We start from the raw sequence: 115,343 nt of genomic DNA, 5'->3' as shown, positions 1-115,343 counted from the left end.
TGGTCGGTGGGTGATTTGACTTCGACAAACTCGTACTGACCAGCTTCGTTCCAGATCAGCAGGTCGGGGAAGCCCCGCGTGTGTTCGCGTACGTTGCGGGCCATTTCGAGCAAAATAAGCCGCAACTGCTCGACATCAAGTACGGTAATGATCTGATTGACCAGGTGAAGCAACTCATCGCTCCAGTCGACCAGCACGTTGGTAATGCCGTATTTGGCGTTGAACATCCGGCCCACGTGCCGGCGCCAGTGGTCGGGGGTTTCGAGTTCGGTCAGGCGCTTGCGGAGTAGCTCGGCCCGACGAAGGTAAAAATCGGGCAGGTAAAAATCTGACGGTGCGCGTTGCAGCGGATGGTGAATCGCCGACACGTTGGCGTCGTAGATAATATCCCAGAACACCAGCCCAAACAGGCCCCGCCAGGGGTAGTTCTCGGTGAAGGCCGCGTCGAAATCCATTTCCAGATAGTAGTTCATTACCCCGGTTTCGACATGGTGCCGGTACGCAGCCGGTACCAGCACGCTCTCGGCATCCGACAGAAAACGGGTGGTTGTTTTGCGGCTCCGCTTTTTTTCGCCCAAGCCCAGAATTTTATCACGAAAGTCGTTGGCAAAGTACCGCTCTTCGGCATTCTGGGGCGTCACGGCGATCTCGTCGCAGAGGGCGAGGGCCTCGTCAATCAGCCCATTCCGAAACAGAAGCCGTACCCGGCGTTCGCGGGCAGGCACCCGGTCGGAGAGTTCGTAAACGGCCAACGCCTGATCGGGTAGCTTTTGCCGTTCCAGAAACCCGCCTACTTTGCATACCAGCCGCTGGTAGCCCGGAATGGCGATTTCGGAAAGCTCGGGCCGGGTTTCGTTCCAGTTCAAAAACCAGTTGTAAATATCTTCGGCGGGTGTTTCAGCTTGTTTAAGGTCGTAAAAGGCCTCACCCGTAAGCGAAATGAGCAGCTTGTCTTCCACCTCTTTCCGCGACCGAAACCGGGCGGTGAGTTTGCTCTCATCGTACCGTTCAAAGTTGACCATGCCCAGATCGCGAATCACAAACTCGGTCATGTCTGAGCTGCGATTTCCAAAAAACAGGTACTTAAACATGGTTACCTCGGCCTCAAACCGCATTTTAACCACCGTCTCAAACGTAGTGAGGCTGGTCACTACCTCGCCAAAGTTCAGTTCGTGTAGGGCATAGGCCGTTACCTCTTCTTTTTTCTGCGCCCGGAGGGGTTTCAGCTCTTCAGGTTCGAGTGGCAGTAGCGAGAGCAGTTCGGGCTTTGTGAAAACGCTCAGGGCATCCTGCCCCATAACCTCGTGGTGAGCCGACAGACGCTCCACAAAGCCGGTTTGCAGTAGCTCGGTCAGGGCAGCCGGTAGGTCAGTTATCTCGGCATATTGTAGTTTGTTTACCCGAAAAAACAGTCCTTTGCGGTTGCTGAACCGCACAAACAAACATTGCGCATCCTCACTCAAGGCGTCGAACCGATAGACAAAATCCGTTTCGGCTTCGTTGAGTAACGAGCCGTAAAGCCGCTTGACAAAGTCGAGGACGTAGCGGAAATTGTGCAGATAATACCGGGGTGTAAGGGGCGTTTTCTGGCGACCGAGCATACTTGTATAACACCAAATCAGGCGAATATGTCCCCTAAAGAGATCCTGGACCAACTGCATGAACGGGGGATTTTACCAACCGATCAACACGCGCTGATCGACCGTGTAGAGCGCGAACGGCCGTTTTCGCTGCATTGGGAGTTGCGCTCGGTGCTGTACGTCGGAATTCTGTTCATGAGCTCAGGACTGGGCCTGCTGATCTACGAAAACTACGACGCACTTGGTCACCTGACCATTCTGGCCGGTATCGGCCTGTTGTGCTTGGCGGCCTTTGCCTACGCCTGGTATGTGCGGCCGCCCTGGACACCCGCCCTCACGCAGTCGCAGTCACCATTTGGCGATTATGCGCTGGTGCTGGGGTGTTTGCTGTTTCTGTCGCTTGAAGGGTACGCGCAGTACGAGTACACCGTGTTTGGCGAGCGGTACGGGCTTGTGACGTTTTTGCCGGCGATTCTGTTTCTGGCTCTGGCCTACCGGTTCGATCACCGGGGCGTGTTGGGCATGGGCCTCACGGCTCTTATGGCCTGGGTGGGGGTCACGGTACGCCCGCTGGATCTATACCTGAAAACCAACTTTTTCGACGAGCGGGTGATTTACTCGGCCCTGATGCTGAGCGGGGTAGTCATTGGGGCCGCACTGTTGCTTCAACGGCGGGGCATCAAGCCCCATTTCACGTTCTCGTACCTGCTTGTGATTGGCAACCTGTTGCTGGTAGCCCTGCTGGCGGGTATGTTCAACGTACCGCCGTTACGGTTGCTGTTTGCGGCCGGCCTGGCCCTGGCCTGTGTACTGTTTGACCGCTACGCCCGTCGGGAGCAGTCGTTTCTGTTTGGGTTGATGGCGGCCGTGTATGGCTATATTGGCCTGAGTTATTTGCTGTTTCACTACCTGCACCCCGACGAATACGTGTCAACATTTTACCTGTTGCTGTCGGGGGGGGGATTGGTGGCTTATTTGCTGACGTACAAAAAACAAACCATCAGCCCGGAGGCTACACGGACCAAAACAACCCCACCCAATTGACGCCCTGTGTGGGGAGATAGCCGTTTAGGGCTGAGCCTTGACATTTCCGCTATTGAAAGCATACAATCCCGAACACGTTCGCAACCGGTTGGTACGCCAACAGGCCGAACGTTGGCAACGCGAAGGGCTCCTGAAGCCCGAACAACTGGCCGCTGTTAGGCAGGCCTATCCGGTATCGTTTCGGGAAAACAACATTTTCTCGGAGATCGGGGCCTTTATTTTTACGGGTATTGCCGTGGGGGGGGCTTACGCACTACTGATGCTTTTTCTGAGCGGTCTGGTCGATCAGGCCAATGCGTTTGGGGTGTTTAATACTGTGGTAGGGGTAGGCATGTTGTTGCTTGCCCATGGGCTTATCGGCCGGTATCATTTTTATCGAAGTGGCCCCGACAACGCCCTGGTTGTCATGGGAGCCGCGTTTTTGCTGGCCGCATTCAACGTGGTGCTGCCGGGCGAGATTCCGTTCTGGTTACGGTGTTTGCTGGCCGTGCCGCTCCTGCTGGGCTTTGTCTGGTATTACGGCGATGTGATTCTGATGTTTATCGCCATACTGGCATTTTATGGGGCTATTTTCTCCGGTTTGCTTGAGTTTCCGTGGGGCCGTCTGGCCTTGCCGTTTGTGCTGATGGCGGTTTCGGCGCTGGTTTGGTTCGGGCTAAGCCGGCTCAAACGCGTTGTTCCAAACCCCGATTACTACGCCGATGCGTTTGGAATTGCCGATTGGGTGTCGTTGGGCGTGCTGGCGGCCTCTGGCAACTATTTTGTGGTGCGTGAACTGAATGGTTTACTCGCCGACCCGGTGCCGGGTGTTTACGGTAATGCCGAAGCACCTCCTATTCGGTTCGGGCTGTTGTTCTGGTTTTTGACGTTCTTTTTTCCCGGCCTTTACGGTTGGCTGGGTATCCGGCAGAAAAACCGGCTCCTGATTATTCTGGGAATCCTGGGAATAGCAGCTGCCGTCAGTACGGTGCGGTATTACTACCCGGTGGGGCCGTTGTCGGTTTACCTGACAATAGTCGGGTTTGGGATGATAGCCGTAGCGGTATGGTTGATTCGGTACCTGCGGCAGCCGCGCCGGGGTTTTACCGATGTGCCCGACGAAGAATCGCCCCGGCAATTTTTCCTGAATGCCGAGACGTTGAGCCTTATTTCAACAACCGGCGCTACGCTCGACCGGCAGCCCGACCTGCGCTATGGTGGGGGCGATTTTGGTGGGGGAGGAGCCGGGAAAAATTACTAGAAATAGGATATAAAAAAGATAAGGCCACCTGATCGTGCAGATGGCCTTATACTGACTATTCCTAAACCCTTAACCTTTTCTACATGAAAAACTAACTTTTACCCTTTTCTGTTCCAGAAACCTGACAAAATTGGTAGATAATTTAATCTACTCAGCGTCAGGAGTTTTGCTGGCTTCGGCCTCTACATTCCACAACAGATTAATCATCCGCGCAGTTTGATTGGCCTGGTTAGCCCAACGGGTCACCTCCAGGTTTCCGTTGCTCTTAGCTAATTCGTTACTCAGTTGAACGTTTGCTTCGTTGAACTTTTTACGGCTTGCCTCGTCGAGAGACAGGACAGCAACCGGGTTTTGATTATACAACGAGACTACGCTCATAAAGTTTTGCCAGCTCGACTTTTTCGTGAAATTGTTCAGCTTTTGCTCCACAAAAAGAGCGAATAGCTTTTCAGAACCATTTACGAGTAGTGCGTTTGCCGGCTTAGCTGAAGCCGGGCTATCATCAAATATGGTGGTAGCCGCGCTTGACTCACTAATCATCAACCCTAATCCAAGAATCAATGATGCAAAGATAACACGCGATTTCATTGTTTTGTTCTATTTTGATTTCGTATTGAGAACGCACAAATGTCCCTCGAAGTTTTCATTTTACAAAAACTTTATGGGCTCAATACGAAACAATATTCTGCACAATATGCTGTAAATCGGTATTTATCTTAATTGACTTACTGTTAGAAACTTAAAAGCAGAATTTTATTTTACTTCAGGCTTAGTTCATGAGAAGAAAATAATATTTTGCAAAAAATGAAAATTCTTTATAAAGTTATATCATTGGTTAAAATTATTCATGGCTTGTTGTATGCCCATAGTACAAAAACTGAGCACAGCATCGGCTGCTCTGTCAAGCACGGTCGGCAATTGGTCTAATTCGTCGTCAGGGAACTGCCCCAGCACATAGTCGACCTGTCGGCCTTTCGAATAATTATTTCCGATTCCAAACCGCAACCGGGCGTATTCCTGCGTGGCCAGCACCTCGTCGATATGTCGCAGACCGTTGTGCCCCCCGGCCGACCCTTTGGGTTTCATGCGCAGCTTACCAAAGGGCAGGTCTTTATCGTCGGTAATCACGAGCAGGTTCTCGACCGGGATGTTTTCGCTCTTCAAATAATACTGCACGGCCTTGCCGCTCAGGTTCATATACGTGGTTGGCTTGATAAAAAATAGTTGCTTTCCTTTGTACGACCATTTGGCTGTGTACGCCAGGCGAGTCATCGAAAAACTAAACCCGTGCTGGGCGGCCATACGGTCGAGGACCATAAAACCGGCGTTATGACGGGTAAGCGCGTATTCGGGGCCAATATTGCCCAAGCCAACAATCAGAAATTTCATAGGTACGTAGTCGGGATTTGGTGCATGGTTTTTGGTTTATTGTTTTTTGTTAGGTCGTGAGGTTTCAGCTGACACCCAAAAACTGTAAACTGAACGCAGTAAACAATAAACTAAAAACAACAAACCTTAAACAAAATCTGGCCGCAAAGTTCGTGTTTTCTGTCCGATCAAAAAGGGACTGATGAGAAATGACCAGCGACTATGCCTAACTTTACCCAATGAAACGCCTAATCCTGAGTAGCCCATTACTCGAAATCGTTATTAGCCGCCTGTGTCAGGAGCTGATTGAGCGCCATCAGGACTTTACCGATACCGTACTGCTGGGTATGCAGCCCCGTGGTATCTACTTCGCCGAACGGGTAGCCCGCGAACTGAACCGCGCGCTCGGCCGTACCTCGGCCCAAACGGGCGTACCGCTCGGGTACCTGGATGCAACCTTCTACCGCGACGATTTCCGCCGACGCGATACACCCCTGCGGCCCAACACCACACACGTGCCGTTTTTGATTGAGGGTAAAAAAGTGATTCTGATCGACGATGTGCTGGCTACCGGCCGCATGGTTCGGGCCGCACTCGACGCCATGACTGCGTTCGGGCGCCCACGCAAGGTTGAGCTGCTGGTGCTCATCGACCGGCGATATAACCGCGACTTGCCCGTGCGCGCCGATTATACCGGGATGCGGGTAAACACTCTGGAATCACAGCGTGTTTTGGTTGAATGGACCGAGCAGGGCTCCGAAGCCGACCGAATCTGGCTGATGGACTGAGCCGCCCGCACTGTTCTGCTTTACCATTGGACGTTACTGCCTTATGCCATCCGTAGCTCCCGTTACTATTCAGCGCATCCGGGCGGCCGTGCCCAGCGAGCAGCCCGACTTGCTGGCGGTGGAGGAACCCCTCGAAATCCGGTTGGGCTATGGCCCGGTTGCCGACCGGCAGCAGCGTACCCTTGCCGTAACCATGCGCACGCCCGGTCACGATCCCGAATTGGCCTTGGGGTATTTGCTCGCCGAAGGCCTCATTCGGCACCGGTCCGATGTGTTGTCGTGCCGCCACTGCGTGCAGGATGCCCACAAAGACGGCAACATACTCCGCATTGAGCTGGCCCCGACCGTTGCGCCCGACTGGGCCACCCTCGACCGGTTCAGCTACGTATCGGCAAGCTGCGGCCTCTGTGGCAAATCGACCATCGACGGCATTCGCCAGCGGGGTGTGGAGCCGCTTGGGGCCGGTTTTGCAATGGTGGCCTCTGTCATACCAACCCTTTCCGAAAAAATACGTCCGTTTCAAACCGCGTTTCGGCATACGGGCGGCATTCATGCCTCGGCACTTTTTACGCCCGATGGCACGGTGGTGCGCGTACGCGAAGACATTGGTCGCCACAATGCGCTCGACAAGGTGATTGGCGCGACCTGGCTCGAAGAAGGGGGCGATTTGTCGGCCTACGGTCTGTTTCTGAGTGGTCGTATCAGTTTTGAGTTGGTGCAGAAAGCCTGGATGGCCGGTATTCCCCTCATCGTAGCCGTAGGGGCCCCGTCGAGCCTGGCGGTGGAGCTGGCCCGCGAAGCAAACCTGACCCTGGTGGGCTTTGCCCGAAACGACGGTTTTAACATTTACACGAGTCCCGAGCGGGTACATACCGATACGTTCTGATACACACGTTACCCTCGGATTATTCAAATCGACTTTTCAACGTTCTGCCCATGTCTGTCCCTCCCGAAGAGCTAAGCGGCCAACTCGAAGTTCGCCAACCCCAAACCGAAGCGGCCGGTATTACGGCGGTTGTTAAATCGGTAGAACATGTGTTTAGCCGCACCGATCTGGGACGCGGCTGGACGGCCCTCTACAAAGTAAACCAAACCGATGGGTACGACTGCCCCTCGTGCGCCTGGCCCGACCCCGATCACGGCCGTTCGGTTATTGCGGAGTACTGCGAGAACGGAGCCAAAGCCATTGCCGATGAGGTAATGACCCGGCATACGGCCTCGCCGGTGCTATTTCAGCGGTATTCGGTTGGCGATTTGTTGCAAAAAACGGATCACTGGCTGGGACAACAGGGCCGACTGACGCACCCGATGGTGTTGCGGACGGCGGGTAAATCGGCTTCTCCCCACGAGTTGCACTATGAGCCTATCAGCTGGGACGAGGCTTTCGACCTGATAGCTACCGAGCTGAACGCCCTGCCCTCGCCCGACGAAGCTATTTTTTACACCTCTGGCCGTACAGCCAACGAAACGGCCTTTTTGTATCAGCTGCTGGTGCGGATGTACGGCACCAATAACCTGCCCGACTGCTCGAACATGTGCCACGAGTCGACGGGGGTGGCCCTGGGCGAAACCATTGGTTTGGGTAAGGCATCCATTGTGTACGACGATTTTGCCAAGGCCGAGGTGATTATCATTATGGGGCAAAACCCCGGCACCAATGCCCCTCGGATGCTGACGGCCCTCGAAGAAGCTAAGCGCAACGGCGCGCAGATTGTCGCCGTGAATCCGCTCGTCGAAACGGGGCTGCTGGCGTTCAAACACCCGCAAAAAGTGCGCGACGTGGTGCTGGGTGGTCAAACGCTCACGGATCTGTACCTCCAAATTCGGATCAATACTGATTTGGCCCTGCTGAAAGCCGTGTGCAAACTGTTGTTGCTCGAAGAAGCCAAACAGCCCGGCCGGGTACTTGACCGGGCATTTATTGACGCGCATACGGCGGGCTACGATGCGTTTGTACAAGCACTGGACAACGATGATCTCGACGACCTGATCCGGCAAACCGGCTTAGCTCGTGAGCAGGTGACGGCTCTGGTGGAGGCTATTCGATTCAAAAAGCGGATCATTATCTGCTGGGCAATGGGCCTGACGCAGCACAAAAATGCGGTCGAGACAATCCGCGAGGTTATCAATCTGTTGTTGCTCAAGGGGAGTATCGGGATTGAAGGCGGTGGCGCAGCGCCTATTCGCGGCCATAGCAACGTGCAGGGCGACCGCACCATGGGCATTTACGAAAAGCCTAAACCGCAATTTCTGGATGCTCTGGAGCGGGTGTTTGGGTTTACGGCTCCGCGCAAACCGGGTTACGATGTGGTGGCGGCCGTGAAGGCCATGCACGAAGGCCGGGCGAAGGTATTTTTTGGAATGGGAGGCAATTTTGCCTTAGCTACGTCGGACACAAACTACTGCGCCGAAGCCCTCCGGAAATGCCGACTGACGGTGCATGTCTCCACAAAACTAAACCGGAGCCACCTGACACACGGCCAAACGGCCCTGATTCTGCCCTGTTTGGGGCACTCCGACATCGACCGGCAGGCATCGGGCGAGCAGTTTGTGACAATGGAAAATACGACCGGTGTGGTGCAGATGTCGAAAGGGGTGGTGGAGCCGATTTCGAATCTGATGCTCAGTGAGCCCGCCATTGTGGCTGGCATTGGTAAGCGGCTGCGGCCCGACTTCGATTGGGAGGCCTGCGTATCCAACTACGATACCATCCGCGACCTGATTGCCCAAACCATTGAGGGCTGTGCCGACTACAATGCCAAAGTGCGACACAGGGGCGGTTTTTATCTGCCCAACGGACCCCGCAAACGCCAGTTTACGACCCCCGACGGCAAGGCTCATTTTACGGTCAATACACCCATTGCGCATACGCTCCGGGCGGGCGAGCTGTTGCTGATGACGGTCCGTAGCCACGATCAGTTCAACACCACGGTGTATGGTAACGACGACCGCTACCGGGGAATCTTCAACGAACGACGGGTGCTGTTCATGCACCCCAACGACATAGCCGAGCAGGGATTGCGTGACCGGCAGGTCGTTGATCTGCACAGCCATTATGCGGGTGCCGATGGGGTGGTTCAGCAACGAACGGCTCACCGGTTCATCGTGGTGTCGTATGATATTCCACGCGGTAATGTGGCGGCTTACTTCCCCGAAACCAACGTGCTTGTTCCTATCGACAGCATCGCCGATAAAAGCCACACACCCACCTCCAAGTCTATTGTGATTACGGTAACACCTTCTTTATGAGATGGCTATGAAAACCTGTAAGGTCTTGGAGACCTTACAGGTTTGGGTTGCTTACTTGGCCGGCGGTGTAATCATGATGTGAGCGCGGTAGGTGCCGGGGTCCATAATCCAGGGCATACCCGGTACTTCGGCCTTGGTAGGCAGGCCCGTGCTTTGGGCCGTGGCATTGGCAATATAGACCACATAACGCAGGTTGCCATCGGTCACGGTGCCAGTGGTGGCATCGTACCGCTCCGAGGGGGCCGAAAACACAAACAGCGTAGCCGGTTGTTTGGGCATCTTAAACTTACCCGCTTTGGAGTCTTTGTCGCGCTGCTCATTCATCTCAGGCCCTTTTTTGCCTTCCATCCGAAGCTTACGGCCCCAGGCCATAAATGGTTCGAGCGATTCGTGGTAGCAGGCCGCGCTGAAGCCTTTCTGGTTCGGGTCGTCGGTGAGGCAAACCAGGTCGTTGGTGCCTTTGCGCAGGGTGATATACTTACCGTCGGTGTCGTAGCCGATCACGGTAGCCCCGTCTTTTTTGTCGGCTGGAGCCGCCAGCACAGCCGTTTTAATCTGAATATCAGGTGCTGGTATAACGGTTTGGGCGAAGGCCGGAGCCGCCAGCAAACTAAGCGAAGCCAGAAGTAAGGAGGGTTTCATACTGAACAGGAATAGAATTGACTGATTGGAAACTCGATTGGGCCAAAGATAACCGGATTTTTCATCTCGGTTGCTTTGGTGTATGGGTACGCGGATAGAACCAATTGGCCTACAAACACGGGGACTTTACACACCCTCTACGAGCCGCCGGTGGTAGTTGATTTGCCCAAGATGATAGCTTAGGTGGGTGGCCAGATGCACGAGAAAGTACTCGGTCGATGTCTTTTCGCCCAGAACCAGCAAAGGGTATTCGTCTGCTAAACGAGCCGGATCAACGTTGGCGAGCGTTCGCTCAATCACTTCGATTGTCTGGTCGAGTTGTTGGATGAGTTCGGTTCGGGGCACATCCCGGCGCGAAAACTCCAGGTCGCGGTGCCGTATGTAGCCAGTTTGGCCCAGTTCGGCCCCGATGTACGTATTTAGGTTCCCAACCAGGTGCAGGCTGAGGTTACCGGCAGAGTTGTTGATACCCGGCGGAACGGCCCAGATGTTGGCTTCGTGCCGGTACAGATTCAACTCGGAGCGAACCCGGTTTAAATCGCGGATAAAAAGGTCGGTGAGCGTTGTGAGAATCATGGGCTTGTGTGAGCGTACGTTTCGGTTTGAAAAGGTCTTCCGGCAACGGGTTACTTGCCGTAGCAGAGGGGCGGTACGGTGGCTCAAAAAGGGCCAATATCGCCCGGTAAAGGTACGTTGAAAGGTAAACGGAATCGCCGTTGGTGACACAAATCTGCGGTAAACGGGTCGGTGTCCAGTCACTTCCGTACGTGCCAGGAAAGAAAATGACCCGGAAAAAATAATGCGCTCCTTAACTCGCACGCCATCAACCGAATGCCCTCCTTTAGCTAACTTTTTTCCCGATTGCCCTGCGCCTTTCCCCCAAACTTTCCGTACTTTTACATCCCGTAACGACACAAACGTACTATACAGACATGGCGGCTACGGGGCAAAAATCCGCAAAATACATCTTCGTGACGGGCGGGGTCACTTCATCACTTGGCAAGGGCATTATTGCCTCTTCACTGGCCAAATTATTGCAGTCGCGGGGGCTGACGGTGACGATTCAAAAGTTCGATCCGTACATCAACATCGACCCCGGTACACTCAATCCTTACGAACATGGCGAGTGCTACGTTACCGACGATGGGGCCGAAACGGACCTCGATCTGGGGCACTATGAGCGGTTTCTGAACCGGCCAACTTCGCAGGCCAACAACATCACAACCGGCCGGATTTACAACAACGTGATCACCCGCGAACGCCGGGGCGATTTTCTGGGTAAAACCGTGCAGGTGGTGCCGCACATTACCGACGAAATTAAGCGTAACATCCGGCTGCTGGGTGATACAGGCGAGTACGACATTGTGATCACCGAAATCGGGGGGTGCGTGGGCGACATCGAGTCTCTGCCGTTTGTTGAGGCCGTGCGCCAGCTCAAATTCGAGCTGGGCGAGAAAGATACGCTCGTGATTCACCTGACGCTCATTCCGTACCTACAGTCGGCGGGTGAGCTAAAAACCAAACCGACGCAGCACTCGGTGCGTCAGTTGCTCGAAACCGGGGTACAACCCGACATTATCGTGTGCCGGACCGAACATCCGTTGCCCCCGGAGATTCGGCGGAAAATCGCCCTGTTCTGCAACGTACAGGTTAACTCGGTGATCGAAGCCATCGATGCCGAAACGATTTACGACGTACCGCTGCTGATGCGGAAAGAAAAACTCGATCAGCGGGCGTTGTACATGCTTGATCTGTACAATGACCAGGATGCCGACCTCGATGCCTGGAAGGGTTTTCTGGGGCGGCTCAAAAACCCAACCGATACCGTCACGATCGGTCTGGTGGGTAAATACGTGGAACTGCACGATGCGTACAAGTCCATTGCCGAGTCGTTTATTCATGCCGGTGCGGCCAATGAGTGCAAAGTCAAAATCGAGTGGATTCAGTCCGAAACGCTGGTTGATGTCGATTACTGCGCCCACACGCTGAGCCAGCTCGACGGGATTCTGGTAGCGCCCGGCTTTGGTGAGCGAGGCATTGAGGGTAAAATCAATGCCGTTCGGTACGCCCGCGAAAACGGGGTGCCTTTCTTCGGAATCTGCCTGGGGATGCAGATGGCCGTGATTGAGTACGCCCGCCATGTACTACATATCGAAGACGCCCATTCATCGGAGATGGAGCCCGAGACCAAGAACCCCGTAATTGGGCTCATGGAAGATCAGAAAGACGTGACCAACAAGGGTGGTACCATGCGGCTCGGCGCGTACGACTGTAAGATCAAGAAAGACTCTCTGGCTTACCGCGTGTACGGCAAAACGCTCATCAGCGAGCGGCACCGCCACCGGTACGAATTCAACAATGCTTACCTCGATGCGCTTGAAAAAGGCGGTATGCGGGCGTCGGGGATCAACCCCGATACGGGGCTGGTTGAAATTATCGAACTGCCGTCGCACCCCTGGTTCATGGGTGTGCAGTTTCACCCCGAACTGAAAAGTACGGTTATGAGCCCGCAGCCGATTTTCGTGCATTTTGTACGGGCGGCTCTGGCCCACGCCCAGAATCGTCGGTCAGGTTCGATGACGCTGGCCGAAGAAACCGAAACACTGTCGAATTAAGAAGCTGGCCGTGCGCTGTTGCTGATGCTCTTTTACCCAAAGCCCCAACTGCTGGGGCTTTGGGCGTTTTAAGCCCTATAATGTCTGGGTCGGGTAGCGGGCTCTGCTGATCGTTTCGATGCGAAACCTTCCGAAGTTAGGATGACCAAAATGCCCCAACCCAACCCCCCAGGTGGCAAACCGACACCGGCGCAGGTTTTTACAAGGGCTGGTGGGCCGCTTTGATGGACAGACGGTTTGGACACCCCGCCCGAAAGGCGTAATTTTGCGCAAAAAATTTGGTTTATGGTCCATGGTTTATGGTTCATAGAAAATCGCGGCTTCAAAAACCGTGAACGCTAAACCAGAAACTAAAAACTATAGACTACAAACTCTCCAAATGGATCGTAATCAACTTATTGGTATTCTGCTGATTCTGGCAATGTTGGTCGGGTATCAGTTTCTGGTGCCAAAACCAGAGCAGACCGAACAGCCCGCTCAAACAACGAAAGTAACCAAGCCTTCTGCTTCATCGGCAACGTCGGACCGTCCCCAAACCCTCGACTCGGCCGCTGCCCGCGCCCTCTACGGCGATTTTGCAGGTGTCAGCACCGGTCAGGAACGCGATATTGTTCTCGAAAACAAAGATGTTAAAGTTACCTTCAGTACCCTTGGGGGCCGAGTAAAAGAGGTTCTCCTGAAAAATTACAAGACGTTCGATGGTAAGCCGCTCCTCCTGATCGACAGCCGCCGGAACCAGACCGTACTCGAACTACCCACCAGTCGGGGCAAAGTCGATCTGCACAAACTGTACTACCAGACCGGGGCTCAGAGTGGTTCCGTAACGGGTGGGGCAACGCAGGTGGCGTTCCGGGCCGAGGTAGCACCGGGGCAAGCCGTGGAGCAGGTGTATAGCCTGCCCGCCGAAGGTTTCACTATTGATTACGACCTGCGCCTGAACGGCCTCACCAATGTAGGCAACGGCGATGTACGCTTCTTCTGGCAGGACCGGATGGAGCAGTTTGAAAACGATCTCAAAAACAACCGCCTGGCCGCTACGGTCAATTACCTGACGGCGGGCGAAGAGTTTGATCACCTGGCCGAGACCGAAAGCAGCGACGAGGTGACGGTAGAGGAGCCCGTGAAGTGGTTCTCGATCAAGCACAAGTATTTCCTGGCGAGTTTCATCACGAAAAATGCTCCGCTCAATAAAGCTAACTTCCGCACGCTCGTAGACCCGGCCGATAGCCTGACCGTGAAAACGGCCGTAGCTGATGTATCGCTGCCGATGGCGGATCTGAAAAGTGGCAAAGGACAGTACCGGTTCTATTATGGCCCCAACGATTTTCAGGTAATTAAAGAAGGAATCGCGCCCGAGTTTGACCGTAACGTGTACCTCGGCTACTCTATTCTGAAGCCTATCAACAAGTACTTCTTTGTGCCGGTATTCAACCTGCTCGAGAAGTTCATCAGCAACTACGGTATTCTGATTGTGTTGCTGGTGGTGTTTGTAAAATTGCTGCTTACCCCCCTGACCTACAAGTCGTACGTGAGCATGGCCAAAATGCGCGTGCTGGCCCCCGAATTGGCTGAGATCCGGGAGAAAGTAGGCGACGATATGGCCAAGCAGCAGCAGGAGCAAATGAAGCTGTACCAGCAGGTAGGGGTAAGCCCGCTTAGCGGCTGTGTACCGGTGCTGGCTACCATGCCTATTCTGCTGGCCTTGTTTCAGTTGTTCCCGAACCTGATTGAGCTACGGGGTAAGTCGTTCCTGTGGGCCCCCGACCTCTCGACCTACGATGCGTTCTTGCAGTTCCCGTTGGCGATTCCGTTCCTTGGCAACCACCTGAGCTTGTTTACGGTGTTGATGACCATCTCGTCGATTGCCTACGCGTACTACAACAACCAGACGACCCCGCAGCAGCCCGGCCCTGTAAACATGAAGGCGCTGAGCTACATTTTCCCGGTGATGTTTATGTTCGTGCTGAACTCCTTCCCGGCGGGTCTGACCTGGTACTATTTTGTATCGAACGTAGTGACCATTGCCCAGCAGCAGCTGATTCGGCGGTTTGTTGATGAAGACAAAATCCGGCTGGTGCTCGACGAGAACAAGAAGAAATTTGCGTCGGGCGAAGGCAAGAAGTCGAAATTCCAGTCGTACATCCAGAAGCAGCTGGCGGCTGCTGAAGAAGCCCGCAAGCAGGCCGAAGAAGCCCAGCGGAATCTGGAGAAACGCGGTAAGAAAAAATAAGCTGGCGCGTTGGCAGGTCCAAAAAACCTACGTCGAGTCCCCGTACTCTAAAATAAAAGCAACGCCATTGGCTGGCGTTGCTTTTATTTGTTCAGGAGATAAGTTCTTTGTTGAAACAAAACCCATAAGTAACGTACTGGTTATAAAAACAATGAAGGATGTTAGAAGGAGAAAAAGCCGGGTATTACCCCTGATACTGGCTTTGTTGTTAATCCAGGCCGACCTGTGGGCGCAGCTGAACCCGGAGGCTGAACGCCGGTACCGGGCGGCCGTGAAAATGGTGCAGCTGGGCGAGTATGAAAAAGCCAAAACCGAGCTGCAGCCCATTATGCAGCGTGGCACGGCCCTGTCGCCATTTGCGTACTATCACCACGCTATTGCCTCGTTTCGGCAGCGGAATTTTGGCGCTACGGTTCTCACGATCCGGCAATTGCTCGATAAATTTCCCGACTGGCGTAAGAAAGAAGATGCCAACTATCTGCTGGCAGCTGCCCTGTTTGAAACCGGTAAACTCGACGAAGCCATTCAGACGGTTCGGCGAGCCAACACGCCCGAGTTACGTACCGACGTCGACCAGCTGGAACGGTATTTCTACAGCCAGATTACCGACCTGAACCGGCTCAAAGTGCTTCAACGACAGTACCCCGACAACCGGAATCTGGGCCTGGCACTGGTTGAACTAATCCAGCAAAAATCGACCGACAAAAACGACCTTGAATTGTCGGACCGGCTCTCGAATCGGTTTGGCGTTCCCGCGCCCACACCGGGGCAATCGGCCGGGCCGGCTGCGCCCGTCAGAACCACGCCTACCCGCACGGGAAAAGCAAAAGGCTACTACAACGTGGCCGTTCTGTTTCCGTTTCGGGTGGATGGATTTGATGCCGAAAAACGGTTGCGGGCCAATCAGTACGTGTACGATCTGTACGACGGGATGAAAATGGCAAAAGCCAAGCTACAGTCGGAAGGGGTAACGGTGAATCTGTTTGCTTACGATATTGACAATAGCGAGGATAAAACCCTTGAGTTGCTCAATAACCCCACCTTTGCCCAGACCGATCTGGTGTTTGGTCCCCTCTACGCCGAACCCAATCGGCTGGTTCGCGATTTCACGAATCAGAACGGGCTTGTGCTGGTCAACCCGATTGCAACCAGCAGCGATCTGGTGACTAATCAGCCATCGGCTTTTCTGGCACAGGCATCGCTGAATCAGCAGGCTGAGCAGGCGCTGGCATTTGTCAAGTCGCTGGGGGTACCTAAAAAAGTGGCCATCTATTACGGGGCCTCCCGACGTGACTCAACTTTAGCCGCTACCTATCAGGCCGATGCCAAAAAAGCGGGGTATCAGGTGATGGAGTTTCGAAAACTAACGGGCAACGGAGTCGCCATGGCGGCTGGTATGACTGTTTCGGACGTGAACAAGCCGGGGCATGTGTTTTTTGTGAGCAGCAACGACGAAGACGGGCCCAATTTGTCGGACGCTTTGAGTCGGCGGAAAGTAAGCAGCCCCCTGTTGGCTACAGCCTCGGCCTTTGACTTTTACAAAAGCTCCAGCTCGGTGTTTTCCCGGCGGGAGACGTACCTGATTTATCCCGAGTTTATTGATCCCGATCGCCCGGCGGCTGAGGAGTTTCAGAAAAAATACCTTGCCGAGCGCAACATCATCCCATCGGTTTACGCCTGTCAGGGGTACGATCAGCTGCTTTTCTTCGGACGGCAGATTGCCCGGCGGGGGCTTCCGCTCAAAAACTGGGCTACTCTGCGCACCGAGTCCGGCGAAGATTATGTGATGTCGGGTTTCGACTACACCAGGAACAACGAAAACCAGATTGTCCCCATCGTCAAATACGTTGGGGGCCGATTTACGAAAATTAATTAGCGAGAGAGCGAAAGAGTGAAAGAGCGAATGAATTGTTGGATTCAATCTCACGCTTTCACTCATTCGCTCTTTCACTCATTCACTCTTTATGACAACGAGCGAACAACTTTTTGAACAGGCTAAAACCGTAATTCCGGGTGGGGTCAACTCGCCGGTGCGGGCATTTCGGGCCGTAGGTGGCCACCCGCTATTTATCAAATCGGCAAAGGGTCCGTACATCTACGACGAAGATGACCGTCGGTACATAGAACTTATCAACTCCTGGGGCCCTATGGTACTGGGGCACGCGTTTGAGCCGGTCGAGAAAGCCGTCCGCGACGCCATCGGGCATTCTTTTTCGTTTGGGGCGCCCACCCGTAAAGAGGTCGAAATGGCCGAATTGATTGTGTCGATGGTGCCGTCGGTCGAAAAGGTACGGATGGTGAATTCGGGCACCGAAGCTACCATGGCTGCTATTCGGGTGGCGCGTGGATTTACGGGCCGCGACAAAATCATCAAGTTTGAAGGGTGCTACCACGGCCACGGTGATTCGTTTCTGATTGCGGCCGGCAGTGGGGCTATGACCATGGGTACCCCCGACAGCCCCGGCGTGACCAAAGCCACGGCACTCGACACCCTCACGGCTCCCTACAATGATCTGGCGGCTGTTGAGGCCCTGATCGAGAACAACGCTAACCAGATTGCCGCGCTGATTCTGGAGCCGGTGGTGGGCAATATGGGTTGTGTGCTGCCCGAGCCGGGTTTCCTCGAAGGGCTACGTGAGCTGTGTACCAAACACGAGATTGTGCTTATTTTCGATGAGGTAATGACCGGCTTCCGGTTGGCACCGGGCGGGGCTCAGCAGCGGTTTGGCATTACGCCCGACCTGACAACGATGGGTAAAATCATTGGGGGCGGCATGCCCGTGGGGGCTTACGGTGGACGCGCCGACATCATGAACATGGTATCACCGGCCGGGCCGGTGTATCAGGCCGGTACGCTTTCGGGCAACCCCATTGCCATGTCGGCGGGTTTGGCCATGTTGCATTACCTCAACGAGCACCCGGACGTGTACACGCGTCTCGACGAAATTGGTAGCAAGCTGGCAACGGGCTTCCAGGCCAGCCTGACGAAGCTTGGCTTGCCCTATACGATCAATCAGATTGGGTCGATGTTTACCCAGTTTATGACTGATAAAACCGTGACGGACTTTGAAACGGCTAAAACCTGCGATGTTCCCCGGTTTGGGCGTTACTTCCACGCTATGCTGAAGCGGGGCGTTTATCTGGCTCCTTCACAATTCGAGAGCCTGTTTGTATCGGTGGCCCTCACCGACGAGCTAATTGAGCAGGTTATTCAGGCCAACGAAGAAAGCTTGATCGAAGCAAGTATGTAAAAGGCAGGAGGTAGGAGAGAGAGCGGAATAACCCGGTGGAGAGGTGGATTGCTTACTCGTCGGCTCCTTCCTCCTTTGTTCCTTCCTCCCTTTTCCTCTTTCCATGTTATTTTCTGTTATCGTTCCTATTTATAACCGCCCCGACGAGCTGCGTGAACTGCTGGACAGTCTGGTCCAACAGACGCGCCTACCCGATGAGGTATTGGTGGTTGAAGATGGGTCAACGAACCGGTCGGATGGGGTGGTAGCCCAGTTTGAAGGCCGCTTGCCGGTCCGGTATTTCTACAAACCGAACTCGGGGCAGGGTTTCGCCCGGAACTACGGTTTCGAACGCGCTACGGGCGATTATTTCGTTATCTTCGACTCTGATGCCGTCATACCCCCGCATTATTTTGAAACCGTAGAAGCGTATCTGCAAAATGACCCGCTCGATGCCTACGGTGGCCCCGATGCCGCCCATCCTGACTTTACGGATGTACAGAAAGCCATTAGCTACTCCATGACGTCGCCTTTTACAACGGGCGGAATTCGGGGAAGTAAAAAAAACCTGGGCGGTACGTTTCACCCACGTAGTTTTAATATGGGGCTGTCGCGCCGGGTTTGGGAAAAAATCGGCGGGTACAAAATCAGCCGGATGGGCGAGGACATCGAGTTTGCGATCCGAATTATCCACAATGGTTTTCGGACGGGCCTTATTCCTGACGCGTTCATCTATCACAAACGACGGACAAGTTTCCGTCAGTTTTTTCGGCAACTTCAGTTCTTTGGGCGGTCGCGGATCAATATTTCCCGGTTTTACCCCGACGAACTGAAATTGGTGCATACGTTTCCGGCCCTGTTCACGCTGTTTCTGGCGTCGGTACCCGTGTGGGCGTTGGTGAGTCCGGTGCTTTTTGTTTGCGCTATCGCCTTTTTAGTCGTATATTCCGTATTGATAGGGATTGATGGAGCCCGTCAGGCGGGTAGCCTAAACGTTGGCCTGCTGAGCGTGGTAGCGGCCTTTGTACAACTCACGGGCTATGGCATCGGGTTTATACAGGAAGGCTGGAAGCGTTGGCGGGAACCCAAAGACTTTCGCGAGACAGGGGTGGACGTAGAGTACCCATCCTGATTTGGGAAATTGTTTATAGTTTTGAGTTTGTAAGTAATGGAGCAGAATTAAATGTATAATGAATAGTGTAAAATGTACAACGAAAGGGCTGACTGTTAGCAGGTAACCTAATTACTCATTATGCATTTTACATTGTACATTTAATTAAGTACTGAGTCAAAATGAAATGAATAGTGTACCGATTGATAATTAATAGTACGAGCCATTATCCATTGTGCACTGTTCATTATACATTCCTTTAACATAAACATGCAATGACAATCAGTGGCCCCGTAAAACCGCCCGGCAAGCGAGTAATTAAGCGAATGAGTACGCGCACCAAATGGCTGTTGCTATCGGTGGTGAGCTTACTCGTGATCGGGGCTGGCTTGTGTATTTTTAGCGAAGCAGCCCATCTAAAACACTCGGGTCAGCCAACCGGGCAATGGGTATTGCTGGGTACGTACAGCCTGATTCTGATCAACGGTGGCTTGTGTTTGCTGGGTCAGGCTATCCGGTTTCGGGTCATGATGGATACCCGCCGGATCGTACGCCGGGAAATAAAGAAAAAAGCTCGTGAGCTACGCCCCAAGCGGAAGAGTCCTTCTGGCGCGTAGACGCCTGTTTGAGATAGCATCATTTGTAGCCCAGGCACAAAAAAGACGACCCTATCGAGGTCGTCTTTTTTGTGCCTGTACTGATTAAGAAGGGCTTACGCAGCTTTCTTCTCAGCAAATGAAGCTTTAATAGCCTCTACGTCCACGTTGCGGATTTCGGGCCGACGCAGCAATTCTTTGATCTTTGCCACCTTGTTGTTAGCGCGGGCCTTGTTCTTGCGGTCCTTACGCTTTAATTCTGTTACTGCCATGATCGCGTATAAATTATATTTTGTCAGTTTCTGAAAATAGAGCGCAAAAGTAAGCATTTTTTAGATAGCATGACAGCCTCCGGGGGATTTTGTTTGGTTATGAGGAAGGTAGGCCCTTTGGGAATGCAAACGAAGTTAACGCCTGTTGGCGTTTGAGTCCCCTTCTGACCAAGGTAGGTAAGAATCCTGTCGTACCTTTGCGGCATGAAACCATCACTTGTCAAAGGAACACGCGACTTTGGGCCGGAGCAGATGAGCAAACGGCTGTTTATATTCGATACCATCCGGGCTACGTTCAAGCGATTCGGTTTTTTGCCGCTCGAAACCCCCTCCATGGAAAACCTGTCGACGCTGACGGGGAAGTACGGCGATGAGGGTGATCAACTCTTGTTTAAAATCCTGAATTCGGGCGATTTTGCGGCCTCGGTCACGCCCGAAATACTCGCAACAGGCTCTAAAGCTGTGCTGCCCAAAATAGCTGAAAAAGGACTTCGGTATGACCTTACGGTGCCCTTCGCCCGTTACGTGGTCATGAACCGGCACGCGTTGGCACTGCCTTTTAAACGGTATCAGATGCAGCCCGTTTGGCGCGCCGACCGGCCACAGAAAGGTCGCTATCGGGAATTTTATCAATGCGATGCCGATGTGGTGGGCACTGACTCGCTGCTGTGCGAAGCTGAAATCGTGCTGATGGTCCACGAGGTGATGCGAAATCTCGGTATTCAGAACTTCACTCTGAAAGTAAACAACCGCAAGATCCTGACCGGTATTGCCGAGGCCATTGGCGCACCGGGTATGGAGGGGGCCCTGGCTGTAGCCATCGACAAGCTCGATAAGATTGGACAGGAAAAAGTACTCGATGAACTCCGCGACCGGGGCTTCGCCGATAGTGCAATTACGGCCCTGCTGCCCATGTTTACGATGCAGGGCACAACCGAAGAGGTACTTGCTAAGCTCAAAAGCTGGCTGACTCAATCCGAAACGGCACAAAAAGGGATTGCCGAACTCGAAGAAACCCTTCGGCTGGTAGCTCAGTACGGTCTGGAAAACCCACAATTCGAACTCGACGTGACCCTGGCGCGTGGGTTATCGTACTATACCGGAGCCATTTTTGAAGTAAAGGCTCTGAGCCGCGACGGCGGACCGGTAAGCATTGGCAGCATCAGCGGGGGAGGGCGTTACGACAACCTCACGAGTGCGTTCGGTACTTCGGAGCGGCTATCGGGCGTGGGTATTTCGTTCGGTGTCGACCGGATCTACGACGTGATGGAGGAGCTGGGTCTTTTCCCGACCGACGCCGGACAGGGTACGGCTGTCTTGTTGGTGCCTTTCGATGCAGAGGGCCGCTCGGTAGCGCTGCCGCTGCTCAACGCGCTTCGTCAGGCGGGGGTATCCGCCGAAATGTACCCGGATCTGGCCAAAGTGAAGAAGATGCTCGATTACGCGAACGCCAAACGGATTCCGTACGTGGTCTTGATTGGGTCAGAAGAAGTGCAGACCGGCCAACTGGCCGTCAAAAATATGCTGACGGGTGAGCAGCAAAAGATGACGGCTGAGTCTGTGGTCTCGTTCGTGCAGGGATAACGTTTCCCGGCTCACACCATATCAGCCCCTGAGGAATTATTTCCCTCAGGGGTTTTTGTTTAGGGAGCATGGTTTCAGTACTGAGAAGTATAGTCGGTGTAGGTGCTCCCGGTCTGGGTGTTGTAGATTAGCAGGCCCTCAGCAGTAGAATCCAGTTGGGCCAACTTAGTACCTTGCGCATCCCACACGCCCGATTGCCCGGCGGCTACGAAATTATCGCAGGGGCCTATGTTGTTGGCCATCAGCACAGGCATGGCGTAGGCGTTGGAAATGGCCGATAGGGCCATCGTGGCCTTCTCAACCCCTTCGGCCGATTTGGCCACACTGGCTACATACAAATGGGCCCCGTCCTGATAGGCACGTTGTGGGTGGCCCGGAATGGATATCTCATAGCAGATAGCTAAGGCCACGTTGGTGCCCTGCACACTAATCAAACCCGGCTCGGTACCGGCAACAAAGTAAGGGTACTCGTCGGGGTGAAGGTATTGCTTGGCGTACACCTGCCTCGGTTGGCCCGGTTGTAACAAAACCATGCCGATCTGAACGCCCTCACCGCGCCGTAGTGGCATACCGACCCCGAGCGTAATTTGGCCCCAATCGCTGAGGGCTTGTAACAGGTCAAACAGGGTATCGTTGGGTGAGGTGGCCAATGAGTGAGCCAGTTCGGGTTCGTAACCTGTGAGCGACAGTTCGGGGAAAAAAAGGGCCGAAACCCCAGCGGCTACGGCCTGCTCAGTCATGGTTTGATGAACCTGTACGTTATGGGCTATATCGCCCCGACGGGGGCTAAGTTGAGCAATACCAATCTTCATGAATGGGTAATCGTTCTGGTTTACGCGAATCTTTACGTACTTTTGACGTAAAGGGTTTGCCCGGTGCCTTTCACCAATTTACTGGGACTTCAGTGCTGGACCTTCGGACTTCAGACACTGGACGTTAGACTTACTACCTTTATATATGGAGGTCTAACGTCTAATGTCCAACATCTAATGTCCAGTACTGAGTACTGGGACAACTCGATTTCTATAACTCCTTATTTTCCAGTTGCATGAAATTACTTCTTTGCTCTCTCATGGCCGCTTCGCTGCTGTCGGTCGACGGCGGGGCACCGAGGCCTGCCAAGCCTGCCCGGCAAGTTAGTGTTCAGGAACGCTTCACCAAAGCGAGCGACGTGGTATGGGCCTCGCCCAAAGGCTTTGACCTGACCATGGACATCTATACTCCGAACACGGGAAAGAAAAGCTACCCGGTCATTGTGATGATTCATGGCGGGGGCTGGCTCATCAACAATAAAAGTATCATGAACGAAGCGGCTGCTTATCTGGCGAGCCATTCGGAATACGTGGTGTGTAATGTGAATTACCGGTTGCTACCCGATGGGAGCAACACTGTAAAGATGAACGAGATTGTGGAGGATGTGTTCGGGGCCGTTTTGTGGGTGAAAGACAACATCGGACAGTATAAAGGCAATCCGGGTCAACTGATCGTAACGGGAGATAGCGCCGGGGGGCATCTGGCAACGATGGTTGTGATGCAGGGCCATAACCTCGAATCCGACGGGTTTGCGGGGCCAACGCTCGGTTTCCGCCCGACATACCTTCCCAAAGGGAAAACGGCTGAGCAGGTAGCAAAAGACAACGGATTGGCCGTACAGGCCGCCCTGATCAGCTACGGTGCATTCGATCTGTACGGTAGCGCGTTGGGTGGCTTTGAGAAAGAAGGAAATATGTTTTGGACAATGGCCAAAGCTAAGGCCCGCGGTATGTTTGGCGAAGGGGTCGACGCCAATACGCAGCCTGCGCTGTACAAGCAGGTGTCGCCCTTGTACCTGATTCCGAAAGCGAGTGAGCGCAAATTGCCGCCCATGTTGTTTACGGTTGGCTCCAGGGATAATCTGACTACACCAGCCTCGATTGAAACGTTTATGGGCAAGCTAAAAGAAGCGGGCCATACTAATCTGGAGTATTGGGTACACGAAGGACGGCCGCACGCGTTTCTGGACTCGGGATCGAATCAGTTTCTGGGTATCAGTTTCACCAAAGATGCCCCGCCCGCGCTCGACAAAATGATCAGCTATCTGAACCAGATTTTCTATTGACCCATCGCGGTACGGCATAAAAAAGCCCTGTAGCAGCATGCTACAGGGCTTTTTCTTATGAAAAGTGAGCTCAGACTCTAAACGAATTCTGCTCCATTATTTAAACGCAGCTTTACGACGCAGCCTGATCGCCCGACACACTTAGCGTCTCGATTCGGTTTTGCCAGTCGGCGAGCGGCAGTCCCGCTACCTCGCCCAGTACAATAACAGCCGGGTTGCCCACACCGGCCGCTTCGACTCGCTCGCAAATCGTCGAAACCCGCCCCAGTACAACCCGTTCGTCGGCGGTTGTACCGTTCTGAATAATGGCCACGGGCAAATCGCTCTTGCCAACGCTGGCAAACAGGTCGGTGATTTTAGAAAGTTGGTGCATACCCATCAGCACCACTACCGTAGCCGACGACTGAGCTGCCAGATGCAGATCGCGCGAAAGCTGACCGTCTTTCGTCGTGCCCGTCACAACCCAAAAGCTTTCGGATACACCCCGGCTTGTGAGCGGTACACCCGCCGACGAAGGCACCGCGTAGCTACTCGAAATGCCCGGCACCAAAGCTACCTCCAGCCCGTGTTGCCGGGCAAACTGTGCTTCTTCGTAGCCGCGCCCAAACACAAATGGGTCGCCCCCTTTGAGCCGAACCACATGGCCGTACTGCCGGGCATAGTGCACAATAAGCGGGTTGATGTCTTCCTGCATACACGAGTAGGCACCCTTGCGCTTACCCACGTACACCTGAAGGGCATCGGGGCGGCAATAGTCGAGCAGTTCGGGAGCTACGAGCGCATCGTACATCACGACATCCGCTTCCTGCAAAGCCCGCACGGCTTTTAAGGTAATCAGTTCAGGGTCGCCGGGTCCAGCGCCTACGAGTGTCAATTTCATCATGAGCAAATTAACTATCCTGCGCTTGTACCAGCTCCTGCAAGTGCGGCATGCCTTCGAGGGCAATCTGACGCTCCCGATACGCCAGCACAGCCTCCCGGAATTGTTCGGCTTTCGCAATAAAATCGGCGGCAAATGCTTCGGATGGTTCCTGCTTGTTAATGCTGAAAACCAATGCCTTAAACTCACCTTCGAGGGCGTGGAACCCTTCTTCGCCCACAAACGTCCGGTCAAAATCGGCCACGATACCGTGTTGGGTATTCGTGTTAACGTCGCGGCTCATCAGGGCGGCTTTGGCCCCTGTGATAAACACGTTGTACGCGTGGTAGATGGCGTCGGCGGGGCGGTTTTCGGCTTGTGCCTCACGGGCCCACGTCAGTTTCTCGGCGGCTTCTTCCAGCGTAGTGGCTACCAGGTCGATCATCACACCGGCACACTCGCCCACACCTACTTCGGTGGTGAATTGTTCGGTATGATCCCAGTCGATAAAATCGTTGGCGGTAACCAATTTCAGGTCGGCCAGGGGTTTGAGCAAGGCGTAGAAATAGTTTTTGCCCTGCCGCCCGTAGTAATCGTTGAAGTACTCGCCCTCAAAGCTGTTTGCCTCGTAATCCTGGAGCAGAAGCCGCAGAGCGTCGGGGCCGCGTTTGGTCGGAATCTTCACGACTTTATCCCCAATCTGGCCCTCGCCCGCACCGTTAAATCCACCGCCGAGCAACACCTGCAGGGCGGGCATGACGGCCGCACCGTTTTTCACCGATGAGCCGTGAAAACCAATATTGGCCACCGAGTGCTGCCCGCAGCCGTTCATGCACCCGCTGATTTTGATCTTGATGTCGTTGTTGTAAATAATGTCGGGAAACTCGGCGTGCATCATCGTTTCGAGAGCCCGCGTGATGCCGTAGCTGCTCGAAATTGCCAGATTGCAGGTATCCGTGCCGGGGCAGGTGGTAATGTCGGCTGTGGTATCAAAGCCCGGCGTTGCCAGCCCGAGGGCATCGAGGCCGGCGTACAAGGCCGTGAGGTCTTCGGGGCGCACAAACCGGAGCAGATAGCCCTGATTGACCGTCACCCGAATATCGTCGGCCGCGTAGGTTTTTACCAGCTCCGCCAGGGCCCGTGCCGTATCCGACGACATATCGCCCACCTGTACGCGCAATTGCACGCCGTACCAGCCCGCCTGTTTCTGCTCAAACACGTTGGTACGGAACCAGTGCTTCAGTTTGGTATCTTCGGTTTCGAGCTGATACCCCGAAACCTCAGGGCGGGGTGCGTACCCGTCGCTGCTCGACGGGGCCGTGGTGTCAACTGCCAGCGTTTTGTTTTTGAGGGCGGGCCACTCTTCGGCAATCCGGTTCCGAAACTCGTCGAGACCAATATCGTTGAGCAGGTATTTCATCCGGGCCTTGTGCCGTTTGGTGCGTTCGCCGTACCGATCGAATACCCGGATGACCGCTTCGATGAACGGGATGGCCCGGTCTTCTTCGATAAACTCGGTCACTGCCTGGGCGGCAAATGGCTGCGCTCCAAGGCCACCGCCGAGTAATACTTTAAAGCCCCGCTTGCCGTCTTGTACGCGCGGAATCAGGCCGATGTCGTGCATGTAGCCGTAGGCCGAATCTTTCTCCGACGACGAAACCGAAATCTTAAATTTACGGCCCATCTCCTGGCAAATCGGGTTGCGGAGGAAGTACTCAAAAATAGCCTGTGCGTAGGGCGAAATATCGAATGGCTCCTCTGGGTCGACACCGGCGCGGGCTGAACCCGTCACGTTCCGTACGGTATTGCCGCAGGCTTCTTTCAGGGTGATGCCCGCGTCTTCGAGTTCGGCCCAAAGCAGGGGAGAGTCGGCTAATTTGACAAAGTGGAGCTGAATATCCTGCCGGGTAGTGGCGTGGAGGTTACCCGTAGCGTACCGGTCCGAAACATGGGCAATACGTACCAACTGATCGGCCGTGATGCGCCCGTAGGGTAGCTTGATACGGATCATTTGCACACCGGGCTGCCGCTGTCCATACACCCCGCGAGCCAGTCGGAACTTGCGGAACTGCTCGTCGGTCATCTGACCGCTGTAAAAGGTACTGATCTTCTTCTGGAGGTCGAGAATGTCGCGTTGGGCGGCTGCACTGACGTTATCCGAAAAGGCAATTGACATAATAGTAATTCTCTATAGAGTAAATATACTATCTAATAAAAACAAAGGCCGGAGGGCGGTCCGGCTTTTTGAAGAAGAAGTGTAGATGCAAAAGTAAGGATTTATAGCGTGGAATAGTTCGCCCGAGGGGGTGAAATTATGGGTTTGCGGGGTTGGGGCGTTTTGCGCGTCAAAAGTAAAGTGTCCGGCTAAACCGACCCACCTCACTAGGTGGCGGACTACCGCCTAAAGGTGAGTTCCATAAAGCGGCTGTACCGAGCCAGGTTTGCGAACGTAACTCGTCCCTGCCTGCCCAACAGGACAGCAAATAGTTCGATCAGAAAGGTGCGCTGATGTTTGCTCACGTTAGAAAGTTTAGCTGATATTGGCTTGAGAATTGCTTCGAGACTTATGGGTCGTGGGTGAAAAAATGGGGATTTCAACACTACGACCCTTTTATCGTTTCACCAAATTATGACCTAAAACTGCTCATAGTATTAGTAAATGTAAGTAAGGTTAATAAATGATGATGTTTGCTGTAGTCGCAAAACCCGCACTTGGCTACTAAACATCTACTTTTTTCTGTTTATGAAAAAACTCTACCCTTTCACTTTATTAGCTTGTTGACTAATAACCACTGCCTCATTGGCACAGGACCCCGATGTACCTGCTAATCGCAAATCGACCGAACCTTTTTGGGGTATCGGGGTTCAAATCCCACTCATTAAACTGTTTGGCAAGAAGAAGGCAAAAGCTCTAACAGAGTCATTTAAAGAGAATAAGCACTTGATTCAGCCTATACCGAATGATGTACCCGCTGATATAGACAAAACTTTTCAGACCAAGCAGAGATTGCCGACGACAATAAGGAGGCCATAAACCCTCAAGCGGAAGAGTATATAGCTGACACCACGGTACTAGTTGTAAGCGATCTAGTCATGAATGTTGATGAAATTAGTAAATAATATTATGTAACTGTACTCATACAAAGGCATAGTGATGGCTCAGAAACTTGGATTCCGTTAGCGAGATGGTGTATGGGTAATGAAGCCTCTGATAGTTCTGCTAATGATTATGGAGATGGAGGATCAGGCGCAGATCCTATGGTAATTGTCGAAGAGATGGGAACCAATGCCTGTGAAGATAGTTATCTCGCGTTACATCCTTGGATCGTCCCCTTGATGTATCTTAACCGAGAGCAAAATAACAACTGGTGTAGAGATAGGTATCCAGAGGCTATCGAACAAGGAGAATCCTCCCAAAACGCAATGCGGCACGCTCTATATCAAGCCCAAAACTTTTGTACTATTGGAGAATCAGCCACATATGAGATGGCAAGTCGGCATGAAATATGCGACGGAGAGCTACGAGGCAGTCCAGAAGCTACTGCAATGGACTTAGCTAATAATGATGTGGGTATCCAGGTTGGGCGAGAATTACAAAGCTTGGGCCTGTGTGATAGTTTTCAGGCAATAATCACTTTTGTTGAAGAAGCCTACTATACAGGCAGGTTATGGCATGTAACTGGTTCGACTCTTTCTCCAACTCCTTAGTTAACCCATTATATGAAGCTTCTATTTTGTGTTTTGCTACTGACCTTTTCATTGCCCGCTAAAGCACAATCGTTGACCTACAAGGGTGTTCAGATTCTTTTTCCAGCAACAGTTAAAGATGCCTATTCGCGTAACCAAATGGGATTCAAACCACCAGGATGGTATTACAAAACCTTGGCAGATAGCGTAACGTTTTCTCTGCAGTATGACTATGAATTTTCTGATTTATACAATGAACGGCAACCTGCCTCTGCCTTGTTTGAACATAAACTAACAGGTTATCGGTTTAAATTTTTAGATAAACCCGGATTTTTTGGCAGAGAGAAGAAGTTGCTTGAGGGGCTGCTGGGTCATAGTATGCGCGTAACACTGGAAGAAGGTAACAGTAGTGTGAACTACCCCGCTGAACGACGAGCCACGATGCCCAATTTGGGTAATTTCAAAATGGCTGAAGGTAAAACGAAGGATGGTATCTCTGTGTATCTTAGAGAGGTGCCTCGGTTATCACCAAAACAAAAGCCATTATTGCAAGTATTTTTTATCAAGGGCATGGAGGATATAAACATAAAAACTCGCGTCCATGCAATGGATTGAACTGAACCACCTCCCCCCTAAAAACTTGACCGTTGTAAAGTAGAGAGTTTGGGCGATTTTTGATAACTTAACTAATCAAATAATCGCGGATGAAGAAGACAAAATTCACCAGAGCGCAAATCGTTTTTGCGCTCCGCCAGGCTGACACCGGCAAAGTTGTCGCCAAGGTGTGTCGCAAGATGGGAATTAGTGAGGCCACCTTCTACAATTGGAACCGTGACGGCGGACCGTAAGAAGTACGGCGGTTTAGGGGTGCCCGAGCTTCGACGGCTCCGTCAACTCGAATCGTACGGCCGAAGCCGAAGAAAACCAGCAGTTAAAGCAACTGGTGACTGATCTGAGCTTAGACAAACAGATGCTTCAGGATGTGATCAAAAAAAAGCTCTAACGGGGTCGCCCGAGCGGGCCAGTTCAAAAGAAAGAGCTGGCCCAGAGTTTGATTAATGACTACAAAGTGTCGAATCGTCGGGCATGCCAATTGATGTTACCAAATACGCACACTCTGCATTGCCCCAATAGGGAACAACACAAAATGCGCGTATTCGGGTACTGATTTGGCCTGAGTTTTACGCTTCGCCTTCGAGCATAACGGCCCCGACGGTTACGTTACTGGTCTCGTCGATCAGAATGGCCCCGCCGTTGGTCCGGTTCAGGGCATAGGTGTCGAATGCAACCGGTTGGGCGGTTCGCAAATGGACTTTGGCGAGGTCGTTCAGCTTGAGACTTTCTACGTCTTCGACATGCTCGTACGTCTCGATGTTGAGCCGGTACGGAATGGCACGGATCGAGCAGCGGGTGCGGGCCGTGCCTACCTGCAACACGTACTTGCTGCCCACTTTCAGCTCTTTCGTGTCCATCCAGCAAAGCATTCCTTCTACGTTCTGAGCCACAATCGGCTGGGTGTCGCTGCGAACGATAAGGTCGCCCCGGCTAATGTCGATGTCGTCGGACAGGTGCAGAATAACCGACTGTCCGGCTTCGGCTTCGGTCAGGTCCTGCTCGTTGAATTCGATGCGGCTGATAGTCGAGGTTTGGGCTGAGGGCAGTACCGTTATGGCATCGCCCACGCGGAACGTACCGCTGTTGATTTTGCCCGCATACCCCCGGTAGTCGTGCAGTTCGGCTGTTTGCGGCCGAATGACGTACTGCACCGGAAAACGGGGTAAAGTCAGGTTGGTATCGTTGCTCAGTTCAACCGTTTCGAGGTGTTCGAGTAGGGTAGGTCCCTCGTACCACGGCATATTTACCGACCGGTCGACCACGTTATCACCGTTGAGTGCACTCATCGGGATAAAGCTTACCTCACTGACATTCAGTTTTTTAGCCAGGTCGGCGTATTGGATGCAGATATCCGAAAATGCATCCTGCGAGTAATCGACAAGATCCATTTTGTTGATGGCAACCACGATGTGCGGAATCCCCAACATACTGGCTATGAGCGAGTGCCGCCGGGTTTGCTCCACTACACCGTTTCGGGCGTCGATGAGTACAATGGCCAATTGGCAGTTCGACGCGCCCGTGACCATGTTGCGGGTGTACTGAATGTGCCCTGGTGCATCGACAATGATAAACTTGCGAACCGGTGTCTGAAAATACCGGTAGGCTACGTCGATGGTAATGCCCTGCTCGCGTTCAGAGCGCAGGCCATCGGTCAGCAGGGCGAGGTCGATACCCCCGCCATCGCCCTGATTTTTGGTTTTGCTGGCCCGCTCGATGGCTTCGAGCTGATCGACCAGAATGGATTTGGAATCGTACAGCAGCCGTCCGATGAGGGTACTCTTCCCATCATCCACACTACCGCAGGTTATAAAACGTAGTAAGTCCATGCTCTAAAAGTGAAAGAGCGAATGAGCGAAAGAGTGAAAGAGCGAACTGCTGCTGCTCGCTTTTTCACTCTTTCGCTCATTCGCTCATTAAAAATATCCTCCCTTTTTGCGGTCTTCCATGGCGGCCTCCGACATTTGGTCGTCCATGCGGGTTTCGCCCCGCTCGGAAATACGGGTCGCCTGAATTTCGGCAATAACTGCGTCGAGCGTGTCGGCCTGCGATTCAGAGGCCGCTGTGCAGGAAATATCGCCCACGGTGCGGAACCGGACTGTCCGGGTCACAATCTGATCGTCGGGTTCGGGTTTGATAACTCCCCCGGCCGTAGCCATGAGCTTGCCGTCGCGTACGAGGAGTTCGCGCTCGTGGGCAAAGTAGAGGCTGGGCAGGGCAATTTTTTCGCGCTGAATGTAGTTCCAGACGTCGAGTTCGGTCCAGTTCGAAATGGGGAATACCCGCACGTTTTCGCCTTTGTGAATCCGGCCGTTGTAGAGGTTCCAGAGTTCGGGGCGCTGCCGTTTGGGGTCCCACGAGCCGAATTCGTCGCGCACCGAAAACACCCGTTCTTTGGCGCGGGCTTTTTCTTCGTCGCGTCGGGCACCGCCAATGCAGGCGTCAAACTCAAACTCTTCGATGGTATCGAGCAGGGTGAACGTTTGCAGCGCGTTGCGGCTGGCGTTGCGTCCGGTGGGCTCCTTCAGGTTTTTCTCGCGGATGGTATCTTCTACGTACCGCACAATCAGGCGTTCGCCGAGGCTGTTGGCGAGCCAATCGCGGAAATCGAGGGCCTCCTGAAAGTTATGACCGGTATCGATGTGCACAAGCGGGAACGGAAACTTACCGGGCCGAAACGCTTTGCGCGCCAGATGCACCAGCGTGATTGAGTCTTTCCCGCCCGAAAACAGGAGCGCGGGCCGTTCGAACTGCCCGGCTACTTCGCGCATGATGTGAATCGCTTCCGATTCAAGTTGATCGAGGTAATCCATTTTTAATGAGTGAATTGGCGAATGAGTGAATGAGTGAATCGTTGGCTGTCGCGCTTGCGGCATTCGCTAATTCACTCAATCACTCATTCACTCATTTACTATGTAGTCCACATTCCTTTTTCGAGTTGTCTTCCCACCACCAGCGGCCGGCGCGGAAATCTTCGCCGGGTTGAATGGCGCGGGTGCAGGGCTGACAGCCAATGCTCACAAAGCCCCGGTCGTGCAGCGGGTTGTAGGGTACGTTGTTGACCCGTACATACTCTTTCACCTGCTCAAAAGTCCAGTCCATAAGTGGGTGGAACTTAAAGAGCCCGTGGGCTTCATCCCACTCCAGTTGAGGCATGCTGGTGCGGTTGGCCGATTGCTCGGCCCGGATGCCCGTAATCCATATTTTCTGACCGGCCAGGGCGCGGTTGAGGGGCTCCACCTTCCGAATAAAGCAGCACTCTTTCCGGTTTTCGACCGACTCATACATGCTAAACGGCCCTTTGCCCGTCATCAAAGCCTCCACGGCTTCCTGCTTTGGGTACATGGTTTCGATCTGAATACCGTATCGGCTGAGGGTTTTATTCCAGACCGAGTAGGTCTCGCCGAACATCCGGCCCGTGTCGAGGGTGAAAATTCGAATGGGCAGATTGTTCTGGGCAATCAGGTCGGTAATGACCTGATCTTCATAACCCAGGCTGGTGGAGAAAACCACCTGACCGGGAAAAAGCTCGGCCAGTTTGCGCAGGGCGTCGATCTCGGAGAGACCGGCGAGTTGCGCCGACAGGCTTTCGAGCGTGTATGTGGGTTCTGCTATCATAGCGCATCAAACCTGTAAGGTCTTCAAGACGGCACCGGCCGCCCGGCTTGCAGGTTTTGTTAATGTAAAACAACGATTTTCCCTGTTTTCGCCGAGGTCCGGGCGGCTTCCAGAATCTCCATCACAACCAGGTTATTAGGCAGTGATGTGAGGTTGTCGATCTCTTTTTCGTCACCGCGTACTACTCGGGCCAGATACGCAAACGGATCGGGGGCGGGGGCATCGGCCGAGGTGGCTTCCAGCATCCGTTCCGGTTCGCGTTCGTTTAGCCGGACTCGCATTCGTTTGGCGTCGAGAGCCATAATCGAGCCCGTTTGTCCGTACACTTCCATGTCTTTGCGGGCGTAGGGCCAATTCCACGAAGCCTGAATTACGGCCTGTGCCTTGGGGTACGTCACAATAATGGTAGCCTCGTCGTCGACCTTGGGGTAAATATGGGGCTTGATTTGCCCGGTCACGGCCATCACACTCGTCGGGCGTTGGCCTTGCATGAGCCACGTTGCCAGATTGGCCCCGTAACAACCAAAATCGAACAAAGCCCCCGCCCCGTTCTCGACTGGGTCGGTGAGCCACGTCAGAAACTCGGGTGTACAACCAATTTCCTGAGGGCCCTGATGCCCGTCGTGAATGACCAGCTTCCGAACGTCGCCAATGGCTTTCTCGCCGATGGTCATGGCGTAAGCCCGGTGGTTGCTGCCGTACCAGGTGGTTTCGTAGTTGGTGAGCAGCTGAATCTTGTGTTTTTGGGCTAGGGCGGCCATCTGCCGGGCATGGTCGAGGCTCACGGCTAAGGGCTTCTCAACCATGACGTGAATACCCCGTGGAGCGGCAAGCCGAACGGTTTTGAGATGGTCGATGATCTTGCCAAAGTCGGTTACGGCTTCGGGTTTGGTCGCGTCGAGCATAGCGTCGATGGTCGGATACACCAGACTCATCGGGAAGCCGTACTGTTTGGCATAGCGCTCGGCCAATTGGCGGTCGGGCTCGGCAATGCCCACTATCTGGATATCCGTTTGGCCTTTCTCGCGGTAGGCTTTATGAAAAACCCCGTGTACGTGGGTATGTACCAACCCGACTACCCCTATCCGAACCGGTGGGCGGGCGGGGGTTTGGGCGTTGGCAACATAAGCCAGCATAACGAAGAAAATGACCAGTCGCAACGTCATAATTCAGGTTGTTTGAATTGCCCCGAAAATTACCATAGGAACTACAGAATCCCGGACAAAGGCACGAGTGAGATTTAGATCAATAGAGACGGACTAAACTATAGTTTACAGAATAAACCCACTCAACACCAATGAGTTCCTAGACGTTTTCGCGCAGGACCCCGGCGCTGACTGTAGCCGCCTGCTCGAAGTCGGCCACGAGGTCGTCGATGTCTTCGAGCCCCACCGAAATCCGAACCAACCCCGGCGTAATGCCCAGCAGTGCCTTTTCGTCGGGCTTCAGCTTGGCGTGGGTGGTGGTGTTGGGATTCGTAACAATGGTACGTGTGTCGCCCAGGTTCGACGAGAGCGTTGGAATCTGGAGAGCGTCGTAAAAAGCCTGTACGCGCTCAAAACCGCCTTCCAGCTCAATCGTGACAATAGCACCACCGGCCGACATCTGCGCCTTCGCCAATTCGTACTGCGGGTGCGAGGGCAAAAACGGATACTTCACCGTGGCTACATCGGGGTGTTTTTCGAGGGCTTCGGCCAACCTGAGGGCGTTGCGGCAGTGCCGCTCCATCCGCAGGTCGAGGGTTTCCAGACTCTTCGACAGAACCCAGGCATTAAACGGCGACATTGACGGGCCGGTGTGCCGGGCGAAAAACCGAATCTGTTGCATCAGATCGGCCCGGCCGACGACAATCCCGCCCAGTACGCGCCCCTGACCATCCATAAACTTGGTGGCCGAGTGGACCGACAAATCAGCCCCAAAGTCGATGGGTGTTTGCAGGAGTGGAGTAGCAAAGCAGTTGTCGACGTTCAGAATGAAGCCGTATTTTTCTTTCAGCCGTCCCAGCATCGCCAGATCGACCAGCTCAAGGCCGGGGTTGGAGGGTGTTTCCAGATACACCATTTTGGCGGCTGGCTTATCAGCACTCGGCTGGATAGCGGCCTCCCACTCGGCTTCGGTGGCTGTAGCGTCGACATACGTGTGGGTAATGCCCCACTTGCTCAGAATCTGGGTGATAATCTGGTGAGCCGACCCAAACAAAGCCCGGCACGCCACAATATGGTCGCCTGATTTGAGCAGTGCGGCCATACTGGCAAACACGGCCGCCATGCCCGTACCCGTAGCGATGCCTTCTTCGGCCCCTTCGAGCATGCAGACTTTGTCGACAAACTCGGTGACGTTGGGGTTCGAAAACCGGCTATAAATGTTGCCTTCTTCGGTTTCCTCAAACAAGGCTTTGCCTTGCTCGGCACTGTCAAACGTAAAACTCGACGTCAGAAACAAAGGCGTTGAGTGTTCCCGGTATTGCGTTTTCCGCGTTTGGGTGCGAATCGCTTTGGTCTGTTTTTTCATAGTGTTTTGGACAGGATTCACGGGATAGACAGGATTTTCTTTTTCATCAATCAAGCTATCCTGTTCATCCTGTAAATCCTGTCAAGAAGAAAAGAGCCTGTCAGAAAAACATGATAATTTTCCGCAAACTTACGATAATGACCACGATGCCAACCATCACCATCATGGTTTTCACGGGTAACCGGCGCGAGAGGTGAGCCGCAATGGGGGCGGCTATGCTCCCACCCAGAATAAGACCGATAATTACCAGACCATACTGGGCTAAACCTACGTACAAGGCGAAGACCACCGACGAGGCAAACGAGATAAAAAACTCGGCCAGGTTAACCGAACCAATGGTGTACCGGGGGTGCCGACCGCTGGCAATCAGGGTCGAGTTGACAATGGGCCCCCAGCCTCCTCCGCCAATGGCATCGAGAAACCCACCCGACCAGGCCAGAATCCCGATGTTGCGCACCGGCTTTTTCTTCACCCGCTTGGTCAGGGCTTTTTTAATGATCAGAAAGCCCAGAATAGCCGTGTACACCGAAATAATGGGTTGCAACACCTTGGCGTATTCTTCCAGCGAGGTCAGCTCCGAAATAACCCAGGCCCCCAATGCGGCCCCGATTACGCCCGGAATCAGCACTGCCCTGAACAACTTGCTGTTGATGTTGCCAAATTTGAGGTGCATGTACCCCGATACCCCCGATGTGAAGATTTCGGAGCTGTGTACGCTCGCCGTTGCGTGCAGCGGGCTAATTCCCACGCTCATCAGGAATGTAGTAGCCGTAACCCCGTAGGCCATACCGAGGGCTCCGTCGATCATCTGGGCCACAAAGCCCGCCATCAGAAAGTAAAATATCTCGGGGCCAATCTCAACCGAACTGGCCAGCACGGTCACCTTTTCCCAGGTGAAATAGCTGAACAGCATGTGGCCCACCACCATCAAAGCCAGCGCAGCAGTCGCATAGATGATGATCTCTTTCCGATTGCGCCGACGAAGGAGCGGTTCGGGAAGGTCGGTAGCGATGTGGGCCGACGGGAAGGCCGTGCGGAGTGCCTCGGCCTGCGTATGGGCGTTTTGGCCCTGTACCGTGATTGTCAGACCGTTAAGATCAAATGGGAGCGAGGCTGACGAGGGGTCAACCGATTCCGTGTCGCTGGAGGCCGCGTGTTCCGCCTGCATAAATAGTCTAACTATATCGACTTAATAGATTAATTCTTGAATGAAAAACGCCACACTGAAGTGGCGCTCATTTGCTGGGAAGTGTAGCACAAAGGTCGTAGGTAAAGTGCAGAAAACCAAATCCAGAGCTTCTTCGGCTACCTCACGGATAGGCTCGTTTGCCCTCGGCGGCCTGGCTAACGGTTTGCGCGATACGTGCAGCCCGGGTTTCGGGGCGTTTGGCACTGCCTATCCAGGCGAGAATGATTTTGCGGGCCCCTGGCGGAAACCCGTAAAAGTTGGCTCGTGCTACCGGGTTAGCCAGCAGAGCCGTTTCCAGTTCGTCGGGTACCAGCAGGTTATCGCTGTCGGTGAGGGCATCCCAGGAGCCATCCTGTTTGGCCTGTTCGATTTTGGCGAGCCCGGCGGTCGTCATCTGCCCATTGGCGATAAGGCGCTCAATACGCTCTTTGTTTGGCTGCGACCAAACGCTCCGGGGCTTGCGGGGCGAAAACTTGAGCGCGTGCCGCTCGTTGTCCATCTTGCGGGGTAGGCTGTCAATCCAGCCAAAACAGAGGGCTTCTTCTACGGCTTCGGCGTAGGTGAGCGTAGGCTGGCCGGTTTTCTTCTTGTAAAACACGAACCAGATGCCCGGTGCCGTCTTGTAGTTGTCGGTCAGCCATTGCCGCCACTGTTGGCGGTCGGCGGAGAAGAAAAAGTCGAGTTCTGCGGGCATTGTGTAAGCCTGGGGCGAGTTGAGTATGGGATACAGTTTAGCGGAGCCACTCGGCTACAAAAATACCGAGGTACGTACCGATAGCGTTGCCCAGTGAACCAACCAGTACCGCCGGGAGTTGCAAGTCGGGTCGGTTAAGGCTGCGCGCCAGAGCGAGGGCCGAAGTAGCTCCACCAATGTTGGCTTGAGAAGCAATTCCCAGCACATCCCAATCCTGCCGAAAGAGGGCACCAACCCCAAAAACGATCAGGGCGTGAATGAGTACGAGCGTGCAAATCATCCCGAACAAAACCACAGCCAATTGCCCGTCGCGGAGGAGCGCGCCCACGTCGCAGTAAGCGCCAATGACAGCCAGAAACAGGTAAATGGCACTCAACCCCAGCACTCGGGCGCCGGGTAGCCGGTTAATTGCCCGGAACTGAGCCAGAACAAGAGCCAGGGTAGTCAGGATCAGAACGAACGGTAATGAAGGAACGAACGTGCCCAGCCACTTTGCGAACGACATGGCTCCCAGCCCAAGGGTAATCAGTAGCGCCAGATCGCGGGGGCTCAGGGTTTCTTCGTCGTTGGTCAGATCGGTAGCCGAAAGTGATTCACCCGGAGAAGCCGGTTGTAGCCGATTTACGGGCCGCAGCCGTTGCATGAGCTGCGGAATAGCCAGGGTGGCCACCATCCAGACGGCCGTCAGGATATTGTCGGCGGCTGTGGCAGCCACAAACAGATTGCCTGACTTGGCAACCCCGTAGTGCAGCGCTACCGCATGAAAATTGAGAGCACCGCCTATGTACGTGCCGGTAAACATACCCGCCAGCGCGTAGAATTGAGCCCCAACACTTTGCGGACCATTGAACAACCACATGCTGAGAACGACCCCTATGATGGTTCCGGCCGAACCGATCAGAAACAGGGTTAGCATGGGCAGGCCCGCCCGGCACAGATCCTGCAAATTGACGTTGAGCAGAAGCACAAACAGGGCAAACGGCGTGACATAAGCGAATATGGCGTCGTAAAGAGGGGTATCGGTGGTGGGAACGAGCCCGACGTTGGCTTGGATAGCGGTGAGGATAATAACCAGCAGGGCTGTACCCAGATGACGGAACCCGGGTTTGGTACTTAGCCATTCGCAGACAACGATGTTCAGGAAAAGCAGGCACAGAATAGGTAGTGATTCGGTCATGGGCGGTAGGTTTAAGATCGGAAGATACACAAATAACAAAAGCGGCCATCCGGTAACGAGTCTGTGCAGACTGTTCGGATGGCCGCCTGACAGGCATACGCCTGTTTATTTACGGTACGACTCCTTGAGGGTAACAAACTCTCCCCCCTTATACGAGCCATCATTGATTTTCTTCACGAGCGCGTCGAGCTGGGGCGTAGCCCAATCGGGAATATATTTATCGGGGGTTTCGATAAACACGCGAGGGTATGTGTACAGGTTACGGCCCACCCCAAATTGCACGGCGCAGCGTTTCATGGCGTCCGAAATCCCGCCTTTGATCGGCTCAATATCGGTGCGGTTAGCGCCGTCGGTTTTGGTCAGGCGGGTCCCATCGGGCAGCGTCACCGTAATTCGGCACAGAAAACCGTCCTGAATTTCGGTAATATCGTTTTGCCAGCCATGCCACCCAAACTGCCGGTCGAACCGTTCCATCACGCAGCGGTTGGTGATATACGGGACCACAATCAACTTGCCGGTTTTGGTCTGTTGTTGTACACGCCATTCAATCTCATCGGGCTGAATGGGGCTGCTCAAAATGTCCAATGGGTACTTCGTGTCTTCCATGTTTTAATAACGAAAAATAACCCCTTTTTCGTTCGTTTATGTCTACTTAATTTGGTCTCCTAACGTGTTGATATACTGATTGATATAGTTATCTGTGGCCTTTGATTTGTATTGCAAAATATACCGGGGATGATCCAGTGTAAGCACCCGCTCGAAAAAGCCATTTTCGGCGTTGAGTCGCTTTAAAAACTGCTCGTTTTTCCGGCCCAGACAAATAGCAACATCGCGCCGGGCACCAAACTGAAGCTGCTGCCGTACCGAGTCGTTAATGGCTGGCCAAAGGGCTTCGGTTGTAGCGCGGTCGTCGTAAAAGTTATAGTTGACCGGTCCGGCGTTCCGGCCGTCTTTAACCAGGGCCAGTGGGTACAGTGCCGACAGAAAGAAGTGGCTGTAAAACGAAGCCGCTCCGCCAAAAGCCTCAACAACCTGATAAATAAACCGGCTCGATAGCTCGGGCGAAGGCGGGAGGTTGTTGTCGATGCCACAGTAGCGTTTGAGATTCTGTGGGGTGGTAAACGAAATGCCCGTAACGCCCGCTCCAAACCGACCCGGATTAATGCCCAACACATACACGCGGGGTTGGTCGTCGTTGAAGAACGTTCCGTAAAATTCCCGGCCGATGCGCTGCACCTCGGGGGTGCGGTAAGGGTTCAGGGCCGACACACCCGGTGGCAGATTAGTTGGCTCCCGGAGGTTTTCGTAAAAGGAAATAGCGCGTTGAGCAAAGGACATAACAAAGTGAGTGATTTGCGGAAAAGAGTGAAATACTGAAAGAGTGAAAGAGTGGCGGGTGGGGGTATGTACCCAAATAAACGCAAAAAAGAGTTTTGAACCGATGTAACCCCTTCATCGATCCAAAACCCTATTGTACGATAGCTGTCTGCCCGAACGCGGGCTCTTATTTCTTCGTCAGCTTGTAGGCATAGTAGCCCGGCATCCGAAGGTCAAGTTCAATGGTGTAGGTACCGGCTGAGGGCACTTTGATGTTCTGCCCGTCGTATTCCAGAAATCCATCCGCGCCGTTATCGCCGAAATTAAGCGTCCAGGCATCGTTAGCGCGGAATTTTAGTTCGTCCTGCTTCAGGCTCAGTTCGGCTTTCCAGGTGCCCGACTTGGCGTCGTACGTCATGGGCGTGCTGGCGTCCCAGCCCTTAGGCGTAGCCGCCCCGATAACACCCCATGTGGTTGGGGTAGCGCTCCAGGTAAGTGTGCCCGTATTGACCCGGAACAGATAATACCCACCCGCAGCGAGTTTGAGGTTATCGCCCGTCGACGAGATTTTGTCGGGGGCGGCTCCGATGCCGTAGTTGGTGCTGTTCCAGTTGGGAGCCGAGGTAATCTTAAACTCCGATGCGGCCGGGAAATAGATGTAACCTTCGTAGCTGCCATCGCTTTTCACCGACGAAATCTTGGGCGCAACATCGGGGGCCCAGCCCTGGTATCCACCCGGTACAAACAACGACGGATAGTTCACAATGACGAGGTACGGCGTGCCGGTGAGGGTCACGGGGGCCGAATAGGTCAGCTGACCCGGCTGGTCGTTGGGGCGGTTGATCGCCGACCGAACCCGCATTTCGATTTGCCCGCTCGTACCGGGCGATACGCCGAGCCGGAGCAGGGTTTGGTTCAGGTCGGGGTTCGACAAGGCCAACGTAGTCGATTGCCCGGCCGTTACTTCGATAGGGGCTTTGAACCCGTTGCCTTTCTTGTCGAACTGAACGGCGTAGTTGACCGGTACGGCCACCCCGTAATTAACGGGTGTCCAGTTGAGGGTGAGCGCGTTGGATGCTGAACCTGAGCTGGTGAGCGTTACGGTAGAGGCACTGGGCGTGAGTGTAACCGCCCCCGGCTCCTGCATAACCAGCCGATCGCCCTCGTTTTCACAACCCCACAGCAGGCAGAGAGCCAGCAGGGAGAACACACTGTATAGAGTGATACGTTGCATAATTGGTTGAATGATAAGTGAATGAACAATGTAAAATGTATAATGAACAATTGAATTACCTGCTGATAATCAGCCATCTCATTATACATCTTACACTATTCATTTTACATTTAATTCTGTCTGAGTACTTAAGTGGTTTTGAGGTTTGTGTGCCGGTCGGTAGCCGCTGGGCGGCACGCAAACCTCAAAACCATAAACTCTTTAATAGCCTGTGTTTTGCTTCAGATTCGGGTTGGCCACCAGGTCCGTTGCCGGAATCGGGTAGAGTGCGCGGAAGGCTTCTACGGCCCGGCCGGCGGCAGTACCGCCTTTCCAGGGCCACAGATACGTACCCTCGGTGAAGCGGTTGTACCGGATGAGGTCGGTTCGGCGGGTGCCTTCCCAATACAACTCGCGGGCGCGCTCGGCCAGAATAAAGTCGGCGGTGAGCTGAGCCGCTGTAATGTTACCCGTAGTGCCACCGTAGGCCCGCTGCCGCAACAGGTTTACGTAGTTGAGTGCGTTAGCGGCACTGCCACCCGTTCCGCCCCGAACCACGGCTTCGGCGTACATCAGGTACACATCGGCCAGCCGGAAGAGCGGGAAGTCGGTGTCGACAAAATCGCCCGCGGGGTCTTTGCCTGCCTGACCCGCCCGGGTTACGTTTTTGTACTTCGTCACGGCGTAGCCGTCGGTAAACCGGGTAATGTCGGCAATTTCGAGGGTTTGCCCCTGACTGTAGAACATAGCTCGCTTGTCGGTTCGGCCCGACGGATCGGTGAACTGACCTACCAGGGCGCTGGTGGTGCGCAAACCGGCCCAGCCACTGTTTACCCCAAACTCGCGCACGGGCATGGAGCCACCAATGGAGGCATGAATCAGGAATGTCATACCGCCGTAGGTCTTGGTATTCAGACCATCAAACGTAACCGGCAGAATGGTTTCGCGTGAGGAGTTATTGTCGGCCAGGAACAGGTTACCGTAGGTCGACTCCAGCGTGTAGGCATTGGCGCCGATCACCTTGCTGGTGTACGTAATCACGTCGTTCCAGCGGGCGGTACCGGTATAAACCTGCGCGTTGAGGTACAGTTTGGCGAGCAATGTCCAGACGGCTGCCTGATCGGCCCGGCCGTACTCTGCCTGCCGGGGGGCGCTCAGCTCGGTTTCGAGGGCTTTCAGTTCCGACTCTACGTAGTTGAACAGTTCCTGCCGGGTGGCCTGCCGGGGTAAAAACGAGCCCGGTGCGTCGGCTTCGGTCACAAACGGTACGTTGCCAAACATATCAATGGCGTGGTAGTACGCCAGAGCGCGCAGAAAACGCGCTTCGGCCCGGTAGGTGCGGGCATTGGTGGCGGCATCGCCCGTGATGTTGCGCGTGGCCAGCCGGTCGTCGCCCGTTTCGCGGATAAACTCGTTGCTGGCGGCTACCAGATAAAAAATCCGGTTGTACATAGCTGCCACAAAGCCGTCCGAAGAAGTCCAGCGCATAGCGTGGAAGTCCTGAATGGTCTGGTCATTCCAGCCAATTACGGCTTCGTCGGTGGGCAGCTCCTGGAGTTTCCACAGCAAACGCATGTAGTTGGAGGTACCTTCGTCGATACCCGAAATATCGGGTTTGCCCGATGGCCCTTGCTGCCCACTCACCGACATAACGGCGTAGAGCTTGGCCAGCACGGCTTTATAGTTGGCCGGGTCGGCGTAGACCGACGCCGAAGTAACGTCGAATTTGGGCTCCCGGTCCAGATCATTCACGCACGACGACACCGTCAGGGCCGTAGTGAGCGCGAAGAGGGTGGCTATTTTATGCATTGGTTTCATGAGTTTGAGCGGCCTCGCTCCCGGCTCTTTTCCTTTATTAGGAGAGGGGCAGGGATGAGGGTTTTTAAAAGTCGAGGTTCAGACCCGCCGAAACAATCCGGGGGCGTGGATAGAAGTTGTTGTCGCGGCCGTTATCGATTTCGGGGTCAAGGCCAGAGTACTTCGTGATGACGAACAGGTTCTGCGCCGTCAGGGTCCCGCGCAGGTTAGCCTTGCGGTCGCCTTTACCCCAGATACTGCCAAAATTGTAACCCAGATTCAGGTTGTCGAGACGCACAAACGAGGCATTCTCCACGTAGTAATCCGAGAAGTACTGGCTACGGGTGAAATTGGTCGTGAGTACATTGTCGAGACCGTTCGACAGGAACCCGAGGGCGTTTACAAAGTTGTTGTAGGCGCTACCGTTGGAGCGGGTGTTGTTGTACACGTAGTTGCCCACCGTGCCGCGCAGCACGAGACCGGCGTTGAACCGCCCGTAGGTAAACTGCGTGGTAAAGCCCATGAGCCAGTTGGGGTTCGAGGCCTGATACCGCACCCGATCATCCACCGTAATCTGTCCGTCGCCGTTGCGGTCTTCGTACACTCCTTCAACTGGCAAACCGCTTTGGTTGTACACCTGCCGCAACACGTAGAAGGTGTTGATGGGGTAGCCCACCGTCTGAATCTGGATGAAGTTGCCCGTACCACCCGAGATACCACCTACCTGCACGCCCGGATCGTTGGGAACCGGCACGCGGGTCAGATTCGTGATTTTGTTCTCGTTGTAGGTCACGTTGAAATTCACGTCGAGGTTCATGCCATCGCGCCGGATCGGGTTGGTGTTAACCGTCAGTTCGATACCCCGATTGCGGAGGCTGCCCACGTTGGTCAGTACCTGATTGGTGAGGTTGGTGCCAGCCGGTACCGGAATCACGGCCAGCAGGTCGCGGGTGTTTTTCTGGTACACATCCAGGCTACCGCCCAAACGCCCGTCGAAGAAAGCCACGTCGACGGCTGCATTGATAGCCTCGGTTTCTTCCCATTTCAGGTTAGCGTCGTAGCCTTCAGCCCGCAGCGTGCGGATAAACGTGTTGCCAAACTGATACTGTGCCGTGGGGTCGCTGATGGTGTAGCGGGGCAGGTAGGCATAGTCGGAGGCCAGACCCGTGAGGTCTTGCTGACCCGTAACCCCGTAACCCAGCCGTAGTTTCAACGCCGACAGGGCATTGGCTGATTTCAGGAACGGCTCGTCTTTGATGCTCCACGAGAAGCCCAGCGAGGGGAAGGTACCCCAGCGGCTGTCGGGGCCGAAGCGCGAGGTGGCATCCCGACGCACGGTGGCCGTAAGCACGTAGCGGTCTTTGAGCGAGTAGTTGATCCGGCCAAAAAACGCCAGCAGCGTGTACTGTGTGCGGAACGGAATACCGGCGGCCGCAATCGTATCGCGACCGTTGGCCCGCAGATTGGGGTAGCTCGGTACATCGCGGATGAAGTCCTGGTACGAGTAACCCGCCGTAGCGTCGATGCGGTTGCTCGGGTTCAACTGTTTTACGTAGTTGAGGTAAAACTCCAGCGTTTTGTTGTTACGTGAGCCGGTCGACTTTTGCGATTGGCCCCCGTTGCCACCCTGTACAAATTGTGCACCGGCATAGGCAGGGGTAAAATTCAGACCTTCTGACTTTGAAATATCGTAGCCGAGGTTCAGGTTGGCGCGCAGCCCCTGCACAAACGGCAACTGATAATCGAACTGCACGTTACCGATGCTCCGGGCGATTTCGGTGCGGTCGTCGCGGTTGTAAAGCAGTCCGAGCGGGTTGCGGGTAGCTTGTGGGTTTGGAATCCCCGTGGGCGTAAGCCATTCGTAGAAACCGCCAAAGTTTTCGTTGCCGCTATACACGGGCTTGGTGGGGTCGAATGCCACGGCCGCGCCAATAGCGCCCACGTCGGCAAAGCGGTTGTTAATGATCGAGCCCTTCAGGTTGATGTCAACCCGGAGTGTGTTGTTGAAGAAGCGCGGGCTCAGACCCAGCGAGCCGGAAACCCGCTGAAAATTTGATGTTTTGAGGGTACCGTTTTGCGAAATGTACCCTACCGAAGCACGGTACGGCATCGACCTGGTGGAGCCGGTGATGCTCAGGTTATTGTCGGTGCTGAAAGCGGGCCGGAAAATCTGATCCTGCCAGTTGGTGCTCGTTTCGGGGGTGGTACCCACGTTGAGCAAGGCTTTCTGATCTTCGTTGCCGATGCGGTTAATTAATTCCCGGAACTGGGTCGCGTTGAGCGTTGATAGTTGCTTGCCGTTGACCGATACCGAACCGAGCGTGCTAAAGCTGATACGGGTCTGGTCGCCGGTGCGGCCTTTTTTTGTCGTGATCAGGATAACGCCATTGGCGGCCCGTGAGCCGTAGATTGCTGCGGCCGACGCGTCTTTCAACACCGTAAACGTTTCGATATCGTTCGGGTTGATGAGGCTCAAGGCGTTTGAGGCACCCGTGATTTCGCGGTTGTCGAGTGGAACGCCGTCGATAACCACGAGTGGGTCGTTGCTGGCGTTGAGCGACGAGCCCCCCCGGATTCGGATGGTGCTACCTCCGCCCGGCTGACCTGAGGGGGGCGTAATTTGCACCCCGGCGAGTTTACCGGCTACCAGCTGCTCAGGGTTCACGATGTTTCCTTTCTGAAACTCTTCTGCCGAAATCGACGCGATTGAACCCGTCAGGTCTTTCCGGCGCTGAGTGCCGTAACCCACCACCACGACCTCCTGCAACGACTTGGAGTCGTCGGCCAGCGTCACGTCGATAACCGACTGGTTGCCGACAACGGCCTCCTGCGGGGTTTTGCCAATAAAGCTGAACACGAGCGTAGCGCCGGGCTGCACGTTGGTGAGCTGATACCGCCCGTCGATGTCGGTATTGGTGCCGCGCGTAGTGCCTTTCACCTGCACCGTAACACCGGGAAGGGGGGTGCCGTCGGCTTCTTTAACCGTACCGCTGATGGTTGCTCCCTGTCCGAAGGCCGTTTGTACCGTGAACAGCAGTGCCAGTACGAAGCCAAACACGCCGAGCCTCGTTCGGAGAACCGATAGGCGTGCCTGCCCACCCACGGCTGGCGGGCCAAACGTCTTGTAAAACGCTTTCATAAATTAGTTGGAGTAAATAGACTGGTAATTAGGTGCTTATGTCGAATCCTGTGGATTGATACATTTTCTCACAAAAGTGATAAACTCTTGTACCCCTGTCGTTCCACTTTGCCTTGTATAGGTGCTATTTTATGTTTTTTATAGGTAGTGGATAACTATTTGATTATCAATGTATAGGACTTGTTTGTTGTGGTCCACTTTATAAAATGGTACGTATTGGCCAGTTGGGCGTCTTGGCTTAGTTCTATTTTATTCCTCCAGGCGCGGCTCCTGAAAGTAGTCGCGCGGGGTTTGGTTGGTAATTTTTTTAAAGGCTCGGTTGAACGCCGTTTTGGAATTGAAGCCCACGTCGAACGCCAGCCCAAGCAGGGTATAGTGTCGGTTCTGGGCGTCGTCGTATCGGCGTTTGAACTCCTCAATGCGGTGGGAGTTCACAAAGTCGAAGAAGTTTTTACCGTAGCTTTCGTTGATCACCCGTGAGAGCAGGTGCGGAGAAATGTGCAGCATGGCGGCCAGCTCGTTGAGGGTCAGCCCGGCGTTGATGTACGGCTTTTTCTCGGCCATCAGAGCATCGAGTTGTTCGCGGTAGGGCAGGAGGTTTTCCGCCGGAGCCGCCAACGCTATTTTGACCACTTCGGGCTGTACCTGCCGGATAATAGGCGGGGTCAACGGCCGTTGCACCACCGGATCGGGGAGGAGGCCCCCCGTCGGTTCTGGCTCAGGTTGGGCTTCAAACAGCGGAATAGACCCGGCTGCGGGCATCTTAAAAATTTCGGGTTGCTGGATGGCGAAGTACCCCAGAAAGTACGGAATCGTGGAGAACGCCAGCCAGATCAGGTCGATGCTCTGCCGCCAGATCAGGCTCAGTTCGAGCGGAAACCAGCTACCCGCTGCAATGAACAGCCCCACCACAAACCAGAGCAGCAGGCAAACCGCCTGAATAGCCATTACCGTGTTGAGGTACCGTAAATTCTGATCGTGCGAGGCCTCGGTAGTAAACCGGCGCTCGTAACTGCGTAAGGCCCGCCAGCACACAATCCAGTACACCAGATTGATGGCCCAGGCCACGGCCCCCACGCCCTGAAATACCCATTGCAGAGCCGGGTCGTGGTTGACGATCCGTAACTGCAATGGTTTCAATTCCATGAAGAAAAACGGCAGGTACACAATGAGTTGAATGCCGGCCGGTACAAAGTGCAGCCACCACCGGCGTGGCAGGCGGGGTGGCCGAAACAGCAACCGACGGATGTAGAAATAGAACATCGGTGCGTAGAGCAGCATCACAAAATCAGGCACCAGCAGCAGATGCGTGTAGGTCTGGGCGACGTTGGGGTAGGCGCTCACGACCCGAATGAGCAACAGCAGGGCCCCCGAAGCCAGGGCCAGAATAAGCCAGCGGTTGGCCTCCCGGTTGTAGTTCTGCAACGAAACAAGGGCAATAATCAGCAGCACGCTCTGGAAGGCCGAAAACAGGAGCAGCAGGTCGTAGATGGAGAAGAAGTTGAACGAGCCCGACAAGTCTTCCCAACTGGCAATCTGCAACCGAATAGGCTCCGAGGTATTCTGACTACTGCGAAACAGCACCCGGTTGGGCCGGGCCCGCCCGCTGCCGGTGCCTTCCACACTGGGCCAGGTACCCCGCGTAAACTTGTACTCGATCCGGTCGAGGTCGGTGGCAACTGTCACCCGGTATGACCCATCAATGTGCCGCCGGAGCCGAAATAGCTCGTCGCCGGAGTTCCAGTTGTTAAAGTTGCCCGAAATGTACAGGGCCGCATCGTGCGGGGTGTTGGGCGGAATATCGGTGATGATAAACTGGTAGGTCGGGGTGGCTTCCCACCCGGCAATCTGCGCCACAATCCGGCCGGGTAATTCGGCTGTGGCTACGTTGTAGGTACGGTTGGGACGGTTGCCACCGGTAGCCGTTCCTTCGGCCAGGGCCCAGTAACCCCGCGTAAATTTGTATTCAAACCGGGGGGGCGTTTGGGGCAGGTTGAGCACGTAATGGCCGTTCGGTTGTCGCCGAAGCTCAAACCGGGGGTCGCCGGGTGTCCAGTTGTTGAAATCGCAGGCCATAAACAGCCGCTGCACCGAGTCGGGTATGGGCGGATACGCCACTACCTCGACCCGTACCTGCGCCAGGGTCCATGATCCTGAGCCGGTTAGCCACAAGATCAGGCCCAGTCGTAGCAGGGCACCAAGGCCCGAAACGGAAGTAAAAGATGTAATTGCCCCCAACGTGTTGAATGTGGATTCTGATGGTATAACGATCAGGAAGGGTATCTGTCTTGCCCGGAGTACCTATTTAGCTTGTTCAGCGGTCAATCCGGTATGTAATCAGGGTAAGCGGCTGTCCCATGCCGCCGGTACCGTCGTATTGATTCACAATGCAGGCCCCGAGTGATTCGGGGATTTTACGGCTGGCCATATTGCGCGAATCGACCGGGTACGTCAGGTACTCATAATCGAGGAAACGGTCGGCCCATCGTTTGAGCGCCCGCACGGCTTCGCGGCCGTACCCGTGCATATGTGCCGACTCTTTCACCCAGATACCAAACACCGGTCGTGGTTCGGTGAGGTTGTGCAGGCCAATACAGCCCAGAAACTCGCCCGTTTGGCGGTCCAGAATCACCAGCGTCAGGTCGTGGCCCTGCGCGTTGTGTTGCACGGCCTGGGCCACAAAGTGTTCGGTATCGGTGCGCTCCTGAGCCGGGGCGGGGTACATATACGTGGCAATGGTGGGGGTAAACTCCCCAAAAATAGCGTCGGTGTAGGCGTCAGAAATAGATTCGAGCCTCAGTCGGTCGGTGTCGAGGGTGAGGCAGGTTAAATCGGGAAGCATAAGGCCAACAGGTGTTGGGGCGAATATAACCATTTGAACGCAGGAAGCGCAGCAAGGGCAACCATTCGGTGCTCCTGCTGCGCTTCCTGACAAGGGTGGGTGCTTAGCCTTGCTTTTTCCGGCGGCCCTCTTTGTGGGGGCGGGGGGGGTGTTTTAGTTTTTCGCGCTCTTCGGGCGTCATTTTTGCCATTCGTTCCTCCCGCATTTTTTTGCGTTCGGCCATAAACGCCTTCCGTTCTTCGGGCGTCATGGCGGCCATTCGGGCTTTTTGTTGCTCCCTAAAGGCCTTCCGCTCTTCGGGGGTCATGGCCTTGAGCCGGGCCTGTTGCTTCTCCCGGAAAGCCTGACGTTCCTCGGGCGTCATGGCGTCGAGGTGGGCTTTATGGCCGGCCCCCAGTTCGGGCGCGGCTTTGGGCGACCGGTCGGGGCGGTTCAGGTGCACCTCAGGGGTTTGCTGGGTCTGGGCGAAGGCACTCGCCGAAAGCAGGAGGGTGGCTGCCAGCAGGATGGGTTTCATAGGCATGTGTTTACAGATCCGGTTTAGTGGCGAATCTGGCTCTTGGATGTAAACGCCCGCGTAGGGTTTAACCGGGGCCGTATAGCTTATTTCATTTTTCCTGCGTAAAGCGATACGTTCAGACCAATAAACGAGCGTTTAGTATTAACATTTCCAAAGGCTGTAAGTCCAATTCCTACATGCTTAAGAGCTGCTATATACCGTACTTCCATAGGTATGCCAATAGTCTGGTAATTAATCTTTTCATAGACTTTACCAGTCCCCAAATAAGGATTAGGATCTGTGTATAAATAGTTGCCACGAGCGGCACCAGACAAATAAGATACCCCTGCTGAAACGAGTATATTATTTAATCGTCGTCCGTATAGAAGGCCCCATTCTGCTGTTCTGATTCCCGGAGTATCGTGCATTATCCATTCTCCGTTTACAGAGAAACGCCCTGACAGGATGGTTTTTGTATTAGCCGGTTCGATTGCCATTGCTATCATCATGCTCGGATAAGTCGCTTTTCCAATCCCAGGACTAACCCAAAAGCGAGTTGATGAAGGGGATTGTGCCTGAGCGTACGAGACGATAAAAGTTAGGCTGTAGATTAGCCCCAGGAGGTAGGTTTTCATAGTCTATTTATGGTAGCTAAATGAATACAAAAGAGAGGGCACTTTAATAAGTTCCTCTCTTTTGCGACTACTGAATTCTTACAGCGTTTGGATAACTCACATAGTTAGCGTCAGCTAAAGCGTTTACATCGCCATAGGTCAAAGCAAGAATGGCACTCGCTGATGTCAGGTATCTAATCTGGTTAACATCATCATTACAATGGTTGGCCATGTCGTTTTTAATGCTACTCTCACTTGGCATACTTCTCAGTCCAAATACCCCCCAACTGATATTGTTTTTCATGTAGCTTCTTCCCTGCGCGTTATTGTGCAAGTCCATCGCTGTATCAATATTATTGGGGTCAAGATTTCCATTGTTAACGTTTGGGTCTCTTTCATGTGCTGTTGTAAACTGCTTTGTCAAATCATATGCTGTCCACTGACTATAACCCTGCCAAATCATTTTCTTTACACCCTGTGCATTCCAAACCATATGTTTGAAAGCGTTCCCCCGCCACTTATCCGGTATATGGGTAGCAAATTTTTCATCAGTCCAACTTTCTGCGTCCCATCGAGCATCGCGCATAGAAAGGCCTGCTGCCGGATGTTGATTAACAAGAGCTTGTTCGTATATATTTGTCCCAGGTGCATTATAGTCTACTATTCTTGCACCTTTTTGAACTTCCTGAAGTTTAGCTAATTCAACACTTAAGTCAAATTGCATTAACCGTTCATAGTAGGCAAGAATGATATCTGAGTTTTTTAATATGTCCTCATCAGTAATTATCGCGGGAAAATCTTTATGGATTCGCTGTTTATCTGAGGAAACGTAGGGTCTGTTACTGAGGTCAGGATAACTTCGCACTACCTTTTCTACTACTCTGTAGAATAATTCAGGGTCGTAAACTTCAGAAGCAACTGCTTCACGCCCATTTGGCGAATTTTTGGGGATGGTTCCCAGAAACTGTGCAACTTCTTTGTTAGTCTTAAAAGTCAAAACTTCAAGAGGAACATTGGCTGGTTTTACTACGTTGAAGCCTTGAAAAACAAGATAAGGCTCAGGTTTGGTAGAGTCCTGCGATGGGGTTAGGGAGTCCTGCTGGCATGATAAGACAAGACTGCTTAACAAACAGAAAGCAAATAGATGCTTGTGTATGGTGAAAGGATGTTAATTTTTTTGATTAGACAAAGATAGTTACATAATATGTAACGAAAAATTTATTTTTACGCAACCCACTTAACAGGGGTATTTATGCCTTGTCAGACGAGACCCGTCTTACTAAAAAGTCTCTCCTATAAAGTGTTTGGCTTGTTGGGCACAAACCTGACTATTTAACTGACCGTAGCCGATCCAAAGCGGTGTAGTCGTTTATGAGTATTGGTGTGATAGGCGGGCGAGATTACCCTGGAGTCGGGGTACCCGTATGAAACCATCCGCGAACTGATGCGTAAAGGCCACAAAATCGGTTACGGGTTGGGTAGCTACGGCGGGTATCAGGCCATTATGCTCGATGTGAAGAACAAGGTCTACCACGGGGCCACCGAGTCGCGCAAAGACGGGCAAGCGGCTGGTTATTGAAAATGTGGAGGGGTTGGCTTTCGGCTACCCCTCCACACTGCCTCTGGCCGATTAGTCATAATACCCCCAGATTTCCCGAGGTTTTTCAACCGACTTTTTGATCGTGACCGGGACCACCAACTCTTCCAGCACGGTCCGGTTTCCCAAACGACTTTCGTCCAGTTTGTTGATAGGTGTGTAGGCTGTCTGCCTGTCTTTGAGGTTGGTGAGCGTAAACGCCACCGGCAGAACATAGCTGCCAGCATAGGTAGTTTTGAGCTTGAGGTATTTTCCAAGCCCCTGCGTAACGGCCAAATCAAAGCCATAGCCAACATTTGTTGGGCTCAGCAGCGTGATGTTTTCCAGACGCCCGGCCGAACTTACGTCGAAGCCCACGTACACGCGGGCGTACAACTGGTTCAGCCAGCCCTGACTTGGGTAAACGATATTATCGTGCAGAAATTGGGTAAAAACCGGCTCGGCGCTCAGGGCCGGTTTTGTTTTATTCGCTTCGGCATTCAGTTCGTCGTAATACGTGAGCACGCGAGCTACTTCATCAACGGTGAGGGTTTCTGTTCTGATAAATTTCGCAAGGGCATCGGCCTGTTCGAAAAGGACCTTTAGCAAGGCGCTTTTGGTTAAGGCAATCAGTTCAGGGCGGGCGTCTCCTTTCTGAACGAAATAGTTTTTTTTGAGAGCAAACGTACCGGCAAACTCATTCGCTTTAGTGTAACCATTGGTAGGCACGCTTTCAACGAGCAGCACTTTTTGCATACTCAATAGCAACTGGGTGGCGCCTGTATGTAATAGGTTTGTGTAGATATGAGCGGCTTTTTGCCCTGCCAGTATGGTGTTCTGCCGGAAGTACCGCATGCCATCTACCTCAAACATATAGGGGGCAATGTGATTAGCGGTTAGCTCACCGTTAAGTTTGCAAAGCAAATCGCTCGAAACCATATCGAAAGCCAGCTCGCAGGGAATTTCGGGGCTTCCCGGATCGATTTGGATCTTTCCCTTGCCCCAGGTTGGATACGTGAGGTATCGAGTGCCCAGATACTTTCGCTGGGCATGACTGGGGAAGGGCACGGCTCCTGAGACCTGCGATTGATTGTAAATCGTGCAGGTGGATATGATTCGACCGGTTTCATCCTGAGTTACTTCACAGAGCTCCTGGGCAAAAGCTTGCCTGCCGAGGAGGATAATCAGGACCAGTAAAATGCGGTTCATGGCGTTGGGATTTCGTGAAAGGGTGAGTTTAAGAAATTGCCCATAAGGTACTTGTTTTTTGGTTCGTTTTGATGAGGTTGTTTCGTCAAAGGGAATGGCTACCCCCTTCCTGGGCTTTATTTCAATTCGCTAATCCAGGTGGCGCTGTGTGGTCAAATCCAGTACGCATTCTATTACGCTTTACCTACACCCCAACGGCTCCGGTTTCTGGCTCGCGTTGCCCCACCCGGAGCGTGCGCCCCTGTTGGCGCAACATCTTGACCGTGAGCCAGATCGAAAACCCGATGGTGGCTACCCGGCAACCATTGGCTACCCAGCCACCCAGCGCCGTGTTGTCGACGGCAAAGAGCCCCCACCAGGCGTTCATCAGGATATGGGTTGCCATCGGAACCCACAGGTTGCGCCAGCTGGTCCATAGCCACGCGAACCAGATGCCACCTAACGCCGTAATGCCGAAGATACCCAGGGCCTGCACTGGCTCATTGGCCTGATACAGATGCCCTAGTCCGAAAAAGAGCCCCTGTGCAATAGCGGCCAGCCAGAATGGCCAGCGGCCGTGGCGGTACAGTTGCCCGAACAGAAAGGCCCGGTAAAAGGTCTCTTCGGCCAGCCCCGCCCAGAACGAACCAGTGTAAAATTTGAGTAGCAAATCGGTAGCAGGCCGGTCGACGGGGGTAAAGGCCAGCCCGAAACCCACAAGCATGGGTAACGTAAACAAAGCGCCAATGGCCAGGCCTTTGGGTAGATTAGCCTGCCAGCCCAGTTCGGCCAGTACCTGGCGGGGGCCATGCAGAGCGGCCAGTACCAGAGCTGGCAGTAGCAGATCCCACACGACCCGGTAAACGGTATATTCGAGCAGTGTGTAGGTACGGGCGGTATCGTAGCCGAGGGCGGTCATGATCGGCTGGCGTCCGAAATGAATCAGGGATACAGCACCAATAATGACCAGGGTGAAGGTTAAGGGCTTTCTCATGGCAGACAGGGCTTTTGTGGATTGATTGTTGGTGTGTGGGTTATTGTCGGGCTACCGTGCTCGATTCAGGTGTGGTGTCAGCCACATTGATTGGGGCAAATTCGAGGGTCATGGCGGTGCTCATGCCCCGGAACGTTTTCCAGCGGTTTTGGCTGCCATACCGGTAGTGGTGCGTGGCCATGGCAGGCATCAGAATAGGCAGGGCCAGATAGGTACCTTTCCCTTCGCTACCTACCCACTGCACGCTCGCTATCACGTCGCCCTTAGCCACAATCCGATACGGCTCCAGGTCTACATCAATCCAGTCGTTGTGTTTCGCCGGGAGGGTTACGTACACGTTACGGGTGAGCAAGGGCCGCATAGAACGAGCTTCGTAGATATTGATACGCAGCGTAACCGAGTTGAAGTTGCTCTGAACGTAAGCCCGATACTGGGTTATCAGGTGGGTTTTGTTGGGCAGGTTAAAGCGTCGGCCTACTTCCGAACCCAGGTTCTGGCTCGGTTGGCCCTCAATCATCAGATTGGTATTCATATTTGTCCGGATCCGGCGGTTACCAATGGTTTTGTTGGTAGTGGCCATCACACGTACTTCGGCGAGTTGCTCGGCCTTTTCGGTTAAAACAACGGCTCGGTTGGTGTTTCCCTGCCCACGAAGCGTTGCCAGCGTGAGGCTCAGCGTGTGGTAGCCCAACAGGCTAAAACGGACCGAATCGGTCGGGTTGGTGTCAGGCTTTAGAGTGAGTGTAAACAGGCCCTGTTCGTTTGAAACCGTGCCGATGGGCGTGCCTGGAATCCCGATGCTAACGTATGCCAGTGGTTGCCCGTCGGAAGTTTGAACGCGCCCGGATACCGGCTCAGGGGCGGGGCCGGTTTGGGCGAGAGCGAAAAAAAGGCTGAGGCAGTAAGCAACCAGGGTAAGCAGGGTGAATTTGAAGAGGCTCATGGCTGTAGTAGTAAGCTTGGTTTGTGCTGTTTCGGCGTGGATTGTCTTTCACCGCCGACGATGCAAACCTAAGCGCCCGGCCGCCGGGAGGGCAAGTGCCTCGGAGCCAGATACGGCCTTTAGGGCCCGAAACAAGGCTTTCGCACGCCTGAATCGGCGCGAAATGCCGTCAAAGTTGCCCGAAATACGGGTGTATTTTTACCTTTGGAAATGACCGAGCCGAACCGCATTCCGATAACATTCCGAACCAGGCGTCAGTGGAAGCTTTTTCTGGTGATTACGCTGATCGGCATCCTGCTTTATCAGCTCATGACGCTTCAGCGCAGCGAAGGAAGCGACTTTGCGCCCCTTCGCCGGGGCAACGTAGGGCATTACCTAAAAATGCTGCTGGGCTACTATTACCTGTTCGAGCTGGTATCGGTCTTCATCTTTGTGCGGCTCACGCTCTGGTACGTGCGGGTGCTCAGGATTCGGAGCATCGAACCCACGCTCGGTGGGGTACTCCGGTACGAGCTGACGCTGCTACCCGTCTTTCTGGGCGGTATTCTGGTGTTCGGGCCTATCACCAACACATTACGGTACTTAGCCGTGTTCTTTCCGGTGTATAGCTGGGAGCAGTATTTCCCGGAGTATTTTTTCACGGGGCGGATGTACGCTAACTACCTGTTGCCGTTTCTGCTGGTAGGGTACGGATTTGTGAATCTGAACCTGTTTCTGGACTACAACGACTACCAGAAAGGGCAGTTTGAAAGCCTGCGCCAACAGGCGGCCCCCGATCCGGCCGAATCATCGGCATCGGTTGCCCAGCCCCCGGCTTACCCTTCTGTTGTGGAAGCTACCGACGACGAAGGCGAAACCCTCGTGCCGGTGGGCGGAATCTGGTACATTGAGGTCGAAAACAAGAACTACCTGGCCTACACGGCCGGACGCACGTACCAGCTTCGGAAAACCCTCAGCGAACTGGAAGCCGAACTCGACCCGCAACAGTTTTACCGGATCAACCGCTCAGTGTTGCTCAATCTGGCGTTTCTCAAAAATTATTCGTTTTGGGAGAACGATAAGTACATTGTCCGGCTAACCGACGGTAAAACCGAGTTTGTCATGCAGCGGGCTCGTCTGCGCGAACTGAAAGAACGGCTGAGTCGCCTGCCCGCCCCCCATCCCTGACCTATACCGGGGCCTATTTACGTTGTGCTGCGAAACAGATACTTGCGCGCATTACCAGCCCGAAAACGGCGCGGTCGGGGGCCTTGCCCGGAGCCGTAAACAAAAAAAATGAGACCGAAAAAGCCCTGCCTGTTGCGCTAGGGCCTTTTTAGTAAACGGTCATTATTGCCGAAAAAGATTCCGCTGTAGCTTTGTCGTCTTACCAGTCAACTCTACTTGTTTTGATAGACGTATCGGTCATCATTGTTAATTATAAAACCCCGCGCCTGATTTGTGATTGCCTGCAGACGCTCTACCAATACACCAAAGCGGTCACCTTTGAAGTGCTCGTGGTCGATAACGACTCGGGCGATGATAGTGAGAGCCAGGTTTTAAAGGAATTTCCGGAAGTACGCTGGTTTCAGATGGGGTATAATTCGGGGTTCAGCCGGGCCAGTAACCGGGGAATCGAGAATGCACGGGGTCGGTACGTTTTTTTGCTTAATTCGGATACCCTGCTGATCAACGATGTGCTGGCTCAGCTGGTGGAGGTGCTGGATACCCGACCGGAGGTAGCGGCCGTTTGCCCGATGCAGATAAACCGCGACCGGCAGGTACACCATGCCATCTTTACGTCGTTTTCGCAGTTGCGTCGGCATTTCTTTATTTTTCCCCACACCCCCTTTATGCTCAAACTGGTGCATCGGCTCATTCCCGATCCCGTGTACAGCGAGCCCGATCAGGTACAGTGGCTGTCGGGTGCCTGCCTCATGACACGGCCCTCGGTGATTGCCAAAGTGGGGGCGTTGGAAGAGAGCTTTTTTATGTATGGCGAAGATAGTGAGTGGAGTAACCGGCTCGGGAAGGCGGGTAAACTGCTAACACTGCACGATGCCTTCATCATTCACCTCGAATACGGTAGTCAGGACGATTATCGGCAGCCCGATCTGTCGCATATCAACCGGTTTCGGACGCAGATGCACGTTTCCAATCTGCTCTGGTACCGCAAGCAATACGGCTTAGGGGCTTACTTGCTGGTTATGTTTCACTACATTTCGCTCGTGCCGATCATCTTTGGCTGGAAAATGGTTGTGAACCTGCGACAGGGGCGGTCGCCTTTTTACCAGCTTGACAACCAGACTAAGTTCGCCAAACAGTTGGGCGTATTTCTACGTTTTTTCTGGCCTACGGTATTCGACCGGAAAGGCTTTTATAAAGTGTAAATGGACAAACCGCGCATATCTGTTATAACCATCGCGATGAACGCCCGGGATGACCTCATTCGCTCGATTATGAGCGTGCGGGAGCAGACGGGCGTTGCCTATGAGCACATCGTAATCGATGGCGGTAGCACCGACGGCTCGGTCGAATGGCTCCGGCAGGATAATCACCCCTGCGTTCGCTGGATTAGCGAGCCCGACAAAGGAATCTACGACGCCATGAATAAAGGTATTGACCGCGTACGGGGCGAGTGGATTTACTTTTTGAGCGGGGGCGACCGGGTATTACCGGGTGTTTTTGAGCGCGTGGCGCCGATGCTCACGGCCAACCTCGACGTGTTGGTGGGCAATATCCGCCAAACCGATGGCGGCCGTTTTTTGGGGACGTTTTCGGAAGCTATGCTCGTCAGCAACCTGATTCACCATCAGGCAGCCTTCTACAACCGGCGGCTTTTTGACGCTTTCCGGTACGATACCTCACTGCGGGCCATCTCCGACTACGAGCTGAACCTGATGCTGTATCTGGAGAAGAAAAACGTGAAGGTAGTCGACATGGATATGGGCCTCTGCGACATGAATGGCATCAGTTCGGGGCTGTGGCGTTCGCTGACCGAATCGCACCAGATCCGCGCCAAACATATGGGGCAGGTAAAAGCTGGTTATTACAGCATGGTTTTAGGCTGGAAATACCTGATGTTGCACCTCCGACGGCTCAAACAGGGTCTTAACTAAATGAATGGATAATGTAAAATGCACAATGAATCATTAGTTTATCTCCTGACAAACAGCTATTTCATTGTTCATTCTACGTTATTCACCGTACATTTCTTCTGCCTAAGTACCTGAATAGGGACGCAACGGCTTGCCGTTGCGCCCCTATCACGTTAAAAATCATCCATTACCGCTTCCGTCGGACGGCACTCACCCGCTCTTTTTTGTTGAGCAACACGTTTTCGAGCGCATTGAGTCGGTTATCGGCTCGGGTGGCATCGGCTTTCAGGCGGGCAATTTCGGCTTTCAACTGCTCATTTTCTTTGACCAATGCCTGTACAGCGGTAAAGGTCACGGCCGTAAAGTCGTGGTTTTCGAGCAGAGTATCGCATCCAATGGTGCCGAGGCCGTCGCGCCCAAAGGCCGCGAAGAAATCCTGCGCCATCGGCCCGTAGTGCCGGATACCCGCCTGTCCTTTGTAATTCCATGTACCAACCCGCATGGCCCCTATTTTCTGGAGCAAACTGGCCCCATCGACCGGGCGGAAGTTTTCTTTCTTAGTCGAGTCCGAAATAGTAGCCCACGACGATGCATTGGGAGCCAATACCGCTCCGTTGGCACTCGTGCCGCTGGTAGTAAGTAGCCGGTAGCCGCCCGCAAAACGGGCCGTAAACTGATTGGCAGCTGTGCTGGTGGTCAGGCCGCTGTTGTTGGGGTCGGCATCGCCAATAATAAACGAGCCTGTTTGGCTATTGGTCGATACAAGCCTGCCCATAGCCGACGAGTAATCGCCACTGGCTACGTTCTGCGTGCCCATGGTAGAGGCCAGAAACCCATTGGCCGAGTTGCCACTACCCATCACGGTGGTGCCGTATCCGCTGGCCACGTTGTTGCTACCCAATACCGATGCGTTGGCTCCGCTGGCTACGTTGAAATAGCCGAGGGCCAGGGAGTTGAACCCACTGCTCACATTGGCAAAACCGGCCTTAAACGAGCTACGGAACACATCGAACTGCATGGCTGCCCCGAACGTAATGGGTGCCGGGCTGGTAGAGGGTTCATCGAGCAGGGCCCGCCAACGCAGGCGAAATCCACGCCCAACGGTAGCATTGCCGTTGGTGACGAAACGGATTGTAGCCTCCGACGACAAAACAATGTAGCGGGTTGGGGTATTGCCCGAAAATAGCTGCTCGAATCCGTTGGCGTCCCGAATAGAGATGTAATCGGCCAGCGGTTCGGTGTCCAGGTCGTCGAAAATCAGCTCGATACCAACCGTAGGCACGCCATTGATCGTGGTTGGTACGCTTATCTTCTGGGCACAGTTGATACCTGCCGAATAGTTGCCATCGCCTGCCGGGTCTTTCAGGGTACCAGCAGCCGTAGTCAGATCGGGTGTGGGGCTGGCACAGCTCAAATTATTGATGCTGGCGTTGGGGTCGGCATTGGCGTACTGGTACCGGCGTTGAACGGCAAATCCGTTGCGGCTGTATATCTCCAGATCCTGCGTTGGCCGAACACCTGAGGGCGAGTTAAAGCCCATTTGTGCTACCGCTGGCAGTGAAAGGCTCGCCGATAGGCCCAATAAGTAACTGATACGGAGAAGTTTAGTCATAGTGGATAGGATGTTTATAAAGGGAGATGTGAATTTATAAAAAATTCGGAACGTGCGTGGTATTGGCTTTGTCGGTGGACGGGATGGTTAAGCATAACTACTTACAATTTTGACAGTTTAGGCCGTATATACGTAGAAAAAGGCCTCCTGTATTTGTGCAGGAGGCCTTTTTTGCAATTTAACTACCCATTTTCCCGCTGAGAGCTGCTCCCGATGGTGAAACGCAGCGATTAGCGTGCATCCGCCCAAGTCGCGCTATCTGCGTTCAATTGGCTAATGGGCACGCGGATGACACGGATTAGGCTAATTCTCACGAATTGATGAGTGAAAATGGGCCTGCATTTGTGGTGATACAAGTTGACGGATTGTCCTTTAGAAAACGGCAATCAGATTGAGCAACCGGTCGGGGTTAATGAACAGAATGACCACCAAAGCTGCCAGCGATACGGCCAGCCAGACGGCTGTTTGCGGCAGGGGTTTAATGACCGACGAGTCCTGAGATGGCCGGAAAAAGAGCAGAAACGGAATTTTTAAATAATACGCCAGCGAAATCACGGCATTGAGCAGCCCGACGGCAAACAGGGCCAGTAACCAGCCATTGCCGGTGGTTTCGTAGGCGTTGTAGAGAGCCGAGAACGCCAGCAGCTTTGCCGTAAACCCGACGGTTGGTGGTAAACCGACCAGTGCGAGCATCACTACCGTAAGGGCTATGGACAATACCGGCAACCGGGCGCCGAGTCCTGCCAACTGCCCAATCTGAAGGTTACCACCATGATGCCGGGCCAGGAGGTCGATCAGGAAAAAGGCGGCCAGATTGATGGGAAGATAGGTGGCCATGTAGAAGAAAGCGGCTTCGAAACCGGCTTCGCTCAGCGCCACTACGCCCACCAGCAGAAACCCCGCGTGTGCAATGGTCGAGTAAGCCAGCAGCCGTTTGGCGTCGGTTTGCCACAGGGCCGACAGGTTACCGAGCGTAATACTGGCCAGCGCCACCACCGCCAGCGGAGTCTGTATGTCAACAAACTGACCCACCGGCAGGGCCGTAAGCAGGCGCATGAGAGCAAGCAGGGCACCGGCTTTGGGGGCAATAGAAAAAAAGGCGGCTACGGGTAGGGGAGCGGCATCGTACGCGTCGGGGGTCCAGACGTGAAATGGCACCAGCGAGAGCTTGAATAAAAAGCCCGAAAGGGTGAGCAGACTCGCGACGGCAATAACAAAACCGCTGTTTTTGGCCAGTTCTACGGTGAAAACCGTGCTGGTGATTTCGAGGGTGCCTGTCAGACCGTACAGAAACGACATGCCATACAGCATCACGGCCGAGCTGATAGCCCCGAACAACATGTATTTAATGCCTCCTTCCGACGCCCGGCGCGTGCGGCTCAGGGCGGTCAGCAGATACGAGCTGATGGATACCAGTTCGAGGCTAAGATAAATAGCCAGCAGATTGACCGACGTACTCAGCAGAAACAGCCCGATTATCAGCCCCATCAGCAGGTGGTGCAGGGGTGAGTAAGGGGCCTCGGGCGTTGGCGTACGGGTAAACGCATCGTAAGCAATGACCAGAGCGCCCGTGAGTGCCACAACAACCTGAATAAAAACTGCTTGATTGTCGAGAAACAACAGGTGTAGAAACAGGTATCCCCGCACGGGTGTCAGCAACGTCCAGCCGGCCGCTACCAACAGGCTCAGAGCCGTGAAACCTGCTACCCAACGCCGGGTCTGTACGGCGCCCACCCGGTACGACATGACCAAATCGAGCACCAGCCCCGCCGAAAAAGCAAGACAGAGCCAGAGTACCGGCCCAAACCCGCCAAGGCTGTTGAGAATATCCTGAAGTTGATCAATTAACGACAAAGTAGTGGCAGTTGGCAGTGAGGCAGTCGGGGCAGTGGCAGTAGGCAGTGGCAGTAGGCAGTATTCTTGCCGGTCCGCCGGTGCGGTCAGCTACTGCTTACTGCCACTGCCTACTGCTACTCATTACTGCCTACTAGTATTAAATCATTCCTTCTTTGTGTGCTTCTTCGCCGTAGCCGTGCAACTGAACCGGTGGGGCTTTCTTCCGAAGCTGCATATTCAGGAACTCAACCAGTAGCGAGAACGCAATGGCAAAATACAGATACCCTTTAGGTACGGTGCCAATGTGGGCGTCAAAAATCACAAACTCCGACAGGTGAGCGCCTTCGGCCACCAGCATGAAACCGATCATGATCAGGAAGGCCAGACCGAGCATCTGAATACTGGGGTGCTCGTTGACAAACTTGCCGACTGGTCCCGAAAAGAACATCATAATCAAAATCGACAGCACAACGGCCGTAATCATGACGGGTACGTTTTGGGTGAGACCCACCGCCGTCAGAATCGAGTCGATAGAAAAGACAATGTTGATGATGGCGATTTGGGTAACCACACTCGAAACGGTCGCTTTAGCCGCACCAGCTACTGACTGTGATTCGTTTTCCGACATGCCTTCCAGCTTGTGGTGAATTTCAGTGGTGGCTTTGTAGAGCAGAAACAAGCCCCCTACAATCAGGATAACGGCCTGACCCGTGAAGGCGGCTTTGAACCAACCCAGATCGATGTGGGTAAACGGCTCCGAGAGGGCGATCAGCAACGAAATACCAAACAACAGCAACACCCGGAAGATCATGGCCAACACCAGACCGATGTTGCGGGCTTTGGCCTGATCCTGCTTGGCCAGCTTGTTGGCGGCAATCGAGATAAAGATAATGTTGTCGATGCCCAGAACGATTTCCAGAAAGGTCAGCGTGAGCAGACTGATAAGGTTTTGGGCGGTAAAAAGTCCATCCATTGTTGCGTAGAAACAAACGTTTTAGGGTCGCAAACTTCCGAAGAAAACCCTTGGAGTGCAAGAAAAAGGGTTGAGTGGGTCCAAATCGGGATAAAATGAAGGCAGGGCGGTACAACGTGCCGCCCTGCTGATTTGATGGGTTAGCCCCAACTTGTTGTCTATTTGAGAATAGGCTCCAGCGCGGCCCGGTTTTCGTCGAGCCAGGCATGAATGTCGGTCACAATTTCACGAATCCCTTTTTCGGGTTTCCAGCCGGTCAGCTGGGTCACCTTTGTGTTGTCGGTGATGTAGAGCCGGATATCGGCGGCCCGGTTTTCGGTTACGGCCTTGATCGGGATGGTTTTGCCCGTTACTTCCTGGCAAATTTGGGTCAGCTCCTGCAACGAGGCACTGCTTTCGGTACCACCGCCGGCGTTCAGAATTTCGCCATTTACGGCGTCGAGGTTGTGCAGTTGCCAGTCGATCAGACGGTACAGATCGTCGATATGCAGCATGTCGCGGGTTTGCTTGCCCGTGCCACCGTAACCGATATACGCCAGTTGCTGCTCAAAATAGTGCTTGGCGATCCAGAGCACCATCACGCCCTGATCTACCTTCCCCATCTGCCAGGGACCGGTAAGTACCCCGCAACGGTTAATCACCGTTTTGAGACCGTAAAACTCGTTGTATTCCTGAATCAGCAGCTCCGACGCCAGTTTGGTGGTTCCGTAGAGCGACCGGGCACCGTCGAGCGGAAAGTTCTCGGCAATCCCCTTGCTCGAAACGCCAGCTACCGGCTGATCGTCGGTCAGGACAAACCGGGTATCGGCTTCTTCAAAATTGAGGGTTTCGATCGTTTTGATCGGGTACACCCGGCTCGTCGACAGGAAGATAAAGCTCGCCTTATGCTTGAGAGCGTAGTTGAGGCAGTTGACCGTACCAAACAAGTTGGTGTTGATCAGGTAGTCGGGGGTGCCATCGAGGCCGGCCAAGACCGAGGGTTCAGCCGAGGCTTCGATGACGGTATCTACGGCGGGAATGTTGTCGAAGTCTTCCTTGCTCCGGATGTCGCCATGGACAAACTCAATACCGGCTGCTTTTAGCCGGGCCAGGCTCAGCTCCGAGCCGCGCCGTTTGAGGTTGTCGAGCGCAAAAATGGTGTACTCGGGGTAGTTCTTCTTCAACGCAATAGCCAGCGAGGAGCCGACAAATCCGGCCCCGCCGGTAATGAGGATTTTCATGCTGTAGTCGTTATGATTGCAAAACTACACAAAAGCACTAAAAACCGCCTGCCGCCAGATAGCTTACCAATCGTTCAAGAGTTTACGGGCCAGTTCGCGCATGTGGGCTTCGGGGCTATTGCGGTAGGTTTCGATCTCCTGCCGGGCTTTTTCGCCTTTGAGCATACCCAAAGCCATCACATACGCCTGTGCATTGCCGTCGCTGCCGACCCGCTCGCGCCGACTCACGGCAATGATGGCCTCAATGGCACCTGTATCGCCTAGCCGCCCTAGCCCCAGGGCCGCCGAGCGGGTATCCCAATTGTCGGCGGTGGGGGTAGTCAGTACCTGCCAGAACAGCGATTGGTGGGCCGGGCGCGTATAGGTACCGAGGTACTGTAACGCCTGACTGCGTTCGTAGGCGCTGTGAGGGTTAAGATAAATCTGCTCGTAGATGGATTGCAAGCTATCCAACTCATGCTCTAGCACCAGATGGTGCAGCGACTCGGTTCGTCCGGTTGAGTCGGCCAGCAGACCCGGTAGTTTGGCTTGTAACAGCGCTGATTTGTTGCCTCGTAGCGAAGTGGCGGCTTCATACCGCACCGACCGGTCGGGGTGGGTGAGCTGGCTAATCAGGTAGGTTGTAACCTGTTCGTTCGAGTGCCCGTGTAAGGCCCACAGCAGTTGCGACAGCGTTTGGGTATTTGAAAGGTTTTGTAACGTGAATAGCAAGTCGTCCAGTAGGGCCTCATCTTGTAAAAGGGGTAGATCTCCCCGAAAAATGTAGTAGTTGGTGGGCAGAGGCCGGGTGCGCAGTAGCTGCAACCAGTGACGGACGCTTTCGGGCTTGTTTGATTTAGATAAGGCTCTCAGTACCTCCGTAGAAACGGTATCCTGACGATTAGCCAGGTCAAACAGATACGCCCGGTCAGATGTGCTCGGGCTGTTGGCGAGGGCGCTCAACGCAATTTGCCGGGTTGCGGTACTATCGACCAACGGCTTCAGCACAGGTAGTAAATCGCCCAAACCCAAACGGCCCATAGAGGCAATCGCGTACCCTTAAGTCGATAACGGGAGGGTACGCACGCTTTGTTTGAGTAGCTGCTCTGTCTTTGGGTTGGCCTGTGTATAGCCCAGTACCTGTGCTGCAACAATCTGTTCCAGTAAAACGGTGCTCTGAATACGCTGGTGGGCCGTTTGGCGCAGGGAGTCTGGATCTAACTGGACCAGCATCGGGAACAGAAAGACATTGTTCCAGTTCTCAAAGGCGATCACAAAGTCAAACAATGGGGTGGTGTGCCTGCTTCGGAGGTGCAGCAACGCCATGCCGCACCAAACGCGCTCTATCTGGCTCGAATCGGTTTTCATTCGGTCGAGTAGTGTGTTTTCGAAGGTATTGTCGTGGGTAGCAGCCAGCAGCATATAGGCCAATAGGCGGTGTTTCTGGTTCGACGAGGCTACGAGTTGCTGAATGGTGTTGGCATACGCCGGATCGCTTGGCCATGCCCGAAGCGGGAACGGCTGTACGGTCTGCCCCTGTAAGTGAGGTAGAAACTGCACGGCTTTGACGTGTGGTTGTAACAACAGCGGATACTGTTTCATAAGCCGGTTCAGATCGGCTGCAGAAAATGTGGAGCTGGTGGCCGATTGGACCTCAGCCCTGAGTTGGTGTATACTGACCGAATCGGCCCCATAAACCACCTCGGTGGGGTTACGGCGTGTGATGGTGACTGACTGAGCGCAGGCCGGGAAGCAAATCAGGCCGATAAGCAGTGTGCGTAAATAACGGTGCATGTGTGTGGCAGCATCTGATAACCTCGTAAAGATGAGGACACAGCACGACCCAAAACTTGATCTATATCAAGAAAGCCTCAGTACTGGACATTAGATGTTGGACATTAGATGTTGGACATTAGACGTTGGACATTAGACGTTAGACCTCCATATCTAAAGGTAGTAAGTCTAATGTCCAGTGTCTGAAGTCCGAATGTCCAGTGCTGAAAAGAAAGCAAACACGGGGCAGGATACCCGCTGTTGGTAGCGTTTATCGTTTTTTAGCCCGAATTCGACTAACGGTCTCGGGGGTGAGACCCAAAAATGAAGCAATGTGTCGATTGCTCACCCGGTTGAGTATGGGGGCATACTCGCTTGTGAAGGCCTCATAAAGCTCGTCGGCGCTGAGGGTTCGGAGTTGGTGGGCACGCCATTCGCTCCGGGTGTAGTATTGCTCGGTGATTAATCGGCCAACAACGTTGAACTCGATAAAGCGAGTGTATAGTTGCTCTAATTGCCCTTTACTGAGTACCCACAACCGGCTGTCTTCCAGTAATTCAAGGTACTCGTAGGAGGGCGTCTGGGTAAAAAAACTGAGTGGAGAGATGATGAAAGAGCCCTCGGCCATAAATCCGGTCGAAAACTCTTTCCCATCGTTCAGATAATAGCCCCGTACCAGCCCGGCTTCCAGAAAGTAAAGTTCAGACGAAACCTCGCCGGGCGACAGTAACAGACTACGCTTTGGTCGTTCGATTCGTTTGAGTTGAGCCGTTAAAGCCTGTAAAAACTCATCACTGACCGGGTGCAAACGACCGATCAAATGGATCAATTCTTGCATGCTAAGTACTCGGACAGAATTAAATGTAAAATGAATAGTGTAAGATGTACAATGAGATGGCTGATTATCAGCAGGTAATTCAATAGTTCATTATACATTTTACATTGTTCATTCACTTAAACGGCTCCCGGCCGCCTTTAAGACGGTATGCGTTTCAACTTCACGTTCTCGACCGGCCGGATCACGAGCGGGACTTTCTCGATTTTTACCGAGCTACTGTCGAGGCCAAACCAGCGGTCTTCGGTGGTCGTTAAGGTCTTGATAAAGAAGTAGATGTTCATGATCACCCGCTCACGGAACGGCAGGTCGTTTTCAAACGATAGGAACTTCTCCAGCACCACAAACCGGAAATCGCCGATCACGTTCTGCCGGTTCAACGACTCGTACCGGCTCGTAATATCCACCTCTTTGTTGCGCACCAGGTCTTCGATCACCTTCCGGAAAAACAGGTTGATTCGTTGTTCCACCCGGAAGCCGAGCTTAAACGTCACCTTATAGGCATCATCGGGGGCAATGGTGTTTACTTTATACTCCATCGTGTACGGGTCGTCGGTCGTATCCACGTGCACAAACCAGTAGATGTCGGCCCGTTTGGGGCGTTTCTGGAAAATGGAGTAAATAATCTTCGACTCAATCTCCGACTGCCGGGCCGCATTGCTCATAAAAACCAGGTGCGTAGCGTATTTGGGGATGCTAATGTCGCGGCTGAGTTCTTTGATAGCCTGTAGGTACGTATCGATTCGGACATACTCGGTCAGGCGGAGCTTGATCTTAAACGCCTGTAGCCAGATGATCATGATGCAGGCCATGAGCCCCGCAATAAGTACCGACACCCAGCCACCGTGGGTAAACTTAATCAGGTTGGCCACCAGGAAGCAGCTTTCCAGACTCAGGTAGAACACCAGGAAGAAAATAACGAGCCAGGCGTTGTACTTTTTCGAGTACATGTAATAGCTGAACAGAATAGTGCTCATCATCATGGTCAGCGTAATGGCCAGACCATAAGCTGCTTCCATCCGTTTCGATTCCTGGAAGTACAGAACTACCGCAATACAACCCGCATAAAGCAACCAGTTGATGCTCGGTACGTACAACTGCCCTTTCTGTACACTCGGATACCGGAGCCGTACTTTGGGCCAAAGGTTGAGCCGGATAGCCTCGCTGATGAGCGTAAAGGCCCCGCTCAGCATAGCCTGACTCGCAATAACCGTAGCCGCGGTGGCAATGCTGATACCGATAATGAGAAACCACTCGGGCATGAGCTCGTAAAACGGATTGCGCTCGCCCAGGGCCTGACCCGCCAGCGATTCGACGTAAGCACCCTGCCCAAAGTAGTTGAACAACAGGCACATTTTTACGTACACCCAGCTCACCCGAATGTTGCCCCGGCCGCAGTGCCCCATATCGGAGTACAGGGCCTCGGCACCTGTTGTCGACAGAAATACGGCACCCAACAACCAGAAAGCACCGGGGTAGCCCATCAGAAAGTCGTACGCGTACACCGGGCTGATCGAGCTCAGAATGCTCAAATCGCTCGAGACATTCACCAGGCCCAGCACGCCCAGCATCGTGAACCAGACAAACATGATGGGCCCGAATGCGGTACCCACTACCCCCGTTCCGAACGACTGAATCAGAAACAGCAAGGACAGAATCCCGATCACAATTGGGATGGTGTCGATTTCGGGGTAGATAATCCGCAACCCTTCTACGGCCGATGAAACCGAGATAGGCGGGGTAATGATACTATCGGCCAGCAACGAGCTTCCGCCGATAATAGCCGGTATCGTAAGCCAGGGGGCATGCCGGCGAACCAGTGCGTACAAGGCAAAAATACCGCCTTCGCCCCGGTTATCGGCCCGCAGAATCAGGATGACATACTTGGCTGTAGTCTGGAGCGTGATGGTCCAGAAAATACAGGACAAGGCCCCGCGAACTACTTCTGGATGAATGGGAGTGGTTTCGCCAAGAATGGCTTTGAGTACGTACAAAGGCGAGGTGCCAATGTCGCCGTAGATGATACCGAGGGCTACCAGCAAGCCAGCGGCCGATACGGTATCTAAGTGCTTTTTATCTTCCATGAGAAAGAGAAGGCCCCCGCGCAATGGAAAAGCGAAGGGGCTGCTGCAAAACGGGGCAAAGATAGATGTTGTTTGAATTTATTTTTTCGACAGACCCACAAAGTTCTGTATCAGTAGCTATGAGCCTGATTTTGGGGAATATAGACTGGATTAAAAGTCGGTGAACTCAGTATTGAACAGTAGACGCTGGCCACTAGACATCAGACGTACTACTATTCTGTAGAGAAGTCTAACGTCTAGTGTCTGAAGTCCAAATGTCCAGTACAAAAGTCCGTGAATGGATTTTTCGCGTAAGTTTTCTGCAAATCGGTGGACAAATGCGAACCAGACTTGTTGTTCCATGCAGAAGTAGCTTTCTGATGTCTGCCTCTCACTAATCTATACAGCTTCGCAATGCGAAAATTTACAATCAGTTGGCTGTTATTCAGCCTTTTATCGTTTACTGCCTTTGCGCAGACTACGGACCTTACCGTAAGTGTGCGCGAACTCACCCGCCAGCAACCCCTGTCGGGGCAGGTGGTGTATCTGGCCAATCCGTCTATTGGCCTCAGCTTGTCAGCAACGTCGGGTCCCAACGGACAAGTGCAGTTTCGGGCGTTGCCCCTCAACGGTGTGTACCGTGTTTTTGCGAACGAAAACGACACGTACCTCGAAAGTGCGGCCGAAGGTATTGTGCTCCGGGCCAACGCCCGGCAGTCGGTGACGCTGTTGCTGCCCTCCCGGCGCGAGGTAAACCTGACCGAGGTGCAGGTACGGGGGCGGAGTACGTCGCGTATCAACACCATCAACGCTGAAGTGGCGTCGCAGATCGACGTTCGGAAGGTAGAAGAACTGCCCGTTGAAGGTCGCGACATTACGCGGGTGCTGTACCGCCTGCCCAATGTGAGCCAGGCAACGGGTTTCTTCCCCGAGGCTCCCAACGTGAGCATCAACGGGGCCAATGCCTTGTTCAACAACTACCTCATTGATGGTATGGACAACAACGAGCGGTTTCTAGGTGGGCAAAAGTTTGCCATGCCGATTGGATTCGTGCGCAACGTAAACGTCCTGACCAACAATTACTCGGTTGAGTTTGGTAACACGGGCAACGGCATTATCAACCTCACCACCCGCTCGGGGAGCAATCAGGCTACGGGCGAAGCCTTTTTCCTGACCCGCCCCGGTGCCGTAATCGACGCCCAGACGGAGTACCCCCTCCGCGATTTGTCGGGTAATCAGGTGCGCGACGGTTTTCAGCGCTATCAGGGTGGTTTTGGCGTGGGTGGAGCCCTCGTCAAAAACAAAACCTTCTACTACCTCAACGCCGAACACACCACTGATATCAAGGATAACCTGCTGACGGCCCCCCTGTTGGGTGTGAATGAAACTGTTCGGGGTACCAACCGTTTCACCTACGTGTCGGGCAAGCTCGATCAGTTCTGGACCGACCGCTTCAAATCGTCGTTGCGTTTCAACGTGGGGCAGGTAGCTATTGGCCGTCAGGCAGGTGGGCTCACCGGTGGCTTGGCGTTCCCGTCGGCGGCCAACGCGCAGGATCGAAACTCGGTGCTGATTGCGTCGCGCAATACGTATAATACCGAGCGATTTGCGTCGGAAACCAACGTGCAGTACGCCCGCTTCCGCTGGAACTACGCCCGCCCTGTTGACCCCAGCAGCCCTAACGTAACTGTGCTCGACCCGACCGGCCAAACCGTTGCAGTACTCGGTCACCCCGGTTATCTCTTCGATTCGCACGAGAGCACCGTGCAATTCCAGCAGAAGTTCTCGTTCTACCGGGGTAACCATACGTTCCGGTCTGGCGCTGAGCTGATCAGCAGCCGCCACCGGTTGTTTGGTGGGGGTAACCCCAACGGTAGCTATACCGTGCAGTTGACAGCGGGGCAATTATCGGCGCTACGGGCCCGGAATCTGGGCAGCAACTTCGGGGTGAACGACGTACCCGCCGATGCCCGTGTTACGGGATACTCGGTCGAGTTGCGCCCTAACTCGTTCGGTACAACCCAGAATATTGTGAGCCTGTACGCTGAAGATCAGATTGCGGCTACTTCGCGCCTGAACCTGACCATCGGCCTGCGCTGGGATTACGATAACCTGAGCAAAGGGGGCGACACACGGGGCGACTTCAATAACATTGCCCCCCGCGCGAGCTTCAACTACAAACTAACGGGCCGCTCGGCCCTGCGCGGTGGTATCGGGTTGTTCTATGACAAGATTTTGTACGCGATTTATTCCGATGCTCTCCAGCAAAACAGCGCGAGTGCCGACTTCAAACGGCAGTTGCAGTATTTCAAGGAGCGGGGCATTCTGCCTGCCAATACCGACATCGACCGGGTTACATTTGATGGAAACCTCGGCGTAGGTACGAGCAACAATGCGGGTTTACCATTCCGCTACTTGCAGGGCCCGGCCGCCAGCACCTTTGCCGATCAGCGTAACCTGCCCACGGGCGAGCGCCGGATTCTGAACCCCAACGGCTACCACAATCCCTACACACTGCAAACCACACTTGGCTACCAATACCAGGCGAGCGACAAGCTGTTGTTGTATGCCGATGTGGTGTATAATGAGTCGTATAACCTTTTCCGTACGCGTAACCTCAACGCCCCGGCGGCCTGGGATTACAACCTGAGCGCGCAGCAGGGCATTGCCCGCGCCACGGCCGTTGCCGACCTGACCCGTCCGTTGCCCATTCTGGCGTCGGGTGCCGGGGTAAGTGGTGCCACGAATATTCCTGGTGCCGCCCGGAGTGTGGTTGTGACCGAGACTGAAGGCCGCTCGCGCTATGTAGCCCTGAGCCTGAATATGCAGAAGGAGCGGATGGATGACTCGTACAGCTACCGCTTGATCTACACCCTGTCGTCGTTGAAAAATGACACTGAGGATATCAACTTCCGGGCGATGGATGCGAATAATTTCGCGGCCGAATGGGGACCGAGTATCAACGACCGGACTCACATCATCAACGGTATATTCAACTACTACATCGGTCGCAATTTTGTGGCTACAGCGGCTGCACTGGTGCAGAGCGGGCAGCCCATCAACCGGATTCCGAACGGCGCCATGTACCGGATTGTGGGTGCCAACGGACAGCCTTTGCTGGGTGCCAATGGCCAACCCCTGACCACAAACGACCTGAACGGCGACGGCGGGGCTTTTGGCGATGCGTACGTGGGTAACTCCGACCGTCAGCCGGGCGAAACCCGCAACTCCGACCGCTTACCCTGGTCGAAGGTGGTGGACCTGAGCTTACAGTATCAGATTCCGCTGGGTCGGATGTTGGGCAACAGCGAAGGTACTACCCGCCGGGTTGAGATTCGGGCTGATGTGTTCAATGTACTCAATACCAACAATTTGAGTGGCTATTCGAACAACGCAACCCAAAGTAACCAGATTCAGGTAGGCCCACGGGGTAGCGGTATTGTGCAGCGGAATGCCGCTCCGCCCCGCCAGTTCCAGTTTGGTGTTCGGTACTTGTTTTAAGTTTATGGTTTTTAGTTTATGGTTTGTTGTCTTTGGTGTTTAGCGGTCGGCATTAACTAAAAACCAAAAACGATAAACCACAAACGCAAGACAGCGGGCCGCCCAGAGAAGGTAAACTTCTTCGGGCGGCCCGCTCTTTTGGGGTTGAATTCGTTATTGCTTCACCACTTTTACGCTTTGGCTGCGTGTGGGCGTACTAACCTGCACCACAAATACGCCGGGTGTTTTGCCCAGCCATACCTGCTGCCGAATCGTGTCGCCTGAGGGCTCAACGTGCCGGATGCTGAGTACCTGCCCCTGTACGTTCAAGACCTGTAGCGAAAGGGGTTCGTTGCCAACCGACTGAATTTCGAGCCGGGCCCATTCGTCGGGTGTGGGGTTCCCCAAGACCAGTACGGTTAGGTCACCGGGGCTTTCGTAAGCCATGCGGGAGGTAGCTCCAGCACCGGTGCAATACTGCTTGAAGTTGAACGTAAACGTGTTGCTGGTCACGTTGCCCTGCCGAACTTTCAGTTGGAAAGCTCCGATGTCGGAGTTCGGGTTGTTGATTGCCTTCACCATATCCGGATTGTCGAGTATCCGCAAACAGTTAGTTGGGTCGGTATTTTTCAGGCCCACGTTGTTGTCGTAGAATATCGTAGTGCCGTTACCTCCGCGTGTACTGATGCGGAACGTACCCGTCTGACAATTCACATCCGTAACGCCCATAATCCGCAGTGTTTGACCAATGGTGTTGGCCGGGCTGCCGCAACCGGTGGTACTCACGGGCGCATTCACCGTCAAGAGAAAAATGGTAGCGGTAGTGAGGCTGCCGGGATCGGTGGCTACGAGGGCCACACTGCTCTGGCCAGTGACCGAAGGCGTTCCGGTGATCGTGGTACCGGTGAGGGTTAACCCGGCCGGAAGGCCCACTGCCGATAGCGTCAGGCTATTGGGGGTTTCCATATCGGTAAACACCGACCCTACATTGAGCGTATAGCTTACACCCTGCGTAGCCGTTTGCGGACTGACGAGATTGGCAATAACGGGGCGCGTGTTGCCCTGCACAATCGTAATCGGAATCCGGAACGTCGTTGAGAGCCCTCCCGGATCGGTCACGGTAATAATCATAGTGCTGCTACCGGCTACGGTTGGCGTACCAACCAGATTAGAGCCCGACAGTTGCAGCCCCGCTGGCAGTCCGCTAATCGACATCAGCAGTTGCGTGGGGGTTTCGGCATCCGTAAAAATGGCGCTTACATTCAGGCTGTAGCTTACACCGGTTGTACCCGACTGTGGGCCAACGGGATTCACAACAACCGGGGGCGTATTCCCCAAACGTACCGTTAACTGAAAACTGGTGGCGGCCGTCAGGTTACCGGGGTCGGTGGCTTTGAGCGTAATGGTACTCACACCTGTCGCCGAGGGGGTGCCGGTGATGGCCGTTCCCGTCAGGGTCAGGCCCGCAGGCAGGCCCATTGCCGACAAGGTCAGGCTACCGGGCGTCTGGGCATCGGTAAACACCGAGCCAATATTCAGCGAGTACGCCGTACCGACAGTACCCGTTTGTGCGCCGATGAGGTTCACCACGGTAGGGGCCGTGTTGGTCACTACCGTCACGCTCGGAGCCGGGTTCACCGTCAGCACAAAAAGAGTAACGGTGGAGAGACTGCCGGGGTCGGTAGCTATAAGAGCCACATTGCTTACCCCCGAAGTGGAAGGCGTACCGGTAATTAGGCTACCGTTTAGGGTCAGGCCGGTCGGGAGCCCCAGGGTCGACAAGGTCAGGCTGTTGGGCGTTTGGGCGTCGGTGAAGACGTTGCCCACGTTGAGCGAGTAGGCCGTGCCAACCGTAGCTGTTTGTGCTCCAACGAGGTTCGCAATAGTGGGAGCTGTGTTGGTCACCACAGTTACACTTGGTACCGGACTTACCGTCAGTTGAAAACTGGTCGCAGTAGTCAGGTTACCGGGATCGGTGGCCTTGAGCATAATGGTGCTCACGCCCGATGCCGAGGGGGTGCCGGTGATGGCGGTTCCCGTGAGGGTCAAGCCTGCAGGTAGTCCCGCTGCCGACAAAGTCAGGTTGCCGGGCGTCTGGGCATCGGTAAACACTGAGCCAATATTCAGCGAGTACGCCGTACCAACCGTGGCCGACTGTGGTCCAACAAGGTTCACCACCGTAGGGGCTGTGTTGGTTACAGGCTGCGGGGCGCTGCAATAGGCTTTCATATCGAACGAAAACGACAGCCCCTGCACACCGCCCTGCCGAACCATAACCGAAATAGTTTTGGGGTCGGAGCGTAAGCCCGCATCCAGAATATGCGAGGGGTTGGTGGTCCAGCCCGTAATACCGATAGCCGCGTACTCAACCGTTGAGCCATTACCGCCGGTAAAGCCGAACATAATGGCCCCTGTCGAACAGTTGTACGTAACCACCGTGGCTCCCAGTGGCCCGCCGGTTATTGGGGGCGGAGGGGTGGGAGTGGGGGCAGAGGCCGGGTTAATGGTTAGTGCAAAGGTTGTCTGTGCCGATAGGTTCCCCGGATCGGTAGCTGTAACGGTAATGGTACTCACCCCCGATACCGAAGGCGTTCCCGAAATGGTACCCCCCGAAAACTGAAGGCCCGCGGGCAAACCTGCCACTGACAGCACCAGCCCGGTTGGCGTTTCGGCATCGGTAAATACCGTACTCAGGTTCAGGCTGTACCCAACTCCGACCGTTCCCGACTCAGGAGATAGGGCTTTGGCTACCACCGGCGCGGTATTGGCGGGTGGCAGCGGGTTACCCGAGCAGTACGCTTTCATGTCGAAATTATACGGAGCTCCCTCTACGCCATTTTGCCGAATATAGATTGTGATCGTTTTTGGGTCAGCCCGCAGGCCGGCTTCAATGACCTGGTTGGCGTTGGTCGTCCAGTCGGTGATACCCAGTGCTTTGTACTCGACGGGCGAGGTGGTGCTGCCACCTGTAAACCCGAATACAATAGCCCCCGTTGAGCAGTTGTACGTTGATACGGTAGCGGCCAACGGCTTGGGAGCCGGTGGGTCCATGGTGGTCAGAGCTGGCGAGAAAGAGCTTGTGCCGGTAGGCATGGTTGCCCGACCCAGAAAAATTTCGTCGCCCTTCAGGTTAATCGTTGTATAAAAGCGGTAGTTACCCTGCACGTACCGCACCATCATCTGGGTTTCCTGACTCGCCGACGCGTACGGTTGGGTAGCCGCAATCAGAATCTGACTTCCGTTGACAATGGCGCGGGCAAACGGCTTCCCGCTCCGCTTCTGGGCATTTGAGTTGAGCCGGTACCAGGTCTTACCGTTATCGTACGAGCATTCGGTGGCTTCGTTGAGGTAGATCTCCTGCCCGTTGAACAGGTCACCGTGGTGCTTAAACAGCCGCCACAGGCCGTGGAGGTAGTGCTCGTACACGCTATAGTTGCGGTCGTTGTCGAGGTTTTCGCGGCCCGGTACCACGGGGGCATTGGGCGTCAGAATATTCCAGTCGTCCCACAGAATAGCCCCGTGTGCGCCCGTAAACCAGTAAAAAATAGCCATTCCTTCGGCAATGGCCGGTGGAGCCGGGTATTCAGCCCGGGCAGCCTGCCCCGGTTCCGAACTTTGGGTGTTGAACAGCCACTGCCACGCAATTCGCTTTTTGGGCGAAAGCTTCATGTTCACTTCCTGCTCGCCCAATACGCTGGCAAGCCAGTGCCGGTCTTCATCGCCGTTGTGCCGGGCCGCATAATCGAAGTCCGACGACAAAAAGTACGTGCCGGGCATCTGGAAATGAGCCAGTTCGCCAAAGGTTTTACCCACAATCGCATCGGGCATACCCCGGCCTCGGGTATTAGTGGCGTCAATCTGTTTGGCGGGCATACGCCAAAGCCAGTCGGGCGAGCTAATATTGGCAAAGTCCGACGAACGCGAGTAGCCATAACTGTTGTGCGGCACCGGGCCAATCCCACCGATTTCGGTGTACGGGCTGATACGCTGCCGAAGCATCCACATCTTGTACACGTACAGATTAGCGTGCTCCTGCTCGTTGCCAGGGCTGGTGCCTTCGTTTTCAATGTCGAAGAAAATCTTGCCGAACGTACTTACCTGCCCCGAAGGTGGGCAGTCACCGAAGCCAACACAACCCCCGCTCAGCTCAGACATGGCCTGCCCCAGACTCTCGCGCTCGTTGATCGAGCCGGGTGGCCGCAGAAAATACGTGTCCTTGGCCAGGTCGCTGTTGCGGGCCCAGGGTAGGTTAAAGGGTAAGTCAGTAAAATAGTTCTGGTACAGAATGAGCGAACGTTGCTCGGGTAGTAGCCGGCTGGTCCAGGTACTCGACTGTGTGAATTTTGACCCCCGGTCGTACTTGGCGTTGGCTAAAGGCGAGTAGCCGAGCTCGTCGTCGGTCATCCGCGATCGCTCAATAGCCGAAAACCCCCTTCGGAACAGTTTGTCCCAACTGTCTTTAACGTGCAGGTTGCGCCCGGCCCCACTAAAGGTAAGGTGTTTACTCTTGGGCAGCGTAAAGTCATCGACTACGTCGATATTCCAATACCCCCGTACCGATTGCGGGGTCGGCGTAAACGCTTTTCGGGGCGACGGAATCAAGGCCGTTTGTGCCGGAATGTCTTGCGAGAAGACGTAGTTGCATGTAACCGATAAGCAAATAAACACTAATAACGGAAGGGTAAATTTTTTAAGCATACATACGGGGGTTTTTATATAGTAGTATAGGCAAATTTGATTCCAATTTCGTACCATTGTTATATGATAATAAATATATTTGTATAGAAAGTGTCCCGTAGGCTCAAATAGACATTTAATTCTATATTCATAGTAAACATTTAGGCTTAGGCGGGAAAATTTTTTATTAATTGGTATAGTTTTTGAAGAACTGGTATTGCTTTTAAAAGTATAAGTATTCCGACTAAGCAAAAATGGAGCAACTTGTTCCTATGTATCTTAATAAATAGATATAGTATTCTTTATTTGAAAAGTAGTTTGCCTGATCAATTGGCTGTCGGGAAGCGATCAATGGCCTGGCTACCGGTAGGTACATACGCAAAAAGGGCGGCCGTAGATGTTCTGTCTACGGCCGCCCTTTTTGCGTGTCGAGATTATTTATTTAGGTTGGCTCTGCCTATTGTTTGGTGATGCCGTGGGCTTTTTGGGAAACGCCTGCTCAGCTGCCCCTTGGTTACCGGTTGGCAAAGATCCGTTAGCTGTATTAGGCGAGGCCATTCGGGCGTTGGTGGCACTTACGCATGAGGCCGAGATAGTGGTGGTGGTCGCGGGATTGACAATGATGCTTGGCCCGCTTTGTCCGGTACTCCAGACTACCACATTGGGGGCCGGGCAGCCGCTTGCGTCGAGCTGTACCTGCCCACCGGGGCAAACCACCGTCTGGTTGGCAACAATCGTGAGCGTTGTACTGACCACCAACGAGGCCGCCGGGCTGTAAACCGCCTGGCCGTAGCCAACGCGCAGGTAGTAGAGCTCTCCGGCATTGAGCGAAGCGGGCAGAGCTACCACCATTTGGGTGGCATCGGCCGTAACGGGGGTGAGCGTTGTGGAGGTTGGAAAGCTCGAATTAGAAGCGATCTCCGCCCAGAATGGTCCATTGGCGGCAAACGCGCAACTGCCCGGTGCGTTATTGGCCATGTACGATAGCGTGAGCGATTGCCCACCCGACACCAGTGTTTGCGACAGGGTAGGTGCCGCAGCAAAAGCTGGCTGCAAAACCGTGGCGCTCACGGTTGCCGTTGCCGATAGGCCGAGGGCGTCGGTAACGGTTACGGAGTACACCCCGGCCGTACTGGCCGTAGCTATACTGCTGCTGCCCGGAACGGCTACCGTACCCGCCGAAAATTGATATTGATAAGGAGCCGTTCCGCCGGAAACTGCAGCGGTGAGCGTATTGGATTCGCCCGCACAAACGGTGGTGCTGGCCAAGGTTACCGACAGTGGTGCGGCATCCTGCACCCAAACAGAATAGCTCTTGGCGGGTAGCTCCATGTAGACCCGGTTTTGTCCGTCGACTACGGCAAACGGGAAAGCCGAGCGCCCCAGCACATCGCCGAAACGGGTGCCGGTCTGGATTCCGTTGCGGACGGCAATCTGATGATCGACCCGCAAAGGCTGGTTGTCGAAGTTAATAGCCACGAGCACCTCTTTGCCGCCCACAGAACCTGAGGCATTCAACTGGTAAATCAAAACCTTGTTCGGACTGCTCTGAATATAGTTGTTCGGAGCCGGGGCTGTGTTGCTACCGCCAAAATGGTTGAGCAGGTCCATGCTCGTGGAACCGGTTATGTATTTTTTGTGGACCTGAATCAGCTTGTCGATAGCGGGTTTGAGAGCCGGTAGCCCCACGGGGTGGTAATTAAACCCGATCACATCGTTACCATAGGTGGTATTGCGGGCTGGGTAACCGTAATAGTCGGGGTAGAAAACGGCCGGTACGCCCAACTGGTTATTGGTCAGAATCCAGGCGTAGCCCAGGTCGGGGTTGTTGTGCACGAGGGCATCGCCAAACGTGGGGTTGTCGCTGCGGAAATCGTGGTTGTTCAGAAACGTCACAATGTTGTTGCCCGATCCAAAGCTGTTGCCATCGGTGGCAAAGCGGAGGCTGTTGAAGTACGCATTACGCGGGTCGGCTCCGTTGTCGAGGGCCTGCTTGAGGGCGTCGCGCAGGGCAAAGTCGAACACCCGCACCTGTACGTTGTTGCGAGTATCGGTATTCATGCCGCTGTACACCGCATCAACCCAGCCTTTCAGCTCAGCGCGGTTGTTGCCGTACCACTCACCCACCACCAGGTTGGGCGTTCGGCCACTGGCGCGCATTTCTTCAAGCATGGTGCGCATAAACGAGGGCTCAAAATGTTTGACAGCATCGACACGAAGGCCCTTTGATCCTAAATCGTCGAAGGCCCACTTCGTCCAGTCGACCAGCAGGTCTTTGGTCGCCGGGATGTTGTGGTCGTAATCGTAGAAATAATCCAGACTCTGCATAGACCACTGCGGCCCCAGGCAGGTGGTTTGCGACCATCCCGCCGGGCTGCTGCTGGTGAAGTGCGGCCGGAAACCGTTCCAGTCGAGAGCTCCCCGCCCGCTGGGCATGTTGCCAAAGTTGGTGTAGGTCTGAAACTGGAGTTTGTACCCTGCACCAAACGGATTGGTGAAATCGGCTACGTTGTAAGCCCCCCCACCATTGGCCGGGACGTAGAAAATATCAATAGGCAGGTGGTCGGAGTATTCGCTGTCGTAGTTGATAGCCTGAATAATAAGCAGGTCACCGGCCGCATTGAAATCGTTGGTGGTCACGGTCACGGCAAATTCATCGAGGTCGCCGTTTCCGTCGATCCGGTTGAGGTAGTTCCGGCCCAGCTGGGCTGAGTACTGAAATACGTCGGCCGAGGTGGTCAGGTCAACGTCGGGCGTCACAACCGGACTCCACCGCGACCCGCCGATTTTGTTGGTCGTGGCATGAAACGCGTACTTGGCGCCGTTGAAAATATTTCCCCGCGACCGCATTTTGATGTAGTACGTGCCGGCACCCTCGGCTGCCGAGCCGCCAATCGGAATGACCATTCGGTACCGATCCGACGGAAAAGGGCGCTTGAACCCGCAACTGGGGTTGTTGCCGCTCGCAAAGGTGGTGATGTAATCTTTTACGGCGGGGTTGGTTTCCAGATCGCCCGCGTCGCGGTGGTTGTACACCATGTCGGCTACGGGTGTGATGCCCACGGCGGTTAGCGAGTTGACCATGCTTTTGATTTCGGGAAGGGTGCCGAGGGAGGTTTGCGAGGGGCCCACAAACAGGTCGCGCGGGTCGTAGCCACCACTCCGGTTGCCGTTGCCGGCAAAGGGCGGGTACCATACGTGGGTGAAGCCGGCCTGACTCAGGGCGGGGGCTTTGAGCCGGAGTGTATCCGACCAGTTAAACGAAACGCCCGATGGGCCGGTGGTACTCTGACCCGTTTTGGGATAGTCCCAGTACCAACCCTGAAACATAATCTGCGGTGTCGACTGCGCGACGGCCTGAAGGGCGAATGCGAGCAGGCAACAAAGGCTGAGTAAATGGTTTCGCATGGACAGTTGTTAGATGAACAGTAGTTTCAAAATAGGATAGATGAACTGACAAATATAATTCATCGGCGAGTTTGTTCTCAGTGGGGTGACAAATATGACCACTACATGAATGTACCATGAATAGGGTATAATGTACAGTCAGCACAATAGCTCATTATACACTGTACACTATTCATTAGACAGTTTGTGCTGACATAGTGCGTGTTCAGCGTCTATATAAACAAAGAGCCCCCGACGGTCAGGTCGGGGGCTCTTGTTCTAAGCAGAACCTGTTACTGCCGAACCACCTTCACGGTTTTAGTCCGGGTCGGTGTGCTTACCTGCAAGAGGTACGTGCCCGCCGATTCGCCCAGTTTCACCCGACCACGAGCTACGCCCGAAGCAGGAGTTACTAACTGGTTGCTCACCGACTGACCTTGCAGAGCAACTACGCGCAGGGTGATGGCTTCGTCGCCGGCTCCGCGTACCTCGACCTCAACTGACTCGGCCGAAGTTGGGTTGCCCATTACCGTAACCTCCAGCTCAGCAGCCGTTTCGCGTGCAACCCGGGCTCCGCCTGTGCAGAAGCCTTTGAAGTTGAAGCTAAACGTGTTACTGGTGTTACCACCCTGAGTTACGCGCAGCTGGAACGGATTGATGTCAGACGATGGGTTGTTCACCGCATTGATCAGATCCTGGTTATCCAGCGAACGCAGACAGTTGGTTGGATCGGCATTCTTCAGACCGACGATGTTGGCGTAGCTAATCGCGCTGCCGTCGCCACCGCTGGTCAGAATCCGGAACGTACCCGTTTGGCAATTCACATCCGCTACACCCGTGATCTGGAGTGCACCACCCAACGTATTGGCTGGGCTACCACAGCTTGCAGGCGCAGGCGGGGTGGTTGTGCCGCTCGTTGCCGGGCTTACCGTGAGCTGGAAGCTGGTGCTACCTGCAAGGTTACCGGGGTCGGTGGCCGTCAGCGTAACGGTAACCACACCGGATACCGATGGGGTACCGCTGATGGTGGTTCCTGCCAGTGACAGACCAGCCGGCAGACCGCTGGCTGAGAGCACTAAGCTACCCGGTGTCTGGGCGTCGGTGAAGACACCACCCACGTTGAGCGAGTAAGCGGTACCTACCGTTGCCGATTGAGGTCCTACCGCGTTGGCCACCGTGGGGGCCGTGTTGGTGGGCGGTTGTGGGTTGCCCGAGCAGAAGGCACCAAAGTCGAAGACAAAGGCGGTTCCTTCCACACCGTTCTGGCGTACCCGCACCGTCACCGGCTTGGGATCGGCCCGCAGACCAGCTTCGATCATGTGGTTGGTGTTGGTGGTCCAGCCGGTGATACCGATGGCCAGATACTCAACCGCTGAACCGTTGCCACCCGTCGAACCAAAGACAATCGCACCCGTCTGGCAGTTGTAGCTCACCACCGTAGCGGCCAACGGACCGCCCACAGGTGGGTTGGTCGTGGTGCTGGCTGCTGGGCTCACCGTAAGCTGGAAGCTGGTGCTGGCCGAGAGGCTACCGGGGTCGGTGGCCGTCAGCGTAACGGTAACCACACCCGATACTGATGGGGTACCGCTGATGGTGGTTCCTGCCAGTGACAGACCAGCCGGCAGACCGCTGGCTGAGAGCACGAGGCTACCCGGCGTCTGGGCGTCGGTGAAGACACCACCCACGTTGAGCGAGTAAGCGGTACCCACCGTTGCCGACTGAGGTCCTACTGCGTTGGCCACCGTGGGGGCCGTGTTGGCAGGCGGAGCTACCGTCGTGCTGCTGGCCGGGCTTACGGTCAGCGTGAAGGTAGCGCCGGTTGAGAGGCTACCCGGATCGGTGGCGCGTAGCGTAACCGTGCTCACACCCGAGAACGATGGCGTGCCGCTGATGGTCGTACCGCTGAAGGTCAGACCGGCAGGCAGGCCACTTACCGACAGCACCAGGCTGTTCGGCGTTTCCATATCGCTAAATACATTCCCGATGTTCAGCGTGAACGGTACACCAACCGTAGCCGACTGCGGGCCCACTGGGTTTACGACCGTTGGCGAGTTGTTACCCATACCACCCGAGCAGGCTGCCAGGGCGTTCCAGGTATAGCTCACCGTTACGCCATTTTGCGTTGCAAACAGAACAAACGGTTGCACGTTGGTGCTCTGGTTGCGGATGTCGATCGCTACCTGACCGTCAACCATCGCTGTGCAGCTCATGGTTGGGCCAGTGATACCCACTGCCGAGAACGTAATCGGGCTACCGTTACCACCTACGGTGATAAACTGAATCTGACCTGTCTGACAGTTGTAGATCGGCTCCATCAGCGCCAGCGGCTGACCAATGGTACCTGCTGGGCTACCACAGGCCGGTGCTACTGTGTTCGATACCGTGATTGAGACCGTCGCCGTGCCTGAGCAGCCGTTACCCGCTGTACCCGTTACCGAGTAGGTAAAGGTTCCCGTTGCTGAGGTGGGCGGGTTGATGCTCGCCGTGGTGGCACCGGTGCTCCAGGTGTAGCTGGTGGCACCCGAGGCCGTCAGCGTCAGGCCTTGACCCATCGTTACCGTATTACCCGGCAGAGCCGCAATCGTTACGGCCGGGCCAGCGGTGCTGCTCATCACCGTCGCGGTAGCGGTTGCCGTGCAGTTGCCGGCATTGCTTACGGTTACGGTGTATGTACCGGCCGTCGATACGGTGAAGATACCCGTCGTGTTGGACTGACCGTTGCTCAGGGTGTAGCTGTTGCCACCCGTAGCTGTCAGGGTCACGCTCGTTTGGGCACAGGTGAGTGTACCAGAAGCTGCCAGTGTTGCGTTGACCGCGTTGGTGGCGCTTTCGACCGTGGTTGTAGCCGAAGCCGTGCAGCCGTTAGCCGCCGTTACTACAACGGTGTAAGTACCACCTGCCGATACCGTAGCGGTGTTACCCGTGCTGCCGCCAATCTGCGTAGCACCCGCGCTGAACATATACGTACCCTGACCAGCCGGCGTAGCGGTCAGTGTTACGCTCGTGTTGTTGCAGGTAATGGTGCCGTTGTTGGCCAGGCTGACCGTTGGGGCGGTACTGCTGCCCATCACCGTAACCGAAGCCGAGGTGGTGCAGCCATTAGCACCCGTGATGACTACTGAGTAGATACCCGGTGTCGTTACGGTAGCCGTATTGCCCGCACTGCCGCCAATCTGGGTGGCACCTGAACTGAATGCGTACGAGACAGCACCCGCTGGTGAAGCGGTCAGGGCAACAAACGTAGTTGAGCAGCTGAGTACACCGCTGGCGGTGAGTGAGGCCACCGGAGCGGTTGAGCTACCCATTACGGTAACCTGTGCCACTGCCGAGCAACCACCCGCGTCGGTGATCGTAACGGAGTACGTACCCGCCGTGGTTACGGTAGCGGTATTACCCGTGCTGCCACCAATTTGGGTAGCACCCGCACTGAACACATACGAAGCCAGACCCGATGGGGTAGCCGTAAGGGTTACGCTTGGGTTGGCGCACGAGAGGGTTCCGCTCGCCACCAGTGTTGCCGTGATGGCGTTGGTGGTGCTCGTTACCGTAGTTGTTGCCGTCGAGGTGCAACCGTCGCCGTTACCTACCGTCACGGTATAAGTACCGGCTGTTGATACGGTGAAGATACCCGTCGTATTGCTCTGCCCATTGCTCAGGGTGTAGCTGTTGCCGCCCGTAGCGGTCAGCGTAACCGTCGTGTTCGAGCAGCTCAGTACACCGCTGTTGGTGAGCGAAGCCGTTGGCGTCGTACCCGCACCTACGGTGAGGCTGGTGGTCGACGAGCAACCGCTGGCCGTAGCCGTTACCGAGTAGGTGCCTGCCGCGTTGATCACCGCCGTGTTACCGGCACTGCTCACCACATTCGACGAGAACACATACGTGGTGCCGGGTGCAGCCGCCGATGCCGTCAGCGTAGCGCTGCTACCTGAGCACACCAGGGCCGGACCTGCCAGGCTAACCACCGGCGCAGCCGATACAGTAGCCGTTGCCAGAATCGAGGTGCTTTCGCAGTTGCCAATGCCCGAAGCTACGCAGACAACCGTGTAGTTATACGTACCGGCCGTGCTTGGGCTGCTGAGCGTTGATGCGTTGGTGATGGTACCATCGCTTGCACGCCAGCGGGCGGTTGTATTCGTTACGCAGCTGGCCGACAGGCTAACTGGCGTACCCTCGCAGGCCGTGAAGTTGTTGGTGCTGCTGACCACAGGAGCGGCTGGCAGACCAATCGTTACAATGGCTGAAGCACCCGGCAGCAATGGGGTACATCCGTTGGCATCGGTTACCCGAACCGTGTAGGCACCACTTGCATCAACCACGATAAACGGATTGTTCTGCTGACCCGCTGGCGCGTTGGTCCAGGTGTAGCTGAACGGACCCGTGCCGGTTGCGTTGGCCGTCAGCGTTACCGACTGACCTGAGCAAATCGAGGCTGCGCTTGGCGATACCGATACCGTTGGCCGTGGGTTCACGGTGACCTCCGTACTGATGGTGGTGCGGCAACCGGCGTTGGTTACCGTTACACTGTACGTAGTGGTTGTGTTGATCGGAAGCAGCGGAGCAAACGAGGCTGAAGTGTTGTTGATCAGACCCGGAGCCCAGCGGTATGTGCTGCCCGCAGGAGCATTCGCTGTGAGTGTGATCGACGTGCCTGCGCAAACGGTTTGCGAGGGGTTCACGGCTACCGTCACATTCGGAATCTGATTTACGGTCACCGTAACGGATGCCGTACCCGTACAACCAATGGCGTTGGTACCCGTTACCGAGTAAACCGTTGTCGTCGTGGGCGATACGCTGATACCGGCCGTTGTGGCGCCTGTACTCCAGGTGAACGATGCCGCACCGCTGGCTGTCAGGTTCGTACTCGTGCCGGCACAGATCGTGGTGGCCGAGGGGCTGATGGTCAGGGTAGGCTGCGTGTTATTCAGCGTTACCGATGAGGTCGCTGTAGCGGTACATCCGGCTGCGTTGCTTACCGTTACGGTGTAGTTACCGGCGGCCGTTACGGTGAAGAGACCCGTTGTGTTGGTCTGTCCGTCGCTCAGGGTATAGCTGGTACCACCGGTGGCGGTCAGAGTTACGCTCGTTTGGGCGCAAGTCAAGGTAGCCGACGAGAGGGTAGCGGTAGCCGCTGCTGCCTCGGTTACTGTCAGGCTCTTGCTGGCGGTACAACCGTCGCTGTTTGTCGCTGTTACCGAGTACGTGCCGGCTGCGTTGATAATGGCCGTGTTGCCCGTGCTGCTGACCACATTGGGTGAGAACACGTAGCTAACACCACCACCGGCAGTCAGCGTCAGGCTGTTGCCCGCGCAGATTTCGGCCGGGCCTACCAGCGTAGCTACAGGCAGAGGCTTGCCGGTTACGACCACCGTTGCCGATGTGGTACAACCGTACGTGTCCTGTGCGTTAACCGTGAACGTTTGCGTGCCCGATGCCGACAGCGTACCCGTTACGGCGCTCAGGTTGGTGGCATTGATGGTGGCACCGGCGGGCGCTACCCACGTGAAGCTGTACGGAGCCGTACCGTTGACGGTTTGAGCCGACAGTTCAACCGGTTGCCCGATGCAGGCCGTTGCCGACGAGGCCAGGGCCGTTACCGTAAAGGCGGCCGGGCCACTGTACCGAACGTCTGTTGTGTTGCCGCTAAAGTTATTGGCATCCACCGTGTTGTTACATACGGTCGGTGAGTTGCCCCGGCCGAAGTAAGATGGGGACGCACCGGCATCCTGAAGGCCATCGCCCGCGTTATTGGCTACGTAGTTGGCCGTGGGGTGCAAACCGCCTTGCTGCTGAATACCAATATTATTATTATTCAGCGTGTTACCCGTTACGGTATGGTTCCGGCCTTCGATCACGATACCGAAGCCTTCGCTCTCGGTTGGTGCTGACACCTGATTCTGGTGCGTGAAGCCCGTCACGGTGTTGTTCCGAACCACAACGCCTGTGGGTACATCCGGGTAGCCTTCGGTGTTGTTCGGCAGCATAGCCCGCCGGTACACCGAGATACCCGCATGGTCGCGGTTGTTCATCGATGGGCTGGCGGCAAAGCTTACCGTATTGTTTTCTACGACGATGCTGCCATCGCCCGAAGTGGCACCCGTTCCGTTCGGATTCTTGACTTCGATGCCGAAACGGCCGTTGTTCGAAATCGTGTTTCCGGCGATGAGGTTAGCACCAGCTCCACCTTTCAAGCCCGTAAGGCCAATGCCGCTGTCGCCGTTACCCGTTACGGTGTTCCCCGTGATGGTTACGCCCGATGCCGTACCGTCCTGCAACTCGATGCCGCAACAGTTGTTGTTGGTCACCGTGTTGTTGACGATGTAGATGTTCTGCTTGAAGCCGTTCCAGATCACAATACCCCGGGCTGCCCCTTTCGAGTTGTCGTGGCCCGAGAAGGTCGAGCTCGTTACCGTCACACTCTGCACGGGCCCGTTGGCGTAGAAGCCTGAGCCACCCGAGTTGCTCAGCGACTGTACGTCCGAGATGACCAGGTTGTTGTTGCCCAGAGCTGCGTAGATACCGGCACTGCTGTTGGGGCCGTTACCCACATACTTCTGCACGGTCAGGTTGCGGATAGTCACGTTGGTAACTCCGCTATTGATCGAGATACCGCTGCCGGTACCACTCAGTCCTGTACCGTCGAGGATGGTGGCGGTTTTGCTGGCTCCTTGCAGAGTGAGCGACTTGTCGATGGTTACCCGCTCGTTGAAGGTGTACTCCGCTGCCTGGATCACGTCGCCTGCATTGGCGGCATTAACTGCCGACTGGATAGTGGGGAAGAACGTGTTCTGGGTGAGGTTACGTACCGGATCAAAGTACAGCAGTCGACCTACCGTAACATCGTCGGGCTTGTGGAAGAGCCGGGTTTCGAGGGTAGCACGCTGCGTACCGTTGAAGGCCGAGGGCAGTGTCAGACCACCGCCAATATCGAACCGGTTGTTCCGAATGTCGAGGTCGGTAGCCCAGGGGCCCATGGTCGTGATAGCCGATGGTACGCCCGCATAATCACCGAAAGGCGAGCCGTAGCCTGAGCTGGCTCCGGTGCTGTTGTCGAGCATGACAAACGTGCCGATTGCTGCGTTGAACTGGTTCTCAGAACCTGACGAACCAATGGTAAACGCGCCAAACTTGGCCCCGGCTGTGCGGTGGTTCAGGAACGCAATGGCCGTTCCGCTGTTGGGCGTCGACGAGCCGTTGAACGTGTTGCCCGCAATAGTACCGCCCAGCGTCTGCATTTGCGCGTCGGTCAACGTAGCGCTGTTCGAGGCAATCAGCTTTGTGTTGACTGAGATATGGCGGTAGTCGGTAGCGGCTGCATTGGGCGTAAAGGTATTACCCGTGATGGTGAAGCCCGCGTTGTTTTCGGCGCTGATAGCCCAGCGGTGGTTCGAGAACGTGTTGTTCTGTACCAGCAGGGTTTTCGTGCCCGAAATACCGTTATTCTGAATCCGCAGAAGGGCTCCGCTTGGGAGGACGCCAGTAGTGGGCTGTGCGAATGTTCCGTCGAAGGTGTTGTTCGATACCGTGATGGTGCCAGCTCCCGGATTGGGGTCCGAAATCTGAATACCACCGCCACCGGCCGTGTTACCCTGGATGGTGATGTCGCCCTGCTCGGTAAAGCGGGCCACTACATCGTGGTTGATCGCCGTAAACGAGTTACCCTGACCAGCACCCGTGCCGCCAATGATACCCGAAGCCAGATCGATCTGAACGGCCGCCCGGAATGCATTGGTTGCAGTAGCATTGACCCGGTTGCCCTGCACGACCACACCCCCAAACCCGTCGTTGTCGAGTGTGTAGTTAGGGGTACTCACGATCGGGTTGATAGCAATGGCATTACGAAGTCCATAAGAACCGGCAACCGGACCAACTGGTGTGATGGTGTTGTTCAGCACGCGCAGGTTCGAGCGGTCGTTGCCGGTTGTGTGGATGGCCGAGTGCGTCTTGCTCTGATTCACCGTAAAACCGAAGTTTTGAATCGTCACGTCGGCCGAGGCTACCGTGAAGAGCGACGCAACCGCTGAGCCAGGCACCGTACCCGTAAAGGTCACATTGGTGCTGACGCCCTGACCGCTGAGCGAAAGCGGCTTGTCGATCACCACCAGCTCGTCGTAGGTGCCGGCGGGTACATAGATGAGGTCGTTGGCACTCGCGGCCGAAACGGCTGCCTGAATCGTGGCGTAGAACAGATTCTTGGTCACGTTCTGCACTGGGCAGCTGCCCCCCGTGCCCGTTACGGTAGCGGTGGCCGTAGCCGAGCAGCCGTTGGCATCGGTTACTGTAACCGTGTACGTGCCGGGGGTATTTACGGTGGCCGTGGCTCCGCTTGCGGTAACAGCCGCCGGACCCGTAAACGCATAATTAGCCGCACCGGCTGGCGTAGCGGTCAGTGTTATGGTTGGCGCTCCGCAACCCAGTGTCCCGCTCGGCGTGAGCGTGGGTGCTGTTCCGAACGAGTTCACTGTTACCGTTACCGTACTGGTGCTGGTACAGCCGCCCGCGTTGGCACCGGTTACTGTGTAGGTAGTGGTGCTGGTGGGGTTGACGTTAATGGTGGCCGTGTTAGCCCCTGTACTCCAGGTGTACGATACTGCACCGCTTGCCGTAAGGCCTACCGTAGCCCCGCTACAAATGGCCGTTGCCGAAGGCGAAATGCTCAGCACGGGCGGGTTTTGATCAACGGTGATGGTAATCGTGGCCGAACTCGATATGTAACCAGTCGTATTGACTACGACTGAGTGGGGGCCTGCCGTGTTGACGACAGCCTGATTGCTATTCGGGGCAACGGGAGTAGCCCCCGCGCTAAATGCGTACGTTGTTGATGCATCGGTGGCCGAAGCAGCCGCCGTGATGGTTGCCGAAGTCAGCTCGCAGTTAATCGAGTTGCTGCTGGCGAGCGTAACGGTGTTTTCGAAACCCGTGACTGTCAGATTATCAACCGCAATTTTCGGACGGCTGCCCGTAGTGCCTGCAGGTGTACCACCGTTATGGTAGTACAGCCGGAAGATGGCTAAAGTTGCATTATTATATGCCGCTGGTAACTGCACCGATACGTTTGCTGAACCAGCTACGTTGTTGGTCGCTACATAGTTGGCATTCAGGTCTGTAAAGCTGGCGCCGTTGTCGGTTGATCCATATACTTTCAACGTACCCTTTCGGTTGCCAGTACTGTTATCTATTGTCGACGCATCGAACGACAGTGTTCCGGCTTTCAGCCCCGTGAAGCTCACATAAAAGTCAACGGCTACACTGTTTGTGTTGTCAGTTGTTCCAGTGGCTAATAAGACTAATGTACCGGAACCTCTTTGTACCCCACCCGATGATCCACTTGTAAAGGAAGTGCTCGTATGTGTGGTTCGAGTCGGATCAGGTATCGAAGCAGAACCGCCTATGGGAACTCCTTTGAATCGGTTGGCTTCTATGCCAGCCGCAAAGTCGTTCGTCCAGTTAGCGATATCTGCAAAGGTAGCTGTGTAAGATAACCCAGGTTGAGAGGCTAAAGGAACGGGGGTTTGTGCTTGACCACTGCGCGCCAAGCATAAGGAGAGCAGTACCAACAGGCACGTCAAAAGACGGCCGGTTGGTGGTCGTAGTAGGTGAGACATAAAAACGTGGTAAAAATTGAGACAAATTGAATGTGGAAAACAGATGTATTTGTTCCCGCAATATTGCGTAGAAGACGCGATATTATAAAGCAATTAAAGTCCGAACGGAAACTTTTTCTGGTAGTCGGTCGAGATAAGTTATATGACTGACTGTCAATGTTTGAGTAGAGAAAATTGAGTTTATGAAATAGATTGAAGTATAGAGGTAGTTTACAAAGTAGTAGTATTAATCCCTGAGTAAATGGTATGAAAGAGGCCCCTCAAATTGAGGGGCCTCTTTCAGTTTTTTGCGAAAAAACGAAGATTACTGCTTCACAATTTTCACGGTTTGTTTCTGGGTGTCGGTAGTAACCTGGAGTAAATAAATACCCGTAGCATTACCCAGTTCGATACGCTGCCGTAGGGTGCCTTGTACCGGTTGTGCTGAGTTCTGGTTGATCACCCGACCCTGTACCGTTGTCAATACAAATCGCACTGCTTCCTGACCGGCTCCGCGTACGTCGACCTCAACAGCTTCGCTCGTGGTGGGGTTACCCAGCACCGTGACGTTTAGCTCGGCAGCTGCCTCGCGGGCGATCCGGGCAGGAACAGCCGTACAGTACTGCTTGAAGTTGAAGCTAAAGGTGTTGCTCTGTACGCTACCCTGGCTAACACGCAGACTGAACGGGCCAATATCAGACGAAGCCGTATTGATAGCCCGCAACAGATCAGGACCATCGACGCTACGCAGACAGTTGGTCGGATCAGCGTTGCTCAACCCAACTATGTTGGCGTAACTAATCGCGCTGCCGTTGCCACCACTGGTCAGAATCCGGAACGTACCCGTCTGGCAATTCACATCTGTTACCCCTGTTACCTGAAGCGACTGACCAATGGTGCTGGCCGAGCTGCCGCAGGTGGTAGTTGCCGTTGGCGGGGTAGTGGTAGTACCCGAGCCGGGGTTGGCGCAGAAAGCACCAAAGTCAAACGTGATGCTTACCGTTACACCGCTTTGGGTTGCCGAGATGGTCAGCGGTTTGGCATCGGCGCGCAGGCCCGCTTCTACTACACCCGTATTGCTGGTGGCTGAAGCCCGCCGTACACCTACTGCTGAGTACGTAATGGTTGTACCATCGCCACCCTGGGTGTTGAAGGTAATGTCGCCCGTTGCACAGTTGTAGGTGGGTGGCAGCAGCGCCAGAGCTGAGCCCGAAGGCGGGGTAGTGGTTGTACCCGAGCCGGGGTTGGCGCAGAAAGCGGCAAAGTCAAACGTGATGCTTACTGTAGTACCACTCTGGGTTGCCGAGATAGTCAGCGGTTTGGCATCGGCGCGCAGACCGGCTTCTACCACACCCGTGTTGCTGGTGGCTGAGGCCCGTTGAACACCAATGGCTACATACGTAATGGTCGTACCGTCGCCACCCGTAGTGTTAAACGTGATGTCGCCTGTAGAACAGTTGTATGTCGGTGTCAGTAGGGTCAGCGCCGAGCCCGAAGGCGGAGCAGTGGTCGTGCTGGCAACCGGGCTAACTGTAATAGCAAAGGTTACCGACGCTGAGAGGCTGCCGGGGTCGGTGGCTGAAACCGTTACGTTGACTGTACCCGACATCGACGGGGTACCGGTGATCGTACGCGACGTGGCGTCAAAGCTCAGGCCGTTGGCGGGCAGGCCTGTTGCTGCGTAAGTAAGTGCGTCGCCGTTGGGGTCCGTAAAGACAGGAACCGTGAAGCTAAAGGCGGTGCCTACTGTAGCTGACTGCGGAGCTACCGTGGGAGCGACCGGGGCTAGGTTCTGCGGGGGAGCCGGGCTGATCGTGATAGTAAATGTCACGGATGCCGAGAGGCTACCGGGATCGGTGGCCGTAACGGTTACGTTGACTGTACCCGTTGTCGAAGGCGTACCCGTGATCGCACGCGACGTGGCATCAAAGCTCAGACCGTTGGCGGGTAGGCCCGTAGCTGCGTAGGTAAGTGCGTCGCCGTTGGGGTCCGTAAAGACAGGAACCACGTAGCTAAATGCAGCCCCTACCGTAGCTGACTGCGGAGCTACCGTGGGAGCTACCGGGGCCAGGTTTTGCTGAGTAACCGATACGCTAACTGTTGTGCTGGTAGTTTGGGCGGTGGGCGACGTAGCATCCACGGCTGTTACCGTAAACGTTTGTACACCAGCCGACAGGCCGGATACGGAAGCTGTGTTGCCGCTCGGCGTGATGGTGCCGGGGCCGCTAAACGAGTAGGTGTACGGCGACGAGCCACCGGCTACCGTAGCCGACAGCGTGGTGGTACCTGAAGTGGTAATGGCGCTTGGCGAGGCCGAAGCGGTCAGCGTCAGGGCCGTTACCGGTGCCGCAAAAGCGAAACGAGTCAGCGATGGATAGTGGTCCGACGTTGAGTTCAGGTAGTTGGCGATGATCGGGCGAACCGACGTTGTGGCGTTGGCGATCGTGTTTGCAAACAGTTCGTTCGACACCATGATGTGGTCGATAGCGTCGGGATAGCCGCCCGTGGTTGAGCAGGCACTCTGGTTGAACACGCTCGTTACCACCCTGTAGTTGCCCGCATCATCCACAAATGGTTTGTAGGGCGATGGGTTGCCTACTGCAATCGAAACGTCAACGTCGTCGTTGTAGTCACCCGTCAGAATAACCGCATCATTCGGGAAGTCAGCATCCATCCGCTGCTTCAGCGCGTTGAGGTCATACACCCGACGCGCGAGGTCTTCAGTAGCTGAGCCTGATTTAGCGTGAATATTGATCACGCGGACCCGACGCGTAGCCCCGTTGATGTTTACGTCGGCCGTAAACAGGAATGGGAAGCGGCCCGAAGCCCAGAAACTGCTGTTGTTACCAGTTGGGTAGTTGCTCACCGGGAAGTCGGTCAGGTACGCGCGCGTTTCGCCAATTACCGGCGTTACGGTGCTTGTTTTGTACACTACGCACACCCGCTGTCCGAAGGCATCGGGTGGGTTTGAGAAGCTGTACGAGTAGCGATCAGAGCAAACGTACGAGTAACTGCCCAATTGGCTAACTGTAGCCGCAAAACGGGGCAGGTCGCTGATTTCCTGGATGGCGTAGATGTCGGCATTCAGGTTTTGCAGAACCGTCCGGACGTTGGTGGCTTGCTGATCGTTGTTCGAGGGACCGTTGGTCGGGTGTCCAAACCATTCCACGTTCCAGGTAACCAGATCGAAGCTGCTATCGTTACCTGATGTGGTACCGTCACCGGCGCAGAATGAGCCCGAAGCACCACCCGTAGCCGCGCCCGATACGTCGCGCAGAATCCGGCCCTGTAACTGCATATTGTCGTTGCCAGCCGCGGTCGAGCCGTTCACAAAACGTTCGGCAATACCGGTCAGGGTAGCCGTAGTAGGCTTGGTAGCCCCGGCGAGTTCAGAGCTGGCATTGACCCGGAAAATACCGTTCTGGCCACCGGCAGTAATCGAGTAGTTGCTTGAGGTGGTGGCAAACGTTGTGCCACCACTCGTAAAGGTAGCGTCGGCAAGTTGCACCAGTCGGCCCTGATTGGCCGATAGCTGGTCAATTGACGTAATCACAACCGGAGCCGGCACGTCGACCGAAGTACCCTTGGTAATGGTATAACCCGTGGGCGAGTCGATTTCGAGATACCCGTTGAATACTTTCACAAGGCCCGTTACGCGAACCAGATCACCCAGTTCGGCCACGCTGCCAATGGCAACAGCGGGCGATGCACCGCTGAAAACGGCCATACCTGCCGTGGCATCCTGAATGTAGAACAACCGGCCGCCAAACTGCGAGCTTACCGTTACCCGACCTTCAACGGTGACGGTGTTACCGCTCAGCGTACGGGCCGTGGCAATCGAAATGGGTGCCCCAACGGGAACGCTCACTGTACCGCTTACGCTCACGGTAGCTGTGAGTACACCGCTCGTGTGCGTGATATTGCCCGAGAATGGGCCAGCAGGAGCACCATCCGACAAACGAACAAAAATAACGGTCGAGGTAGTGGCCGCCGGAATAGTCAGCGAGCCGGTGTAGGCGCTGCCTGAGGTGGTCGAAATCTGCACATTGCCCGAAGCCGTCACTGTTACATCATTCGTCAGATTGGCTGTTGTGACGGTGTACGACTGCTCGGCCGAGGCCGTACCCAGCGAGGTTGTGAAACCCGACAGGGCATTGGGGCTAACGGCCAATGAGGGGCTGTTGGCCGGGTTGATCGTCAACGTAAAGGTGGTGGCTACCGAGAGGCTGCCGGGGTCGGAGGCAACAACGGTTACCGAACTGCCCCCAGCCGTGGTGGGCGTACCCGTAATGGCCGAGGTCGACGACGAAAAGCTCAAGCCGTCGGGCAGACCGCTAACCGTGTACGTCAGGGCATCGTTGTTCGGGTCTGAGAATGTATTGGCCGGAATAACAAAGTTAAACGGTGTACCCGCCGTGCCCGTTTGGGCCGGAATGGCGTTGGCTACTACAGGTGGCTGTGGACCGGTGACCTGAATAGTTGCTGTTACGCTTAAATCATCAATGCCAAAGCCATGATCGTTACCTGAATCATTCAGATCATTCCACCGAAGAATAATTGATTCTCCATTGGCAACAGGTGTTGTAAATGTAATGAGCTGCGATAACGTAGTGCGGTTAGCTGAAGCGTTACCGTCGAGTGCTGCCGCAGTAGCTGTGTTTACAAGAGTCGTAAACGATAGATTAGAAACTGAGGTGTATCCACTTGTTGCCGAAAGTGATAAGGTACTTCCAGTGGCGTACTCAAAAGCAAGTATTTGCGCCGTTGTATTACCGCCGTTTCTCCATTGTTCCCCCGTGTAGGTAACACTCAGAGACGTTATCGCCGACCCTGTATTGTTCGTAAAAAGCACACCATAGCGAAGGGCAACCGCGCCCGTACCTGGCGAGCCTAATCCCGCTGCGCCAGACGCTGATGAGCCCAGCGCCCGGTCAGTTGAAGCAGAGGAACCAAAATTGAAAAATGCCCCTGCATTTGATGAACCGGTACCGATACTAAGTGAGGTCAATGGGGCTCCTGTACTGTTCACTGCATACCACCCGGGCAAGGTTGAATTGTTTGCCCAAGTCATGTTTGCAGAACTAGACAGACTATTAAAGTCCTGCGTGTAGGTCAGGCTGCCTGAAGTCAGACTCACCTGTGCCCAGGCACTTTGTGCTGACAAGGCCAGCAGCATAAGCCACAGCCAGGTCAGCGGTCGTGTTAATAGATGTTTTGTCATGAAATGAATTAGAGATTAAATAATAACAAAAGTAAGACATGCGGTTGGTTTCTCACGTCACCCTAAGATTAAGTTATTTTTACGAATTGTAAATTTGGGATACTTGGAAGAGAAAGTCTTCTTTGCGTGGTTATTAAGTAGTACACGAGGGTAGTGACGCTGGTAAAATACTGACAAACAATGTATTCATCAAGCCTCGATTCGGTGCTCTTAATCTTTCGTTTTGGTAGGAATAACCTCGCTCGTACTGTAACTTGCCCGCTCGTAACGCCTTGTACGTAGCCGTTGAATGTAAATTTGTATGCTGTCGGTTCAGCTTCCTGAGAGTCAGTTTTTTGAACTTCTCGACACCCTGCCCGGTGCCGCGGTCTGGATGCAGTGCATCCGCAACAATCACGGCGAACCAATTAACTTCCGGGTCCGATTCGTGGGCCAGGAAGCGGGTAAACTGCCCAATACGTTGGGTGCTTTCTCGCCCGGCACCATGCTGCTTCACGGCGAGACGCCCTCTGCCACCCAACAGGCTCACTTTCGGCAGTTGGTGAGCGTTCTGCAAACAGGACAACCCTACCAGATTACACAAGGGCACCTGACCGAAGAATACCGTCCGATGGCCGACGGGGTGCTGTGCCTGATTAAGCCTACACCCGTCGATGCAAACCCGGGCAGTTGGAGCCAGACCATGATCGAGGGGACAACGCAGGGCGTCATGTTGCTCGAACCCGTCTTTGCCGAAGACCGTATTACTGACTTTCGGATTTTGGCCGCCAATCCGGCGCTGAGTGTGATGACGCATGTTACACCGGCTGAAGCCATCGGGCGGCTTCATAGTGAAGTGTTCCCGCAGTACCGGGCCGATGGATTCTTCAGACAGTTTTGCGCTACGTACACCGACGGGCAGCCGCGCCGGGTAGAGTCGTACTACAGCGATGAACAGTTGCAGGGATGGTTTGAGGTGGCCGCTGTTCGACACGGTAACGGACTGGTACTCACGTTCTCTAATAGTACCGAGGCCCGCCAGTATAAAAAAGCCCTCGAAGAAACCAATACCTATTTACAGCGCATTATCGACTCGTCGCAAACGGGGATTCTGGTCCTCAAGCCAGTATGCAATGAAGCGGGTGAGGTAATCGATTTTCAGTTTACCCGGTCCAACCGGCTTACCGAGGCTTTTGTGGGGCAACAACCCGAAACCCTTCGGCAGGCGCTCGTAGAACGGTGGGCGAATATCATCCGGGAGCCGGCTCTGATGGAGCGCTACCGACATACCTATCATACGGGTGAAAACGCACGCTTCGAAACCAACTACAACCTCGACGGTTTCGATGTTTGGTTCAATGTGCAGTGCACTCGGCAGGACGACGAGGTACTGGTGACATTCACCGACATTACGGCCCTCAAAAAGACCCAACAGACTCTCGAATGGCAGTTGAGTCGTAACCGTGAGCAGGCGGGTTTGCTCAATAGTATTCTCGATAGCTCCGATAACGGCATTATGGCTTTCGAGGCCATTCGCTCGCCTGAGGATGGAAATAAAATTGTTGATTTCAGGTTCCTGATGGCGAATCAGGCCAGTACAAACGTAACCGGGCGGGCTCCGTCGAGCGTAATTGGACGAACCTTACTGCGGGTATTTCCGGGCAATGCTGATTCGGGCTTATTTGATGGCTATGTACACACCACCGAAACCGGCGAGCCGTATCATACCGAAGTGTACTACAATTACGATGGGCTTGATTTTTGGCTCACCATTTCGGCGCATAAGCTGGGCGATGGGTTTGTGGTAACCTTTTCTGATGTGTCGGCCCTGAAACGGGCGACGCGCATTGTGGAGCAGTCGGCAATGAAACTCCAAACCATCATCAACTCGTCGCAAACGGGAATTATTCTGTACGAGCCTGTCAAAAATGAGCAGGGTGAGCTGGTTGATTTCCGTATCCGGCGGGCCAACCGGCAAATTGCGGGTTATATGAAGCTTGAGCCTGAAGACATGGTGGGAGCCCTTGCCAGTGAGTGGTTTCCCGACTACAAAAACCAGGGCTTGTTTGCGCAGTATTGCCACACCTACCGCACGGCCGAAACCCTGCACTTCGATTTTAACTATGAGGACGGCGAAATGAGCCTCTGGTTCGATATCATCAGCACCAAAATGGGCGACGATGTGCTGGTGACGCTGGTCGACTATACCACTCTCAAACGTCTGCAACAGCAACTCGAAGGATCTGTTGCCGATTTGCAACGCTCCAACGACAATCTTCAGCAGTTTGCCTACGTAGCTTCGCACGACCTTCAGGAGCCCCTGCGCAAAATTCAGGCATTCGGCGACGTACTGAAGCTGAACTATGCGCCGTTGCTGGGGGAGGGGTCCGATATTATCACCCGGATGCAAGCGTCGGCCATGCGTATGTCGACGCTTATCCGTGATCTGCTCGAATACTCGCGTCTGTCAACTCAGACAATGCCTATGGGCCCTGTTGCCCTGAATAATGTAGTGAGTCTGGTACTTGAAGATCTGGATGTACCGATTAGTGAAACCCACGCATCCATTCAGTTTGCCGACCTGCCTACGGTGCGGGGCGAAGAATCGCAGCTTCGGCAGTTGTTTCAGAATCTTATATCTAACGCGCTCAAATTCCGTAAGCCAGAAGCCCAGCCGATCATCTCCATTCGGGCACAGACGGTGATGGCCGCCGAGCTACCCGCTGATGTCAGCCCCGTACGGAAAGCGTCCCGGTACCACATGATTACCGTATCCGACAACGGAATCGGGTTCGACGAGCGGTACCGGGAACGTATTTTTCAGGTATTCCAGCGGTTGCACAGCAAACTCCAGTACCCCGGCACGGGTATTGGGCTGGCTATTGTGCAAAAAGTGGTCGATAACCACGGCGGGGCCATTACGGCCTTCAGTACGATGGACGAAGGAGCCACCTTCGTGGTGTATCTGCCGTGCTAAAAATCAGTGTCGGCTTTCTTCAGGTCCAGCGGTTTAATCCAGATGTTGCGGTAGAGTACATTGTGCCCTTCGGCTTGTAGCTTGAGGCCACCCGGCGTGTCGGTGATGCCTTTGCCGCCGTCATTCCCCCCGTCGATACCGGAGTTGGGGCCACCCCACACTTGCTGAATTGGGCGGTTTACGTGCACCTTTTTGCCGTTGAAATAGAGGGTGACCATAGCGGGCTCCACGCGTTTGCCCCCGCTAAACCGGGCCGCCCGGAACGTAATGTCGTACGCATTCCATTTGCCGATTCCATTGTAGGCGTAGTAGGGCGAGGGCGACTCGTTGATGACAGCCGCCATGCCGTGGCTGGTGGTATCGCCGTCGAGCACCTGAATTTCGTACCGGTTTTGCAGGTACACCCCGCTGTTGCCACCTTTTTCGGGAATCAGAAATTCGACGTGAATACGGGCGTCCCGAAACTCTTTTTTCGTGACAATATCGGCGGCACCGTACTTGCCACCGGCCCCGGCCGGGTCGTTGGTATTGAGTACCTGCTCAGCCGGGTTGGTGGGGTTAGGCTGCAAAAACCACTTGATGGGCAAGGTAGCCGCCAGCCGGGGGCCTGCCCAGTAGGTCCATTTCTGGTCGAGCATAGCGCGGGTGCCGTCGAAAAACACCTCGGCTCCGTTTGGAGCTTTGGTACCAACGCCCACGGGCTCTTTGCGGAGGGTCGGTCGGGTGAGGCTCAAGGTCAGCAGAGCGGCAAATAAGGTCAGAGCGGTAAGAAGTCGCATGGTATAAACAGGATTTGAGATAAGAGAATGTACAATGAATAATGCACAATCATTACTGGACATTTGGACTTCAGACACCAGACGTTAGACTTACTATCTTTATAGAGGGAGATCTAACGTCTAATGTCCAACATCGACTGGGCACGTATTTGGACAGGGGTAGTTATTCGTTTATTTCATCATCAGCGCGCTGTCGTTAATGATAAACGACTGGTTTTTGAGCAGATTGATTACTTCGGCACCGGCCAGCAATACGGGGCCGTAACCGTGGGCCGCGTACACATTGATGGGACGGTGGTAATAGAACGCTGGATCGAACGCCATACCCGTACCCACGCAGGTGCCTTCTACCTGACCTTGTGCGTTTACTTTGGTGGCTACCGCATTCCAGGCAAGCAGGGCGGCTGGTGAATACGCCCGGGCGTCGATCCAGCCCCGGTTGATGGCCCGGGCCAAGCAGTAGGCGTAAATGGCCGTAGCCGACGTTTCGAGGTACGAGTCGTGCCGGTCGAGGAGTTGATGCCAGAATCCCGAGCCCGACTGTTGGGCCGTGAGGCCCCGTACGTGCGCCCGCAGCAAATCGAGCAGGGCCGCCCGGCCGGGGTGGTTTTCGGGCAATACATCGAGCAGTTCAATTTTGGTCAGAATAGCCCAGCCGTTGGCCCGTGCCCAGTGAAATTCGGGGTGAGCACTCATGCCCTCAACCCAACCGTGCATGTACAGGCCTTTCTGGGGGTTAAACATACGCCCGGAGAACAACGTCACCTGCTTCACGGCTTCGTCGTAATAGCGGGTCTCACCGGTGAGTTTCCCCATCTGCGCGATGGCGGGCACACTCATAAACAGGTCATCGAGCCAGAGGGTGCGGGGCAGAGGCCGGTTACGGGCCAGTGTTCCGTCGGCGAGCCGAAACTCCTTGTTCATGATGTAATCCATGTAGGCATCAATCTGGGGTCGGGCCGCGCTCGGTCGGGCTTGCTCAGTACCTACTCCGCCCGCACGGCTGGCTTTGATCAGAGCCGCGCACATAGCACCGGCATCGTCGAGGGCGTGGGGAGCCAGCATCTGACGGAGCGAACGGTCAAGCGGAGCCCCTTCAGTTTGGGCCTGAGCCAGAAACGGCGTGCGCAGGCTTGTCAGAAACTGAAGCCGTGAGTGGGTGTATTGGGTGTAGCGCGGGTCGCCGGTGGCCTCACCCGCCAGCAGCATGCCGGCGTAGGTAACGCCCCATTCGTAGCTGGTCAGTCGAAAATCACCGGGTTTAATAATAGCGTTGGCCCGTACCGAAGCGTCGGTCAGCCGACTCAGGTCGGTAATGGGTTTCTCGGTTGTTTTGTCGATTAGTTGGGCGGGCGTGTTGGCATCCAGATACGCAAAGACCCGGTCGAGTACTGCCTTCACCTGCGCCGGTTTGGGGGCATCGTACGGCACCGGGTAGTCGGGTTGCAGCGCGTGCAGGGGCGTGGTGCTGTCGTTGGCTTTAGGGGGTGTTTTTTTCTGGGCCAGCAAAACAGCGGGCAGTCCGGTGGTAAGCAGCAGGCTCAGGGTGAGCCGGGGCAGGAGCAACTTCATGGTTAACAAACGGGGTATTGCGTTGCCCTGATAAAGCAAACCTCGTACGTCTTTCTACCAATTCGCTACGGTAAGTCGGTAACCAACACCGTGCACCGCCACCAGTTTCAGCGTCGGGTCGGGCTGGAGTAGTTTCCGTAGCCGCGACACAAACACATCGACGCTGCGGCCTACCGTGACGCCCTCATCTTCCCAAACGGCACCCAGAATGGCCTCGCGGGTGAGCAGTTCGTTGGGGTGTTCGGCAAAGAGCCGGAGCAGTTTGGCCTCCCGGTAGGTAAGCGTATGGCTTACCTCGCCAATCCGTACGGTTTGGTTGTTGGGATCGAAATATACCGAACCGATGGTGAGGCCCGCCGGGGCCTGGGGCTGGGTTGCAGCCTCGGAGGTGGGCATGGGTTGGGCGTTAGGGCGGGGCCAGGCCGTGTACACAAAGCCCATGAGTAAAGCCAGACTGGCGAGCCCCCATCCGATGGCGGCCGGGGAGGTTGCCGGGGGCGTTTCGCGAAACGTAATCTGTAGGGTAGAGCAACCAGCCTGCTGATCGCGGCCGCTACAGGGCACTGTTTCCTGGGTGAGGAGGTCGCTGGCTGTGTAGCCGAGTTGCAGAGTCTGGGTGGCACAATCGAGAACGGCTACGTCGTACGTGCCCCGGATCTGGTACTGCTCAAACGAGGCCTGCAATAACCGGGGCAGCTGATCGTAGTTGAACGAGCGGGACAGCGTCAGCCGGAAGGTTTGCGCGTCGGGCTGGCTTACGGGCGCAATGCGCGAGGTGGAGTCGCCAGCGTGGCGCAGCAGGTGATGGGCCGTTCGGCGGAGGGCCAGATTGACCGCATCGGCCCGGTTCCGGTCGGCGGAGGGGGTAGCCTCCACCGACCGAATCGTAAACCAGCCTGCCAGCAGTAAAGCGGGCCCCAGTGCCAGTAAACCGAAAAGGCGTGTCTGTTTCATACAATCGTTAGCAGCCGTCGTTTTTGACGAGGGCAAACCTGAAAAAATTAAACGGTTTCAGCGGAATCACCTGCTTGCCCGACCCGTTTCGGCCTCCGGCCGTGTATTTGGGCTGGGTTGGTTCGAGAATCAGCAAATCTCCGTAGCGGGCCAGCGGCAGTAATTCGTTTAGCGGCAACGCGTACTGCTGCCCCGACTCGGCTCCCGACCTGGGCAGGATGTCTGTGTCGCCCCGACGAAGATACGCTTTAAACGGAATCGGTTGTCGCTTTTTTGATTCAGAACCAAGCTCATACAAGGCCAAAACGCCCCGGCTGCTGAGCGAGAACAGGCTTAAGTCAATGGGGTGGCCGTTGATGTGGGCCACCACCGGGGTGCGTTGCGCCCGGCTAAGGTTCGTTAGTAAGCAGAGAGCTAGCAAAAGGGTGCCAAATCGGGTTGAGTGCTTTGTCATGGTTTTATTGGATAAGGATTTCGTTGTGGGGAAGAGCATAGCGTGCGTCGAGGGTCAGCAACACAATCCGGTCGCCTTTGGAACAGTGTGCCAGCACCTGCTGAACAGGCACCCGCCGAAACGGCTTGTCGGCAAACAGGCGCAGGGTTCCGGTAGCTTTGTCGCGGATGGCTACTTTAAAGTCAATCGGTTCGAGGGCTCGCGACGATGTGGCCGATAGCTCGACGGTCTGCACCGTCAGTTCGCCGGTGGCCGAGGTCGCGAGGGTGCATTTACCCGTAGGGGTGTATTGGTCAACCACCATTTTGTCGCCCACAAACGCGGCCGAGCAGGCATGGGGTGTTTGGGCAAGGGTCATGGTGCCCCAAAGGCTCACCATCAGGAGGGTGAAAAGGTGTCGTGCAGTTGTCATTCGATTTGTCCGTTTGGTTCGAAACAAATCTAAATGGCCCGTCGGCAAGAGGGCGTCAAGCGGCTGTAAAACGTTGTTAACGAAATGTAAAAAGTGGTTTTAAGGGCGTTACGGGCATTTTCGCTCAGATTGTCGCCTGCTGTTTTAGAAGAGAGATGTCATCTCTCCGAAACGAGATGACATCTCTGGTGGCTAACTTAGGGGCGTGAAACACGCTACCCTGAATATCCTCATTTTTCTGTTGTCCATGCTGTTGGCAACGGCTGGTTGGGCGCAGCAAACCTCCCAACTCATTACACCCTACGAACGGAGTGGCGGCCGCCAAACGGCTACCTACGCCGAAATCATCGACTACTACGGGCGGCTCGACCGGCAGTTTGAGCAGGCCAAACTAATCGAAATTGGTAAAACCGACGTGGGAAAGCCCCTGCACCTGTTTCTGCTGGCGGCCGATAAGGTATTTACGGCCCGTCCCGACCGCGTCACTCTGCTTATCAACAACGGTATTCACCCCGGCGAGCCGGAGGGGATTGATGCCTGCATGATGCTGGCCCGCGATCTGCTGCTGGCCAATAAGCTGCCCAAACATGTACTGGTGGCTATTGTGCCGGTGCTCAACGTCGACGGGGCACTCAACCGGGGGCTGTCGCGAGTGAATCAGAATGGCCCTGAGCTGTACGGTTTCCGGGGCAACGCCCGTAACCTGAACCTCAACCGCGATTTTATCAAGGCCGATGCCGAGAACACGCGGGCGTTTCAGGCCATGTTTCAACGGCTCAAACCGCAAGTGTTCGTCGATAATCACACCAGCAATGGGGCCGATTATCAGTACGTTGTTACGTATTTCGCTACCCAGAAAGACAAGCTTCACCCCGACGTGTCGGGGTACATGACCCGGACCTTCCAGCCCGACCTCGACCGGATGCTGGCCGGTGCTGGTTTCCCGACGGCTCCCTACGTAAATCATCCCAAAGACACCCCCGAAAGCGGGTTGCTTGGCTTCAACGATTCGCCCCGGTACTCAACCGGTTACGCGGCCCTGTTCAACTGCTTCGGGTTTACGCTCGAAACGCATATGTGGAAAGACTACCCGGCGCGGGTCAAGGGGAGTTATGCCTTCGATGAGGCCGTTTTGCGCCTGTGCGAGCGCGATGCCCGGACGATTTTGGCCAATAAACAACGGGCCGATGCCGCCGTGAGCCGCCAGACAACCTTTGATTTGAATTACAGACTCGACCGGAACCGGGTCGATTCGGTGACGTTTTTGGGGTACGAAGCCGGTTACAAACCGAGCGAGGTGTCGGGACTACAACGGCTTTATTACGACCGTACCCGGCCGTTTACCAAACGGATTCCGTATCTGAACACCTTCGTGCCCGACCTTCGGCTGACCCGCCCGCAGGCCTACCTCATTCCGCAGGGCTGGCAGGAGGTGGTTACCCTGCTCCGGCGCAACGGCGTGCCTGTGCAGCGGCTCACCCGCGATACGCTCATGCAGGTGTCGGCCTATTACCTGGATGAGTACAAAACAAGCCCCCGGCCCTACGAGGGGCACTATCTGCACACGGGCGTGAAGGTTCGGACTGAAACCGTGACGCTGCCTTTTTACATGGGCGATTACCTCATTCCGGCCAATGGCCCCACCAATCGCTATCTGATTGAGACGCTGGAGCCGCAGGCCGCCGATTCGTTTTTTGCCTGGAATTTCTTCGATAGCATCCTCGATCAGAAAGAATATTTCTCGGATTACATTTTTGAAGACACGGCCGCCGAGTTGCTCCGTACCGACCCGGTCCTGCGGCAGAAGCTGACCGAAAAACGGGCCGCCGACAAAGCCTTTGCCGAAAATGCCAACGCACAGCTGGAGTTTATTTATCGGCAGACGCCCTATTTCGAAAAGACTTTCAACCGCTACCCGGTGTACCGGCTCGAAGCGGCCCGGCCGTAATCGTGGCCCGGCCGTAAGTCGCGGCCCGGCCTTGAGTTAGGGCACCGAAACGGTTCCCTCGTACTGTTTCGGCTCAGTATAGAGGGTGGTGTTCAGCAACTGCCACTCGACGGTGCCCATGACTGTGTACCGAAGTTGCCCTTTGCGGGCCTCCACGACCGACACATCGGCGGGGTGCCATTTTATGCCGCCGACGAATCCGGTCAACGTAGAGTATGCGTCAATCGGGCGGTTGGCGGTGGGGGTTGACCCGTACCGAATGCTTAGCCCGTACGTCAGCAGGGGCGTTTGTTCCAGGTTGATGTCTACCATCCGTATAGTACCCTGTTGCAGGCTGTCGACGGGGTTAAACACCCACGTTTGAGCCGTGTTTTTGAGCGCACCCCGACCGGCCGTCGGGCTATCGGTTGACCGCGAAACAAACGAGAGAATCCCGAAAACCAGAAACAGCGTTGTTGCCAGCCCCAACTCCTGTCGCAGAAGTTTGGTTGCCCGAAAGCAGGTAATGAGGAAAAGGATAAACACCGCGATGTTCAGAAGCGTCCAGAGCAGGTGTAGCATGAGGCTGGGTTAAAAAAAACCTGCAAGGTCTTTGCGACCTTGCAGGTTTGAATGGGATAAAAGAGACCTTACAGGTTTGAATGGGATAAAAAAACCTGCAAGGTCGCAAAGACCTTGCAGGTTTAGGCTTTAGGTTATATCTCCTTCAGCAACCCGCGCCGACGCAGCAGGGGCTTAATGTCGGGCTCGGCACCCCGGAACTTACGGTACAGGGCCATGGGGTCTTCGGTGCCACCCCGCTCCAGCACGTTTTTCCGGAACGACTGCGCCGATTTCTGATCAAACAGGCCTTTCTGCTTGAACACCTCGAAGGCGTCGGCATCGAGCACCGCCGACCAGATGTAGCTGTAGTAGCCCGCTGAGTAGCCCCCCGCAAAAATATGCTGGAAGTAGGTGCTCCGGTAGCGGGGCGGAATCTGGTCGATCAGCCCGATTTTGTCCATCGCCTGTTTCTCAAACGCCAGCACGTCGGTAGGTGTCTGCCCCGGTTTCAGGGTATGGTAGGCCATATCGAGCAACGAAGCCGCCAGGTATTCGCTCGTGGCAAACCCCTGGTTAAACAGGCTGCTCCGCTTGATTTTCTCCACCAGCGCGTCGGGAATCACCTCGCCGGTTTTGTAGTGCTTCGCGAAGAGTTTGAGCATTTCGGGCTCTACGGCCCAGTTCTCCATGATCTGTGAGGGCAGCTCCACAAAGTCACGCGGTACCGAGGTGCCCGACTGGCTTCCGTAACGAACATTGGACAGCAGACCGTGCAGGGCGTGGCCAAACTCGTGGAAGAACGTGCTCACTTCGTCGAGCGTAAGCAGGGCAGGGGCGCTGCCGGTTGGTTTAGAGAAGTTGCAGACAATCGAAACTACAGGCGTGATTTTCTTGCCGTTTTCGATCTCCTGACGCCGGTAGCTGGTCATCCAGGCACCACCGCGCTTGCTCGCCCGTGGGTGGAAATCCATGTAAATAAGGCCGATGTGTTTGCCGTCGGCTTCTTTGACCTCGTACACCGTGGCTTCTTCGTGGTAGAGGGGCACGTTGGTAAGGCGCTCAAACCGCAGGCCATAGAGCCGGTTGGTGAGGGTGAAGATCCCCTCGCGCACCCCTTCGAGCGAGAAGTAGGGGCGGAGTTCTTCTTCGTCGAGGGCGTACTTCTCTTTCCGCAGCTTCTCGGCATAGTAGCGCCAGTCCCAACCCGCCAGTTTCTGGCCTTTCCCGACGGATGGGTCTTTGTCCATCATAGCCTGAAGGTCGGCGGCCTCCTGCTTAGTCACGGGTACGGTGGCTGTCCAGAGCTGGTTGAGGAGTTCGGCTACTTTGGCGGGTGTTTGGGCCATGCTCTCTTCGAGCACGTAGGCCGCGTGGTTTTCGTAGCCGAGCAGCTGCGCTTTTTCGGCCCGCAAGGCTACCATGTTGGCCATGATGGCCTTGTTGTCGCGGGTGTCGTTGTGGTTGCCGCGTTCCAGATACGCCCGGAAGATTTTCTCGCGCAGAGCCCGGTTGTCGGCATACTGCAAAAACGGCATGATGCTCGGGTTCTGCAACGTAAACACCCATTTGTTGTCGAGCTTGCGCTTTTTGGCATCGTCGGCGGCAGCCGCAACCACTGATTCGGGCAAGCCCTTGAGGTCGTCGGCTTTGTCGATGACGAGGGTGTACGAGTTGTTTTCGCCCAGCAGGTTCTGGCCAAACTTGAGCGTGAGTACCGACAGCTCGCCGTTGATTTTACGCAGGCGCTCCTGCTTGTCGGCGGGCAGGGCAGCCCCGCTCCGCACAAAGTTTTTGTACATTTTTTCGAGCAGTCGCCCGGCATCGCCCGATAGCTTGAGCTTGTTCCGGCTTTCGTACACGGCTTTCACCCGGCCAAACAGCACGGGGTTGAGCATAATGTCGTCGGAATGCTTGGCCAGTTTGGGCGCTACGGTCTGGGCAATTTTCTGGAGCTGATCGTTGGTGTTGGCTCCGTTGAGGTTCCCTAATACCGTATTGACCCGCCGGAGCAACTCTCCGCTGGCTTCCAGAGCCTCTACCGTATTGGCAAAGGTGGGGGCTGCTTTCTGGCTCGTGATGGCCGTGATTTCGGCGGTTTGCTGCCGGATACCCTCGTCGATGGCTGGCTCGAAATGCTCAGGCTTGATCTGATCGAAAGGGGGAACGCCAAACGGCGTATTGTAGGCGCTAAAAAACGGGTTTGTAGTCGGCGGGTCGGCCGGGAGAGTGAAGCCCGTCATGGCAATGGTCAGTGCTAACAGGGTTGATGCGAGTTTCATGCGATGAAGTTAACTGGTCTGTTTTCGCAGATTTGCAAAGGCCAAATTTACAAAAAGGCGGGGTTAGTTGATAGCACTAACTCCGTTGTGGGTACCCTGTCGGTAGGCCTTGCTTACTTCATGGCCCGCACAAAAAACTCGGCGCTGATGGGTGGGCCATTGGCGGTACAAGTAGGCGAATACTCAATCAGGTTGCCTGAGAGTCTTCCTTTTACGTATTGGCCCGGTTTGTAGGTTTCAAATACAACCTGCCCGATGGCGTACACGTCCTGACCGTTGCAGTTGTGGTGACCCGAGTCGTACTGGGTGCCGCCATTGAATGCAAACACAACCCGGCATTTGCCTGCTTCGCTTACATTGTTGAACCGGAGTACGTTGCCTTCGGTGCCATTGGCGAAATTGATGCTTAGCATCTCGGTAGCGTTGCCGCCCACAACGGCTGAGTACTCGGGTTCTTCGTCGTTGAGGTACACACCCAGGTTGTACACGCGCTCTTTTCCTAAAAATTTGACCTTTACGTACCCCCGTCCGATGTGCACTTGCCGCAACAAAATCATTTTGGCCGGGCTGTTGCCAAACGTCAGTTCAACCGATAGCGTCACGGGGTTTTGTCTGGGTTCGGTGCGAGGGGCGGTGTAGGTGGCGGTGTAGCCATCAGGCCGTAATACGCCCTCGCCAATAAGCGACCATTTAGGGCCTGAACCCCCGGTTTTGATCACGAGCGGTTCTTCGGTTTTGCCCGTCAGCGGGGCTATCTCAACAACTTCCAGCGTCATCGACTCACCGAAGTCCAGAAATATATCGTCTCCGCCCGAGACACTCACCAGATGGAAACTCTCAAACAGACTCCAGTCGCTGAAGTGGGGCATAGGCACCGAAATTTCCTGCTTCTGCGGGTTCATCTGTTTGCCGGGTACGGCATACCACACTTGGTTGGTGCGCTGGTAGGCAATGCCGAGGGCTTCGGGGGCGCTGTTGGCTACGTCTGATTCTATGTAGGCAAGGGTGAGGGTGGCCGGTTTCCTGAACTGAAGTCCGTCGGGTAAAAATCGATAGGCTTGCCCTACGCCGTTGGGGGTGTTGTTGGTGATGGGTTGAATCGAAATCGCGGTTGGTTTGTCCACCGCCCCGGCCGGAATCAAGAGCCGCACGCGCCCATCGGGGGTAGCGAGATTGCCACCTTCGGGACCAACCGTTTGGGTGAGGGATGGCCCATCGGGTTCACCCAAATCGGTGATTTCGCCCGTCTGATCGGGCTCCACAACGGGGTTGGGTTCGGTGCGGCAGGCGCTCAGGCATAGCCATACCGACAGGAGGGAGTAGCATAGTGTTTTCACGGGCAGAGACAGGTATTTGTTGCGTCAGCGTTGTTTGCTGTTGCTCCAAAATTGTCTTGTCCGTTGCGCAGGGCCATTTCAAACCCGCCTGAGTTGCCAGAAGGGCCTCCAGAAATGCCGTTTTGTTCGGATGAGTTGGTTTTAGCGGTTTATTGTTTTTGGTTTATCGTTTTTGGCTGAGCTGGAGTGTGGGCTAATACCCCGAACAGCCATCCAACCAAAAACGATAAACCAAAAACCAAAAACAATAAACTTCTAGAACCGAATCGTCTGGGTCAGGTGCGTGCTGTCGGCATCGCCTTTGATGCGTACCGTAGCCGACAGGGGTTTCTGGCCCCAGTTGACCGTAATGTGGCCGTAGTTCAGTTTGGCTACCATCTCGCCTACGCGGTGGCGGTTGGGTTCTACGTGTGGCTTCGATACGTGGGTGAGGCCGCTGCTGGTGATGTCGTACAGGTCATACCCGAGCCCCGGAATGCTCACTTTGGCTACCTCAGCAATGTGCCGGTCGCCACTGATCAGTATGGCTCCTTTGGGTTTGGTTTTACCCAGCAGATCGAACAGGCGCTGACGGGCGGTGGGGAAATTGGCCCACTTCTCGTAAGGGTGCTCGTCGGCGATAAACTGAATCCCACAGCCAATAATGTGCACCTCGGCATCGGAGTTGGTCAGTTGGGTTTCGAGCCATTTCCACTGAGTCTCGCCCAGAATATCGCCTGTAGGGTCGGGGACGTTATTGCGACCCTCTTTCCTGAGCGGATCGCGGAAGTACCGGCCGTCGAGCAGAATCACCTTCACGCGCTGCCCCCTGGGTCCGTACGTGTGAACCGAGTACGCGCCTTCCTGAGTACGCCGGGGACTGTTGGCGGGCACATCGAAGAAATCGAGCATCAGCTGCTGGCTCTCGCGCCGGCGTGGGTACTCTTTGCCGCCGTCATTAACGCCATAGTCGTGATCGTCCCAAACGCCAATAACCGAGGTCGACTGCCGCAACTGGGTGTAAACCGGGTTACTCTTCTGCCGGGCATACTTATTGCGCAGTGTATCAAGGTTTTCCGAATCGCCGTAGATGTTGTCGCCCAACCAAATCCAGACGTTCGGCTTTTGGGCCAGAATATCGTCCCAGAGGGGTTGGGGGCGTTTCTGGTCGCTGCACGAACCAAACGCAATGACCGAAACGGGCTGTTGTCCACCTGACGCCGAGGTGTTGGGCGTGGTAGTCCGGCAGCCGGTAGCAAAAACGCACCCGAGCAGGCCGAGTGTGAACAGGTTCTTCATGAAAGCAAAGTAGTTTTGTAATTCTGGCAATATTAAAACGACCCGGCCTTTTTTATATACTTTTCAAAATTTGTTAACACAGAACAAAGGGGAGCAGCTACATGACTTTGGCGTCTATTTCGGATTACTTCCTGGATCAAGTACCCGATGCCTGCACTCGCTGTCGGGTGGAGCGGGGGGAGTACGTCTACAAGGTGGGCGACAACCAGCCCCTTATCTACCTCATTGAGCGGGGCGTGGTAAAAACGGGTAGCCTGGGCCCGCAGGGTGAGCGGGTGGTGTACGATGTGCTTCAACCGGGCGAGACGTTCGGGGATCTGGATTACCTCGACGAGGTAGAGTTTTTCGAGTTTGCCCAGGCCGCTACGAGTGCGGTGGTGCTGGCGGTAGATCGCTCGGTGTTTCGTCACCGTACCGTTCACGACCCGGTGGTGGCCGAATGGTTTGGGCAGGCCGTGGTACGCCGATGGTACAAGGCCGAGGTGAGGCTGTTGCAGCGCGCCCGCGAAACCGTCGAAAATCGCCTGCTGCATCTGTCCCGGCAGTACGGCACACCCGTGCGTGATGCCGACCACGGGCTACACCTGCCCTTCGAACTGCTGTCGCATCAGGAAATGGCCGATTTGGTGGGGGCCACCCGGCAAACGGTCTCGAAAAAACTCAAGCAGGTTATCCGGCGCTGATGCCCGTGTTTGTTACCCGAATGTGTGTACAATGTTATGCCAATGCTACGTTTCGGGCGCTGCGGGCGGGGGTGTTTAACCAATTCGTTAAGAGTTTTGGGATTGTTAATTTTTAACATGCCCGAACCGGGGGCAGAGGGGAGTTTTGCGATGACTTGCTATACAGTCATTGCATTTTATGAGAAACAACTCCTTGTTAATGAAGTACGTAGCCTCCGTACTGGTCGGGCTGCTTTTTCTGACTACATCCGTTTGGGGGCAGGCTACCGATGCCACCATTGCGGGTATTGTGAAAGATGCGGCCGGGTCCGTGTTGCCCGGTGCCACCGTTTCGGTGAAAAATGAATCGACCGGTTTCCAGACTGGCACTCAGACCGGGGTCGATGGCCGGTTTACCATCAAACAGTTGCCATTGGGCGGGCCGTACACCGTCACGTTCACGTTCGTGGGGTTTGCGCAGGTTGTGCGTACGGGTTACCAGATGAATCAGGGTGATCTGGTCACGATTAACACCGCCATGATCGAAACCAACCAGGATCTACAGGAGGTAATCGTAACCGAAACGGGCCTCAAAAGCCGCGTGGATCGGTTGGGGGCCTCCACTGCCATTACGGCGGGTAACATTGCCCGGTTGCCCGTATTCAACCGAAGCTTTACCAACCTGCTGGCCCTGTCGCCCCTGAGCAATGGCATCAGTATCGGGGGGCAGCTGGCTTCCTCGACCAACTACCTGATCGACGGGGCCAGTGCCCGCAACAACCTCACCAGCGGGCAGTTGGGTAGCGGGCCGTTTTCGCTCTCGCTCGAAGCCATCCGGGAGTTTGAAATCGTTGCCAATGAGTACGACGTCACCAAAGGGCGGCAGGGGGGCGGTACGGTGAGTGCCGTAACCAAGTCGGGTACCAACAAGGTGACGGGTACAGCTTTTACATACTACAACGCCGACGGGTTGGCCAGTCCGCGCGATATGCGGGGCAACGTGCGCACGGTCGACTTTAGCCGGTTTCAGTATGGGTTCAGCCTCGGTGGGCCTATCATCAAAGACAAGCTGCATTATTTTGTTGCTCTCGACCGGCAGACCGAGTCGGCCCCGTTTTACATTGCCGATATTCGGAGCGATGCCGACGCTAATGCATTGGGCATCAGCAAGGCCGTGCTGGACAGCGTGATTACCATTGCCCGGCAGAAATACGGATTGAGCCAGACCCAGCAGGTTGGGGAGTTTAACCGCCAAACGGTAGCCAATACGGTATTTACCCGGCTCGACTGGCAGATCAACGCTAGAAACACGCTCACGCTGCGGAACAATTTCAGTAACTGGAACAACCCCAACAGCAACAACGACAACTCGGCTATCAACCTGTTTGAGGTGTATGGTGGTTTCAAGTCATTGGAAAACAGTACGCTGGTATCGCTCCGCTCGACCATCAAACCGACCCTCGTGAACGAGTTGAAGCTGCAATACCAGCACGCTACCCGCAATTACGAGCCCAACAGCCTGTTGCCCTCGGCCAATATTCCGCGGGCTATTGTTACGGTGCGGTCGTTGTTGCCCAACGGGCGCACCAGCAACACATCGGTGCAGTTTGGCGGGCAGCGGTTTACGCCCGAGCGCAACCTCGAAAACCAGATACAACTGGTCAATACGTTGTACTGGAACAAAGGTCGCTACAATTTCACCTTCGGCACAGATAACACCCTTACTTACCTCGATACGTACATTTCCAACGAGCAGAACGGCCGGTTTATCTTCAATAATCTGCAGGAGTTCAACGATCTGAACCCGTCGCGGTATGCCCGCGAGGTGCCTATCAACGGAGTGCCCTCGGTGCAGCAGTACGTACTCAACGCATCGTTGTTCGGGCAGATGCAGTTTAACCCCCACCCGGATGTGGCCGTGCAGGCTGGCCTCCGCTGGGACCTCACCAGTTATCTGACCAAGGGCGATTACAACCCCGTAGTTGATCGGGAGCTGGGCCTGCGTACCGACGCCAACCCGACCGACTGGAACAATATTCAGCCCCGTTTACAGCTGACGTGGAACCCCGGCGGTAAAAATCGGGATGTGATCCGGTTCGGGGCGGGGGCTTTCTCGGCCTACGTGATCAACTACGCACAGGTCAATAACATCCAGAATAGCGGTACCAAAGTAGCGTCGATTGATGTGACGCGCCCGGCCAACGCGAGCCAGCCCAATCTGGTACCCCGCCCCGATTTTGTGGCCTACCGTAACGATCCGGGCACCGCACCGGGCGTACCCGCTGGTGCCAGCTACGTGTCGACTATCAACCTCAACGACCCAAAGTTTCAGGTGCCCACTATTTACAAGGCCAACCTGTCGTACAGCCGGTTTTTCGGCGATCGGGTGCGGTTAGGGGCCAACCTGCTGTATGCCCGCACGGTGAACAACTACGTGTACATCGACCAGAACCTTGTTGATCAGCCCTATTTCCGGTTGAGTAACGAAGCTAACCGGGCGGTGTTTGTACCCGCCAACACGATTGCGACCAACAGCGGACAAACAAACAATGTACTGGGCCGGAAAACGCAGGCCGTGGGTCGCACGCTCATGCTGACCAACGGAGCGAGGCTGCAAACCCTAACCTTTGTGTTCGACGGGGAGGTGCGCTTGCCCCGCAATGGCTCGCTGGCGTTTAGCTACACCTGGAACGATGCCAGAGACAACACCTCGTACAACGGCAACGTGGCCAATACCTCTACATTCCGGCCCATCAAGAGTGACCCGCGCAGCCTCGATGAGATCAATTACTCCGACAACCAGTTCCGGCACAAGATCGTAGCCTTCGGGTCGACGCCCTCGGTGGGTGGGGTGGTGCTCAGTGTTCGGTTTACGGGCCTGGGCGGAACCCGCTACTCGCTGGTCGTGGACGGCGATATCAACGGCGACTTTGTGGGAGGCCCCGGCAACGACAACGACCTGGCGTTTGTGTTCGACCCGAGTAACCCTGAGGTGGCCCAGGGCATTCGGACGTCGATGCAACGGGTACTCGATAACCCTGATAATCGGGCCGCTTCGTTTATTCGCAACAGTCTGGGTACCATCTCGAATCGGAATGGGGGCGAAAACCCGTTCTCTGGTACGTTTGATGTGCGGTTGGCCAAAGCGTTTAAAACGTTCGGTACTCAGAAGCTGGAGGTGAGTGTCGATGTATTCAATTTCGCTAACCTGCTTGGGCAAGCCCTCGACGGGGTGATGCTGAAAGGCAACGAAGCAACTTCGCGCCGGAACTGGGGCGGCAACTACAACCTGGGCAACCAGACCCTGCTGACGCCCTCGGGTTTCAACCCCACAACCCGGCAGTATAGCTACCGGGTGAACGAAAACGTGGGCGTAACCCAGAAAAACGGCACCCCGTACTCGGTTCAGCTGGGTGCCCGCTACACCTTCTAAACAATAGCCGCAAAGCAACGCGCCCCTCCGGAAACGCTTCCTAAAGCGTTTCCGGAGGGGCGCGTTGCTTCTGATGCGAAGCGTGGATAGGGACTAAACCCTACGGATACAGCAGGTATTTCTTGCGCATGGCTTTGTAGGCTGACAGACCCGGCTCCCAGCTTTTTCGGATTTCGGCTTCGGGCGTCCCGGCAATGATCTGTTTTTTCAGGTTTTCGGTGCCGGCCAGCTTGTCGAAGTTGCCGATCTCGCGGCTTTGGCTCATGTCGAAAAACCGGGCTTTGTCGGGGTAGGCTTTGTACAGTTCCATGAGCCATTGCAGGTTCAGTTGTTTCGACCGGCGTAGTTGGGCCGTGTCGTATTGCCGCAGATCGAGGCCGTAGCATTCGGTATCCTGATGCAATGGAGCCTCTTTCATGCCCTTGATGCTCACCGGCTTGAACGAAAACGAGTACTGCCCCTTGAGCGCCGGTGCGCCCAGTACCGTAAACGGAATGTAGGTGCCCCGCCCCTGACTGATAATGGTGCCTTCGAACAGACAAACGCTCGGGTACAGCAGAATCGACTGGGGCGTGTTGAGGTTGGGCGAGGGTGCTACCGGCAGCACGTAGGGCGTGTCGTGCGTGTAATTGGCTACCTTAATGATGTTTAGCTTGCACTGCATCTTGTTGGGTAGCCAGCCTTCGCCGTTGATCATCCGGGCAAACTCGCCGATGGTCATGCCGTGCGCAATGGGTATGCGGTGCATCCCGATCCCCGAGTGCAGGTGGTCTTCCAGCATGGGCCCGTCGACGAGGTAGCCGTTGGGATTGGGCCGGTCCAGAATAAGCAGTTCTTTGCCGTTTTCGGCGCAGGCCTCCATCACATGGTCGAGGGTGTTGATGTAGGTGTAAAACCGGCACCCCACGTCCTGAATGTCGTACACCAGCAGGTCGATTTTGTCTAGCTGCTCTTTGGATGGTTTCTTGTTTTTGCCGTACAGCGAAATAATCGGAATCCCGGTTTTGGGGTCAACGCTATCGTCGACCTTGGCGCCGTTGCTGGCGTTGCCCCGGAAGCCGTGTTCGGGCCCGAAAATTGATACCACGTTTACGCCCAGACTCACCAGACTATCGACGCTCGGTTTGTTGCCGATAATCGACGTTTGATTGACGACCATCCCGATGCGTTTGCCTTTCAGATAAGGCAGGTAGCGGCTCACCTGATCGGCACCGGTTTGCAGCACGGGCGCGGGTCGGGTAGCCGTCGGCACCGGTGTAAGCAAGGGAATTGGTGAATGCCCCGCTGGAGCGAGTAAACCCAGCAGCAGGGGGAGGTACGCGAGTTTCATAGGAAGGAGAGGGATGAGCGATGAACGATGAACCGAAAGGTCGGCCGCCAGGAACAATAAACCAAAGACAATAAACCAAAAACTAAAAACTAAAAACCGGAACGCCGGCAAGTTGCCTAGAAAAGCCGGGGCATCCAAACCGGGAGATTATTAGCCCCCAATTGCTGTTTGGATGCACCTTGTACCGGGTAATTTTGGTGTGCTGGTAGCGAATCGTTTACCTTGTTGCGTTATCTTTGGTACAAACGCCTTTTGTTATGGAAACGCCCGTGTTTGATCTGATCGAAGAGTTTCACTCAGAAGATATCATGTCCTACAATCATTCTAAAATCATGCACCGGTTAAGCGTAGCTCTCGACCGCTATGATACTGACTATGATATTCTGCCTGAGCTTGAACTCGAATTATCCACGGGTAAGTGTAAGCCGGATGTGAGCGTGTTCCCCAAACGAGCCGAGGATTGGGAAAACGACATCATTTTCTACACCCAACCGCCGATCATCGCCATCGAAATTCAGTCGCCGAAGCAAGCTACTACCGATATAACCACCAAGGTCAATACGGTTTATTTTCCGGCGGGTGTGCAGTCGGTTTGGATTATTGTACCCCCGCTCCAGATGGTTCAGGTTAGAACACCCGACGGGCAGAAAAAAACGTACACCGACGGGGTGGTGCACGACCCAGCCACTGGCATCGAAGTGCCTTTCAGTCAGCTCTTTCGGTAAGTGTTACTCCGCCCGGAGGCTCTTTACCGGGTTCATCAGGGCGGCTTTTACGCTCTGGAAACTCACCGTGACAAACGCAATAACCAACGCGAGCAGCCCCGCCCCGGCAAATACCCACCACTCAATATCGATTTTGTAGGCGAAGTCCTGCAACCAGGCGTTCATGGCGTACCAGGCCACGGGCGCGGCAATCACCACCGCAATCAAGACCAGTTTCAGAAAATCCTTGCTGATGAGCGCCACCAGCCCCGGCACCGACGCCCCCAGCACTTTTCGCACGCCAATCTCTTTGGTGCGTTGCTCAATTGACAGCAGCGCAATCGCAAACAGACCCATGCACGACAGCAAAATGGTCAGTCCGGCTGCCAGCTGAAAAATAGTGGCAAACCGTTCTTCGCGCACGTACCAGCGGTTGGTATTTTCGTTCACAAACGAGGCCTGAAATGCGGCCGTCGGGGCCATTTCGCGCCAGAGGCCTTTCAGCTGATCCATTACCCGGATCATACCGCCCGGTGTGGTTCGGATGAGTGCATACGACAGCTCCGTTGATGCGTCGAGGTGCATGGTGATGGGCGTAGCTTTTTGTCGCAGCGAATACAGGTTAAAGTCGGGAATGACGCCGACAACCTGGTATTTCGGGCCGGTCGTGTCGGGGTGGATAAAGACGCCCACGGGGTTCTTCTCGCCCAGCTGTTTGGCCATACTTTGGGTGATAATAACCGCCGAGGCCGTATCGGTGCTAAACGCGGGGCTGAAATCGCGGCCCGCCAGCAGGGTCATGTCCAACGTTTTGAGGTAGTCGAAATCGACCCGGAGCCAGTCCGTTTGTACCTCGCGATTGTTGTGCGTCC

At 54.9% G+C, this 115,343-nt stretch carries 77 protein-coding genes and 2 pseudogenes (2 of these 79 only partly in view); 26 read left to right on the top strand and 53 right to left on the bottom strand.

Translation table 11 applies throughout. The annotated features are described in order from the left end of the window. A protein-coding gene (locus RUDLU_RS0107480; protein WP_019987741.1) for a VRR-NUC domain-containing protein crosses the window boundary here: on the bottom strand, window positions 1–1,601 show its 5' portion. It extends 88 nt beyond the left edge of the window; only the first 1,601 of its 1,689 coding nucleotides appear in the window; its start codon is at window positions 1,599–1,601; its stop codon lies off the left edge, out of view. A 27-nt stretch (window positions 1,602–1,628) separates the two neighbouring features. On the opposite strand from RUDLU_RS0107480, the gene RUDLU_RS0107475 reads away from it, so the two are divergent. Together RUDLU_RS0107475 and RUDLU_RS0107470 are read left to right on the top strand one after the other, a co-directional pair. Then, window positions 1,629–2,624: a DUF2157 domain-containing protein gene (locus RUDLU_RS0107475; RefSeq protein ID WP_019987740.1), complete on the top strand. Its 996-nt coding sequence runs from the start codon at window positions 1,629–1,631 to the stop codon at window positions 2,622–2,624. A 37-nt stretch (window positions 2,625–2,661) separates the two neighbouring features. After that, window positions 2,662–3,864: a hypothetical protein gene (locus RUDLU_RS0107470; protein ID WP_211220198.1), complete on the top strand. Its 1,203-nt coding sequence runs from the start codon at window positions 2,662–2,664 to the stop codon at window positions 3,862–3,864. 147 nt (window positions 3,865–4,011) lie between these two features. Here RUDLU_RS0107470 and RUDLU_RS0107465 read toward each other — a convergent pair whose 3' ends face one another. Both RUDLU_RS0107465 and pth read right to left on the bottom strand, forming a co-directional pair. Further along, a complete protein-coding gene (locus RUDLU_RS0107465) occupies window positions 4,012–4,452 on the bottom strand; it encodes a hypothetical protein (RefSeq protein ID WP_019987738.1) in 441 nt (146 codons plus the stop codon). A gap of 240 nt (window positions 4,453–4,692) precedes the next feature. Further along, on the bottom strand, window positions 4,693–5,253 hold the full coding sequence (gene pth / locus RUDLU_RS0107460; protein WP_019987737.1) for an aminoacyl-tRNA hydrolase: 561 nt from the start codon (window positions 5,251–5,253) through the stop codon (window positions 4,693–4,695). 218 nt (window positions 5,254–5,471) lie between these two features. Here pth and pyrR point away from each other — a divergent pair, with 218 nt between their 5' ends. Genes pyrR through RUDLU_RS0107445 form a run of 3 tightly spaced genes read left to right on the top strand, consistent with a single transcriptional unit; the run spans window position 5,472 to window position 9,269 of the window. Continuing rightward, window positions 5,472–6,020 carry a bifunctional pyr operon transcriptional regulator/uracil phosphoribosyltransferase PyrR gene (pyrR, locus tag RUDLU_RS0107455; RefSeq protein WP_019987736.1) on the top strand — a complete coding sequence of 183 codons (549 nt, stop codon included), beginning with the start codon at window positions 5,472–5,474 and terminating at the stop codon, window positions 6,018–6,020. A 43-nt stretch (window positions 6,021–6,063) separates the two neighbouring features. After that, window positions 6,064–6,906 carry a formate dehydrogenase accessory sulfurtransferase FdhD gene (gene fdhD, locus RUDLU_RS0107450; protein WP_019987735.1) on the top strand — a complete coding sequence of 281 codons (843 nt, stop codon included), beginning with the start codon at window positions 6,064–6,066 and terminating at the stop codon, window positions 6,904–6,906. 50 nt (window positions 6,907–6,956) lie between these two features. Continuing rightward, window positions 6,957–9,269: an FdhF/YdeP family oxidoreductase gene (locus RUDLU_RS0107445; protein ID WP_019987734.1), complete on the top strand. Its 2,313-nt coding sequence runs from the start codon at window positions 6,957–6,959 to the stop codon at window positions 9,267–9,269. A gap of 51 nt (window positions 9,270–9,320) precedes the next feature. On the opposite strand, the gene RUDLU_RS0107440 is transcribed toward RUDLU_RS0107445, so the two are convergent. Both RUDLU_RS0107440 and RUDLU_RS0107435 read right to left on the bottom strand, forming a co-directional pair. Continuing rightward, complete coding sequence (locus RUDLU_RS0107440) at window positions 9,321–9,911, bottom strand: hypothetical protein (RefSeq protein ID WP_019987733.1); 591 nt, start codon at window positions 9,909–9,911, stop codon at window positions 9,321–9,323. Window positions 9,912–10,037: 126 nt separating this feature from the next. After that, entirely contained in the window at window positions 10,038–10,487 is a 450-nt protein-coding gene (locus tag RUDLU_RS0107435) for a DinB family protein (protein ID WP_019987732.1), read from the bottom strand. 356 nt (window positions 10,488–10,843) lie between these two features. On the opposite strand from RUDLU_RS0107435, the gene RUDLU_RS0107430 reads away from it, so the two are divergent. From RUDLU_RS0107430 to RUDLU_RS0107405, 6 genes are all read left to right on the top strand, one after another. Beyond that, window positions 10,844–12,526 (top strand): CTP synthase, encoded by a 1,683-nt coding sequence (locus RUDLU_RS0107430; protein ID WP_019987731.1) that lies wholly within the window; start codon window positions 10,844–10,846, stop codon window positions 12,524–12,526. A gap of 379 nt (window positions 12,527–12,905) precedes the next feature. Beyond that, window positions 12,906–14,756 (top strand): membrane protein insertase YidC, encoded by a 1,851-nt coding sequence (yidC, locus tag RUDLU_RS0107425; protein ID WP_019987730.1) that lies wholly within the window; start codon window positions 12,906–12,908, stop codon window positions 14,754–14,756. Window positions 14,757–14,958: 202 nt separating this feature from the next. Next, on the top strand, window positions 14,959–16,632 hold the full coding sequence (locus RUDLU_RS0107420) for an ABC transporter substrate-binding protein (protein ID WP_019987729.1): 1,674 nt from the start codon (window positions 14,959–14,961) through the stop codon (window positions 16,630–16,632). Between the two features lie 88 nt (window positions 16,633–16,720). Further along, window positions 16,721–18,007 carry a glutamate-1-semialdehyde 2,1-aminomutase gene (gene hemL / locus RUDLU_RS0107415; RefSeq protein ID WP_019987728.1) on the top strand — a complete coding sequence of 429 codons (1,287 nt, stop codon included), beginning with the start codon at window positions 16,721–16,723 and terminating at the stop codon, window positions 18,005–18,007. Window positions 18,008–18,110: 103 nt separating this feature from the next. Then, window positions 18,111–19,118 carry a glycosyltransferase family 2 protein gene (locus tag RUDLU_RS0107410; protein WP_019987727.1) on the top strand — a complete coding sequence of 336 codons (1,008 nt, stop codon included), beginning with the start codon at window positions 18,111–18,113 and terminating at the stop codon, window positions 19,116–19,118. Window positions 19,119–19,372: 254 nt separating this feature from the next. Further along, complete coding sequence (locus RUDLU_RS0107405; RefSeq protein ID WP_019987726.1) at window positions 19,373–19,714, top strand: hypothetical protein; 342 nt, start codon at window positions 19,373–19,375, stop codon at window positions 19,712–19,714. Window positions 19,715–19,809: 95 nt separating this feature from the next. On the opposite strand, the gene RUDLU_RS30005 is transcribed toward RUDLU_RS0107405, so the two are convergent. Then, window positions 19,810–19,965, bottom strand: coding sequence for a hypothetical protein (locus RUDLU_RS30005; protein WP_169578031.1), 156 nt, complete (start codon window positions 19,963–19,965; stop codon window positions 19,810–19,812). A gap of 204 nt (window positions 19,966–20,169) precedes the next feature. Between RUDLU_RS30005 and hisS the strand changes: the two genes are divergently transcribed. Beyond that, window positions 20,170–21,549: a histidine--tRNA ligase gene (gene hisS, locus RUDLU_RS0107395; protein WP_019987724.1), complete on the top strand. Its 1,380-nt coding sequence runs from the start codon at window positions 20,170–20,172 to the stop codon at window positions 21,547–21,549. A gap of 74 nt (window positions 21,550–21,623) precedes the next feature. On the opposite strand, the gene RUDLU_RS27090 is transcribed toward hisS, so the two are convergent. Beyond that, window positions 21,624–22,361 carry a carbon-nitrogen hydrolase family protein gene (locus tag RUDLU_RS27090; protein ID WP_019987723.1) on the bottom strand — a complete coding sequence of 246 codons (738 nt, stop codon included), beginning with the start codon at window positions 22,359–22,361 and terminating at the stop codon, window positions 21,624–21,626. A 236-nt stretch (window positions 22,362–22,597) separates the two neighbouring features. Between RUDLU_RS27090 and RUDLU_RS0107385 the strand changes: the two genes are divergently transcribed. Beyond that, complete coding sequence (locus RUDLU_RS0107385) at window positions 22,598–23,647, top strand: alpha/beta hydrolase (protein ID WP_027302855.1); 1,050 nt, start codon at window positions 22,598–22,600, stop codon at window positions 23,645–23,647. A 112-nt stretch (window positions 23,648–23,759) separates the two neighbouring features. Here RUDLU_RS0107385 and cobA read toward each other — a convergent pair whose 3' ends face one another. Together cobA and RUDLU_RS0107375 are read right to left on the bottom strand one after the other, a co-directional pair. Further along, window positions 23,760–24,527: a uroporphyrinogen-III C-methyltransferase gene (gene cobA / locus RUDLU_RS0107380; RefSeq protein WP_027302854.1), complete on the bottom strand. Its 768-nt coding sequence runs from the start codon at window positions 24,525–24,527 to the stop codon at window positions 23,760–23,762. Between the two features lie 10 nt (window positions 24,528–24,537). Continuing rightward, window positions 24,538–26,682, bottom strand: coding sequence for a nitrite/sulfite reductase (locus RUDLU_RS0107375; RefSeq protein WP_019987720.1), 2,145 nt, complete (start codon window positions 26,680–26,682; stop codon window positions 24,538–24,540). A 1,016-nt stretch (window positions 26,683–27,698) separates the two neighbouring features. Between RUDLU_RS0107375 and RUDLU_RS27085 the strand changes: the two genes are divergently transcribed. From RUDLU_RS27085 to RUDLU_RS27080, 3 genes and pseudogenes are all read left to right on the top strand, one after another. Next, the gene (locus RUDLU_RS27085; protein WP_044129373.1) at window positions 27,699–28,214 is read left to right on the top strand and encodes a DUF6973 domain-containing protein; all 516 of its coding nucleotides are present in this window, start codon (window positions 27,699–27,701) and stop codon (window positions 28,212–28,214) included. A gap of 12 nt (window positions 28,215–28,226) precedes the next feature. Beyond that, the gene (locus RUDLU_RS0107365; RefSeq protein WP_019987718.1) at window positions 28,227–28,808 is read left to right on the top strand and encodes a hypothetical protein; all 582 of its coding nucleotides are present in this window, start codon (window positions 28,227–28,229) and stop codon (window positions 28,806–28,808) included. 89 nt (window positions 28,809–28,897) lie between these two features. Further along, window positions 28,898–29,295, top strand: a pseudogene (locus tag RUDLU_RS27080) (transposase); the annotation flags it as partial. A 79-nt stretch (window positions 29,296–29,374) separates the two neighbouring features. Here RUDLU_RS27080 and RUDLU_RS0107355 read toward each other — a convergent pair. From RUDLU_RS0107355 to RUDLU_RS0107270, 18 genes are all read right to left on the bottom strand, one after another. Further along, a complete protein-coding gene (locus RUDLU_RS0107355) occupies window positions 29,375–30,634 on the bottom strand; it encodes a sulfate adenylyltransferase subunit 1 (protein WP_027302853.1) in 1,260 nt (419 codons plus the stop codon). Window positions 30,635–30,721: 87 nt separating this feature from the next. Further along, window positions 30,722–31,618 (bottom strand): sulfate adenylyltransferase subunit CysD, encoded by an 897-nt coding sequence (gene cysD, locus RUDLU_RS0107350; protein WP_019987715.1) that lies wholly within the window; start codon window positions 31,616–31,618, stop codon window positions 30,722–30,724. A gap of 91 nt (window positions 31,619–31,709) precedes the next feature. After that, window positions 31,710–32,423 carry a phosphoadenylyl-sulfate reductase gene (locus RUDLU_RS0107345; protein ID WP_019987714.1) on the bottom strand — a complete coding sequence of 238 codons (714 nt, stop codon included), beginning with the start codon at window positions 32,421–32,423 and terminating at the stop codon, window positions 31,710–31,712. Between the two features lie 59 nt (window positions 32,424–32,482). Beyond that, window positions 32,483–33,589, bottom strand: a complete 1,107-nt coding sequence (locus RUDLU_RS0107340) for a Gfo/Idh/MocA family protein (RefSeq protein WP_019987713.1) — start codon at window positions 33,587–33,589, stop codon at window positions 32,483–32,485. Between the two features lie 139 nt (window positions 33,590–33,728). Further along, complete coding sequence (locus tag RUDLU_RS0107335; protein ID WP_019987712.1) at window positions 33,729–34,934, bottom strand: trans-sulfuration enzyme family protein; 1,206 nt, start codon at window positions 34,932–34,934, stop codon at window positions 33,729–33,731. A 100-nt stretch (window positions 34,935–35,034) separates the two neighbouring features. Next, on the bottom strand, window positions 35,035–36,102 hold the full coding sequence (locus RUDLU_RS0107330) for a sulfite exporter TauE/SafE family protein (RefSeq protein WP_019987711.1): 1,068 nt from the start codon (window positions 36,100–36,102) through the stop codon (window positions 35,035–35,037). A 142-nt stretch (window positions 36,103–36,244) separates the two neighbouring features. Further along, window positions 36,245–36,817, bottom strand: a complete 573-nt coding sequence (locus RUDLU_RS0107325; RefSeq protein ID WP_019987710.1) for a YdeI/OmpD-associated family protein — start codon at window positions 36,815–36,817, stop codon at window positions 36,245–36,247. 37 nt (window positions 36,818–36,854) lie between these two features. After that, a complete protein-coding gene (locus RUDLU_RS0107320) occupies window positions 36,855–37,994 on the bottom strand; it encodes a DUF819 family protein (RefSeq protein WP_019987709.1) in 1,140 nt (379 codons plus the stop codon). 105 nt (window positions 37,995–38,099) lie between these two features. Next, complete coding sequence (locus RUDLU_RS0107315; protein ID WP_019987708.1) at window positions 38,100–38,600, bottom strand: Rad52/Rad22 family DNA repair protein; 501 nt, start codon at window positions 38,598–38,600, stop codon at window positions 38,100–38,102. Window positions 38,601–38,642: 42 nt separating this feature from the next. Continuing rightward, a complete protein-coding gene (locus tag RUDLU_RS0107310) occupies window positions 38,643–39,332 on the bottom strand; it encodes a uracil-DNA glycosylase family protein (RefSeq protein ID WP_019987707.1) in 690 nt (229 codons plus the stop codon). A 166-nt stretch (window positions 39,333–39,498) separates the two neighbouring features. Continuing rightward, a complete protein-coding gene (locus RUDLU_RS0107305; protein ID WP_019987706.1) occupies window positions 39,499–40,545 on the bottom strand; it encodes a SusE domain-containing protein in 1,047 nt (348 codons plus the stop codon). Window positions 40,546–40,746: 201 nt separating this feature from the next. Further along, on the bottom strand, window positions 40,747–42,333 hold the full coding sequence (locus RUDLU_RS0107300; protein ID WP_019987705.1) for a RagB/SusD family nutrient uptake outer membrane protein: 1,587 nt from the start codon (window positions 42,331–42,333) through the stop codon (window positions 40,747–40,749). Between the two features lie 73 nt (window positions 42,334–42,406). Then, the gene (locus RUDLU_RS0107295; protein WP_019987704.1) at window positions 42,407–45,460 is read right to left on the bottom strand and encodes a SusC/RagA family TonB-linked outer membrane protein; all 3,054 of its coding nucleotides are present in this window, start codon (window positions 45,458–45,460) and stop codon (window positions 42,407–42,409) included. 249 nt (window positions 45,461–45,709) lie between these two features. Further along, the gene (locus RUDLU_RS0107290; RefSeq protein ID WP_019987703.1) at window positions 45,710–47,698 is read right to left on the bottom strand and encodes a helix-turn-helix domain-containing protein; all 1,989 of its coding nucleotides are present in this window, start codon (window positions 47,696–47,698) and stop codon (window positions 45,710–45,712) included. Window positions 47,699–47,774: 76 nt separating this feature from the next. Then, window positions 47,775–48,302, bottom strand: coding sequence for a GNAT family N-acetyltransferase (locus RUDLU_RS0107285; protein WP_019987702.1), 528 nt, complete (start codon window positions 48,300–48,302; stop codon window positions 47,775–47,777). Window positions 48,303–48,405: 103 nt separating this feature from the next. Further along, window positions 48,406–48,819, bottom strand: coding sequence for a hypothetical protein (locus RUDLU_RS0107280; RefSeq protein ID WP_019987701.1), 414 nt, complete (start codon window positions 48,817–48,819; stop codon window positions 48,406–48,408). Window positions 48,820–48,905: 86 nt separating this feature from the next. Beyond that, entirely contained in the window at window positions 48,906–49,436 is a 531-nt protein-coding gene (locus RUDLU_RS0107275) for a hypothetical protein (RefSeq protein WP_027302851.1), read from the bottom strand. Between the two features lie 67 nt (window positions 49,437–49,503). After that, window positions 49,504–50,544 carry a DUF6973 domain-containing protein gene (locus RUDLU_RS0107270; protein WP_157580116.1) on the bottom strand — a complete coding sequence of 347 codons (1,041 nt, stop codon included), beginning with the start codon at window positions 50,542–50,544 and terminating at the stop codon, window positions 49,504–49,506. 261 nt (window positions 50,545–50,805) lie between these two features. Here RUDLU_RS0107270 and RUDLU_RS29195 point away from each other — a divergent pair. Then, window positions 50,806–50,994, top strand: a pseudogene (locus RUDLU_RS29195) (gamma-glutamyltransferase); the annotation flags it as partial. A 51-nt stretch (window positions 50,995–51,045) separates the two neighbouring features. Here RUDLU_RS29195 and RUDLU_RS27075 read toward each other — a convergent pair. The 3 genes from RUDLU_RS27075 to RUDLU_RS27065 form a co-directional block, all read right to left on the bottom strand. Then, window positions 51,046–52,200 (bottom strand): hypothetical protein, encoded by a 1,155-nt coding sequence (locus tag RUDLU_RS27075; protein WP_019987698.1) that lies wholly within the window; start codon window positions 52,198–52,200, stop codon window positions 51,046–51,048. Between the two features lie 184 nt (window positions 52,201–52,384). Next, entirely contained in the window at window positions 52,385–53,173 is a 789-nt protein-coding gene (locus tag RUDLU_RS27070) for a CPBP family intramembrane glutamic endopeptidase (RefSeq protein ID WP_019987697.1), read from the bottom strand. A gap of 40 nt (window positions 53,174–53,213) precedes the next feature. Further along, entirely contained in the window at window positions 53,214–54,116 is a 903-nt protein-coding gene (locus RUDLU_RS27065; RefSeq protein WP_019987696.1) for a carboxypeptidase-like regulatory domain-containing protein, read from the bottom strand. Between the two features lie 210 nt (window positions 54,117–54,326). Here RUDLU_RS27065 and RUDLU_RS0107245 point away from each other — a divergent pair, with 210 nt between their 5' ends. The 3 genes from RUDLU_RS0107245 (at window position 54,327) to RUDLU_RS0107235 (ending at window position 57,214) form a co-directional block, all read left to right on the top strand. Beyond that, complete coding sequence (locus RUDLU_RS0107245) at window positions 54,327–55,283, top strand: LytTR family DNA-binding domain-containing protein (protein ID WP_019987695.1); 957 nt, start codon at window positions 54,327–54,329, stop codon at window positions 55,281–55,283. A 221-nt stretch (window positions 55,284–55,504) separates the two neighbouring features. After that, window positions 55,505–56,485, top strand: a complete 981-nt coding sequence (locus tag RUDLU_RS0107240) for a glycosyltransferase family 2 protein (protein WP_019987694.1) — start codon at window positions 55,505–55,507, stop codon at window positions 56,483–56,485. Next, on the top strand, window positions 56,486–57,214 hold the full coding sequence (locus tag RUDLU_RS0107235; protein ID WP_027302850.1) for a glycosyltransferase family 2 protein: 729 nt from the start codon (window positions 56,486–56,488) through the stop codon (window positions 57,212–57,214). A gap of 166 nt (window positions 57,215–57,380) precedes the next feature. On the opposite strand, the gene RUDLU_RS28680 is transcribed toward RUDLU_RS0107235, so the two are convergent. From RUDLU_RS28680 to RUDLU_RS0107195, 8 genes are all read right to left on the bottom strand, one after another. Further along, complete coding sequence (locus tag RUDLU_RS28680; RefSeq protein ID WP_019987692.1) at window positions 57,381–58,805, bottom strand: tail fiber domain-containing protein; 1,425 nt, start codon at window positions 58,803–58,805, stop codon at window positions 57,381–57,383. 372 nt (window positions 58,806–59,177) lie between these two features. After that, window positions 59,178–60,659, bottom strand: coding sequence for an NADH-quinone oxidoreductase subunit N (locus tag RUDLU_RS0107225; protein ID WP_019987691.1), 1,482 nt, complete (start codon window positions 60,657–60,659; stop codon window positions 59,178–59,180). 139 nt (window positions 60,660–60,798) lie between these two features. Beyond that, window positions 60,799–61,614, bottom strand: coding sequence for a TerC family protein (locus RUDLU_RS0107220; protein WP_019987690.1), 816 nt, complete (start codon window positions 61,612–61,614; stop codon window positions 60,799–60,801). A gap of 158 nt (window positions 61,615–61,772) precedes the next feature. After that, window positions 61,773–62,834, bottom strand: coding sequence for an NAD-dependent epimerase/dehydratase family protein (locus tag RUDLU_RS0107215; protein ID WP_019987689.1), 1,062 nt, complete (start codon window positions 62,832–62,834; stop codon window positions 61,773–61,775). Between the two features lie 63 nt (window positions 62,835–62,897). Next, on the bottom strand, window positions 62,898–63,821 hold the full coding sequence (locus RUDLU_RS0107210; protein ID WP_211220197.1) for a HEAT repeat domain-containing protein: 924 nt from the start codon (window positions 63,819–63,821) through the stop codon (window positions 62,898–62,900). 51 nt (window positions 63,822–63,872) lie between these two features. Beyond that, window positions 63,873–64,607, bottom strand: a complete 735-nt coding sequence (locus RUDLU_RS0107205; protein ID WP_019987687.1) for a hypothetical protein — start codon at window positions 64,605–64,607, stop codon at window positions 63,873–63,875. Window positions 64,608–64,857: 250 nt separating this feature from the next. After that, complete coding sequence (locus RUDLU_RS0107200) at window positions 64,858–65,424, bottom strand: Crp/Fnr family transcriptional regulator (RefSeq protein WP_019987686.1); 567 nt, start codon at window positions 65,422–65,424, stop codon at window positions 64,858–64,860. Window positions 65,425–65,561: 137 nt separating this feature from the next. Then, complete coding sequence (locus tag RUDLU_RS0107195; RefSeq protein WP_019987685.1) at window positions 65,562–67,505, bottom strand: KUP/HAK/KT family potassium transporter; 1,944 nt, start codon at window positions 67,503–67,505, stop codon at window positions 65,562–65,564. A gap of 393 nt (window positions 67,506–67,898) precedes the next feature. Here RUDLU_RS0107195 and RUDLU_RS0107190 point away from each other — a divergent pair, with 393 nt between their 5' ends. After that, the gene (locus RUDLU_RS0107190) at window positions 67,899–70,985 is read left to right on the top strand and encodes a TonB-dependent receptor plug domain-containing protein (RefSeq protein ID WP_019987684.1); all 3,087 of its coding nucleotides are present in this window, start codon (window positions 67,899–67,901) and stop codon (window positions 70,983–70,985) included. A 153-nt stretch (window positions 70,986–71,138) separates the two neighbouring features. On the opposite strand, the gene RUDLU_RS30000 is transcribed toward RUDLU_RS0107190, so the two are convergent. The 4 genes from RUDLU_RS30000 to RUDLU_RS27050 all read right to left on the bottom strand — a co-directional run bounded on the left by RUDLU_RS30000 (window position 71,139) and on the right by RUDLU_RS27050 (window position 93,461). Continuing rightward, entirely contained in the window at window positions 71,139–75,662 is a 4,524-nt protein-coding gene (locus tag RUDLU_RS30000; RefSeq protein ID WP_169578030.1) for a putative Ig domain-containing protein, read from the bottom strand. 417 nt (window positions 75,663–76,079) lie between these two features. Beyond that, window positions 76,080–79,049: an alpha-amylase family glycosyl hydrolase gene (locus tag RUDLU_RS0107180; protein WP_157580115.1), complete on the bottom strand. Its 2,970-nt coding sequence runs from the start codon at window positions 79,047–79,049 to the stop codon at window positions 76,080–76,082. 272 nt (window positions 79,050–79,321) lie between these two features. Next, complete coding sequence (locus RUDLU_RS0107175; protein WP_020657217.1) at window positions 79,322–88,255, bottom strand: beta strand repeat-containing protein; 8,934 nt, start codon at window positions 88,253–88,255, stop codon at window positions 79,322–79,324. Between the two features lie 679 nt (window positions 88,256–88,934). After that, window positions 88,935–93,461 carry a putative Ig domain-containing protein gene (locus tag RUDLU_RS27050; protein ID WP_044129371.1) on the bottom strand — a complete coding sequence of 1,509 codons (4,527 nt, stop codon included), beginning with the start codon at window positions 93,459–93,461 and terminating at the stop codon, window positions 88,935–88,937. Between the two features lie 670 nt (window positions 93,462–94,131). Between RUDLU_RS27050 and RUDLU_RS0107165 the strand changes: the two genes are divergently transcribed. After that, window positions 94,132–96,786: a PAS domain-containing sensor histidine kinase gene (locus tag RUDLU_RS0107165; RefSeq protein ID WP_019987681.1), complete on the top strand. Its 2,655-nt coding sequence runs from the start codon at window positions 94,132–94,134 to the stop codon at window positions 96,784–96,786. Here the strand turns inward: RUDLU_RS0107165 and RUDLU_RS0107160 are convergent. The 5 genes from RUDLU_RS0107160 to RUDLU_RS0107140 all read right to left on the bottom strand — a co-directional run bounded on the left by RUDLU_RS0107160 (window position 96,783) and on the right by RUDLU_RS0107140 (window position 100,957). After that, the gene (locus tag RUDLU_RS0107160) at window positions 96,783–97,565 is read right to left on the bottom strand and encodes a 3-keto-disaccharide hydrolase (RefSeq protein WP_019987680.1); all 783 of its coding nucleotides are present in this window, start codon (window positions 97,563–97,565) and stop codon (window positions 96,783–96,785) included. The two genes, RUDLU_RS0107165 and RUDLU_RS0107160, sit on opposite strands and share 4 nt — an antisense overlap. Before the next feature lie 171 nt (window positions 97,566–97,736). Continuing rightward, window positions 97,737–99,137 carry a glycoside hydrolase family 88/105 protein gene (locus RUDLU_RS0107155; protein WP_019987679.1) on the bottom strand — a complete coding sequence of 467 codons (1,401 nt, stop codon included), beginning with the start codon at window positions 99,135–99,137 and terminating at the stop codon, window positions 97,737–97,739. Between the two features lie 54 nt (window positions 99,138–99,191). Continuing rightward, window positions 99,192–100,091: a winged helix-turn-helix domain-containing protein gene (locus RUDLU_RS0107150; RefSeq protein ID WP_019987678.1), complete on the bottom strand. Its 900-nt coding sequence runs from the start codon at window positions 100,089–100,091 to the stop codon at window positions 99,192–99,194. A gap of 7 nt (window positions 100,092–100,098) precedes the next feature. Then, window positions 100,099–100,545, bottom strand: a complete 447-nt coding sequence (locus RUDLU_RS0107145; RefSeq protein ID WP_019987677.1) for a hypothetical protein — start codon at window positions 100,543–100,545, stop codon at window positions 100,099–100,101. A gap of 4 nt (window positions 100,546–100,549) precedes the next feature. After that, window positions 100,550–100,957: a hypothetical protein gene (locus tag RUDLU_RS0107140; RefSeq protein ID WP_019987676.1), complete on the bottom strand. Its 408-nt coding sequence runs from the start codon at window positions 100,955–100,957 to the stop codon at window positions 100,550–100,552. 247 nt (window positions 100,958–101,204) lie between these two features. On the opposite strand from RUDLU_RS0107140, the gene RUDLU_RS0107135 reads away from it, so the two are divergent. Beyond that, window positions 101,205–102,905 carry a M14 family metallopeptidase gene (locus RUDLU_RS0107135; protein ID WP_044130028.1) on the top strand — a complete coding sequence of 567 codons (1,701 nt, stop codon included), beginning with the start codon at window positions 101,205–101,207 and terminating at the stop codon, window positions 102,903–102,905. Between the two features lie 36 nt (window positions 102,906–102,941). Here the strand turns inward: RUDLU_RS0107135 and RUDLU_RS0107130 are convergent, their stop codons facing one another. The 4 genes from RUDLU_RS0107130 to RUDLU_RS0107115 all read right to left on the bottom strand — a co-directional run bounded on the left by RUDLU_RS0107130 (window position 102,942) and on the right by RUDLU_RS0107115 (window position 108,342). Continuing rightward, entirely contained in the window at window positions 102,942–103,466 is a 525-nt protein-coding gene (locus RUDLU_RS0107130; RefSeq protein ID WP_019987674.1) for a hypothetical protein, read from the bottom strand. 134 nt (window positions 103,467–103,600) lie between these two features. After that, window positions 103,601–105,727 carry a M3 family metallopeptidase gene (locus tag RUDLU_RS0107125; RefSeq protein ID WP_019987673.1) on the bottom strand — a complete coding sequence of 709 codons (2,127 nt, stop codon included), beginning with the start codon at window positions 105,725–105,727 and terminating at the stop codon, window positions 103,601–103,603. A gap of 113 nt (window positions 105,728–105,840) precedes the next feature. Continuing rightward, complete coding sequence (locus RUDLU_RS0107120) at window positions 105,841–107,064, bottom strand: hypothetical protein (RefSeq protein ID WP_019987672.1); 1,224 nt, start codon at window positions 107,062–107,064, stop codon at window positions 105,841–105,843. 255 nt (window positions 107,065–107,319) lie between these two features. Next, complete coding sequence (locus tag RUDLU_RS0107115; RefSeq protein WP_019987671.1) at window positions 107,320–108,342, bottom strand: alkaline phosphatase D family protein; 1,023 nt, start codon at window positions 108,340–108,342, stop codon at window positions 107,320–107,322. Between the two features lie 101 nt (window positions 108,343–108,443). Between RUDLU_RS0107115 and RUDLU_RS0107110 the strand changes: the two genes are divergently transcribed. Then, complete coding sequence (locus RUDLU_RS0107110) at window positions 108,444–109,025, top strand: Crp/Fnr family transcriptional regulator (RefSeq protein WP_019987670.1); 582 nt, start codon at window positions 108,444–108,446, stop codon at window positions 109,023–109,025. A gap of 199 nt (window positions 109,026–109,224) precedes the next feature. Next, window positions 109,225–112,437: a TonB-dependent receptor gene (locus RUDLU_RS0107100; RefSeq protein WP_019987668.1), complete on the top strand. Its 3,213-nt coding sequence runs from the start codon at window positions 109,225–109,227 to the stop codon at window positions 112,435–112,437. 100 nt (window positions 112,438–112,537) lie between these two features. On the opposite strand, the gene RUDLU_RS0107095 is transcribed toward RUDLU_RS0107100, so the two are convergent. Further along, window positions 112,538–113,767 carry an exo-beta-N-acetylmuramidase NamZ family protein gene (locus RUDLU_RS0107095; protein ID WP_027302848.1) on the bottom strand — a complete coding sequence of 410 codons (1,230 nt, stop codon included), beginning with the start codon at window positions 113,765–113,767 and terminating at the stop codon, window positions 112,538–112,540. 257 nt (window positions 113,768–114,024) lie between these two features. On the opposite strand from RUDLU_RS0107095, the gene RUDLU_RS0107090 reads away from it, so the two are divergent. After that, window positions 114,025–114,492, top strand: a complete 468-nt coding sequence (locus RUDLU_RS0107090) for a Uma2 family endonuclease (protein ID WP_019987666.1) — start codon at window positions 114,025–114,027, stop codon at window positions 114,490–114,492. A gap of 3 nt (window positions 114,493–114,495) precedes the next feature. Here the strand turns inward: RUDLU_RS0107090 and RUDLU_RS0107085 are convergent, their stop codons facing one another. Then, window positions 114,496–115,343, bottom strand: the final stretch of a protein-coding gene (locus tag RUDLU_RS0107085) for an ABC transporter permease (RefSeq protein ID WP_019987665.1). 1,567 nt of this gene lie beyond the right edge of the window; 848 of the gene's 2,415 nt are visible here — the last part of the coding sequence; its start codon lies off the right edge, out of view; it ends in the stop codon at window positions 114,496–114,498.

It is taken from the genome of Rudanella lutea DSM 19387, assembly GCF_000383955.1.
In the GTDB taxonomy this organism is placed as follows: Bacteria; Bacteroidota; Bacteroidia; order Cytophagales; family Spirosomataceae; genus Rudanella; species Rudanella lutea.
Note: the sequence above shows the minus strand (reverse complement) of the source record. Positions and strands in the feature narration are given on the sequence as shown.

What these genes read in the sequence shown, in the direction of transcription:
- RUDLU_RS0107475 (WP_019987740.1), top strand. Translation starts at nt 1,629, where the DNA reads ATGTCCCCTAAAGAGATCCTGGACCAACTGCATGAACGGGGGATTTTA.
- RUDLU_RS0107465 (WP_019987738.1), bottom strand. Translation starts at nt 4,452, where the DNA reads ATGAAATCGCGTGTTATCTTTGCATCATTGATTCTTGGATTAGGGTTG.
- pth (WP_019987737.1), bottom strand. Translation starts at nt 5,253, where the DNA reads ATGAAATTTCTGATTGTTGGCTTGGGCAATATTGGCCCCGAATACGCG.
- pyrR (WP_019987736.1), top strand. Translation starts at nt 5,472, where the DNA reads ATGAAACGCCTAATCCTGAGTAGCCCATTACTCGAAATCGTTATTAGC.
- fdhD (WP_019987735.1), top strand. Translation starts at nt 6,064, where the DNA reads ATGCCATCCGTAGCTCCCGTTACTATTCAGCGCATCCGGGCGGCCGTG.
- RUDLU_RS0107445 (WP_019987734.1), top strand. Translation starts at nt 6,957, where the DNA reads ATGTCTGTCCCTCCCGAAGAGCTAAGCGGCCAACTCGAAGTTCGCCAA.
- RUDLU_RS0107440 (WP_019987733.1), bottom strand. Translation starts at nt 9,911, where the DNA reads ATGAAACCCTCCTTACTTCTGGCTTCGCTTAGTTTGCTGGCGGCTCCG.
- RUDLU_RS0107435 (WP_019987732.1), bottom strand. Translation starts at nt 10,487, where the DNA reads ATGATTCTCACAACGCTCACCGACCTTTTTATCCGCGATTTAAACCGG.
- RUDLU_RS0107430 (WP_019987731.1), top strand. Translation starts at nt 10,844, where the DNA reads ATGGCGGCTACGGGGCAAAAATCCGCAAAATACATCTTCGTGACGGGC.
- yidC (WP_019987730.1), top strand. Translation starts at nt 12,906, where the DNA reads ATGGATCGTAATCAACTTATTGGTATTCTGCTGATTCTGGCAATGTTG.
- hemL (WP_019987728.1), top strand. Translation starts at nt 16,721, where the DNA reads ATGACAACGAGCGAACAACTTTTTGAACAGGCTAAAACCGTAATTCCG.
- RUDLU_RS0107410 (WP_019987727.1), top strand. Translation starts at nt 18,111, where the DNA reads ATGTTATTTTCTGTTATCGTTCCTATTTATAACCGCCCCGACGAGCTG.
- RUDLU_RS0107405 (WP_019987726.1), top strand. Translation starts at nt 19,373, where the DNA reads ATGACAATCAGTGGCCCCGTAAAACCGCCCGGCAAGCGAGTAATTAAG.
- RUDLU_RS30005 (WP_169578031.1), bottom strand. Translation starts at nt 19,965, where the DNA reads ATGGCAGTAACAGAATTAAAGCGTAAGGACCGCAAGAACAAGGCCCGC.
- hisS (WP_019987724.1), top strand. Translation starts at nt 20,170, where the DNA reads ATGAAACCATCACTTGTCAAAGGAACACGCGACTTTGGGCCGGAGCAG.
- RUDLU_RS27090 (WP_019987723.1), bottom strand. Translation starts at nt 22,361, where the DNA reads ATGAAGATTGGTATTGCTCAACTTAGCCCCCGTCGGGGCGATATAGCC.
- RUDLU_RS0107385 (WP_027302855.1), top strand. Translation starts at nt 22,598, where the DNA reads ATGAAATTACTTCTTTGCTCTCTCATGGCCGCTTCGCTGCTGTCGGTC.
- cobA (WP_027302854.1), bottom strand. Translation starts at nt 24,527, where the DNA reads ATGAAATTGACACTCGTAGGCGCTGGACCCGGCGACCCTGAACTGATT.
- RUDLU_RS0107375 (WP_019987720.1), bottom strand. Translation starts at nt 26,682, where the DNA reads ATGTCAATTGCCTTTTCGGATAACGTCAGTGCAGCCGCCCAACGCGAC.
- RUDLU_RS27085 (WP_044129373.1), top strand. Translation starts at nt 27,699, where the DNA reads ATGGGTAATGAAGCCTCTGATAGTTCTGCTAATGATTATGGAGATGGA.
- RUDLU_RS0107365 (WP_019987718.1), top strand. Translation starts at nt 28,227, where the DNA reads ATGAAGCTTCTATTTTGTGTTTTGCTACTGACCTTTTCATTGCCCGCT.
- RUDLU_RS0107355 (WP_027302853.1), bottom strand. Translation starts at nt 30,634, where the DNA reads ATGGACTTACTACGTTTTATAACCTGCGGTAGTGTGGATGATGGGAAG.
- cysD (WP_019987715.1), bottom strand. Translation starts at nt 31,618, where the DNA reads ATGGATTACCTCGATCAACTTGAATCGGAAGCGATTCACATCATGCGC.
- RUDLU_RS0107345 (WP_019987714.1), bottom strand. Translation starts at nt 32,423, where the DNA reads ATGATAGCAGAACCCACATACACGCTCGAAAGCCTGTCGGCGCAACTC.
- RUDLU_RS0107340 (WP_019987713.1), bottom strand. Translation starts at nt 33,589, where the DNA reads ATGACGTTGCGACTGGTCATTTTCTTCGTTATGCTGGCTTATGTTGCC.
- RUDLU_RS0107335 (WP_019987712.1), bottom strand. Translation starts at nt 34,934, where the DNA reads ATGAAAAAACAGACCAAAGCGATTCGCACCCAAACGCGGAAAACGCAA.
- RUDLU_RS0107330 (WP_019987711.1), bottom strand. Translation starts at nt 36,102, where the DNA reads ATGCAGGCGGAACACGCGGCCTCCAGCGACACGGAATCGGTTGACCCC.
- RUDLU_RS0107325 (WP_019987710.1), bottom strand. Translation starts at nt 36,817, where the DNA reads ATGCCCGCAGAACTCGACTTTTTCTTCTCCGCCGACCGCCAACAGTGG.
- RUDLU_RS0107320 (WP_019987709.1), bottom strand. Translation starts at nt 37,994, where the DNA reads ATGACCGAATCACTACCTATTCTGTGCCTGCTTTTCCTGAACATCGTT.
- RUDLU_RS0107315 (WP_019987708.1), bottom strand. Translation starts at nt 38,600, where the DNA reads ATGGAAGACACGAAGTACCCATTGGACATTTTGAGCAGCCCCATTCAG.
- RUDLU_RS0107310 (WP_019987707.1), bottom strand. Translation starts at nt 39,332, where the DNA reads ATGTCCTTTGCTCAACGCGCTATTTCCTTTTACGAAAACCTCCGGGAG.
- RUDLU_RS0107305 (WP_019987706.1), bottom strand. Translation starts at nt 40,545, where the DNA reads ATGCAACGTATCACTCTATACAGTGTGTTCTCCCTGCTGGCTCTCTGC.
- RUDLU_RS0107300 (WP_019987705.1), bottom strand. Translation starts at nt 42,333, where the DNA reads ATGCATAAAATAGCCACCCTCTTCGCGCTCACTACGGCCCTGACGGTG.
- RUDLU_RS0107295 (WP_019987704.1), bottom strand. Translation starts at nt 45,460, where the DNA reads ATGAAAGCGTTTTACAAGACGTTTGGCCCGCCAGCCGTGGGTGGGCAG.
- RUDLU_RS0107285 (WP_019987702.1), bottom strand. Translation starts at nt 48,302, where the DNA reads ATGCTTCCCGATTTAACCTGCCTCACCCTCGACACCGACCGACTGAGG.
- RUDLU_RS0107280 (WP_019987701.1), bottom strand. Translation starts at nt 48,819, where the DNA reads ATGAAACCCATCCTGCTGGCAGCCACCCTCCTGCTTTCGGCGAGTGCC.
- RUDLU_RS0107275 (WP_027302851.1), bottom strand. Translation starts at nt 49,436, where the DNA reads ATGAAAACCTACCTCCTGGGGCTAATCTACAGCCTAACTTTTATCGTC.
- RUDLU_RS27075 (WP_019987698.1), bottom strand. Translation starts at nt 52,200, where the DNA reads ATGAACCGCATTTTACTGGTCCTGATTATCCTCCTCGGCAGGCAAGCT.
- RUDLU_RS27070 (WP_019987697.1), bottom strand. Translation starts at nt 53,173, where the DNA reads ATGAGAAAGCCCTTAACCTTCACCCTGGTCATTATTGGTGCTGTATCC.
- RUDLU_RS27065 (WP_019987696.1), bottom strand. Translation starts at nt 54,116, where the DNA reads ATGAGCCTCTTCAAATTCACCCTGCTTACCCTGGTTGCTTACTGCCTC.
- RUDLU_RS0107245 (WP_019987695.1), top strand. Translation starts at nt 54,327, where the DNA reads ATGACCGAGCCGAACCGCATTCCGATAACATTCCGAACCAGGCGTCAG.
- RUDLU_RS0107235 (WP_027302850.1), top strand. Translation starts at nt 56,486, where the DNA reads ATGGACAAACCGCGCATATCTGTTATAACCATCGCGATGAACGCCCGG.
- RUDLU_RS28680 (WP_019987692.1), bottom strand. Translation starts at nt 58,805, where the DNA reads ATGACTAAACTTCTCCGTATCAGTTACTTATTGGGCCTATCGGCGAGC.
- RUDLU_RS0107220 (WP_019987690.1), bottom strand. Translation starts at nt 61,614, where the DNA reads ATGGATGGACTTTTTACCGCCCAAAACCTTATCAGTCTGCTCACGCTG.
- RUDLU_RS0107215 (WP_019987689.1), bottom strand. Translation starts at nt 62,834, where the DNA reads ATGAAAATCCTCATTACCGGCGGGGCCGGATTTGTCGGCTCCTCGCTG.
- RUDLU_RS0107205 (WP_019987687.1), bottom strand. Translation starts at nt 64,607, where the DNA reads ATGCACCGTTATTTACGCACACTGCTTATCGGCCTGATTTGCTTCCCG.
- RUDLU_RS0107200 (WP_019987686.1), bottom strand. Translation starts at nt 65,424, where the DNA reads ATGCAAGAATTGATCCATTTGATCGGTCGTTTGCACCCGGTCAGTGAT.
- RUDLU_RS0107195 (WP_019987685.1), bottom strand. Translation starts at nt 67,505, where the DNA reads ATGGAAGATAAAAAGCACTTAGATACCGTATCGGCCGCTGGCTTGCTG.
- RUDLU_RS0107190 (WP_019987684.1), top strand. Translation starts at nt 67,899, where the DNA reads ATGCGAAAATTTACAATCAGTTGGCTGTTATTCAGCCTTTTATCGTTT.
- RUDLU_RS30000 (WP_169578030.1), bottom strand. Translation starts at nt 75,662, where the DNA reads ATGCTTAAAAAATTTACCCTTCCGTTATTAGTGTTTATTTGCTTATCG.
- RUDLU_RS0107180 (WP_157580115.1), bottom strand. Translation starts at nt 79,049, where the DNA reads ATGCGAAACCATTTACTCAGCCTTTGTTGCCTGCTCGCATTCGCCCTT.
- RUDLU_RS0107165 (WP_019987681.1), top strand. Translation starts at nt 94,132, where the DNA reads ATGCTGTCGGTTCAGCTTCCTGAGAGTCAGTTTTTTGAACTTCTCGAC.
- RUDLU_RS0107160 (WP_019987680.1), bottom strand. Translation starts at nt 97,565, where the DNA reads ATGCGACTTCTTACCGCTCTGACCTTATTTGCCGCTCTGCTGACCTTG.
- RUDLU_RS0107155 (WP_019987679.1), bottom strand. Translation starts at nt 99,137, where the DNA reads ATGAAGTTGCTCCTGCCCCGGCTCACCCTGAGCCTGCTGCTTACCACC.
- RUDLU_RS0107150 (WP_019987678.1), bottom strand. Translation starts at nt 100,091, where the DNA reads ATGAAACAGACACGCCTTTTCGGTTTACTGGCACTGGGGCCCGCTTTA.
- RUDLU_RS0107145 (WP_019987677.1), bottom strand. Translation starts at nt 100,545, where the DNA reads ATGACAAAGCACTCAACCCGATTTGGCACCCTTTTGCTAGCTCTCTGC.
- RUDLU_RS0107140 (WP_019987676.1), bottom strand. Translation starts at nt 100,957, where the DNA reads ATGACAACTGCACGACACCTTTTCACCCTCCTGATGGTGAGCCTTTGG.
- RUDLU_RS0107135 (WP_044130028.1), top strand. Translation starts at nt 101,205, where the DNA reads ATGCTGTTGGCAACGGCTGGTTGGGCGCAGCAAACCTCCCAACTCATT.
- RUDLU_RS0107130 (WP_019987674.1), bottom strand. Translation starts at nt 103,466, where the DNA reads ATGCTACACCTGCTCTGGACGCTTCTGAACATCGCGGTGTTTATCCTT.
- RUDLU_RS0107125 (WP_019987673.1), bottom strand. Translation starts at nt 105,727, where the DNA reads ATGAAACTCGCATCAACCCTGTTAGCACTGACCATTGCCATGACGGGC.
- RUDLU_RS0107115 (WP_019987671.1), bottom strand. Translation starts at nt 108,342, where the DNA reads ATGAAGAACCTGTTCACACTCGGCCTGCTCGGGTGCGTTTTTGCTACC.
- RUDLU_RS0107110 (WP_019987670.1), top strand. Translation starts at nt 108,444, where the DNA reads ATGACTTTGGCGTCTATTTCGGATTACTTCCTGGATCAAGTACCCGAT.
- RUDLU_RS0107100 (WP_019987668.1), top strand. Translation starts at nt 109,225, where the DNA reads ATGAAGTACGTAGCCTCCGTACTGGTCGGGCTGCTTTTTCTGACTACA.
- RUDLU_RS0107095 (WP_027302848.1), bottom strand. Translation starts at nt 113,767, where the DNA reads ATGAAACTCGCGTACCTCCCCCTGCTGCTGGGTTTACTCGCTCCAGCG.
- RUDLU_RS0107090 (WP_019987666.1), top strand. Translation starts at nt 114,025, where the DNA reads ATGGAAACGCCCGTGTTTGATCTGATCGAAGAGTTTCACTCAGAAGAT.